The following is a 113,550-nucleotide window of genomic DNA, read 5'->3' as shown; positions in this document are numbered from 1 at the left end:
GGCCGCCGACAATCGGCAGCACTGTGGAGATCGGCAACGGATGCATTTCAATGCAGTCGACCGGGCAGGGCGCCACGCAGAGGTCGCAACCGGTGCACTCGTCGATGATGACCGTGTGCATCAGTTTGGCCGCGCCGACGATGGCGTCTACCGGGCAGGCCTGGATGCATTTGGTGCAGCCAATGCATTCGGCCTCGCGGATATAGGCGATCTGCGCCGGAGCCGCCCCCCGGCTGATGTCCAGTTCCAGCACCGGTACGTGCAGCAGTTCGGCCAGGGCGTTGATGGTTTCGCTGCCGCCCGGCGGGCACTTGTTGATGGGCTCGCCGCTGGCGATACCTTCGGCGTAGGGCTTGCATCCGGGATGGCCGCACTTGCCGCATTGAGTCTGTGGCAAGAGGGCGTCGATGCGTTGAATCAGACTCATGTTTTGATCAGTCCGCTGAATCCGAGAAAAGCCACTGCGATCAGGCCGGCGCTGATCAGGTCGATCGGCAGGCCGCGAAAGGGCAGGGGAATATCGTTATCGAGTGTGCGTTGGCGCAGGTCTTGAAACAGGCTCAGCACCAGCCAGAAACCCAGCCCGGCACCCAGGCTCAGGGCGGTGGCGTGAAAGAACCCTTGGTCATCCTCGGCGTTGAGCAGCGCTACGCCAAGCACGCCCGCATTGCCCAGCAGCAACAACCAGAGCCCCTCGAAGGAGAGTGTCGGGAATATCCGCCCCAGCAACGTCAGCAACGGAGCAATCAACAACACGCTCAAGGGCAGAAACACAAACAGCCGCAGCGAAGCCATGTCCAATGGCACCAGCAACCCGTGGTAAAGCGCATGGCCAAGGGTGCCGACAATCAACATCAGGCACGTGGTCGCGAGGCCCAGTGCATGGACCTGCTGGCGCTTGCTGCCCAGCAGCGGATCGACACCCAGCGGCCAGTGCAACACGAGGTTGTTGATCAAGGCTGCACTGATAAGCGTAAGAAGCGTTTCGGTCATGATCGTGCCGGCAAGAACGGGGCTTTTTAACGGGAGCGGTCTAAAAAGCTTAGGCATTATCCGGCAAGGGCGGAGGGTGGGCCAGACATGAAAATCCCACAGTCGCGCCAGGCACGACTGTGGGATCGGTTTGCCGCAGTAACCTTACTTGATCCGCTGACCAGGCTTGGCGCCGCTGTCAGGGCTGAGCAGGTAGATCTCTTCACCACCAGGGCCGGCCGCCATCACCATGCCTTCGGAGATGCCGAACTTCATTTTGCGGGGCTTGAGGTTGGCGATCATCATGGTCAGCCGACCATCGAGCTTGGACGGATCCGGGTAAGCGCTCTTGATGCCGGAGAACACGTTGCGTTGCTCGTCACCGATGTCGAGGGTCAGGCGCAACAGCTTGTCGGCCCCTTCCACGTGTTCGGCCTTGACGATCAGGGCGACGCGCAGGTCGACCGCCGCAAAGGTGTCGAACTCGATTTCCGGTGACAGCGGATCCTTGGCCAGCTCGCCGTTGCCGGTCGTTGCGGCGGCGCCGGTGTCGGTCTGGCTGACCGTCAGGTCTTCTTTCGATGCATCGGTCATGGCTTGCACTTTGACCGGGTCGATCCGGGTCATCAGCGGCTTGAACTCGTTCAGCTGATGGTTGGCGAGCCAGGTCGCATGGTCGTTCCAGGTCAACGGGGCCACGTTGAGGAACGCCTCGGCATCGGCGGCCAGCAGTGGCAGCACCGGTTTGAGGAAGATCACCAGTTGGCGGAACAGGTTGACGCCGGTGGCGCAGATAGCCTGCACCTCGTCCTGCTTGCCTTCCTGCTTGTTCAGCGACCACGGTGCCTTGTCGGCGATCCAGGCGTTGGCGCGGTCGGCCAGGCCCATGATTTCGCGCATGGCGCGGGCGAAGTCGCGGGCTTCATAGGCGTCGGCGATGCCTGGCGCGGCGGCCAGGAACGCTTCGGTCAGTTCCGGCGCGGCGTTGGTGTCGACCATCACGCCGGCGTTGCCTTTGTGGATGAAACCGGCGCAACGGCTGGCGATGTTGACGACTTTGCCCACCAGGTCGGAGTTGACCTTCTGCACGAAGTCTTCGAGGTTCAGGTCCAGGTCATCGACGCCACGGCTCAGTTTGGCCGCGTAGTAGTAACGCAGGTATTCCGGCGACAGGTGATCCAGGTAGGTCCGGGCCTTGATGAAGGTGCCGCGGGACTTGGACATTTTCTGGCCGTTGACGGTCAGGTAGCCGTGCACGTTGATGCCGGTCGGCTTGCGGTAGCCCGCACCTTCAAGCATCGCGGGCCAGAACAGGGCGTGGAAGTTGACGATGTCCTTGCCGATGAAGTGATACAGCTCGGCGGTGGAGTCTTTGCCCCAGAACGCGTCGAAGTCCAGCTCCGGCGTACGGCTGCACAGGTTCTTGAAACTCGCCATGTAGCCGATCGGCGCGTCCAGCCAGACGTAGAAGTATTTGCCCGGCTCGTCGGGGATCTCAAAACCGAAGTACGGCGCATCGCGGGAGATGTCCCACTGTTGCAGGCCCGCGTCCAGCCATTCGGCGATCTTGTTGGCGACGGCGTCTTGAAGGGTCCCGCTGCGGGTCCAGGTTTGCAGCATTTCCTGGAAGTCCGGCAGCTTGAAGAAGAAGTGCTGGGAATCCTTGAGCACCGGAGTGGCGCCGGAAATTGCCGACTTCGGATCTTTCAGGTCGGTCGGTGCGTAGGTCGCGCCGCATTTTTCGCAGTTATCGCCGTACTGGTCTTCGGTGCCGCATTTCGGGCAGGTGCCCTTGATGAAGCGGTCGGCCAGGAACATTTTCTTTTCCGGGTCGAAATACTGGGTGATCGAGCGCGTGGCGATGTGCCCGGCGTCACGCAGCTTCAGATAGATCTGGCTCGACAGCTCACGGTTTTCTTCGGCGTGAGTGGAGTGGAAATTATCGAAGTTGACCAGGAAGTCGGCAAAGTCGGCGCTGTGTTCAGCCTGGACGTTGGCGATCAGTTGTTCCGGGGTGATGCCTTCCTTTTCCGCGCGCAGCATGATCGCCGAACCGTGGGCGTCGTCGGCGCAGACATAAATGCATTGGTTGCCGCGGTGCTTCTGGAAGCGCACCCACATATCGGTCTGGATGTACTCCAGCATATGGCCAAGGTGAATCGAACCATTGGCATAGGGCAGGGCGCTGGTGACGAGAATCTTGCGTGGCTCGGACATGGGGCTCGGCTACTTGATGAAACGGAGGTCGGCCACTATAAAGCGCCGGCGCATATTTTTCACCCCGTGGCTCAGGGGAGTTGTGTTGCAAATGCGCTTATATGTGGCGAGGAGGCTTGCCCCCGTCGGCTGCGAGAAGGCGAATGCGTCAAGTCTGGAACACTGCGTGGGTTTTATTGGGGGCCGCTCGCGCCCCAACGGGGGCAAGCCTCCTCGCCACAGGCAACTTTCCAGCCTCGCCACAAATCCGTGTCCGGCGTAGGATACCCGCCTGATTTTCCAGTCTCGTTATCGGAGTTGCCCATGAGCGCCGTCAATCGCGCAGCGGTGGAAGCCGTCCTTCGCCAGTACACCGACCCTTATCTGAACCAGGACCCGGTCAGCGCCGGATGCGTGCGCAGCGTCGATATTGCGGGCGATCGCGTCAACGTCCAGCTTGAGCTGGGCTACGCCGCCGGTCTGTTCAAGAGTGGCTGGGCGCAACTGTTGCAGATGGCTATCGAAGGCCTGGACGGCGTGACGACGGCGCGTGTCGAGATCACCAGCGTCATTGCCGCGCACAAGGCTCAGGCTCAGATTCCGGGCCTGGCCAACGTCAAGAACGTGGTGGCCGTGGCCTCCGGCAAGGGCGGCGTGGGCAAATCCACCACCGCCGCCAACCTGGCATTGGCCCTGGCTCGCGAAGGGGCCAAGGTGGGCATTCTGGATGCGGACATTTACGGCCCGAGCCAGGGCATCATGTTCGGCATCGCTGAGGGCACCCGGCCGCAGATCAAGGATCAGAAGTGGTTCGTGCCGATCCAGTCCCATGGCGTCGAAGTGATGTCCATGGCGTTCCTGACCGATGACAACACGCCGATGGTCTGGCGCGGGCCGATGGTCTCCGGTGCCTTGTTGCAACTGGTGACACAGACCGCGTGGGGCGACCTGGATTACCTGGTCATCGACATGCCGCCAGGCACCGGTGACATCCAGCTGACCCTGGCGCAGAAAGTCCCTGTGGCCGGTGCGGTGATCGTCACCACGCCACAAGACCTGGCCTTGCTCGACGCGCGCAAGGGCGTGGAAATGTTCCGCAAAGTGAACATTCCGGTGCTCGGCGTGGTGGAAAACATGGCTGTGCACATCTGCTCCAACTGCGGACATGCCGAGCATCTGTTCGGTGAGGGCGGTGGTGTGAAGCTGGCCAACCAGTACGGGGTGGAGCTGCTGGCCTCGCTGCCGCTGGCAATGGCCATCCGCGAACAGGCTGATGGTGGAAAGCCAACGGTGATCGCCGAGCCGGACAGCCCGATCGCGCTGGTCTATCAGGAGCTCGCCCGTCATGTCGGCGCGAGGATCGTGTTGCAGGAAGCCGCGACCCCGGCGATGCCGAACATCAGCATCAGCGACGATTGATGCTCTGAAACGCTATCCCCTGTAGGCGCGAGCCTGCTCGCGATGGACCTAAACGATGACGCGTATTTTCTGGAAAAACGCGTTGCCATCAAGTTCATCGCGAGCAGGCTCGCTCCTACCGTTGTTTTGCGGTGGCGTTAAATGCGCAAGCCGCCATCCATTTCCAGGATCCGGCCGGTGTAATAGTCATTTTCGAAGATGTACGCCGCCGAATGGGCGATCTCTTCCGGTTTGCCCATGCGCTTGAGCGGAATCCCGGAGGTCATTTTCTCCAGTGCTTCAGGTTTCATGCCCAGGGTCATTTCGGTTTCGATGAAACCCGGTGCAATGCCGGCCACACGAATGCCGTAGCGCGCCAGTTCCTTGGCCCAGGTCACGGTCGCAGCCGCAACGCCGGCCTTGGCGGCGGAGTAGTTGGTCTGACCGACGTTGCCGGCGCGGGAAATCGACGAGATATTGATGATCGCGCCGCCGTTCTTCAGCTCGACCATTTTCGCCGCGACTTCACGGGTGCACAGGAACACGCCGGTCAGGTTGACGTCGATGACCGACTGCCATTGGGCCAGGCTCATCTTGGTCATTTCACCGTCCTTGACCTTGAGCAGCAGGCCGTCACGCAGGATCCCGGCGTTGTTGATCAGGCCATGGATCGCGCCGAAGTCTTCGGCGACCTGGGCGACCATGTGGGTCACTTGCTCTTCGTTGGCGACGTTGCACAGGTAGGAACGGGCTTCGACACCCTTGGCCTTGCAGGCCGCTACGGCGTCGTCGAGCTTGTCCTGGTTCAGGTCCACCAGTGCCAGTTTTGCGCCCTTGTCGGCGAAATACTCGGCCATGGAGCGGCCTAAACCCTGGCAACCGCCAGTGATAATGATTACTTTGTCAGTGAGTTGCATTCGCATGCCCCGGTAGCAGGTCTAGAGTGGTTTCGTTGGCGAGAGCCTCTCGATCGGCGCCTGGCGTGGCCCGGCTGCACATGAGAACTGCCCTGTTGGCGATCTGGTACTTTCGCCAGGCGCCCGTCCGTTTTTATGACGGATTCTATATAAGGAGTCATAAATTGAGCGTTGAAGCTGCCAAGCATGCCCGAGAATTGCTGCTCAAGGAATACCGCGGGGTACTCTCCACGCATTCCAAAGCGATGCCCGGTTTTCCGTTCGGCTCCGTGGTTCCGTACTGCCTGGATGCCCAGGGCTGGCCGCTGATCCTGATCAGCCGTATCGCCCAACACACCCATAATCTGCAAAAAGATCCGAAATGTTCGCTCTTTGTCGGAGAACGCGGGGCCGAAGACGTGCAAGCAGTGGGGCGCCTGACTTACCTGGCCGAGGCGCATCAGCTCGAGGACGAGGCAGATATCGAAGCAGCCGCCGAGCGTTACTATCGCTATTTCCCGGAATCGCAGAACTATCACCAGGCCCATGATTTCGATTTCTGGGTGCTCAAGCCTGTGCGCCATCGTTACATCGGCGGTTTTGGCGCCATTCACTGGGTCAACGAACTGACCCTGGCCAATCCTTTTGCCGGCAGGGCCGAAGTGAGCATGGTCGAACACATGAATGCCGATCACGCCAAGGCCATCGCCCATTACGTCGATCTGGCGGGATTACCGAAAACCTCACCGGCGCAGATGGTCGGTATCGATAGCGAGGGCATGCACCTGCGCATTGGCCAGGGACTTCACTGGTTGCCGTTCCAAGCGCCATGTAATACTCCGACACAAGTTCGCGAAGCCTTGGTTTTCCTGGCTCATGCAGAACAATGGCCGAAAAATGAAGTGGCTGACGCTTGAATTCACGAAACGGCGACGTCATCTAGGGATTACTGGCAAGGCATTCTTGCGTTGAGGAACCATTTGATGCGCCCTTTTTTGTTGCTCTTTGTACTGCTCCCGGTGTTGGAGTTGTTCGTATTCGTCAAGGTGGCCGGGGCGATCGGTTTTTTCCCGGCCCTGCTACTGATCATTCTCGGCTCGATGCTCGGCGTGTTCGTGCTGCGGATCGCCGGTCTGGCAACCGCATTGCGTGCCCGTGAAAGCCTGAATCGTGGGGAACTGCCCGCCCAGACCATGCTCGAAGGCCTGATGTTGGCCCTGGCGGGCGGCCTGTTGATCCTGCCGGGCTTCGTCACCGACGTACTGGGCCTGATCATGCTGCTGCCGGTCTCCCGTCGTCTGCTCGCCAATCAAATGCGCCAGCGCGCCGAGGAGCAAGCGATCCGCCAACGTGCGTTCGCCGATGACCTACAGTCCCGCGGCGGTCCTGCACCTCGCGAACCGCTGGGCCGGGAGCCCAATGTGATCGAGGGCGAGTTCGAACACCGCGATACCAAGTAACGCCCCCTATCGACACGGCACCTTCGGGTGCCGTGTTCGTTTGCGGCGCATCGAGATGATTTTTTTTTCGATCCCCGCTCTTGTAATAAGCTTATGCGCCCTTATGTAACGGTCACCGCAAGGTTTCTGGCGAACATGCCAGACAGACTTCCGCGGTTCGCTCGACGAACCGCACCCGGCACCGCCGGACTTTGTTAAACCCGCCGGGACTACACCGGCCGATGAAAACCACAATTAGGAGAGATCGACAATGAAGCTTCGTCCTCTGCATGACCGCGTCGTCATCCGTCGCAGCGAAGAAGAAAAGAAAACCGCTGGCGGTATCGTCCTGCCAGGTTCGGCTGCTGAAAAAGCCAACAGCGGCGAAATCCTCGCTGTAGGCACCGGCCGCGTACTGGAAAACGGTGAAGTGCGTGCACTGTCCGTGAAAGTGGGCGACAAGGTTGTGTTCGGTCCTTACTCCGGCAGCAACACTGTGAAAGTCGACGGCGAAGACCTGCTGGTAATGAGCGAGAACGAGATCCTCGCTGTTATCGAAGGCTGATTCCCCGCTCATTTTCCCGCTACTACAAAGTATTTAAGGAATATCGATCATGGCTGCTAAAGAAGTTAAATTCGGCGATTCCGCCCGCAAAAAAATGCTGACCGGTGTCAACGTCCTGGCTGACGCGGTAAAAGCGACCCTGGGCCCGAAAGGCCGTAACGTGATCATCGAGAAGAGCTTCGGCGCTCCGACCATCACCAAGGATGGCGTTTCCGTAGCCAAAGAAATCGAACTGAAAGACCGTTTCGAAAACATGGGCGCGCAGCTGGTCAAAGACGTTGCCTCCCGTGCCAACGATGACGCGGGCGACGGCACCACCACCGCTACCGTTCTGGCTCAATCGATCGTCAACGAAGGCCTGAAAGCCGTCGCTGCCGGCATGAACCCGATGGACCTGAAACGCGGTATCGACAAAGCGACCATCGCGATCGTCAAAGAGCTGAAAGGCCTGTCCAAGCCATGCGCTGACACCAAGGCAATCGCTCAGGTCGGCACCATCTCCGCCAACTCCGACAGCTCCATCGGCGACATCATTGCCGAAGCCATGGAAAAAGTCGGTAAAGAAGGCGTGATCACCGTTGAAGAAGGCTCGGGCCTGGAAAACGAACTGTCGGTTGTAGAAGGCATGCAGTTCGACCGTGGCTACCTGTCCCCGTACTTCGTCAACAAGCCGGAAACCATGACTGCCGAACTCGACGGTCCGCTGATCCTGCTGGTCGACAAGAAGATCTCGAACATCCGCGAAATGCTGCCAGTGCTGGAAGCCGTTGCCAAAGCCGGCCGCCCACTGCTGATCGTGGCCGAAGACGTTGAAGGCGAAGCCCTGGCGACTCTGGTTGTGAACAACATGCGTGGCATCGTTAAAGTCGCAGCCGTCAAGGCTCCAGGCTTCGGCGACCGTCGCAAGGCCATGCTGCAGGACATCGCTGTTCTGACCGGCGGTACCGTGATCTCCGAAGAGATCGGTCTGAGCCTGGAAAGCACCACCCTGGAGCACCTGGGCAACGCCAAGCGCGTCACCCTGTCCAAGGAAAACACCATCATCGTTGACGGTGCTGGCGTACAAGGCGACATCGAAGCACGCATCACCCAGATCCGTGCCCAGGTTGCTGAAACTTCCTCGGACTACGACCGTGAAAAACTGCAAGAGCGTCTGGCCAAGCTGTCCGGCGGCGTAGCAGTGATCAAGGTTGGCGCTGGCTCCGAAGTCGAAATGAAAGAGAAGAAAGCCCGCGTTGAAGACGCCCTGCACGCTACCCGTGCAGCCGTTGAAGAAGGCGTGGTACCTGGCGGCGGCGTGGCACTGGTTCGTGCCCTGCAAGCTATCAGCGAGCTGAAAGGCGACAACGATGATCAGAACGTTGGCATCCAGTTGCTGCGTCGCGCTGTAGAAGCGCCGCTGCGTCAGATCGTTGCCAACTCCGGTGACGAGCCAAGCGTTGTGGTCGACAAGGTCAAGCAAGGCGCAGGTAACTTCGGTTACAACGCTGCGACCGGCGAATACGGCGACATGATCGAAATGGGCATCCTGGACCCGGCCAAAGTGACCCGTTCGGCTCTGCAAGCGGCTTCGTCGATTGCCAGCCTGATGATCACTACCGAAGCCATGATCGCCGAGATCAAGGAAGACGCACCAGCTGGCGGCGGCATGCCAGACATGGGCGGCATGGGTGGCATGGGCGGCATGATGTAAGCCAGCCTTACCCCGTACGAAAAAACCCCGCCTGCGAAAGCAGTCGGGGTTTTTTATTGGCTTCACGTTGGCGACTTGGTAGACCGCATCGCTACCACTGCGGGCTGGCCGCGCTTGCACAAGTACAGAGCAATCCAGTGTGGGCGCGCGGCGTGCCTGCGCTGGCGTCGTTTCAGGCGCCGACAGCTTCTGCGTTTGCCTCGCGTTGCGCCTTCATCGCCGGCCGATAAAGAATGCAGTAATACGACCCCAAACAGATCAGCCAGCAGAAAATCGCTGTCCAGACGTTGTGCGAGAAAAAGTGCGCACCCTGCATCATCCGGCCAAGGGAAAACACCGTGCCCAGGGTGAAGGCGAAGACAAACGCGGCGCGCGCCATGCGTGGCCGACGGTCGCGCAGTACGAAGAACAGGGCGAACAGTGTGAACCCGGTCGCGGCATGTCCGCCTGGCCAGCATCGCCCCGGTTTATTGGTGGGCGGGCGAGGGCTCAACAATTCGCTGTAGGTTTCGTGGCCGCCGAACTGCTCAAGACTCCACGGGCATTGCACCGCCGTCACCGCTTTCATCGGGGTAACAAACGAAGTCGCCAAACCAAGGGACAGCACCAGGCAACCCAGCTCCCGTTTGAACGGCTTGAGTTTGTCCATGAAGAACGAGCCAATGAAACCGAGGATGGCGAACACCGAAAACGCGATGACCACTTGCTTGGCGCGGTCGTGCAGGATGTCTTCCAGGAAGTAGCTGTGCCTGCCGATGAATTCACCGGCTACCGGGTCGTAGAACAGCCTGGCGAGATCCATGTCCAGGGACGTCAGTTCGAGCAACACAAGAGTGATCGCCGCGATGGCGGGAACGCCCAGGCACACCCAGAAATTAAGCGGGCGAGAGGCAGGGCGGACAACGGTTGATGACATGATGGATCCTGAGCAATTGAAAAAGCCCCGGGGCATCAGCCCGGGGCTTTTCGGTTAACGTTCGCCGACTTGATCGGTGCCCTCCATGGGCGCTTTCCAGTCAAGCAGCTGTTGCTTGTAGCCATAACTGGCGGTTTGGTAATAGGTGATTGCCCGGGTGATCAGCGGGTCGGTGGCAGTGGCCCTGGACTCGCGACTCTCGGTCAATGCTTCATCGTGACGCCGCAGGCCCTGACGGGGACTCAGGATGGCCAGATCCTTGCCGTCGAACAGGCCCAAATGCTGATAATTGCCGACCACCACGCGCGGCGGCAGAGGATTGTCCTGCAGCAGGTTGCGACCAAAGAACGTCGACACATAATCCAGATTCAGCAGCCCCATCAGCGTGGGGGCCAGGTCGATCTGGCTGGCCAGCTGTGCTGTCTCACGGGCTTCAATCAGCTTGGGCGCATAGATGAACAACGGAATCTGGTAGTTGCTGATCGGCAAGTCCTCCTTGCCTGCGCTGCCGGCGGTATGGTCGGCGACGAAGATAAAGATTGTATTGTCGAACCAGGGCTTTTTGCGAGCCTGATCGAGGAACTCGCCAATGGCGTAGTCGGTGTATTTAACCGCGCCATCGCGCCCGTTACCGGATTTGATGTCGATTCGATCGTCTGGATAGGTATAAGGGCGATGGTTGGACGTCGTCATCAATTGCAGCAGGAACGGCTGTTGCTTTGCATGATCCGCGTCCGCCAGCTTGAGCGTTTGTCTGTAGAGATCTTCGTCGGCCATGCCCCAGGCGTTCTTGAAGTGGATCTCCGACTCATCGACGCTGCTCTGGTCCACGATCCGGTAGCCATTGCCGCCGAAAAAGGCGTTCATGTTGTCGAAGTAACCGCGTCCGCCGTAGACAAATACGCTGTCATAGCCCACGGCTTTGAGTTGCTGACCGAGGCTGGCAAAGCCGCTTTCGCGACCCACACGCTTGACGATCGAACGACCCGGCGTTGGCGGGATCGCCAGGGTGATGGCCTCCAGGCCGCGATCGGTGCGGGTGCCGGTGGCGTAGAAATTGTTGAAGTACAGGCTCTGTTTACGCAGGGCGTCGAGGTTCGGGGTCAGATTTCGCTCGTCGCCGTTGCTGCCCATGTACTTGGCACTGAAGCTTTCGATGGTGACCAATATGATGTTGGGCTTGCGCGGCGTGCCAGGATTGTCGATGAGCCGACGAATGTCTTGTGGATCCTCGCCGATGAAGCGGGCGCCGGGTTCGCTCAACTCGGCGCGAATCTGTTGCGCGACAACGGCAGGGGGGCGGGTGTTGTAGAACTGCTGGTAATCCAGTTCATTATTGCGAAAGGCTGCGAAGAACTGATAAGGGCCATTGCTCGCCAGTTCGTTTTGATAGGCGTTGCCACCCTGGGCACGCGGGGCATCCTGGTTAAGCAGTTGTGCGCTCAGACCGGCGGCGATCAACAGGCCCAGCGCATTGGCCAGGCGGGTGCGCAGCGGCGGCAACGGTGCGTTCATCGCAGCATTGAAGGGCTTGCGCAGTGCGAAGCTCAAGGCAATGGCCAGGACGGTGAGGATGCTCAGCAATGTGCCAATCGGATAGGACTCGAGCAGGTTGTTAAGCACCTCGTCGGAGTACACCAGGTAGTCGACGGCAATGAAGTTGAAGCGCACGCCGAACTCATCCCAGAACAGCCATTCGGCCACCGAGGTAAACAACATTGCAAACAGACTGACGGTCAACAGTCCCTGAAGAAACCAGCGATGGCCACGGCGGCGCCACAATGCTGGCGGGCAGAGCAGCAAATACAACCCCATCGGCAGCACGGCATAGGCAATGAAACCGAGGTCGTAAAGCAGTCCGACACCGAAAACCGAAAGGAAACCGCTACCGGCCTCATCCAGGTGAGTCAGCAGCAAAACCATTCGGGTCAGGAAAAAAATGGCCAGCCAAGTGCCGGCAATCAGCTGTAGAAAACGCATGGGCGCCGTCTTTAAAACATCCACTGGCATCATTCCTTATAAACAATCAGAACCACCCTACTTCAAGAGCGGTCGCTGGCTTGTGAACAGGGGGTGAAAAACTCGTTAATTGGCTGCTTTGGTCGCCTAAGTCGACTCTGCACCCTGCGGCCCTAGCCGTGAGCAGCTCTTGGCCTTAAGCTGCGCGGGCCAAGACGGCCGTTACTGTATACGGAGGAGATGCCGATGCGAATTTTATTGGTTGAAGACAACCGCGATATCCTCGCCAATCTGGCTGATTACCTGGGACTCAAGGGTTACACCGTGGATTGTGCGCAGGACGGTTTGTCGGGCCTGCACCTGGCGGCCACCGAACATTACGACTTGATCGTCCTCGACATCATGCTGCCCGGTATTGACGGCTATACCTTGTGCAAACGCCTTCGCGAAGACGCCCGACGCGATACGCCGGTGATCATGCTCACCGCCCGCGATCAACTGGATGACCGGCTGCAAGGCTTCAAGTCCGGCGCCGATGATTACCTGATCAAGCCCTTTGCCCTGTCAGAACTGGCTGCGCGCATTGAGGCGGTCATGCGCCGTACCCAGGGTGGCGGTCGTCGCACCTTGCAGGTCGGCGATTTGAGCTACGACCTCGATACGCTGGAAGTTACCCGCGCAGGTCGCCTGCTCAAACTCAATCCGGTGGGCCTGAAGCTGCTGGCCGTGCTGATGCAGAAAAGCCCTCACGTGCTGCGTCGGGAAATTCTCGAAGAAGCGCTGTGGGGCGATGACTGCCCAGACAGTGACAGCCTGCGCAGCCACGTTCATCAATTACGTCAAGTGATCGACAAGCCATTCGCCAAACCGTTGCTGCAGACTGTGCACGGCGTGGGTTACCGCTTGGCCGAGGGCCGTGATGGAGTTTAAGCAGAGCCTTTCCCAGCGCATCATCATTGCCTTCGCGTTGATGAGCGCATTGGTGGCGGGCGCCTTTGCCATGGGCATTATCGCCACCGTGCACCTGGTGGAAGAAAAGCTTATTTCGGCAGGTCTGGGTGGCGACCTGCAACGCCTGTTACTGATGGACAACGTCGAGGAGTGGAGCCATCGCCCTGAACCGGACCAGTTGTTCTATTTCAGTGGTGGGCATGGAGACTTCGAGATGCCCAAGGATTTGCGGCACCTGGACGCGGGATTTCATGAAGTGTTCCGCGAGAATCTGTCATACCACGCGATGGTCGAAATAGTCGACGGACGGCACTATGTGCTGTTGCAGGACCAGAGCGACTTCGAAGAGCGCGAGCGGGTCCTGTTTGCCGTGGTGCTGGTGGGCTTCGTGCTCAGCCTGGCGCTGGCGGTTTTTCTCGGCTGGGTGCTGGCGCGCAAGGTGATGGCCCCGGTGGTTCGGTTGGCCCGCCAGGTGCGTCATCGTGACCAGTTGCTAGGGCTGGCGCCACCTCTGGCGCCGGATTATGCCGCCGATGAAGTGGGCGAGCTGGCCGTGGCTTTCGACGCCACCCTCGGACGCTTGCGTCAGGCATTGTCCCGGGAGCGACTGTTTACCAGTGACGTCAGCCACGAACTGCGCACGCCTTTGATGGTGCTGGCCAGTTCCTGCGAATTGCTGTTGGAAAACCCGGGGATCGATCAGCGCGGCCGCGCTCAGGTCGAGCGAATCGCTCGTGCCTGTGAGGAGATGCGCGAGTTGGTTCAGACCTTCTTGATGCTGGCCCGCGCTCAACGCGAAGACGCCAGTATGGCGCCGCAGCAATCCGTTCGTCAGGTGGCCGATGGGCTACTGAATCTTTGGCGAGAGCCGATCGAGGCGAAAGGACTGAGGTTGATCTTCGAACCCGGTAGTCCGCAATCCACCTCTTATAACGCGACCCTGCTGCACGCGGTGATGGGCAACCTGCTGCGTAACGCGCTTCATTACACTGAGCATGGATTCATCCGCTTGACCCTCACGAGCAATGGGTTCCTGGTCGAAGACAGTGGAGTGGGCATCCCCGAAGAAAAGCGCGAAGCGATGTTCGCACCTTTCGTCCGTGGTACCGAAAAACGCGGTGAGGGGTTGGGCCTTGGGCTGTCGCTGGTACAACGAATTTGTGAAAACCAGGGCTGGAGCGTCAGTCTGACAACCATGGAACCCAACGGTTGTCGTTTTGAGGTGCAGCTGTATCCATCCAATGTGAACTGATTAGCCTGAAGTCGGCCAACTCTTGCCCCTGTCGCAGCCTTGTAAAATCTTGAAAAAGTTCTGGCTTTTACATAACTTTTTTTTCACAAAGGCGTAACCTGACACTGACTATTCGCTACCTAAGGTGGTTGGTATCAGAAGCTCAGGAGACTTTGATAATGGCAGATGGCCCGGTCAAACTGGATTTTTCCGAAAAGTACGACGACCAACACGCCCAACGGTACCTGCGCAAGCACAAGGAAGGACTTGGCCGCCGGCTGTCTCACTGGCGGGATGAACAATTGGCGCGAAAAGCACTGACGCTGGTTGGTGAGCCGGGGCTGGTCCTTGATTTACCCTGCGGCGCGGGGCGTTTCTGGCCGTTGCTGGCAGAAAAGCCCAATCGCGTGATCATCGGCGCCGATAACTCCGAGTCCATGTTGAAGGTTGCGACGCAGGCGCAACCGGCCGATGTGGTGAAGCGGGTGCAAACCTTGCAAACATCCGCATTCGATATCGCTTTGCCTGATAACGCCGTCGACAGCATTTTCTGCATGCGGTTGCTCCATCACATCGGTGAAGCCGAGCATCGACTGACCATCTTGCGTGAATTCGAACGCGTCACCCGTGACAGTGTGATTCTTTCATTGTGGGTGGACGGCAATTTCAAAGCCTGGAAGCGCAAGCGCGCGGAGAAAAACCGCAGGCAGGAAGGCTACCAAAACCGATTTGTATTACCGGCAGCAACGGTAGAAAAAGAATTTGAACAGGCGGGTTTCCGCATTCAGGAACAACTGGACTTTTTACCGCTCTATGCGATGTGGCGGGTTTACGTATTACGCAAGAGGTAATTGAATGGCAGTGCAATGTGCAGCAGAAACGGAAGTCGCTCCCCAGGACCGCTTCGACTATTTCTGGAACCAGCGTGGTGAATGGGTAGAAGAACCCAACGTCCGTCGCGGTGGTGAAAGCGGTGTGCAACGGGTCGTGGGCAGCGATGGTCAGTTGCTGTACGTCAAACGGCAGACCGGGCATATCTATCGCACTTGGTTGCACCCGTTCGGTCGGCCGACGGTGTTGCGCGAACGTGATGCACTCATCGGTGTTCGTGAGCTCGGCGTTCGTGTTCCGGACATCATTTTCTGCGGCGCTCAGCGCGATCCCGTGCACAAATGGCGCGCGTTGCTGGTGACCAAATCACTGGACGGTTTTGAAGAAATCGAACAATGGTACGCAGGCGGCGGCCGTGAGCGTTACGGCGAGGCGGTGCATGATCGCGTACTCAAGGATCTGGCCGAGAACCTGGCCCGTATGCACAAAGGCCGCTGGCAGCACAGCTGTATCTATATCAAGCACGTGTTCGTACGCGTGACGGGCGAGGGGGATGCAGCCAAGGTCGAGGTCGCCCTCATTGACCTGGAAAAATGCCGCCAACGCCTCAGCGCCCGGCGCGCGGCGATCCATGACATGAAGCAGTTGCGCCGCCATTCGTCGTTCAACACGACGGACTGGAACAAACTCGTCTACTTTTACAACACGGCGTTTGGCAGCGCTATCAAAGGTTTATAGCAATGAAACTCGAAGTCGCGCGAGGTTTGTTTCTGGCAGGAGCCTTGGCGGTTGCTTCACTGGCGGTGGCTGCTTGGGAGGAGCCCCGCACGCAAGTTCTCAGTTCAGCGCACGGTGGCGCGCATTGCCCATTGCCGCGGGTAGCCAAGGCGTCCGCAGCAACCCAGCCCGATCATGATTTGTTGTTGTTTATGTTCGGGCTCACTCAAGGATTGAGACCGCAAAGTTGAACAGCATGAAGCCCAAATAAAAGGCCTCGCTAATGCGAGGCCTTTTTTGTGCCTGATTGCTCAACGCTCGCTGACGCTGAGCGATCGGTATTATTCAAGGTTTGTCGGGTTTAGCCAGCAGTGTGTATACGCAGGGCAATACAAACAATGTGAACAGCGTCCCGATCGACATCCCCGTCGCGATGACGGTACCGATATCAAAGCGGCTGACGGCACCCGCCCCCGTGGCGATGATCAATGGCACCATGCCGAAGACCATGGCAGCGGTCGTCATCAACACCGGGCGCAGACGAATGGCTGCGGCTTCCTCTACGGCCTCGCGTGGCGTCAGGCCTTTTTCCTTGCGCAACTGGTTGGCGAACTCGACGATCAGGATCCCGTGCTTGCTGATCAGACCGATCAATGTCACCAGGCCGACCTGGGTGTAGATGTTCATGCTCGACCAGCCAAGGAACAGCGGAAGCAACGCGCCACAGATCGACAGCGGCACGGTGACCAGAATCACCAGCGGGTCGCGGAAGCTTTCGAACTGGGCGGCCAGCACCAGGAAAATGATGGCCAGAGCCAGGGCAAAGGTGACCCACAGCGCACTCCCTTCCTGCACGTATTGCCGCGATGCGCCGGCATAGTCGACGGCAAATCCCGCCGGGGCTTCTTCCCGTGCGATCTGGCGCACGGCATCGATGGCCTCACCCATGCTGACCAGCGGCACCCCGGAAAGAATGGCCGAATTGAGTTGCTGGAACTGGTTCAATTGCCGAGGCCGCGCCCGGTCAGACACAGAGATCAGGGTCGACAGGGCCAGCAGCTCGCCCTTACTGTTCTTGACGTAGTAATGGTTCAGCCAGTCAGGGTTATCACGGAAGGGGCGTTCGACCTGGGCAATGACTTTGTAACTGCGACCCTCGATGGTGAACCGGTTGATTTCCGCCTCACCCAGCAAGGTGGCCAGTGTGCCGCCGAGGTCCTGCATCGATACGCCCATCTGGGCCGCCTTGGCGCGATCGATATCCACGACGACCTCCGGCTTGTCGAAGGCCAAGTCGACATCGACGAAAGCGAACTTGCCGGACTCCATCGCGCGTTTTTTCACCCGGTCCATCACTTGCAGCAGCAACTCGTAATCGCTGGCGGTGTTGATGACGAACTGGAAGGGCAAGCCCTCGCCTGTGCCTGGGAGGGACGGCAGGTTGAAACCGAAAACCTGCAGTCCGGCAACGCCTGCCAGTTTCGCCTGAACCTCGGGCAAAATTTGCATCTGGGTGCGGCTACGCTCGTTCCAGGGCTTGAGCAGGAAGCCGCCGACCCCCGATTGCACCCCGTTGAAACCGTTGATCTGGAACGAAGAGTAGTACTCGGGAAACGCCTTGAAGATCGTGATGAACTCGTCGGTGTAGGCGCTCAGGTAATCAAGGTTGGTCGGTTGCGGGGCGTTGGCCAGCATGAAAATGATGCCCTGGTCTTCATCCGGAGCCAGTTCCGACTTGGTGAACTTGAGCAGCACCGGAATCAGGCACAGCACGATCACGGCGAACACCAGCACGACGGGGCGGGTGTTGAGCGTGCCATGCAGCATTTTCTGATAGCGGCGCTTCAGCCTTTCGAAAATCAGATCCAGACGATGGGCCAGGCCGCTGGGGTTTTCGTCGTGGCGCAGCAGGAGGGCGCACATCATCGGTGACAGCGTCAGGGCGACGATGCCGGAAATGACCACTGCGCCGGCCAGGGTCAGGGCGAATTCCTTGAACAATGCTCCGGTGAGACCGGTCAGGAAGCCGATCGGCGCATACACCGCCGCCAGGGTAATGGTCATCGAGACCACCGGCATGGCGATCTCCCGGGCGCCCTCGATGGCCGCGTCGAGCGGCGTCTTGCCTTCCTCGATATGACGGTGAATGTTTTCCACCACAACGATGGCGTCGTCCACCACCAGGCCGATGGCCAATACCATGGCCAGCAAGGTCAGCAGGTTGATCGAGTACCCCATCATCTGCATGAAGAACATGACGCCGATCATCGACAGCGGGATGGTGACGACCGGGATCACCACGGTGCGCAGCGCGCCGAGGAACAGGAACACGACCACGATCACGATGAGCACGGCTTCGAACAGGGTTTTGATCACCTCATTGATTGAGGCCTGAATGAACAGTGTGGCGTCGTAGGCAATTTCACCCTTGAGGTTGGGGGGGAGCTGGGCTTCCAGGTCCGGCATGATCTTGCGCACTTCCTTGATCACGTCGAGCGGGTTGGCGCCGGGTGTCGCCTTGATGCCGATGTACACCGAGGGCGTGCCACCGAAAGAGCTGATGCTGTCGTAGTTTTCCGCGCCCATCTCGACCCGCGCCACATCCCGCAGCAGCACACGGCTGTCGCCTTCGACCTTGAGCGGGATCGCGGCGAATGCCTCGGCGGATTTGAGTTCGGTGTTGGCGTTGATGCTGGTGACCACGTACTCGCCTTTCACTTCACCGGCGGCGGAGAGAAAGTTGTACTTGCGCACGGCATCGGTCACGTCGCTGGCGCTCAGACCGTAACCGGCGAGCTTCACCGGGTCCAGCCACAGGCGCATGGCGAATACCTGGTTGCCGAGTATCTCCGCCTCGGCCATGCCCGGCAGGGTCGCCAGTTTCGGCTGGATGACCCGCGACAGATAGTCGGTAATCTGCGGGTTGCTCAGCTCCTTGCTGTAGAAACTGATGTACATCAAGGCCGAGGCGTCAGCCGCCTCCTTGCTCAGGACCGGGTCTTCGGCATCCTGGGGCAAGCGGTTCTTGACCTCATTGGCCTTGGCCAGCAGTTCGGTGAACAGGCGATCGCTGTTTGAACCGACGCGTGCGTAAATCGAGACCACCGAGAAGTTCTGGCGACTGACCGACGTCATGTAGTCGATGCCCTCGGCGCTGGCCAGGCTCTGTTGCATCGGTTGGGTGATGTAGCCCTGGATGGTCTCGGCGTTAGCCCCTGGATAGGCCGTGGTGACGGTAATCAGGGCATTTTCCATTTGCGGGTACTGGCGCAGCGGCAGCTTGCTCCAGGCCTGAAAGCCCAGCAGTACGATCAACAGGCTGACCACGGTGGCGAGCACCGGGCGGCGGATGAACGGGTCGGTAAAAGCCATGGGGGTTCCTTGATCAGTCAGCGCGCGGCTGACTGTTCTTCTCGGCTAGGGTCTTGTCGTCGCTGATAGCGATGTGCGCACCGTTGTCCAGTTTGATCTGGCCGGCCGTTACCACTTTTTCGCCGTTCTGCACGCCTTTGGTAATCATCACCAGCCCGTCACGGCGCTCTCCGGTTTCGATGAAACGCCGTTCGGCGATCAGGATCGGCTGGCCCTTGTCGTCTTTTTCCAGGCTGCCGTCTTCGGCTTTTTTCTCTGCCACGACATAAAGCGAATTGCCATAGAGCGTGTAGGTAATCGCACTTTCCGGTACGACGATGCGCGACTGCGGGTCAGGCAGCATCACCTGCAGACTGGCGAACATCCCGGGCAGCAACTTGCCGTCCGGGTTGGCCAGGGTCGCGCGGACCTGCATGTTGCGCGTGCTGTTCTCCAGTTTCGGGTTGATCGCACTGATCGTGCCGGGGAAGGTCTGGGCCGGGTAGGCCGCGACAATGACTTCAACCGGCTGGCCGATGGCGATTTTCGGCACGGACTGCTCGGGCACGAAAAAGTCGACATACAGGCTGCTGAGGTCCTGCAGGGTGGCGATCATGGTGCCGCTGGCGACGTAGTCGCCGACGTCGACCTGACGAATGCCGATGGTTCCGCTGAACGGTGCAACGATGCTTTTCTTGCCGAGCGCAGCCTTGAGCTGATTGACCGACGCCTTGCTCTTTTTCAGGACTGCCGAGAGTCGATCGAACTCGCCTTTGGAAATGGCCTGGCTGCCCACCAGCTGGCTGCCGCGACCATAATCGAGTTGGGCCAGCCCGAGGTCGGCCTGGGCGGTTTCGAGCAGGGCGCTTTCCACCGCGCTGTCGAGTCGCAACAGGGGTTGGCCGGCCTTGACCTTCTGCCCTGACTCGAACTGCAGATCGACGACGGTGCCGTCGGTCTCCAGGCTCAGGTCCACGCCCTGTAATGCCTTGAGTGTACCGACGGTCGGCAGCCGGGCCTGCCATGGCTGTTCGGTAGCGGTGGCCACGGCGACACTGATCGGCGGTTTTGGCGCAGCAAAGCCCTGGATCATCGTGTAGATGGAGAAGGCTTTGTAACCGGCCAGGACCAGCACGACCAACAGAACAACACCCAACATGATCAGCATGCGGCGACGCAGCATATTTCCAGTTCCTTGGAGAAAATCAGGTGAGACAGTGGGGCACATTACCGCGAGTGGGAGCGTGAATCCAACTGCCACTTTTTCCTGGCGGGCGCAAAACCTGAGGGAGTCGAGCTTGCTCGCGATAGTGGTGTATCAGTCACTGCCATAGGGAATGCGCAGCCGCCATCGCGAGCACGCTCGGCTCCTGCAAAGGCAAAGGCGTGTTCAAATCAGATGCAGATGGTTGTCCCAGAGCCCGGCAGGCAGATCCAGCGGTTTTGCAATCAGATCTGTCTGGCGGCAATCGTAGTACCGGCATCGACCCTGGCCCGAGGTCACGACAAAACCATCGGCCACCGCACCGACCCCTGCGCAATCGGGCAGAGGTGCGTCCAGGCGCACTTCGCCGCTGTCCAGGTCCCAGATGAAGAAGCGGTTGCCCCTTGGCGCGGTCAAGGCGACGAGTCGCAAATCACTGTGCACCGCGACGCTGGCGGTGTAATGCCCCATGGCCTGCAGTTGATGCTCGGGCACCGGGAACGCCACGAACGGCTGGCCGGGACGCTTGATCGCCAGCAGCTCCGAGGACTCGTGGGCAGGCCCCATGAATTGCTGGCCGGCAACGATGGTGCCATCGCTGGCAATCCCCAGGTGACGCACACTGTTCATTGGCTGGGCCAGGGTTTCCTTGCTCAGCAGGGTGCCGTCGCGTTGCATCAGGACCAGGCTGGGTTCCATGGCGTCGAGGTTCATGTCGACGCGGCTTTCGGCCTCGGTACGAATCCCGCCGTTGGCCACCACTAGGGTTTCACCGTCGGGCATCCACGACACCTGATGCGGGCCCAGGCCATGGGTGGATATCTCGCCGGTATGCACCAGCTGCTCGCCTTCGAACTGATACACACCGAGCAAGCCGCGACCAGGATCGGTCGTGTCGTTTTCGGTGGCGTAGAGCCAGTCGCCACTCTTGTGAATCACGGCGTGACCGTAGAAGTGCCGGTTCGGTTGCGATGCCACCGTTTGCAGCAGCGTGCCATCACGCAAGTCGATCAGGTAGCTCTCGGTGCCCGGACGCCGGGCGACGAACAGCGCCATCGGCCGCGTCGGGTGATTGATGATGTCGTGGCAGCGCTGGCCAACCTGGGTGGCAAACACCCGGGTGCCATCGAGCCGATAACCGACGGCGTAGTGCTTGCCATCGGTATCGTCCCGTGCCGAAAGCAGCAACGGGCTTTTGTCCTTTTGCCTGAACAGCGTCCAGCCGCCCAGTGTCACTGCTCCCAGCAGCAAACTACCCAAAGTCAGAGCCTGACGTCGCAGCATGGCACTCGCCCTCATCAGTCACCGTCGTTGGCGTTGAAGCCCAGTTGGATGCCCAGCGCCTTGGCCAGCTCGCCTTCGTGCAGACGGTGGACGGTGTTGAGGCTGTCGTAGAGATCGTTGAGTTGCTGGCGGCCGGCATCGTCAGCGAGCATTTCGGTCAGCGAACGCTGGGTGCTGGCGAACAGTTTCAGCGACGCGGCGTAGGCAGCGTCGATCTTGTCGGCCAACGGCTTTTGCTCGCTCGGCAGCAGGCTGCGCAGACCTTTGTTATCGACACCTTCCCAAACGGTTTTGGCGGCGGCAAGGCTGGCTTCAATGCCGGTCAGGGAAGACTGGCTACGCCATGCATCCGCCTGGAAGGGTTGCGGAACCCCTTTGCTCTGGCGGCCCATCGGCGTGCCGAGCTTTTTCTTCAAGGTGTCGATGGCGGTGACTTGCACACGCAGCAGATCGGCGATGGCTTCGTGGGCGTCGGCATAGCGCTGGTTCGGGAATTTGCTCATCTGCGCGAGCATGCCGTCGGTGTTGTTCCAGCTCTTGAGAATTTCTTCGGCCAGTTGTTTCTGACGCTCGCCAATCGCGATCAGCAGCGGGCAGTACTTGGCTTTCTGTGCCGGGTCGGCCACGTCCGGTTTGCTGTCGAACAGAATGTATTCGTAGGCCGACAAACCTTGCACCACGACGCTGGACTTGGCCAGGTCGGCGGCGTTGATCTGTGGCTGTGCAGTGACCAGTTGCTCGACCTGACGGCCGACCAGGTTTTTCTTGTCCGGCCAGAATTGCACTTGCCACGAACGGTTGCCCTCGGCCAAAGGGCCGATCAACAGCGGTTGCAGTTCGGCCCAGGCTTTTTGTGCGTGCAGGAAGTCGGCGCGGGCAGTGTCCAGGGACTCCTTGCCTTCGCAGTAGGCGAGGGCGCTGACGGCCAGTTGGCGGTCCGCTTCGACCCAGCGGGTATAGGTCGGCAGGATCACCGATTTGGCGATGGCCGCCGAGGTGACGGCTTGCGGGTCTTGTGGCGAACAAGCGCCGAGGGCTAGCGCGGCAAGGCTGGTGAACAACAATTTGGGACGGAACATGTCGGGCTCCCGCTGGAAGAATGCGTATTAAAGAGAATTCAGAAACGCCAGCAACGCAGCGCGCTGCTCGGCATTGAAAGTCAAAACCTGTTGCTGCGCCGCCTTGGCTTCGCCGCCATGCCAGAGCACGGCTTCAAGCAGATTGCGGGCACGGCCGTCGTGCAGGAACTGGGTGTGGCCACTGACCGCTTGCGTCAGGCCGATGCCCCATAACGGCGGCGTGCGCCAGTCGCGGCCACCGGCCTGGAATTCACTGCGGTTGTCGGCCAGACCCTCGCCCATGTCATGCAGCAGCAGGTCGCTGTAAGGGCGAATCACTTGGTTAGCCAACTCAGGTTCTGCGGCATTGGCGGCGGTGGTGTATTTCGGTGTGTGGCACGACTGGCAGCCGGCCTGGAAAAACAGGTTCTTGCCCGCCAGCACTTCTGGCGCGCTGACATCGCGGCGGGCCGGTACGGCAAGGTTGCGGGTGTAGAACAGCACCAGGCGCAGGATGTTGTCGCTGACTTCCGGCTCGCCATCGGGGCCGTTGCCGCTGGGCGCCTGTTTGCAGGCCGTTTGCGTGTCGGTGCAGTCATCAAAGGGACGCAGGCTGGTCGTGAGACCCATGTCCCCCGAAAACGCGTGAACGTTCTGCTGATTGAGATTCGGTTGCCCGGCCTTCCAGCCGAACCGCCCGAGCACGGTTTTCTGTTGCGCGTCATCCCATACCCGGTTCGGGCGTCCGGCGATGCCGTTGTTGTCCCTGGCCTGAGCGGCGGCGTTGGCCAGGATGGCGTCTTCGGGAATCGCCTCCAGCAAGCCCAGGCCAATCATCGGCGGCGCGACCCGGGCCGAGAATCGGGTGTCAGGGTGCATCGGGCCGTAACCCAGTTGAGTGATGCTCAGGCTCGGTTTGCGCAACTCGATTTCGGTACCGTCCTTGAAGCGAACCGGCACTGGCGTGTAATCGACACGCACCTTGCCTTCCGGGGTAACGCCAGGTACGGCCATGTCCTGAAACTGCCCGCCATAGACCGGTTCCGGCACGACACCCTGTTGTTCGATGATTTTGGCGTAGGCCGGGGCATCGGGGATCGACAGGCGTACCAGCATCGACACGGCATTCGGCGCATCGGGCCCCGGCGGGTGGCCGCGGCCATCCTTGATATGGCAGCCCTGGCAGGCATTGGTGTTGAACAGCGGGCCGAGGCCGTCGCGGGCGGTGGTGGTGGACGGGGCGATTACCCAGGGGCTGCGGAAGAAACTGTTGCCGACACTGAAGTCCACGCGCCGCGAGGGTGGCAGGTTGGCGGAGGGCAGGGAGAAGGCGTTCTGATCGGTCTTGCGTACGGTAGCGCTGCCCCCCGAGCGGGCTTCACCGGGTTCGGCCTTGGTAAAACGCGGGGCGTCATCGCAGGCACTCAGACCCAGGGCCAGAAACAGTGCGAACAAGCGAAGAGGCAGCGGGGGCATCAGACATCCTGCAAGACGAGCAAAACAAGGGCGCAAAGTCTAACAGGGGATGGGAATTTGAATAAGAGGAATTATCGTTTACTTGATGTGGGGCAGGATTCGAGTTGAGACCGCGTCACGGCCATCGCGGGCAAGCCATCAGCATCACTGAAAAATCAGGCAAAAAAAAGGCGACCCGAAGGTCGCCTTCTTATCAGCCAGCGTTGATCAGAACTCGTGATCAGCGTTGTCCGGGTTCAGATCGTTGATACCCAGTTTGCCGGCGGCGGTCTCGATCGAACCGGTCTGTTTGACCAGGGATGCAATGGCGTCACGGACGATCTGGTTGCCGGCGGTGTTGCCGGCAGCGATCAACTGGTCGTAGTGCTCGCCCTTGTTGGCGTGATCAACCATGATCTGGATCTTGGCTTCGGTCGCGGCCAGGTCGGCTTTCAGCGCGGCGTCGGCGGCCGGGTCGGCCTTGGCCACCAGGGACGACAGGCTGGCACCGGTCATTTTGCTGCCGTCGGTGCGGGTGTATTCGCCCAGGTACACGTTACGAATGCCTTTGGCATCGTAGAAATGCGAGTTGTGGGTGTTGTCGCTGAAGCAGTCCTGCTCGTCTTCAGGGGAGTTGGCTTCCAGGGAAACCTTCATGCGCTCGCCCGCCAGTTCGCCCAGGGACAGGCTGCCCATGCCGAACAGCATTTTGCGCAGGCCGGTTTCAGCCGGTTCCGCTTCCAGGGTGGCGCGGTAGTTGTCGGCCACGTTCGGCTTCCAGTTACCGACCATTTCTTCCAGGTCGCTGACCAGCAGTTGGGTCACGGCTTTCAGGTAAGCGCGACGACGATCGTTGTGGCCGCCGGTGGCGCCGGCACCTTCCAGGTAGTCCGAGGCAGGACGGTTGCCGGCGCCAGGGCCGGTGCCGTTCAGATCCTGGCCCCAGAGCAGGAATTCGATCGCGTGGTAGCCAGTGGCGACGTTCGCCTCGGAACCGCCCAGCTCGTTCAGGCTGGCGAGTTTTTCCGGGGTGATGTCTTTCACGTCGACCTTGTCTTCACCGATCTGAACTTCAGCGTTGGCGATGATATTGGCGGTGGCGCCCGGGTTACCCAGTGCGTGCTCGTAGGATTTATCGACGTAGTCGATCAGGCCTTCGTCCAGTGGCCAGGCGTTCACCTGACCTTCCCAGTCGTCGATGATGGTATTGCCGAAGCGGAACACTTCGCTTTGCAGGTAAGGAACGCGGGCGGCGACCCAGGCGGCCTTGGCTGCTTTCAGGGTGTCGGCGTTCGGCTTGGCGAGGAAGGCGTCGATGGCGGTTTGCAGGGTTTTCGCGGTGGATTCGGCATCGCTGTAAACAGCGAAAACCATGTCGGCGTAGTGCGCGACAACGGCTTTGGCGGCGGCTTCATCGACTTTGCCGGCAGCGGCTGGAGCAGTCGGGGCAGCGGCAGTGCTGGCGACCGGCGCAGGGGCGGCTGTCTTTTCCTTGTCTTTGCCCTCACCGCAACCGGCGAGGGAAATTGCGATGGCCAACAGACTGGCGGTAGCCAGAGGCATACGAATCATGGCGAACATCCTGCTTCGAAAGGGGGGTGGTATGGCGCGCCCGGCGCGCAAAACTGCGACATAATGCAAATCTTTCGCATTATGTGTAAAGACTGTTCTTGAAAATATTTCTTATTCGCACAAGGGCGCAATCCACCCTGCACGAGCGAGGCGCGACGGATACCCGATCACAAAATAGCGGCGTTGCTGCGCTGGGCTTGCTTCAAGTAAGCGCCCAACTCCCGCGCCGGCAGTGGCTTGCTGTAGAAGTAGCCCTGACCTTCGTGGCAGCCTTCGGAGATGATGTACGTTTCCTGTTCGGCAGTTTCCACACCTTCGGCGATCACCTGCATGCCCAGGCTCTTGCCCAATTGGATGATGGCGCGAACGATGGTTGCATCGTCGTCGTCATCGAGCAGGTCCTGAACGAAGCTCTTGTCGATCTTGATCTTGTCCAGAGGCAGGCTTTTCAGGTAGCTCAGCGATGAATAGCCGGTTCCGAAGTCATCGATGGCAATCAGCGCGCCGGAACGACGCAGGCTGAGCAGGTGCTGGGCGGCGGTGCTGATGTCTTCCATCAGGCCGGTTTCGGTGACTTCCAGTTCCAGGCTGCGCGGTGGCAGGCGGTACATCTGCAGCAGGTTGTTGACCACCCGCGGCAGCTCGGCGTGGTGCAATTGCACCGTGGACAGGTTCACCGCCATGCGCAAGTCGCTGAAGCCCTGGTCATGCCAGTCGCGCAGTTGCTTGCAGGCCTGATCCAGCACCCACTCCCCGATGGCGATGATGGTACCGTTCTGCTCGGCCAGTGGAATGAACAAGTCTGGCGGTACCAGTCCGTGCTCCGGATGTTGCCAGCGGATCAACGCCTCGACGCCCACCACGCGATGATCGCGGTAGCTGATTTGCGGTTGATAGACGAGGTAGAACTGGTCGCGGACCAAGGCGTCGCGCAAGTCTTTCTCCAGTTCGCGACGGCGACGCATTTCAGTGTCGACGCTGGCGATATAGAACTGATAGCGGTTACGCGATCGAGTCTTGGCCAGGGTCATGGTCTGCTCGGCTTTTTGCAGCAGCTTCTCGGTACTGTCTCCGTCCTCCGGGAACAGGGTGATGCCGATAGTGGCCCGCAGGCGAATTTCCTGATGATCGAGGGCAAACGTCGCTTCCAGGTCATCGAGGATGCTTTGCGCCAGTTCAGCGGCTTCGTAGGGTTGTTCGATATCGGCCTGAACCAGGGCGAACTGGTCACCACCCAGACGGGCCAGGGCGCCGAGGCGACCGCTGTGCCCGCGCAGTCGATCGGCCAGGGCCAGCAGCAACTGGTCGCCGGTCTGGTAGCTGAACTGTTCGTTGATACCCTTGAAGTCATCGAGACCGACGCAAAGCACGGCGACCCGGCGCTGCAATTTGCCGGCGTCGACGAGGATCTTGTCCAGCTGCGTTTGCAATTGCTGGCGATTCGGCAGGCCAGTGAGGAAATCATATTGAGCCATGCGCAGCAGGCTGTTTTCCGCTTCGTGGCGCAGATGGGTGTTGCGCTCGATGGACTCCAGCAACTGGTTGGCGGTATTGATCCAGATGCCCAGCTCGTTTTTCTCGTGGCCTTTGAGTTGCGGAATCTTGTGTTCGCTGGGACGGTCGGGATTGATTTCGGTCAGGTGCTCGATAATCCGCGACAGGGGTTTGGTCAGCAGCCAGTGATAAACCAGATACAGCACCAATCCCATCGCCAGGGCCCGCAACACACCCGAAATGAAAATGATCACCGAACTGACGATAAAGCCTTGCCCGTAGGTGGCGGTGTCGAGGGTGATGCTCAGGTCGCCGTAGTACTCGCTGTAAGGGCCGCGACCCACCAGTTGGGTGGTGAAGGTGCGCTCCTTGCCCAGGATCAGATCAGTCAGCCAACGACTTTTGGAATGCTGCAACTCACGGGATTTTTGCGCGAGCATGGCTTCATTGGGATGACCAATGGAGGCTTGGCGCACAGCGTCGTCCTGAAACAGGCCTTCGATGACCTGCATGCCCATTTCCCGGTCCAGGCTGTAGACGGCCTGGGTCGAAGGGTCACGGAACATATCGAGGATGCGTTCGGCATCATTGGCGACGGCCTGGCGTGTTTTATAGGCATCGAAAACGATCTGTGCGCAGCTCAAGACTACGCCGACGACCAATGCCGACAGGAGCACGACCCGGAGCAACTTCACCGACAAGCTGTTCTTGAGTTCCAGCTTCAAAGGGCTATTCCTTGTTCCGTGCGGGTAGCATCAAGTTGCCATGAGTATTGGCAATCCCGTGATCGCAGTCAAAGGGACAATCATCTGTACGGGCTTTTTCCTGCAGTTTGGCCAATAGGTTATTGACTGGATTAATTGTCCGATTAGTACTGTGTCGGTTGTCGAGTCCTTCAACTTGAGGGGATGTGGAGATATTTTCCTACTGGTTGATGTTAGACGGCTGTAGCGTGGGGGCAAGGGGTCGAAGGATGGTTTCGTCGTGGGAACAGGGGCTGGTTCTTTTTGGATTGCGCGATTCGTCTGCAGGCGTCAGGTTTGCCCGCGAAAGCGGCCTGCCAGCTGACGATTACTGACCGACTCAACCACTCACGCAAAAAAAACCCGGCTGGAAAGCCGGGTCTTTTTGACGGGTATCGAGCTTACGCGGTGAAGGTTTTGCCTTCGAACTGCTCGGCTACGAACTTCCAGTTGACCAGGTTCCAGAACGCCTCGACGTACTTCGGACGCAGGTTACGGTAGTCGATGTAGTAAGCGTGCTCCCAGACGTCGCAGGTCAGCAGCGGGGTGTCGCCGTTGGTCAGCGGGTTGCCGGCGCCGATGGTGCTGGCCAGGGCCAGGGAACCGTCAGCCTTTTTCACCAGCCAGCCCCAACCGGAACCGAAGGTGCCGATGGACGTCTTGCTGAATTCTTCCTTGAACTTGTCGAACGAACCGAAAGCAGCGTTGATGGCTTCAGCCAGCGCGCCGGTAGGTTGACCGCCAGCGTTTGGCGCCAGGCAGTTCCAGTAGAAAGTGTGGTTCCAGACCTGAGCGGCGTTGTTGAAGATACCGCCCGAGGAAGACTTGACGATTTCTTCCAGGGTTTTGCCTTCGAACTCGGTGCCTGGCACCAGGTTGTTCAGGTTCACGACGTAGGTGTTGTGGTGCTTGTCGTGGTGATATTCCAGCGTTTCCTTGGAAATGTGCGGCTGCAGTGCATCGTGTGCGTAAGGCAGTGGCGGCAATTCGAAAGCCATGGTGGATCTCCTAATCAGGTCAGTTGCGGTGAGCGCAAGGCCGATCACGGGCGGCCAGACTAGCGCCGGGGGAGTTTGTACTCTTTGCGGCGCAGGCGTCGGATCATAGCACCGGGGGGACGGCATAACCACGCAACAACTGTGTGGAATAGAGGTTCCAGAGCCTTTTGGAATAAATCAGCCGGCGGTGATCAATTGCAACGCTACCGCAAACATCATGACGGCCACCAACAGGTCGAGGATGCGCCAGGTACTTGGACGAGCCAGCCAGGGCGCCAACCATGCCGCGCCGAGCGCCAGGGTGAAAAACCACAGCAACGAAGCACTCGCCGCCCCCACCACATAGGCACCGGGCTCTGTCTGCTGGGCGCCGAGGGAGCCAATCAGCAACACGGTATCCAGGTAGACGTGCGGGTTGAGCAGGGTCACGGCCAGCGCGCTGAGCATCACCGCTCGCAATGAGCGCACGGTCTGGTTTTCGCCCTGTTGCAGGCTTTGTTTGGCGCAGGCCCGGCGCAACGCCTGGGTGCCGTACCACAACAGAAACGCGGCACCACCCCAACGGGCGATGGCCAGCAAGGTCGGGTTTTGCGCCAGTATCGTCGCCAGGCCGAAAACCCCGGCGGCCACCAATAATGCATCGCAGGCCACGCAGAACGCCGCCACCGGGAGGTGGTGTTCACGACGCAGGCTCTGGGCCAGCACAAACGCATTCTGGGTACCGATCGCCATGATCAGACCGAAGGCCACCAGCAGGCCGTTCACATAGCTTTGCCACATAATGATTACTCCGCGTTGGCTGCCAGATCGCGCAGCACTTGCATGGCGCGTTCGGCATCGGCCTGGCCGACAAACAAATGGTCGTGGTAATAGCCGGCGATCACGTTGCAACTGATGCCGGCCTGGCCCAGTGCCGTGGCGAACGCGGCGGTCAGACCGACAGCTTCGAGGGCCGAGTGCACGTTCAAGGTGATCCAGGCCGCGACGTAGTCGAAACTGAAGCCCGCCTGTTCGGCGTGGCGGCGTTCGAGAATCACGGTCAGGCCTTCCTGCTCGCGGAAGCTGCCGATGATGTCCAGGCCCGCCGGCCATTGGCCGTCATGCAAGGTGCAGAACACGTACTCGCCGGCATTGAGTTGCGGGCTCATGCTGCGCAGCAGTGTTGCCAATGAAGTTTCGCCAGCCATGTGGGTGTTCCTTGTTCAAGCGTTCTTGCTGGCCATTCTCCCGTGCCAGGTTGTATAAGAAAAACCAATCTTGCTGATCGCCCATTAGGAAAACTGATGTTCGACTATAAATTGCTTTCTGCCCTCGCCGCTGTGGTCGAGCAAGCCGGGTTCGAGCGTGCCGCCCAGGTCTTGGGTTTGTCGCAGTCGGCGATCTCCCAACGCATCAAATTGCTCGAGGCGCGGGTCGGCCAACCGGTGTTGGTCCGGGGCACACCGCCCACTCCCACGGAAATTGGCCGGCGTTTGCTCAACCATGTGCAGCAGGTGCGTTTGCTTGAGCGTGATTTGCAGACGCTGGTGCCGGCGCTGGACGAAGAAGGCCTGCCGGAGCGCCTGCGTATCGCCTTGAATGCCGACAGCCTGGCCACTTGGTGGGCGCAAGCCGTCGGGGATTTTTGTGCGGAACAACATCTATTGATGGATCTGGTGGTTGAAGACCAGACCGTAGGTCTAAAGCGCATGCGCGCAGGCGAAGTGGCCGCATGCCTCTGTGCCAGCGAGCGGCCGGTGGCGGGCGCCCGCAGCGTGTTGCTGGGGGCGATGCGCTACCGCGCGCTGGCCAGTCCGGCCTTCATTGCCCGGCATTTTCCCCAGGGTGTGCGCGCCGATCAGTTGGCCCGGACGCCGGCGCTGGTGTTTGGCCCGGATGATTTCCTGCAGCATCGATACCTGGCGTCTCTCGGCGTCGATGGTGGATTCGAACACCATTTATGCCCGTCCTCTGAAGGGTTTATCCGCCTCACCGAAGCGGGCCTCGGCTGGGGACTGGTGCCCGAATTGCAGGTTCGCGAACAGCTGGAGCGCGGTGCGTTGCTGGAGCTTTTGCCAGATAAACCGATCGACGTGCCGCTGTACTGGCATCATTGGCGCAATGGCGGTCAATTGCTGGGGCTTCTTACCGATCAATTGGTGCGCGCGTCGAAACAATGGCTGGTGCCGTTGGACTGACGGGCAGCGTCAAGACCTCTCGCAATACGCAAAACGAAATATTCGGAGCAATACATGAAGATTCTGGTCACCGGCGCAAGCGGTTTCATCGGCGGACGCTTTGCGCGTTTTGCCCTGGAGCAGGGCCTGGATGTGCGGGTCAACGGTCGCCGGGCCGAAGGTGTGGAGCATCTGGTGCGGCGCGGCGCCGAGTTCATCCAGGGCGATTTGAGTGATCCTGAACTGACGCGCGACCTGTGTTCCGACGTCGAGGCCGTGGTGCATTGCGCCGGCTCCGTCGGTTTGTGGGGACGTTATCAGGACTTTCACCAAGGTAACGTCCAGGTCACCGAAAACGTCGTCGAAGCCTGCCTGAAGCAGCGGGTCCGGCGGCTGGTGCATTTGTCGTCGCCGTCGATTTACTTCGATGGCCGCGATCACCTGGGGTTGACCGAAGAACAGGTGCCCAAACGCTTCAAGCATCCTTACGCCGCGACCAAATACCTGGCCGAGCAAAAGGTCTTCGGTGCCCAGGAATTCGGCCTCGAGACCCTGGCCCTGCGTCCGCGTTTCGTCACCGGTGCCGGTGACATGAGCATTTTCCCGCGCTTGCTGAACATGCAGCGCAAGGGGCGCCTGGCAATTATCGGCAACGGCCTGAACAAGGTCGATTTCACCAGCATGCAGAACCTCAACGAAGCGTTGCTCAGCAGTTTGCTGGCCAGCGGGTCCGCCCTGGGCAAGGCCTACAACATCAGCAACGGGACGCCGATTCCATTGTGGGACGTGGTTAATTACGTCATGCGTAAAATGGAAGTCCCACAAGTAACGCGCTACCGTTCCTACGGCCTGGCCTACACCGTCGCCGCGCTCAATGAGGCTGTGTGCAAGTTGTGGCCGGGGCGTCCCGAACCGACCCTGTCGCGGTTGGGCATGCAGGTCATGAACAAAAATTTCACCCTGGACATCAGCCGCGCCCGGCATTATCTGGATTACGACCCCAAGGTCAGTCTGTGGGCCGCGCTGGATGAGTTCTGCGGCTGGTGGAAGGCCCAGGATATTCGCTGAGCAGCGCGGCACTGAACCGAGCCGGGGGGTGAAGGTCAATCGGTGCGGCAGTGAAGGTTATACTCGCCGCATCCAGCTATCACCGCGTTTCACAAAGGTTGACTCAATGTCCATGCGTAACGATGCCAACGATGACTTCGACGATGTACCGAGCCTGCGCGCCGACAGCCTCGACGACGATGATTTTCCGGTCACCACGCGTACTTCCGTGCACTCACGGCCCGTGCCGGTAGTGCAGGCCAAAGGCCCGAGCACCGGGCCGTTGTGGGCATTGGTCGGGGCTTTGTTCTTTGCGTTCGCGGGCTTGGCCTGGTGGAGCTTTCAGCAGATTTCGCTGATGGAGCAGCAATTGGTGGCCACCCAGGAAAGCTTCGCCCGCATCAGTGAGGAAGCGGCGGGGCGCCTGCAGGATATTTCCGGCAAGGTGGTGGCCAGTCAGACCAACGTCACCAGCGACAGCGAAGCCCTGAAGCTGCAAATCAAACAGCTGGAAAGCAAGCTGCAGGATCAGAGTCAGCAACAACAAGGCGTCGCGGGCCAGACCTCGGATCTGGACAAGCGCCTGGCGCAGATGACGGCACAAACCACCGATCTGGATAAGCGCCTGGCGCAAATCAGCGCGCAGAGCACTGAGCACCAAACCGCCAATACGCAATTGCAGGCTCAGGTCAAAGTCTTGATCAGCGACGTGGCCGCGTTGAAGAGTGCTCCGGCAGACACGGAAAAATTCGATGCACAGCTGAAAAGCCTCGGCGCCGACATCACCGCACTGAAGAAACAAGGCAATCCGAGCGCCGCCATCGATCGATTGGAGCAGGAGATCGTGGTGCTCAAAAGCGAACAGGACAATCGCCCGACGCCTGTCCAAGGCTCGACCAACACTGCCGAATTCGATGCTTTCCGCAGCCAGGTCACTCGCAATATCAATACCCTTCAGGCGCAGATCCAGAACCTGCAGCAGCAACTGCGCGCCCGCCAGTAATAGACCTGCACATGAACACTTGTGGCGAGGGAGCTTGCTCCCGCCCCAATCCGTTCACTGCGCATCCTGAATATTCGTGCATGGCCCCAACCCGTCTACGCTCTTGAAACACGATCAAGAACGAGGGATGCGCAATGGGGTTTCTGCACAAATTGGCCTTGCTGGGCAGCATGCTTTTGCTGTGCCTGGGCCAGGTTCAAGCCGCCAACACCGAAAAATCTGACAGTCAGGCCGCCATCGCCTTACTGGAAAAAGCCCTGGCCTATTACCACGAGAATGGCGACAAGGCCTTCGCGGCGTTCAGCCGTCAGGGCGAGTTTGTCGATAAGGACCGATATGTCTTTGTACTGGATACCAAGGGCGTGATGCTCGCCAGCGGCGGGCCATCTTCGGCGCTGATCGGCCGGGACGTATCGGAAACCCTCGGACCGGATTTGCAGAAAACCTTCAAGGACGCGCTGAAAGTGCCTGAAGGCAATGGCATCCAGCAGGCGGAATACCGCTGGCAGAACTGGGCCGATGGCAAGATCGAGCGCAAGCACGTCTACTACCAGCGTGTCGGCCAGCGGATTCTGGCGGTCGGGTATTACCTGCCACGGGCGTCAGCGGAACAGGCCATGGCACTGCTGAACAAAGCCGCGGCCGATCTGGCCAAGGACGAGAAGGGCACCCTGAGCGCCATCAACTCCCTCAAGGGCGGTTATTTGCAGGATGACCTGTATGTGTTTGTCGTCGACCTGAATACCCGGCGTTACATCGCCCACGGCACCAACCTGCGCTTGATCAACACCGATTTCAGCAAGATCAGCGACCCTGAAGGCAAGCCGGTGGGCGAGCCAATGCTGGCGCTCATGGCCGGGCAGGATTACGGCGAATACGACTATCGTTGGAAAAACCCGGTCACCGGCAAGGTCGAGGACAAGCATGCCTACCTGAAGAAGGTCGGGCATTTTCTGGTGGCTGTGGGGTATTACAGCCCTTGAAGATGTTGTGTCTGTCATGACGCCATCGTCGGAACGCCGCCCGGAGCAAGCTCGCTCCCACACTGAATCCCGGTGAACACACATTTGTGTACACCAGAAAGCATTGTGGGAGCGAGCTTGCTCGCGATAACAGGCGACTCGGTCCATCTACCGAACCTTGTCTTCCCGCCCGCGCAACAACATGTTCGGCATGACAATCGCCGCCGCCAGCCCCAGCAACGACACTGCAGCGCTGACCATCAATAAATGCCGAAACGTCAGCAGCAGTTCGGCACGCAGAGCGTTTTGTGTATCCCCCGCTGCAGCGTTCAAACCGTCCAGCAGTACATTCCCCGAATGACCTTCGGCGATCAGCGACGAGCCGGCCAGGTGCGCGAAACTCGAATCCTGCAGCAACGCCAGCAGCAGCGCCGACATCACAGAAACGCCCACCGCGCCGCCCAGCGACCGGAACAGGTTGGTGGTGCTGGTGGCGACGCCTATGTCGCGTTGTTCCACTGAGTTCTGTGTGCCCACCAGTGACGTCGGGAACTGCATCCCCCCGGCGATGCCACTGAGTAACATGAACAGGCTGCTGAGCAAAAACGCCTGGGGCGGGCTGAATGCCATGCCGAGAATCGAGATCGGCATCAGCACGGCGCCGGTCAGGATCATCGGTTTGTAGCGTCCGGTCACAGACGTACGGCGGCCGGCGAAATAGGCACCGATCGGCATACCCATGGCCAGCGGCAGCAGGTGCAGGGCCGCGCTGTCGGCCCCGGCCCCGGTCACGCTCTGAAAGCGCAGGGGCATCAGCACGATCAACGAGATCGCCTGGAAACTGGTGAAGAAAATCGTGCACCAGCACAGGACCGCATTGCGATTGGCGAACAGATGCATGGGCAGCAACGGTTCCTGTGCCCGTCGTTCACAGGCCACGAACAAGCCCAGCACGAACACCGCGCAACCGAGCAGGGCCAGCACTTCGACGCTGCGCCATGAATGACCCTGGCCAACCAGGGTAATGCCCAGCAGCAACGCCGTCAGCCCGATGATCATCAGCAGGGTGCCGAGGTAATCGATGACCGGTTTGCGTTGCGGTATCGGCAAGCCCACCAGGGTGCGATTGGCCACCAGCCAGGCACCCAGGCCCAGCGGCAAGTTGATCAGGAACACCCAGCGCCAGGACAGGTATTCAGTCATGTAGCCGCCCAGCACCGGACCGGCCACGCTGGCCACGGCGTACATGCTGCTGAAATAACCCTGATAGCGACCGCGTTCCCGTGGCGGCACGATGTCGCCGATGATCGCCTGGCTGACCGAGATCATGCCGCCGGCGCCGACGCCTTGAAAAATCCGCGCCAGCACCAGTTGTTCCATGCTCTGGGCCATGCCGCAGAACAACGACGCCAGGGTGAACAGGCCCATGCCGAAGAGCATCAACTTGCGACGCCCGTACAAGTCGCCGAGTTTGCCGTAGATCGGCACCGCAACCGTCATCGCCACCATGTACCCGGAAATCACCCAGGCCAGCAGACTGACGTCCTTGAATTGCGCGGAAATGGCCGGCATCGACACGGCGACGATGGTTTGGTCCAGGGCGCCGAGGAAAATCGCCAGCATCAGGGCGATCAATACGCTGCGGATAGCCGGCTTGGGCGTTTCAGGCTGTTTGAGATTGGTCACGAAGAAAACCTGCGGGCAGTGATAACCCGCCAGTGGCAAGGCGAGCGGGGGTGCTCGCCAGTTTAAATCGATAGCAGGCTATTCGATAGCCCTCGACTGCCGCGCCACGTCACGGAAGCCATCGCACCCGGCGACCTGACGAGCGGCCATCAGGTCGCGGATGACCTCGGTCTGGCCTTGGATCATCAGTTTTTCCGCCAGTCAGGGCGTGCAGATCGATATGCACCTGGCGTCCGTAGAGGGCCTGTTCGAAGCCACCGTGGATCAATTCCTCAGTGCCCATGCGCGGACTCCGCCGTCCTGGCGCAACAGCTCTAAGCTGCCTTGTTCAAGGACCCGGCGCGGATTCGCCCGAGCATATAGTCCGGGCTCTGACGTTCGAGAACGAGGGTGTCGATGCCGGCGTTGTGCAGCCATTGACCGAGCAGCAGACCGGAAGGACCGGCGCCAATGATGGCAACTTGGGTTTCAGGGTTTTCATTGTTTTTATGACTCCCAAGCAGCACACGGCCAGGGTCGCTGAGCGAGTTTTATGGATCGAGTGCTTGCATTTTTCACTTGCGGGTCTGTCAATTGAGGGTGAAAACTGAGCCGATACCTGTGCATTCTGCCAATCGGTGCGATTATCGTCCGTCATCTATTTCGAGGCCTGGATTGAAGTGATGAACAAGCCTGACCTGCCTTCGATTCCGGTGTTCAAGCTCTACGGTGAAAGCCTGAATTGGCCGACCCCGGACTTGCTGCACTGTGAAACCATTTCCAAACGCAGTCGCGAACATCAATGGGAAATCAAACCCCATCGCCACCCGGATCTATGCCAGTTGCTCTTCGTGTTCAAAGGTCAGGCAGAGCTTGAAATCGAAGGCAAACGTACGCAACTGAGCGAGCCGGCGATCCTGGTCCTGCCGCCGTTATCCGTGCATGGCTATCGTTTCTCCGAAGATATCGAAGGGTTCGTCGTGACCCTGGCCGCGCCGTTGATCGCCCACCTGCAGGCGCAACTGGGGCATTCGGGGAATGCGCTGGCCCAGGCCGAGAGCTACCCGGCGGGTGAAAACAGCGAGTACCTCAACAGCTTGTTTTCGGCCTTGCAAGCCGAATACACAGGGCACCAACCGGCGCGGGAAATGCTGATGCATTCGCTGGTCAGCGTGATCATGGTATGGGTCAGCCGTCAGGTGATTCAGCGTCGTTCAGCCTCGCAGCGGCCGCAACGTGCGCGGGAGTACCTCAACGGGTTCATCCAACTGGTGGAAGAGACTTATCGCCAGCATGTCAAAGTCGAGGATCTGGCCCATCGGCTGGGGATTTCCGTGTCCCACCTCAACGGCACCTGTCGGGAGCTGGCCGGCCAGCCGGCGTTGCAAATCATGCACGAACGCCAATTGCTGGAGGCCAAGCGCTTGCTGACCTATACCAGCATGACCATTTACGAAATGTCCGACGTGTTGGGGTTCTCGGATCCGACCAACTTCACACGCCTGTTCCGACGCCGGGTGGGGATCTCGCCCAAGGCCTTCCGCGACCGCTTGAAGGCCGATCAGGGCAACGAGGCCTGATCCCCTTTGTCAGCGGAGGGCATTGAGGGTCGCGTTGTGTGGAATGCACCGCTCGAAGTTGCAACTGGCGTATTCACGGGGCAGGTTGCGTAACTGCTCGACCCGCCAGGCCGCAGCGCCATAGAGCCCGAGCGTGACCGCGCAGGTGATGAAAATGGCGAGGTATCTTCTTGTTTTGATGTTCATGGCGTTGACCTCTGAACGAATACCTTCCGGTATTACTTTGAGCATAGGTCAGTGCCACTGAGTTGCCAGTGATGCCATGTTCGCTTGTAACCCGATATTCAGAGCGCTGATTTGCCCTGGTGGGAGCGAGCTTGCTCGCGATGGCGGCTGAACGTTCAACGATGATGTCGATTGATCCACCGCTATCGCAAGCAAGCTCGCTCCCACAGGGTTGCAGTTACAGGCCGATATCCCACACCGGTTCTTCAGGGAACCTCACCACCAGAAAATCCAGCAGGCTGCGCAATGCCGCCGGCATGTGCTTGCGCGAGGCGTACACCGCGTACACGTTCATCTGTCGCGGTTCGGCCCTTGGCAACAGGCGGACCAGCTCGCCGCTGTGAATGTGCACGCCAGCCTGATAAGTCGGCAGCATCGCCACTCCGGCACCGGCCATCGCCGCGCGCATGAGTGTGCTGGCTTCGTTGGCGCTGATGTTGCCCTGCACGGGTACCGAGACCTCTTCGCCGTCCTGCTCGAAATGCCACAGGCTTTTGCCGAAGTAGGAATGGGTCAGGCAATTGTGCTGGCTCAAGTCCTCGACCCATTGCGGCGCCGGGTGCTCGCGCAGGTAAGCAGGAGAGGCGCAGATCACCGAGCGGCAGACGGTCAGTCGGCGGGCGATCAAATTGGGGTCCAGATCATTGCTGGTGCGAATCGCCAGATCGATGCGCTCATCGACCAGGTTCACGGTGCGATCAAGCATCTGCATGTCGATGCTCACGCCGGGGTAGCGCTTGACGTACGCCGCCATGGCATCGGCCAGTTGCGCCTGACCGAATGAAGTACTGACGCTGACCCGCAGCAGGCCGCGCGGTGCTTCGTCCGGTTCGCTGACGGCGGCCTGCATGTCGCTGGACAAGTCGAGCATTTGCCGGCAGCGGGGCAGGATTTCGCTACCGGCCGCCGTCAGGCTCAACTTGCGTGTGGTGCGGTGCATCAAGCGCGCGCCGACCCAGTCTTCCAGCTCGGCCAGATACCGGGACACCACCGGCCGGGATAGCTCCAGGTGATCGGCGGCGGCCGACTGGCTACCGAGGTCGACCACCGTAACGAACACCCGCATTGCTTGTAGACGATCCATGATTTGCCCGATTTCAGAAATAAACTATGTTCCAGCATCGCATTTTTTGTACTGAACCAGGCAACTAAGCTCTGTTCCCTGCAGGAGCGAGCTTGCTCGCTCCTGCAGGGGACCACTACAGCCATTGGATACGGAGCAACAGATGATCGGTTTCACCACGCTCAAACGCGTTTTGCTGGCGACCACCGCTCTCGGTTTCGCCGCTCACGCCGCTGCGTCGACATTGACCCTGGATGTCTACAACCCCGGCGAAAAGGCCATTTTTCCGGTGACATCGGTACTGGTCAGCGGTGAGAAAGAGGCCATTCTGGTGGACGCCCAATTCGGCAAGTCCCAGGCCGAACAGGTGGTGGAAAAAATCCGCGCCAGCGGCAAGCAACTGACCACCATCTACATCAGTCACGGCGACCCGGACTATTACTTCGGCCTCGACACCCTGACCGCTGCATTCCCCAAAGCCAAGGTGCTCGCTTCCCGGCCGACCGTTGATCACATCAAGCACACCGTCGACGGCAAGCTGGCCTTCTGGGGCCCGAAAATGGGTGCCGACGTACCGGCTAAAACCATCGTGCCGGATGTGCTGAAGGGCGACAGCCTGATGCTCGAAGGGCAGAAACTGCAGGTGGTCGGTCTTGAGGGCAAGCAACCGGATCGCAGCTTTGTGTGGATTCCATCGATCAAGGCCGTGGTCGGTGGCGTGGTCGTGGCAGAAAACATTCACCTGTGGATGGCTGACACCCAAACCCCGCAGTCCCATGCCGATTGGTTGACTACGCTGCACTCGATCGAAACCCTGAAACCGAAAACCGTCATCCCGGGTCATTACCTCGGTGACAGCGCCCGCTCCCTGGCGGCGGTGCAATTCACTGCCGATTACATCAAGGCCTTCGACGAAGAAACCGCCAGGGCCAAGGATGCGGCCGCACTGATTGCCGCGATGAAAAAACGCTTCCCGAGACTGGGTGACGAAAGCTCCCTGGCGTTGAGCGCCAAGGTCGCCAAGGGCGAGATGAAGTGGGGTGAATGAGATTTTGTGATGACCGCCACATAAACATTTTTGTCGCTACAGATACACCTCAAGCCAACTGGAGAACGTCATGAGCAAAATCGCAATCATCGGGGCCACCGGTCGTGCCGGTAGCCAGCTATTGGAAGAAGCCCTGCGCCGTGGTCACAGTGTCACCGCCATCGCCCGCGATACCTCGAAGATCGGCCAGCGTGCCGGCGTGGTCAGCCAGAATGTCGATGCCCTCGACAGTGCTGCGTTGCAAGCCGCAGTGGCGGGTCATGACCTGGTGATCAGCGCCGCGCATTTCGCCACGCTGCCTGCCAGTGCCGTCATCGGGCCGGTGAAAAAGGCCGGGGTCAATCGCCTGTTGGTGGTGGGCGGTGCCGGGTCTTTGTTGTTGCCGGATGGCACCCGGGTGATCGATAGCCAGGGCTTCCCGGCCGAGTACAAGGCAGAAGCCGGGGCGGGTGCCGAGTTTCTGGAGAGCCTGCGTCAGGAACAGGATCTGGACTGGACCTTTTTGTCGCCGTCGGCAGAGTTTGTCGAAGGTCAGCGCACGGGAAAATTCCGGATCGGCAAGGATGATTTGCTGGTGAGCAGCGAAGGGCGCAGCTGGATCACATTCGCTGACTTTGCCATCGCAATGCTGGATGAAGTGGAAGCGCCGAAACACATTCGCCAGCGGTTTACCGTCGGGTATTGAACTGACTGTCTCTGTGGGAGCGAGCTTGCTCGCTCCCACAGAGGTATCACGCTACGACTCCTGGCTTTCAGCGACTCTGCGCCTGCTCCACCAACCACCCCGTCAGCTCGCGTAATTTCGCCGAAGGTCCGGGTTTTTCGGGGGAGACCAGGTAATACGCCAAGCCTGTCTTTACGATCAGATCGAAAGGCATGACCAGCCGCCCGGCGCTCAGGTCATCGCCAATCAGCGACCAGTCGCCGATCGCCACACCGGTTCCCTGTGACGCCATCGACATCGCCAGGTCCAGCGTTTCGAAATGCTGGCCCTTGCTCACATTGCTCAAGCGAACATCCGCCGAGGCCAGCCAGGCCTTCCAGTCCCGTTCATCCCGGGTCGGGTGCAGCAGCATGTGCTGTTCCAGATCCTTCGGCGTGTGCAACGGCACCGGGCCTTCGAGCAATGGCTTGGAGCACACCGGTGTCAGTCGTTCTTCGAACAGGCGTTGCGACACCAGCGAAACCTCCGGCGGCGCGCCATACATCACGGCCGCGTCGAATTGCTCGCGATGAAAATCCACGCCGTGCTTGACCGTGGTAGTCAGTTCGACCGGCACGTCCGGGCGTTCTTTCTGCCACTGCAACAGCCGTGGCAACAGCCAGCGCATGACGCACGTCGGGGCCTTGAGTCGCAGGGTTTCGCGCTTCTCGCCGATCTGCTCCACCGCTTCGTCGATCAGGCCGAAAATCTGCCGGACACGTGGCAGCCATTCCCGTCCTTCGGCGGTGAGGTCGAGGCCGCGGGCCTGGCGGATGAACAGTTCATAACCCAGGTGATCCTCCAGCCCGGCAATCTGCCGGCTCACTGCGCCCTGAGTGATGTGCAGTTGCTCGGCGGCCCGGGTGAAGTTGCAGCACTGCGCGGTAATCAAAAATGTGTACAGCGCCGGCAGGGGAGGCAGTCGTTTCATTCGGATCCAAGGTATGACGTGAGGACATGGCTAGTATGATTTTTTATCCATTGTTGCGGCTATGTGTCGCCCGTTCCAATGAGGCCATCCCTGGACCTGCGAATCCATCATAAACACTGCGCAGGCCCGGCGTCTCAAACGAATAAAAAGGGCAATGACATGGCGACGTGTGGCGAAGTACTGGTCAAGTTACTCGAAGGTTACGGGGTGGAGCAGGTGTTCGGCATCCCCGGGGTTCATACCGTGGAGCTGTATCGCGGGCTGGCCCGTTCGAGCATCAACCACGTCACGCCGCGTCACGAACAGGGCGCCGGTTTCATGGCCGACGGCTATGCCCGCACCCGCGGCAAACCGGGCGTGTGCTTCATCATCACCGGCCCTGGCATGACCAACATCACCACGGCGATGGGCCAGGCCTATGCCGACTCGATCCCGATGCTGGTGATCTCCAGCGTGCAATCGCGCAACCAGTTGGGCGGCGGTCGCGGCAAGCTGCATGAGCTGCCGAACCAGAGCGCCTTGTGCGCCGGTGTCGCGGCGTTCTCCCACACCCTGATGTCGGCCTCGGAATTGCCAGGTGTTCTGGCCCGGGCGTTTGCGCTGTTCCAGGCCGGTCGTCCGCGCCCGGTGCACATTGAAATTCCGCTGGATGTTCTGGTGGAAGAAGCCGACGACCTACTGGCCAGCGTCCCGGTGAACATCGACCGCGCCGGGGCCTCGCCGACTGCGGTGTCGCGCATGACCGACCTGCTGGCGGGCGCCAAGCGTCCGCTGATTCTCGCCGGTGGCGGCGCCATCGACGCCGCCGCCGAGCTGACTGAACTGGCTGAGCTGCTGGACGCGCCCGTCGCCCTGACCATTAATGCCAAGGGCATGCTGGAATCCGGTCACCCGCTGCTGATCGGTTCGACCCAAAGCCTGGTCGCCACTCGCGCGCTGGTCGCCGAGGCCGACGTGGTGCTGGCCATCGGAACTGAACTGGCCGAGACCGACTACGACGTTACCTTCGCCGGTGGCTTCGAAATTCCCGGCAAGCTGCTGCGTGTCGACATCGACCCGGACCAGACCGTGCGCAACTACCCGCCGCACATGGCCCTTGTGTCCGACTCGCGCAACGCCGCGCAAGCCCTGTTGAGCGCGCTGTCGCACAAGTCCCTGGCCGAGCGCCGCAACGATTGGGGCCAGGTGCGTGCCGCCCGCCTGCGCGAAGAACTGGCGGCCTCCTGGGATGCGCCGACCCTGGTCCAGACCCGTTTCCTCGAAACCGTTTTGCACGAATTGCCGAATGCGGTGTTCGTTGGCGATTCGACCCAACCGGTGTACACCGGCAACCTGACGTTCAACCCGCAGCGCCCGCGTCGCTGGTTCAACTCGTCCACCGGCTACGGCACCCTCGGTTACGCCTTGCCGGCGGCGATTGGCGCCTGGTTGGGCGGCAGTATTGAAGGTGGCGCACGTCCGCCGGTGGTGTGCCTGATCGGCGACGGTGGCCTGCAATTCACCCTGCCGGAACTGGCCAGCGCCGTTGAAGCGCGCACCCCGGTGATCGTGCTGCTGTGGAACAACCAGGGCTACGAAGAGATCAAGAAATACATGGTCAACCGCGCCATCGAGCCGGTCGGCGTGGACATCTACACCCCGGACTTCATCGCTGTGGCCAAGGCCCTGGGCTGTGCCGCCGAAGCAGTCAGCGGCGTCGAGCAACTGCGTGGCGCCTTGCGCGCAGCCTCGGACCGTCAAGGCCCGACCCTGATCGAAATCGATCAGGCTGCCTGGACCAAGGCGGTGTCGAAATGAGCGTTGCCTTGACCTTACCCACCACGTTGGATGGCCTGTTCATCGACGGCCAATGGTCCGCCAGCAGCGAACACCTGCGGGTGATCAACCCGGCAACCGAAGCCCTGTTGACCACGGTGAAGGGCGGTGACGAGCGCGCTGTCGAGCAAGCCGTCAGCGCCGCGACCAGGGCTTTCGCCGATTGGTCGAAAACCACCGGTGCCGAGCGCGGCGCGATCCTGCGCAAAATCGCCGCCGGCGTGCAGGCCGGTCGTGAGCACTTGATGCGTTTGCAATCCCTCAACAACGGCAAGCCACAGTTCGAAGCGGCCATCGACGTCGATGACGTGATCGCCACGTTCGAGTATTACGCCGATCTGGCCGAAGGCCTCGACGCAAAACAGGACAGCGCCGTTGAACTGCCGAGCGAAGATTTCCGCGCTCGTCTGCGCCGCGAACCTTGCGGCGTGGTCGGCCTGATCGTGCCGTGGAATTTCCCGATGGTCACCACGGCCTGGAAACTGGCGCCGGCCCTGGCTGCCGGTTGCTGCGTGGTGCTCAAGCCTTCGGAAGTGACGCCGCTGCCGGAGCTGGAACTGGCGGCAATCATTGCCGAAGCTGGCTTGCCCGCCGGTGTGTTCAACCTGGTGTGCGGCACGGGGCTGGCGGTTGGCGCGCCGCTGTCGGCGGACCCGCGCATCGCCAAGGTGTCGTTCACCGGCAGTAACGCGGTAGGCGTACAGGTCATGCAGCGCGCGGCAGAAACCGTCAAAGGCGTGAGCCTGGAACTGGGCGGCAAATCCTCGTTGCTGGTGCTGGCCGATGCCGATATCGACCTGGCCGTGGAAGTCGCCTGTGGCGGCGGTTTCTTCAACGCCGGGCAAATGTGTTCGGCCACCAGCCGCGTGCTGGTCGCCGACGAACTGGCCGATGAATTCCTGACTCGATTGAAAGCCCGTGCCGAAGCGATTCGCGTGGCAGACCCGTTCGACCCGAACGTGGAAATGGGCGCGCTGGTCAATCAAGCGCAATACCAGCGCGTGCTAAGCCACATCGACCGCGGTTTGAGTACCGGTGCCAAGCTGATTTGCGGCGGCAATCGCCCGGCGGATCTGCCGCGCGGATATTTTTTGCAGCCGACAATTTTCACCGAAGTGCCCCTCGACAGTGCGCTGTGGTGTGAAGAGATATTCGGCCCGGTGATTGGCGTGCGCAGCTTTGCCAGCGAAGCCGAAGCGATTGCCCTGGCCAATGACAGTCAGTTCGGTCTGGTCGCCAGCGTGGTGACGCGCAATGCCGAGACGGCGGATCGCGTCGCCAACGCTTTGCAAGCGGGGCTTGTGTGGATCAACGCACCCCAGGTGATCTTCCCGCAGACCGCCTGGGGTGGCTACAAACAGAGCAGCATCGGTCGCGAATTGGGCCCGTGGGGCTTGCAGGCTTTCCAGGAAATCAAGCACGTGATTCGAGCCGTCTGACGACGATTATTGTGGGAGCGAGCCTGCTCGCGATGGACGTCAAGGATGACGCGGAGCGCCTGAGTTTACGCGCCGCCCGTGCACCTATCGCGAGCAAGCTCGCTCCTACTTGAGGCATGTGCTGGCGTCATGGCTTCAATGAGTTTTTATCGATAGTCAGCGGTTTTACACAACCTCAGGATGAACTCACTGGTTCAACCAACCCCCCCGAAAATAGAGGGGAAAACGCTGATCCAGTCGCGCGGATGCAATAGCTTCGACCTGCCTTATACCTAAAAAAACAAAGGGAGTCCGTAATGGGCGAGCATGATCTGAACAGACGTCAATTCATCAAGACCGTGGGCGTAGCCTCGGTTGCTGCGGCGGCCATGAGCCTGCCGTTCGTCAAGGCCAATGCCAGTGATACCCGTTTTCAGGGCAAGACCCTGCGTCTGTTGACCTGGTCCGACGACACAGGCCTGGCCGCACTGCGCAACATCGCCGCGACGTTCGAGGACAAATACGGCGTCAAGGTCATCGCTGACCGCACCGGCAGTACCTCGGAAATGGTCGCCAAACTCAAGGCCGGCGGTGATCGTCCGCAATACGACATCATCACCCTGGCAGGCGTCGGCGCCGAAGGTCTGGCCGCCGCCAACCTGCTGGAAAAACCCGACCTCAACCGCATTCCCAACATTGTTGATGTACCGGAAAAGTATCGCACCGGCGCCAATGGCCACGGTATCGGTTACCTGCTCTGGTGCAATAGCCTGGTCTACAGCACTCGCACGCAGAAGGAAGCTCCGGACAGCTACGCCGCCCTGTGGGATGCCGAGCTGGCACCGAACATCTTCCTGCCGCCGCCGAACTGGACCGAGGCCATGGACCTGATCATCATCGCCGCCAAACTGGCCGGTGGTGACGAACACAACATCGAGCCGGGCTTCAAGAAACTCGCCGAGCTCAAGGACCGTGTGGTGACCCTGGGTGAAAACCCGAACCAGATCGCCGAACTGTTCCGCACCGGTTCGCTGGACATGGGGGGGCTGTACGCGCCTGCGTTTTTCCCGAAACAGATCCGCGACAGCAACTACGGCCTGGGCGCCACCTTCGGCATGAAGGAAGGTTTCTACACCGACCTGATGCTCTCGGTGATGCCAAAGAATCGCCCCGGCGACACCGACCTGGCCTACGCCTTCATCAACCATTCTCTGGACCCGCTGGTACAGGGCAAGATGGCCGAAGACATCTACAACGGCCCGGTCAACGCCAAGGCGATCATCTCCGCCGAAGCGCGCAAGAGCCCGTACATCCTTACGCCGGAGCAGATTGCCGAGAAGGCGATCATGCACGACAACGCCTTCCTGGCCACCGTGCATGACCAATGGATTCGTCGTTACACGGAAATCTTTTCTTCCTGATCTGTAGGAGCGAGCTTGCTCCGGGCGGCGTTCCGACGATGGGCGCATGGACGACACGGGCTGTCTGATGCCCCGCGTTATCGTTAACGTCCATCGCGAGCAGGCTCGCTCCTACAAGGGATCGGGTTGATGCCCCATGTCCGTGTGCCATTTGATCCTCCATTGACGAGACCTTTGCTATGGAACACCAACCTCTGACCCATCCGGTGAGTGCTGCTCCCGCGCGCACTGATCGGGGTGTTTCGCCGACGACGCGCGCCTGGCTGTTTCTATCGCCGTCGATGCTGTTTCTGGGCGTGCTGATTGCCGCCAGCCTGTTGGTCCTGCGCATGAGCGTGGGCACCAAGGGCGCGGAATGGAGCGGGTTCAGCCTGGCCAGCTACGCGCAATTGCTGGAACCCTACTACCTCAAATCCCTGCTGCTGACCCTGCGCCTGGCGCTGATCAGCGCGGTGATCGCGGTCGTGCTGGCGATCCCGGTGGCTTACACCATGTCGCGCCTGAGCTCGCCGTTCGTGCGCCGGATTTTCCTCGCGGCGGTGCTGCTGCCCTTGCTGGTCAACCTGCTGCTGCAAAGCTACGGCTGGCTGGTGATTCTCGGCCCGGGCGGGATGCTCAACCAGACGTTGATGGGCCTGGGCCTGATCAAGCGTCCGATCATGCTGCTCTACAACCAGAACGGCGTGTTGATGGGCCTGGTGCAAACTGCCTTCCCGCTGGCCGTGTTGCCGATCGCCAGCGCCATGCGCGGCGTTGCCCGCAGTTACGAAGAGGCCGCCGCCACCCTTGGCGCCAGTCGTTTCCAGGTGTTCCGCCAGGTGGTGTTGCCGATGAGCCTGCCGGGGATCATCACCGGTGCGACCCTGGTGTTCGCCTATAACGCCAGCAGCTTCGTGGTGCCGCTGCTGCTCGGTGGCCGTCGCGTGCCGATGCTGGCGGTGATGGTGCATGACCAGATCGCGCCGCTGATGAACTGGCCCGCCGCGTCCGCTGCCGGTGTGGTGCTGATCGTCACCACGCTCGCCATCATGACGTTGTCCGAATACATCACTGGCCGTCGTCGGCGCAGACTGGAGGCTTCGCAATGAGTACCCTGATCAAAAAGCGCCAGTCGCTGTTGCCGGGAGAGACCGGCAAGTTCGCAGGCATACTGTCCGGCTTCATTCTGTTGCTGGCGGTGTTACCGATCCTGACCATGATCGTCATGTCCTTCAGTGGCGCGTCGAACCTCGACTTCCCGCCGAGCAGCTACAGCCTGCAATGGTACAAGGCCGCCTGGCACACCTTCGTTTCGCCGGACGCCAGCGACGTGCTGAGCCTGGGCAAAGCCATGACCACCAGCCTGATGGTGTCGTGTCTGACCATGGTCTTCGCGACGCTGATCGCGGTGCCGGCGGCGTACGCACTGACCCGTTGCGAATTCCGCGGCAAAGCCGTGGCGCTGCAACTGATGTCGCTGCCGCTGGTGTTCCCGATGGTGGTGTTGGGCCTGGCGTTGCTGCTGGTGTTCGACAGCCTGCCGTTCCAGATGACCACCTCGCGCCTGGTGATTGCCCACGTGATCCTGGCGTTGCCGTTCGTAGTGAAGAACTGCACCGCCGCCATGCTCTCCATCGGCAGCGAAGTCGAAGAGGCTGCGCAAATGCTTGGCGCTTCACCGCTGCGGGCGATCGTCGATGTGGTGGTGCCGTTGATGAAGTCGGGGATTCTGGCGGGCATGCTGCTGGCGTTCATCGTCTCGTTCAACGAATTCACCGTGACCTATTTCCTCTACACCATCGACGTCATGACCGTGCCGATCTGGATGTACAGCCGCACCGTGTCTTCGCTCGACCCAACCGTATTTTCGTTTGCCGTGCTGATCGTGCTGATCGACTTCGTCCTTATCTGGGCGCTGGAGAAGCTGGTGGGCGAGGGCGGCGTTTCCTTTTGATTTGAGGTGCAACATGACTGGTCTGATTCTGGAAAACGTCGAGAAATTCTATGGCTCGGCTTGCGCGGTACAGGACGTCAATCTGCATTTGCCCGAGGGCAAGCTGGTGTGTTTCCTCGGCCCGTCGGGTTGCGGCAAAACCACGTTGCTGCGGATGATTGCCGGTCTTGAAACCCTGACTGGCGGTGAGATTCGCCTGGACGGCGAAGACATCGGCCAAACCCCGGCGCACTTGCGCAATTTCGGCATGGTGTTCCAGTCCCTGGCCCTGTTCCCGCACATGACGGTGGGGGAGAACATTGCTTACCCGCTGAAACTGCGCGGGGTCAGCAAGGCTGACCAGCAGGCGCGAGTGGTGGAGTTGCTGGAGTTGATCCAGCTGCAACAGATGATTGATCGCCCGGTGGCCAAACTCTCCGGCGGGCAGCGGCAGCGCGTGGCGATTGCCCGGGCGATTGCCAGTCACCCGAAAATCCTTTTGCTCGACGAACCGCTGTCGGCACTCGATGCCAAGCTGCGCGAGTCGATGCAGGTGGAAATCCGTCAACTGCAACAACGGCTGAACATCACCACCATCATGGTGACTCACGACCAGCGTGAGGCCATGACCATGGCTGATATTGTCGTCGTGCTGGGTGAGCATCGGGTGCAGCAGGTCGGTACGCCGATCGAAATCTACCGGCACCCGGCCAACGAATTCGTCGCCGACTTTATCGGTTCGGGCAACATCTTCCCGGCCACGGCGCTGGGCAATGGCAAGATCAGCCTGCCGGGCGGCGATGCGCTGCAAGTGCCGATCTGCAGCAGCATTGTGGTCGGTGAGAAAGTGAAGATGCTGATTCGCCCGGAAGACCTGCAACTGTCGGCGCCGCAGGCGACGGCGGGCAATCGGTTGTTGGGCAAGGTGACGTTCGTGCGGGATATCGGCGCGACCATCGAAACCACGGTCGAGTGTTCCGGGGTGACGTTCACGGCGCTGAGCACGCCGTGCCAGGGCTTTGGCTTGAGCGTTGGGCATCCGGTGTCGGTGACCTTGCCGGCGGAGGCGTGCAGGGTGCTGGGAGCCTGATCCGGATTGGATGTTGGCCTCTCTGGCCCTATCGCGAGCAAGCTCGCTCCCACAGGGTTATTGGGCGATCACAAAACCCGTGGGAGCGAGCCTGCTCGCGATGGGGCCGGTACTGACTGCACAAATCCCGGCTAAACGCTCAACCGCAACCGCGCCAGATCCCGCAACGGCGGCGCGCCGAACAAACGGCTGTACTCGCGGCTGAACTGCGAAGGGCTTTCATACCCGACCCGATATCCCGCCGCTGAAGCTTCCAGTCCTTCGGCCAGCATCAAGCGTCGCGCTTCCTGCAATCGCAGTTGTTTCTGGTACTGCAACGGGCTCATCGCCGTCATCGCCTTGAAACGATGATGCAGCGTCGACACGCTCAGGTTCACTTCCTTCGCCAGATCATCGATGCGCAGCGGCTGTTCATAGTTGCTGTTGAGCCATTTGATCGCCTGGCTGATGCGATGGCTCTGGCTGTTGGTGATGGCGATTTCGTACAACCGGTGGCCCTGTTTGCTGCGCAGCAGTCGATAGAGAATTTCCCGTCGAATCAGTGGCGCGAGCATGGCGATGTCTTTCGGCGTGTCGAGCAACCGTGCCAGTCGCAGCACTGCATCGAGCATCGCGCTGTCGAGCCGCTCGACATAGAGCCCGCGCCCGGTCGGCCGGGTGGGCACGCCAAGCGGACCCGCGTCGGCGATCAAGGCAGTGATTTCTGCGGGGTCGATGTCCAGCCGCACGGCCAGGATCGGTTCTTCGGCCGAGACGTTCACCACCCGGCCGCTAAGTGGCATCGAGACGGAGACCACCAGGTAATTGAGCGGGTCGTAATTGAAGAATTCATCGGCGAGCCGAACTTCCTTGCGCCCCTGGGCCATGATGCACAGCGCCGGTTGCGCCAGTACCGGGGCGAAGTCGTGGTTTTGGCTGTGGCGCGACATGAACAGCGAATCGACAGCGGTGGCATAACTGCCATCTTCGGCGGTGTTGCGACGAATGATCGCCGCCAGTTCCGCGCGCTGTTTCTCCCTGTCGGCGTTCAGCGGGGCTTGAAAGTGATCGAGTGACGACATGGGAGGCATCCTCGGCAAGGTTGGGTTGACGGGCAGAGCATAAGTTTGTGCAAGTCACGGCGGTAGACACATCCTGCCGGATGCTTGCCTGATTCTGCATGGGCGTTGCCTTTTACCCCGACAAGACCGGTCAGAGGCGGCAAAACTTGCTTGAAACTCGCAGGGCAGAAGCGTGACAGTGTTTTGCGCATTGTTACAATCAGTCCACACACTCTCGCAGGATTGTGCAACGTCCCGGCAGAAATCGACTAACGAGCCACGCACGCCAACCCTTAACCTTTGATCCTGTCGCAGCCCGTCCCCCGGCTGCCACACGACTCCCTGGGAGGGTTGAACATGTCTAAGCAGATCCCCGTCAGTCATATGGCCTTTGTTCGAGCGCGCGCCGGACGTTCGCAGGAGCTGGGTGTGCGCTTGAGCGCATTGATCGAGCCGTCTCGCGCCGCGCCAGGCTGCCTGAGCTTTGCCTTGCAGCATTCGCAATGCGACCCCGAGTTGTGGCTGGTCTGCGGTTTCTGGACTAACCAGCAGGCCATGAGCGCGTACTTCAGCACCCCGGCCATGGAGATCTTCGCCGAGCTGGTGCAGGAACTGGTGGTCAATAGCCTGGATTTTCACACCTTCAGGGATGTGTCGGCGGCGCAGGCCCTCCGCCAGTCCGGGGCTGCGGTACACAAACTGGCTGGTTGAGGGTTTAATGGCAGCATTCTCAACCAGTCAGGATGCGCGACATGGCACGCAAAGCCTTTGAAACCTTCGAAGCCGTATCGGCGGTCGTTCCCCGTGAAGGCGGGTATTACGCCGCAATCGCCACCAAAGCCATCGGTGGCTCGGGGGCGCCTCGCTTCAATAAACTGCTGGAAGAGCAGACGTTCAAGACCGCCAAAGAAGCGGACGAAGCGGCCGCTCTGCAGTTGACCCACCTCAAGGGTGTCAGCGAAGACGGCGCCCTGATCTGGTAACTACCTGACCGCCCCGGGGCGATACATCTTGAACAACGCCTCAGGCCCCAACTGGAAGTAGTCCGCCGGTCCGCCGCCGCGCAGAATCGGCTCTGCTGCGGCGGTGTCGTATACACCGTCCTTCAACAGTTTCCTGGCGATATGCACGGCGACCACTTCGCCCAGAATCAGCCAGCTCGGCACCACATTCCCGTCCGCCCGCTGCAACTGAATGATCTGCGTGACCTTGCACTCGAAGGACACCGGGCTTTCGGCCACCCGTGGCACTGAAATGACTTTCGAGGCAACGGTGGTCAGCCCGGACAGCTCGAATTCGTTCACCTCTGGGCCAACCATGGCGCAGCTCTGGTTCATCTGTTCGGCCAATGGCCGGGTCGCCAGGTTCCAGGCGAATTCGCCGGTCTGTTCGATGTTGTTCAGGCTGTCTTTACGTCCGATGCTGGAAAAACCAATGATCGGCGGAACGTAGTTGAACGCGGTGAAGAAGCTGTAAGGCGCCAGATTCAAGTGGCCATTGGCATCCTGGGAAGAAATCCAGCCAATAGGGCGCGGCCCGACGATTGCGTTGAACGGATCATGGGGCAGGCGGTGGCCCTTGGCGGGTTCGTAATAGTGGATATCGTCGGGCATGGGGCAGACCTGGGCTTTTCGAGAGAGGGTCATATTGCTGGCGACGATGACTAATTTCCAGTCAATCGCAAGAGTTGGGGTCTTCTATGGGGACCCTGTGGGAGCGAGCTTGCTCGCTCCCACAGGTTTTTTGCGGTTGTCGTTTTTAGTGTTCTCCATAAAGGACTAAGCCCGGCCGAAGCCGGGCTGTGGTGCCGCGATTGCGGATCAGCTGATGGAAGCGCCGCCAGTGCGGTCGTAGCCATCTTCGGCGACGGTGGCGCCGCCAGTGCGGTCGTAGCCATCTTCGGCGACGGTGGCAGAACCGGTGCGGTCGTAGCCATCAGCGGCGACCGTGGCCGAGCCAGTGCGGTCATAGCCGTCTGCTGCAACGGCGGAGCCGGTACGGTCAAAGCCGTCGGCGGCGAAGGTGTTGGCGGTCAGTACGGTGAGGGCCAGGGCGAGGAACAGTTTGGTTTTCATCTTCATTTCTCCAGATTCGTTGGCGGTTGTGTCTTGGGCATGGGTCTCATGCTACGCCAATTAAACTGATTAAAAAGCGCAAATAAATGCTAAAAACAATCGATTAAATAGATGTTAAGGCCCGCAGATGTTTTCGCTTTCAAGGTTTGAGTGAGCGCATCGCAGTTAATCGATCAGGCAGGTTCAGGGTGGTGGTTGAGCATTAACTCGTGATTAATCCGGCTCTCGCGGCCGTGAAGGTTTTTTCATGCCATGCCAAACAAAAAAAGGGGCAGACCCATGACGGTCTGCCCCTTTTGATCGTGACGCGGCTGGACTTAGTCCGTGACGATCCGCGAATGTTTGCGGGTGTCTTTCATGGTGATGTACACCAGCAGCGATACGGCAATACAGGCAGTGACGTACCAGTAGTAACCGGTTTCCATGCCGATGCTCTTGAACCACAACGCGATGTATTCGGCGGTGCCACCGAAGATCGACACGGTCAGCGCGTAGGGCAGGCCAACACCCAGGGCGCGGATTTCGGTCGGGAACAGTTCGGCTTTGACTACCGCGTTGATCGAGGTGTAGCCGCTGACAATGATCAGTGCCGCCATGATCAGGAAGAACGCGCCCCACCAGGTCTGAATGGTGTGCAGGGTGGTGAGGATCGGCACGGTGAACAGGGTGCCCAGGATGCCGAAGGCGATCAGGATCGGCCGACGACCGATTTTATCCGACAGGCCGCCGATGATCGGTTGCAGGCACATGAACAGGAACAGCGTCGCAGCGGAAATGGTGGTGGAGTCGGAAATGCTCATGCCGACGGTGTTCACCAGGTATTTCTGCATGTACGTGGTGTAGGTGTAGAACGCCAGGGTGCCACCCATGGTCAGGCCGACCACTGTCATCAGTTCCTTTGGATGACGCAGCAAGGTGCGCATCGCGCTTTCCTTGGCCTTTTCCTTCTTGGTGAACGATTCGGTTTCTTCCATGCCGCGACGCAGGTACAGCGCGACAATGGCGCAGAGTGCGCCGATGGCGAACGGAATGCGCCAGCCCCAGGCGTACAGCTCCTCGGTGGTCAGCAATTGTTGCAATACGATCAACACGGCCAACGCGATGAGCTGGCCGGAGATCAGGGTTACGTACTGGAAGCTGGAGTAGAAACCGCGGCGTTCCTTGGTCGCCATCTCACTCAGGTAAGTGGCCGAGGTGCCGTACTCGCCACCGACCGACAGGCCCTGTAGCAAGCGGGCGAACACCAGCAGGATCGGCGCGCCGATGCCAATGATTTCATAGCCCGGGCTCAGGGCGATCAGCAGCGAGCCGAAGCACATCAGGTACACCGAGGCCATCAGGGCCTTTTTGCGCCCGACCTTGTCGGCATACAGGCCCATCAGCCAGCCACCGATCGGACGCATCAGGAAGCCCACGGCGAAGATTGCGGCGGTGTTCAGCAGTTGTGCAGTGGTGTCGCCTTTCGGGAAAAAGGTCTTGGCAAAGTACAGGGAGAAAGCGGCGTAGACGTACCAGTCATACCACTCGACCATGTTGCCGACCGAGCCGCTGAAGATCGACTTGATACGGCTGGAGGTGGTGCGTTCTCTTGTCGGCACGGCAGCCGACCCACGGGGCAGGGTATTGGAGTTATCCATTGAAGGATCCTTCGTCTAATTATTGTTTGTGGAGCGCGCGTTAACGCAGCCTGCGGGGGCTATAGCAGGAGGTGTGCCAAGGTGGAGAGGGCCGATTTAGAGGGGTTGGAGCGATCTTGTGAGCGGAAATCCGCTCATTAAAAGTTGGGTGTGAGCGAAAAGTTGCTCATGGGGGGATGTTGCCTGGACCAGCCCCTTCGCGGGCAAGCCCGCTCCCACAATGACCGAGCTGATCGCGAGTTTTGCCTACCGTATCGGCCTCCTGTGGGGAGCGGGCTTGCCCGCGAAGAGGCCATTAAAGGCGCTGGAGAATCAGTTTTCTTGCAGGAACATCTCTCGACTCAAGCCATGGCGCTGCATCTTTTCGTTGAACGTACGGCGTGGCAGTTGCAGTTCTTCAAGCACGGCCTTGACGTCACCCTTGTGCCGGGTCAGCGCCGCGCGCAAGCACTGCGCCTCAAAGGCTTCCTGCTGGGCCGCCAGCGACTGCCCAGGGTCGATGCCAGCAGGAACAGGTTCGCCAAGCCCCAGCACCTGACGTTCGGCGACATTCGCCAGTTCACGCACATTGCCTGGCCAGTCGTGGCTCAGCAGGTGGCTCAACTGCGGGCCGCTCAGCGGCGCGAAGGTGCGCCCGAGGCGTTCGGCGGCATGGCGGGCGAACGATTCGTACAACAACGGAATGTCTTCGCGGCGATCGCGCAACGGCGGCAGACGCAGCTCGGCGACGTTCAAACGATAAGCCAGGTCCTCGCGAAAACGCCCGGCCCGTGCTTCGTCGAGCAGGTCCGGCTTGGTCGCGGCAATGATCCGCAGATCCACGCGGATACTCTGGTTCGAACCCAGGCGTTCCAGTTTCTGTTCCTGCAACACGCGCAGCAGCTTCACCTGCTGTGCCAGGGGCATGCTTTCGATCTCGTCGAGAAACAGCGTGCCGCCGTCGGCGTATTCGAGCTTGCCGATGCGTTTGCCCTGGGCGCCGGTAAACGCACCGCTCTCATGACCGAACAGCTCGGCTTCAAACAGTTGCTCGGGGATGGCTGCGCAGTTCAACGCCACAAAAGGTTTGTCCGCCCGCGGGCCGAAGTCGTGCAGGCAGCGGGCAACCAGTTCCTTGCCGCTGCCGGTTTCACCACGGATCAGCACATTGACCGGCAATGCAGCCAGCTCCAGCACCTGACGGCGCAAGGTCTGCAAGCCACGGGACACGCCCAGCAGCGTGGCATCGAGTTTGGCGCGGTTGTCCGCCTGTTCATGCAGGGCACGGTTCTCCAGTACCAGCCGGCGCTTGTCCAGCGCGCGGCGCAGGCTGCCGAGCAGGGCTTCGGGGCTGAAGGGTTTTTCCAGAAAGTCGTAGGCGCCGTCACGCATCGCATCCACTGCCATCGGCACGTCGCCGTGACCGGTCAGCAGGATCACCGGCAGCTCGGCATCACGCTGCTGCACTTCGGCCAGCAGTTCCAGGCCGCTCATGCCGGGCATGCGCACATCGCTGAGAATCACCCCGGCAAAATGTTTCGGCAACTGCGCCAGGCACTCGTCCGCTCGGCTGAACAACTGCACATCGAAACCCGACAGGCTCAGCCATTGTTCGACGGCGCTGCGGATGCTGCTTTCGTCGTCGACCACCATCACGGAATTCAGCATGAGCCATGGGCCTCCAGGTCGATGGGCAGGGTAAGGGAGAACACTGCGCCGTTGTCGCGATTGCCGGCCGTCAGGCGTCCGCCCGATTCGTGAGCGATTGCAAAGGAAACCGCCAATCCGATGCCCAGTCCATCGCCGACCGGTTTGGTGGTGAAGAACGGGTCGAACACTTTGGCCAGGTTCTCTTCGGCAATGCCGCCACCGTTATCAATGACGCTCAGGCGCCACAATTGCTCATCGGCTTCGAGACGGATTTCCAGGCGCTTGCAGGGTTTATCCTGCATCGCGTCCAGTGCGTTGCGCAGCAGGTTGATCAGCACCTGTTCCAGGCGAATCGCATCGCCGCGCACCCAGGCCGGGCGGGTCAGGTGCAGCACGGTGCTGACCTGTTCATCACGCAATCGGGTGTCGAGCAGCTCCAGGGACTGATCCACCACTGCGGCCAGATCCAGGCGTTCGCGCAAGCCGCTAGGGCTTTTGCGGGCGAAGGTTTTCAGGTGGCCGGTGAGGGCGGCCATGCGCGTCAGCATTTCATCCACGGGTTTGAGCGCCTTGTAGGCGTCGTCGACGCGGCCGTGGTCGAGCAGCAACCTCAGCGTGGCAAGTTGCATGCGCTGGGCAGTCAAAGGCTGATTGATCTCGTGGGCGAGGGCGGCGGACATCTGCCCGAGGGCGGCGAGTTTGGCCGATTGCACCAGGCCTTCCTGGGCGGTGCGCAGATCGCGGGTACGCTCTTCCACCAGTTGCTCAAGCTCTTCGCGGCTGCGCTGGCGCATTTTTGCCAGACGCCAGCGCTGGTTGAGGAACAGCAGCAGAAACACCAGGGTCAGCCACAGGCCGGCAGCGGCGAGGGCGGCGTTGCGACTGTCTTCGAACGCCACTTGTGGGCGACGCAGCAGATGCAGGGTCCAGCCCTCGGCGGTCAGCGGCAGGGACTCCCAAAGGTAATCTGCGTTGCCGTCCGGACCATCGACCCGTGCCAGCTCGCTGTTTTCGTCGAAGCGGCGCAGCGATTGATAATCAAGCGGTGTCAGGGGCTGCTTGTCGTACTGGCGTGTGGCCTTGAGTTCGGCGTGATCGCTGTCGTTCAACGGCTTCAATTGGCGATAACGCCAGCCCGGCTGGTTGGCGATAAAAATGATCCCGCGCGCATCGCTGACCAATAGCGTGTCGCTGCCCTGACGCCACTCGCGTTCCAGCTCGGGAAACTCCAGTTTGACCACCATGGCCCCGAGAAACTGCCCGTCGTCATCGGTGACGGCGCTGGACAGGAAGTAACCCGGTATCCCACTGGTCACGCCCACGGCGTAAAAACGCCCGGTGCCCTGGGTGCGCGTCTGACTGAAGTAAGGACGGAAGCCGTAGTTGTGACCGACGTAGCTGCTGGGCAGGCGCCAGTTACTCGCCGCCACGGCCAGGCCGTTGCGATCAAGCAATTCCAGGGTCGAGGACTCGGCGGCGCCGTTGATTTTTTCCAGCTTGCGGTTCAGCACGTCCTGTTGCTCGGGGCTTACCGGGCCATTGAGTGCTTCGCGTAACTGCGGGTCCAGCGCCAGCACGGAGGGCAGGGCACGGTAACGTTCGATCAGGGTATGCAGTGACGTGGCGTACAGCGCCAACTGCTGATTGGCCCGGGCGGCGTCTTCGACCATGGACTGGCGCATGGTGTGACGCATCGCCAGGGTGGCGGCGATGGCGGCACCGGCGATGATCAATACGATATAGAGCGCCAGGCGCAGGGATCGGGAAGTAGGCAGCATCAAACGGAGATCGGACCAATGACAGGGGTCGCAAGATAGCATGCGGACCCTCTTGCGCCGTACTCATCTCATACGTTCAAGTCAATACGCCGGGCTTTCCCGCTCTGCGCAGAAATTTGCTCGACTGCATACAGGTATCCATTCGTCGGAACTGTCAGTTTTTACAGGTTGTTTCATCGTCGCGAACCAAGATAAAAACAGCGTTACAAGTGTTGGCGAACGTGCCGGGCACAGGAGAGGTGAGATCATGACAAGCAATAATGAACTCCGGATGGCGGGAGAAAATGAACCAGACTGGGAAGTACTGCCATCTCCCATAATCACGGCGCCCGTCGCGACAATCGTTAGTCGTCGATTTAACGTTGATGCAGTCGTACCGGCACCCACTTACTCCAAATGGAATCTTGATTTCTTCAGAGCCAGCAATAATGAAAAAATCAAAAGATATAGCGGTGACGGAGGGGTCATTTTTATAAGATTTCAGGTGCCCGATGAGCTACCTATAGGTGAACAGATTTACTTTAGGATCCAATATAAAAACTTACTATATAGCCATTGGGCAAGGAGTCATAACTTTAAAATTGGTCAGGTTCACCCATCTACGCCAGTAATTACCCAACCCGGAACCGTGCGGGTACCAAAACCGGAAATACAAGGAACGGGCGGTATGGCGGGTGCTACGATCGAACTTTATGAAGCCGGTGTCGGTACCGTTCTATTCGGAACAGCGACAGTACAATCAGATGGCTGGAAGACCGTGCTTACGCAGCCGTTGTGGATGGGTGATCCATTCAGACTGACCGCTATTCAGAAGTTGAATGGTGTGGTGTCCGAATGGGCGAGCCCGGTCCTTTTTGCTGTGCTGTTCAGGCCAGTGATCACTGATGTAACCATATCTGCTGACGGAAAACCTACTATCAGTGGAACGGGGGGGCTCAAAGGCGCCACGCTTGAGATCTGGAATTCGGGCGGGGGCGGGGGCGTTTTATTATCCACGACGGTTGAGTCCGACGGAAGTTGGCGGGTGTCTGCCCCGACAGCATGGGGATCAGGAAATTACATAATTACTGCCAGGCAGATCGGCAAGGTCACAGGGGGGGACTCCGATTGGGCAGTTGATAAGCCGTTCACGATTTGACCGCCCGATCCTGCGATCTCCGGTCACCGTGGTTGGGTAGCCAGGTGCTTGAATGGTTTAAAACTTTGTCGTTGAAAATTGGGTATTAATGGATAAAAAAGCCGCGCTGTCGTAAATACAGCGCGGCTCTTTTTGGCTTACGGTTTAATACTTACTGCACTTCCACCGCCAGGCTGTCACTGATCTTTTTCTGCCAGATGGCAGGACCGGTGATGTGTACCGACTCGCCGTTGCTGTCGACTGCAACAGTGACCGGCATGTCTTTCACGTCGAACTCGTAGATCGCTTCCATGCCCAGTTCGGCGAAAGCCACCACGCGGGATTTCTTGATGGCTTGCGCCACCAGGTAAGCCGCGCCGCCGACAGCCATCAGGTAGACGGCCTTGTAGTCCTTGATCGCCTCGATGGCGGTCGGGCCGCGTTCGGATTTGCCGATCATGCCCAGCAGGCCGGTTTGCTCGAGGATCTGACGGGTGAACTTGTCCATCCGCGTCGCGGTGGTCGGGCCAGCCGGGCCAACCACTTCTTCACGGACCGGATCGACCGGGCCGACGTAATAGATGAAGCGGCCCTTGAGGTCGACCGGCAGGGTTTCACCCTTGTTCAGCATCTCGACCATGCGCTTGTGCGCGGCGTCGCGACCGGTGAGCATCTTGCCGTTGAGCAGGATGGTTTCGCCCGGCTTCCAGCTCTGCACTTCTTCCGGGGTCAGGGTGTCGAGGTTCACGCGACGGGCCGACGGACCCGCTTCCCAGACGATTTCCGGGTAGGCGTCCAGCGGTGGCGCTTCCAGGGACGCCGGGCCGGAGCCGTCGAGCACGAAGTGTGCGTGGCGGGTGGCGGCGCAGTTCGGGATCATGCACACCGGCAACGACGCGGCGTGGGTCGGGTAATCCATGATCTTCACGTCGAGCACGGTGGTCAGGCCGCCCAGGCCTTGGGCGCCGATACCCAACTGGTTGACCTTCTCGAACAGCTCCAGACGCATTTCTTCGATGCGGTTCTGTGGGCCGCGGGCCTTCAGTTCGTGGATGTCGATGGATTCCATCAACACTTCCTTGGCCATCACCGCGGCTTTCTCGGCGGTGCCGCCGATGCCGATGCCGAGCATGCCCGGTGGGCACCAGCCGGCGCCCATGGTCGGAACGGTCTTCAGCACCCAGTCGACGATCGAGTCGGACGGGTTGAGCATGGCCATTTTCGATTTGTTCTCGGAACCGCCGCCCTTGGCCGCCACGTCCACTTCCACGGTGTTACCCGGAACGATGGAGTAGTGGATAACGGCCGGGGTGTTGTCCTTGGTGTTCTTGCGAGCGCCTGCCGGGTCGGCAAGGATCGATGCACGCAGGACGTTTTCCGGCAGGTTGTAGGCGCGACGCACGCCTTCGTTGATCATGTCGTCCAGGCTCATGGTGGCGCCATCCCAACGCACGTCCATGCCCACGCGGACAAACACGGTCACGATGCCGGTGTCCTGGCAGATCGGACGGTGGCCGGTGGCGCACATGCGCGAGTTGATCAGGATTTGAGCGATGGAGTCACGGGCAGCCGGCGATTCTTCACGCAGGTAGGCCTCGTGCATCGCCTGGATGAAATCCACGGGGTGGTAGTAGGAAATGAATTGCAGGGCGTCGGCAACGCTCTGAATCAGGTCGTCTTGCTTGATCACGGTCATGAGTCGCGCTCCTCTAAAAGACGGGAACATTCAATAAGGTGCTTGCAGCTTGGGTGCATCGGTCGGTTGCAAGCACCTTTCAAGGCACGCCGGGCATGCTGGCGCGACGCTAAAAAGGCGCGGCAGTATAACGCGCCTCGGTTCCGTAAACACCCGCCGGCAATCAATCGTTGGTCGCATACAGGCAGCAGCAGGTTTGAAACGGGCAGATAAAGGCATATTGCTTTTGTGGCGAGGTGGCTTGCTCCCGTTGAGCCGCGTGTATTCCTGTTATCCACCCTCGAAAATAGGATGGTCATTTATCGGCCACGCCACTAAAGTGACATACGGTCTGTAGAGTAGGACGCTCTGTCAGTCTCCTTTCATTCGGTGAGTCAACGATTGACCCATAACGCCATCCAGCGACTGTTGCTCAAGCGTTTCGCCCTTGCGGCCGGCACCTATGCCCTGGCATTGGTATTGCTGTGGCTGGCGTTTTTTACCGGGCACTATGAAGAGTCGCTCTCCGGCGTTGCCATTGGCAGCGCACTGGTGGTCATCAGTCAGGCGACGCTGTTTGCACTGTTCTATTCGGGCCTCAACCTGCGCTTTGCCGACCCCAGCCTGACCGAAGCCCAAGTGTTGCTGGGGCTGGGGTGGCAGACCTGGCTGATCGCACACCTGGGGGATGCCCGTGGGGCGTTTCTGGTTTTTTACGTACTGATTCTGCTGTTCGGGCTGTTCCATCTGTCCCGTCGCTCATTTGTGCGTTGTGCCTCGCTGGTGTTTTTCAGTTTCAGCGCGATCACGCTGTGGGAGGGCTACCACTTCCAGTTGCCTGACCCGGCATTGGCGGCGTTGCAGGTGTGCGTGCTGTTGATCGTGCTGGTGTGGCTGGTGCTCTATGCCGGTTACGTACAGGCTTCGCGACACCGCATGCGTCAGCGGCGATTTGCCTTGCAGGCGCACCAGGACACGCTGCGCGGGATGATGCGTCAGCTCGAGGACCTGGTGGCCACCGATGAGTTGACCGGGTTGTTCAATCGCCGGCATTTCCTGCGCCTGGCGTCCCGCGAGTTGAACGCCATGGAGGTGGGTGTCGTGCATGGCCTGGCGCTGATCGATCTCGACCATTTCAAGCGTATCAACGATCTGCACGGCCACGCCGCAGGCGACCAGGTGTTGCAAGCCTTTGCCGGCGTGGCCTCGGCCTGTCTGCGCGACGGTGACGTGCTGGCCCGTTATGGCGGCGAGGAGTTCGTGGTGCTGCTGCCCGATTGCGATCCCGAAAGCTTGACCTCCTGTTGCGAGCGGCTACGCATCGCCTTCACCGATGTCGAATTGATTGGCCTGAATGTGCGCAGCCTCAGCCTGTCCGCCGGCATGACCCTGCTGGAACTCGGGGATGATCTTGACGATGCCTTGCAGCGCGCCGACCAGGCGCTTTATCGCGCCAAACGCGATGGCCGCAACCGTTGCGCGGCGGCCTGGGAAAACGTCGATGCCTGAGTTGCGTGTTGGCGACCGTCAATGGTCGGTGGCGGCGGGCAGTAATCTGCTGGATGCCCTGAATCAGAACGGCGTGTCGGTGCCCTACAGCTGTCGTGCCGGCAGTTGCCATGCGTGCCTGGTGCAATGTGTGCAAGGGCTGCCGAGCGACAGCCGTCCCGATGCCTTGAACACGGAACAGCGTCGGCAAGGCTGGCGCCTGGCCTGTCAGTGCCAGGTGGTCGAGGACCTGCAGGTGCACACCTTCGACCCGCAGCAGGATGGCCAGCCGGCCGAGGTCGCCGCCGTCGATTGGCTGAGCGCCAGCGTGTTGCGTTTGCGCCTGACCCCGCAGCGGCCATTGCGCTACAGCGCCGGCCAGCATCTGGTGTTGTGGGCGGGCAATGTGGCGCGGCCTTACTCCCTCGCCAGCCTGCCGCAAGATGACCGTTTTCTGGAGTTTCACCTCGATTGTCGACAGCCCGGGCAATTCAGCGATGCGGCGCGTCAACTGAAGATCGGCGATGGGATCCGTCTCGGCGAGTTGCGGGGCGGGGCCTTGCATTACGACCCGGACTGGCACGAGCGTCCGCTGTGGCTGATGGCTGCGGGCACCGGACTGGGGCCGCTGTTCGGGGTGTTGCGCGAAGCGTTGCGCCAGGATCACCAGGGTGCGATTCGTGTCATTCACCTGGCCCATGATGCCAATGAGCATTATCTGGCCAAACCCCTGCAAGCCCTGGCGGCGAGCCGGGCGAACCTGAGTATCGAGCTGTGGACCGCGGCCGAGCTGCCGGCGGCTTTGGCGCAACTGCGGCTTGTTTCCCGGCAAACCCAGGCCTTACTCTGCGGAGCCCCCGACAGCATCGACGCCTTTGCCCGACGCCTGTACCTGGCGGGATTGCCGCGCAATCAACTGCTGGCCGATGTGTTCCTGCCCCGTGGTTGAGCGCTGATCTTTCAGACGCGAGACCTGTCATGACCGATGCCATCCAAGTTGAACGCGAACGGGGCCTGCTGACCCTGCGGCTGAATCGCCCCGACAAGAAAAACGCCCTGACCCGCGCCATGTACAGCCACTTGGCCGAAGCGCTGAAACTGGCCGACCACGACCCTGAAATCCATGCCGTACTGATCACGGGTTCCAGTGAGTGCTTCACCGCCGGCAACGACATCGCCGATTTCATCCAGCAACCGCCGAGCGGCCTCGACAGCCCGGTGTTCCAGTTCATGCTCAACCTGCTTGAATGCCGCAAACCGGTGATCGCGGCGGTGGCGGGTGCGGCGGTGGGCATTGGTACGACCCTGTTGCTGCATTGTGATCTGGTGTACGTCAGCCGCGATGCGCGTCTGCGCATGCCATTCGTCAACCTCGGTTTGTGCCCGGAATTCGGTTCCAGCCTGATCCTGCCTCGCTTGCTCGGGCAGGCCAGGGCGGCGGAGTTGCTGTTGCTCGGTGAGGGGTTCAGCGGTGAGCAGGCCGCCGCATGGGGCATTGCCTGCGAAGCCTTGGGCAGTGGCGAAGAGACGTTGGCCAAGGCACGGGAAATGGCGCTGCGCTTCGAGTCGCTGCCGCCGGAAGCGGTGCGCATCAGCAAGCAATTGATGAGAGCGCCGGATCGGGAGATGTTGCGCAAGGTCATAGAAGAAGAGGGTGCGTTGTTTACACAACGGCTGCGTTCGCCGGAGGCATTGGCGGCGTTGACCGGGTTTATTAAACGGCATTGAATCTTCGCAGACTGGGCTGGCCTCATCGCGGGCAAGCCCGCTCCCACAGGATTTTGTGTTCGGCACAGGTTATGTCAACGACACCGGCTGCTGTGGGAGCGGCTTGCCCGCGAAGAGGCCGGATCAGACAACACACCTGTCGAATCAGAAAACAAAAAAGCCCCGCCATTCACACGGCGGGGCTTTCGTTTTTCAACGGTTAGTCACTCAGACCATCGGGTCGCCAACGTGCAGGATTTTCATGCCGTTGGTGCCACCGGTGGTGTGGTAGCTGTCGCCCTTGGTCAGGATGACCCAGTCGCCTTTCACCACGATGCCGCGCTTGACCAGCTCGTCGATCGCCTTCTGGCTGACTTCGTTCGGCGCCAGCGAAGCCGGATCGAACGGAATGGTGTACACGCCACGGAACAGCGCCGCGCGAGCCTGGGCTTCACGGTGCGGGGTGAACGCGTAGATCGGCACCGAGGAACGGATGCGCGACATGATCAGCGGGGTGTAGCCGCTTTCGGTCAACGCGATGATCGCTTTCACGCCCGGGAAGTGGTTGGCGGTGTACATGGTCGCCAGGGCAATGCTCTCGTCGCAACGAGTGAATTCCTTGCCGATGCGGTGGCTGGACGTCTTGCTGGTCGGGTGCTTTTCAGCGCCGACACAGATGCGGGCCATGGCCTGCACGGCCTCCAGCGGATACAGACCGGCGGCACTTTCCGCAGAAAGCATCACGGCGTCGGTGTAGTCGAGCACGGCGTTGGCCACGTCGGACACTTCAGCACGGGTCGGCATCGGGTTCTGGATCATCGACTCCATCATCTGGGTCGCCACGATCACGGCCTTGTTGTGGCGGCGTGCATGCAGAATGATTTTCTTCTGGATGCCCACCAGCTCGGCGTCGCCGATTTCCACGCCCAGGTCACCACGGGCCACCATCACCGCGTCGGATGCCTGGATCAGGCCGTCGAGGGTTTCGTCATCGGCCACGGCTTCGGCGCGTTCGATCTTCGCCACCAGCCAGGCGGTGCCGCCAGCTTCGTCGCGCAGTTGACGGGCGTATTCCATGTCGGCGGCGTCACGCGGGAACGACACGGCGAGGTAGTCGACCTGCATTTCGGCGGCGAGCTTGATGTCAGCCTTGTCTTTTTCGGTCAGGGCCGGTGCGGTCAGGCCACCACCGCGACGGTTGATGCCTTTGTGGTCCGACAGCGGACCGCCGATGGTCACGGTGCAGTGCAGTTCGGTGGCGGTGGCGGTATCGACACGCATCACGACGCGACCGTCGTCGAGCAGCAGCTCGTCGCCCACGCCGCAGTCCTTGACCAGGTCCGGGTAATCGATGCCGACCACTTGCTGGTTGCCTTCGGTCAGCGGATGGCTGGTGGAGAAGGTGAATTGATCACCGATCTTCAGCTCGATGCGCTTGTTGGCGAATTTTGCGATACGGATTTTCGGGCCTTGCAGGTCACCCAGCAGGGCCACGAAGCGGCCATGCTTGGCAGCGAGATCACGCACCAGCTTGGCGCGAGCCTTATGCTCGTCGGGGGTGCCGTGGGAGAAGTTCAGACGGGCGACGTCCAGGCCAGCCAGAATCAGCTGTTCGAGAACTTCCGGCGAGTTACTGGCCGGGCCAAGGGTGGCAACGATTTTGGTACGACGGACGGACATGCAAAGACTCCTGAGTTCAAGCGCTGAGTGAGGCTACTATGGTCCGAAGTTGTAGTCATTGTTCGTAAGCACTACTTATTGCTTTCTTTATTGAACCTGGCAACTTTGCGCCCGGCGGCCTGAAGATTTCCGCTCGCGGGTCGATACAGCGTTCAAGACAGGAGATCCCCCATGCGATTCATGCTCATTGCCGCCCTTGCCCTCAGCGCCACGGGTTGCGTTCGTTTTGCGATGAACCATCATTTGAACAATGCCTATAGCGCCTATGACCGGGGTAATTGCGAGCAGGTGATGCTTGAGTTGTCCAAGGTCGAGCGTGATAGTCGGGCGCGACCTTACGTGTGGCCGGAAGTCTCGATGATGCGCGGTCAGTGCCTGGAACGGCAGAAGATGTTTATCGATGCGGCTCAGACTTACCAATTCATTATCGCGACCTATCCGCAGAGCGAGTACGCCTACCGCGCCCGCGCCCGCCTGGAAACCCTGCAGAGCCTGGGCCACTACCCGACTCGCAGTGCGGCAGTGGTGCGTCCGACCCGGTTCTGATGTCAGTGGTCATCTGATGTCTGGCCTACCGGCAGTGGTGAGCTATAGTCGAATAGACCGGTTTTAGAGCCTTGTCTCTAAACCGAGGTAACACCTGTGATCGGCAGATGTAAGCGGCAGCGGTTTTCGGCGACTGTCGCACCGGGATCGGGGAGAGCGGGCCGCCCGTGGCTGTCAAACCACACCAGGCAGGTCTGTTCCGAAGCATTGGTGCGGCCCTGCTTAGGGGCCTTGCATAGCGAATTCAGCATGTTCACTGACCGCCGGATCGAGCGGCATCAACTGCCGTATTTTCTGAAAGTGTTCAACAGCATCACCGACAAACCCATCGGCTTTCTGGGCAACGTGTCCGAGGACGGGCTGATGCTGATCAGTCAGTTGCCCCTGATGATCGGCGCGGACTTCGATTTGCGCCTTAAGATCCCCGCCAGCGATGGTTGCCAACAGGTCATCGACCTGCAGGCGTGTTGCCTGTGGTGCCACGAAGACGCAACCCCTCAGCACTATGACGCCGGGTTCAGCTTGCAACGCCCACCGCCGGAGTATGGGCAACTGGTAGAGGCGTTGAAGCAGTACTTCAGTTTTCAGACGTTGCCGGCTTCGGCGTGACAGGCAAAGGTTGCAGCCAGCAACTGGCTGCGACTTTTTTGATATCGGGGGCCTCAGTCTGGCTTGCGATCAAGACCCTATACCTCTAGCAACCATAGCCTCTTGAAGGCATTTCCTGTCGCAGATGGGTAGTGGCGAATGACCGCAGGTGACCTGTGAAAAATAAGGTTGGCTGGATAAATAGAACGGTTTTTTCTGAATGTTTGGAAATTAAATTGTTCCTGGTTATGCCTTTTTTATCTTGAGAACTGTCAGATCTGACAGTGGTTGGTTCTCCTGCTTATGGGGTAATTTTTGAATGCGTTCTTAAATTTCCTGAGGAGTTACTGAAATGAGTGTCGAAAATACAAAAGAGTCACGCGTGACGCAGTTCGTAATTGCGGAAGATTTTGCAGACGGTGACTTTCGAGAGGTGGGTGAAGGCGAGCCGTTTACCGATGAATTTTGGAAAGATGTTCCGGTTGATGTTTTTCATCACCAGCATAAGCGTGTTGCAGAATTGAAGGGCCAATTGCAATACCAATATAGATTTGACGGTTCGACGGTGTATGTCAGAACTTTGGCCTATTATCTGACTAGTCGGCCGGCTAACAGTCATTGGAGTAGGGCAAATTTGGATATTCAACTTGAAGGTCTTATTACACATCGGGTTAACTCGCCTGATGCAATGAGCCAAAATTTTCAGTGGCATTCCTATATTGCATATGCGAATGTTTCTTTTCAAGAGGGGAGTGGTCCGTTTTTTAATGTTCGAATTGAATATGATGGAAAAAATAATGGCGTTGGTGAGACTGAAAGTTGGGGGAATAAAGTTCAGCTCGTGCGTCGCCCATAATTAGCTGTCGGTTGTGTTTTAAAAGTATTGATGGCTGTCGCTTCTGGCAAGCGGATTTCTCGCTTTTTGGTCAATGAAATAAGGTTTTTCGGTTTTTGGCGACGGCATAGCCATGATTTATTTTAGTTTGGTTTTTTGCCGTATATTCGTCATGAATATGTTGTCGTCGGTTTTTTTTTTTTTTTTTTGATCTGCTTTCTGTAGAGGTTGTCGATTGTATGGCTGCTGCGGGGTTATGAGTGTTTAGCTCTAAGATATAGGCGGCGTGGTTTGACTTTATTGGTTTTTTTTGGGGGGTGTAGGGTTTTTGATCGGGTTTTTACTTGTTGTAGGAAAGGGGGGTGGGTTTTGCCAGGTTTGGGGGCGCATAGCGCTTGAAGTTGATGTGTTGTGCAGTTATTAGTTTGTTGTGTGAGGTAATTAGCGTTGTTGGGGCGTTGTCGGGCGGGGTGGTGCGGTTACGTCAAAAAAATGCGCAAATATTCACGGCGTCTGGGTTAATAATTATTTTGTTGTGGGTTTGAGTGTGTTAATGGTTTTGTTGTTTTGATTTTTTTTAGTTTGAGTATCTCGTTGATAATACTAAGCCGAGCTCTCAACGCGTAACATTCAGAACCGATACGCCATTTGTACTGAACTCGTTATGGAGTTCGTTCCGTTTATTCAAGAAATCTACCGTACCGCAGTATGCCATTGCCTTGGACTCGCGTGGCCTACCAGTCAATTGCCGGAGGCTGTCATTTTCGCGAAATTTGCGTAATTAATGAAATTTCAGCCCTGGCCACGTCGCTAATGTTGGCGTACGCCGAGCTGGCTGAACAAGTTGCCCACAGCCAGTAACTGGCCACTGTAGCGGCAGGCGAAATTCGGACAGACGCGAATATGAAAGCAGAGAGAGGATGGCGCGTGTTGTAGACAACTGATCGTGCCGAGGAGTAGCCGAACGGCAACAGGTAGACAAATCGTAACAGGTTACGCAGTAGCGACGCGGACGAGTCAATGGGTGTGCCGTCATCCGGCACCACGCGCCGGCCCATCCACTGTTCGCCCAGCGAGCATCCCTGATTGGAGACTTCGAAAGGCACCATGTACCACTGGCTCACGGCGAAAATCTGTAGCGAGCCCAGCCCTGCGCCGAGTTTTCCACGCATCGCCAGAACAATGAACTGCAAGCCGAGGATCAAACCACGCAGCATCAGGCCGAAGGAGAGCGCCGGTATACCAACCATCAACCCGGCTGGGCGCGGTGTGAGATCGATGCCCTCGGGCATTTCGACTTGATGCCGCGTATCCAGGAGGAACAGCATCGTCTTCCTTAGCTGCGCTGTAGTCTCTCGCATAAGCAACTTGATGATGTGGCCTGAGCAGGATGGACTCTCGAAAGGATGCAGGCAGTTTCTCCGGGGCATACGACATACCTTGTAACGCACGCCAAGCAAGCAACGGTGCGTGAACGACAAGATTGCTGGCCGGGGCGGGATGTGAACGCCTAGACTTTGCCGATCTTCAGTTCAGGAATAGCCCGTGACCTCCATCTTCTGGTACGACTATGAAACGACGGGCATCAACCCCCGTTGCGATCGCCCACTGCAAATGGCGGGACTGCGTACCGACTTCGATCTCAATGAAATAGACGAGCCGGTCAATCTCTATTGTCAGCCCAGTGATGACATCCTGCCGCATCCGGCGGCCTGCGCGATCACCGGCATAACCCCGGGCCAATTGGCCGAGCACGGCCTGAGTGAAGCTGACTTCATGACCCGGGTGCATGCCCAACTGGCGGCGCCCGGTACTTGCGGTGCGGGTTACAACACCTTGCGTTTCGACGACGAAATGACCCGATACAGCCTCTATCGCAACTTCTTCGACCCGTACGCGAGGGAGTGGCAGGGTGGTAACAGTCGCTGGGACCTGATCGATGTGGTGCGCGCGGCCTATGCCTTGCGCCCCGATGGCATCGTCTGGCCGATGGATGAAGAAGGCCGGGTGACCCTCAAGCTCGAGCGCCTGACCGCCGCCAACGGCATCGACCATGGCAACGCCCACGAAGCGCTATCGGATGTACGGGCCACTATCGCGCTGGCGCGGCTGATCCGGGAAAAGCAACCGAAGCTGTATGACTGGCTGTTCAATCTGCGCAGCAAGCAGAAGGTGTTGGATCAGATTCGACTGCTGCAGCCGATGGTGCATGTCTCCGGGCGCTTTTCCGCGGCGCGCAATTACGTCGGTGTGGTGTTGCCCCTGGCCTGGCACCCGCGTAACAAGAACGCCTTGATCGTCTGTGATCTGCAGCTGGATCCTCAGGGTTTGCTCGACCTGGACGCCGAGACATTGCGACAGCGGTTGTATACCCGTCGCGAAGAACTGGCCGAAGGTGAGTTGCCGGTCCCACTCAAGCTCATTCACATCAATAAATGCCCGGTGGTGGCGCCGATGTCGGTACTTCGCCCGGAAGATCAGCAGCGGCTGGGGCTGGATATGGCGCTTTATCAGCAGCGTGCGCTGCGGCTAAACGATGCGCAAAAAGTTTGGCAGGATAAAGTTTCGGCGATATACGCCCGGGAGGATTTCTCCGCGAATCAGGACCCGGAACAACAGCTATACGACGGTTTTATCGGTGATCGCGATCGACGCCTGTGCGAACAAGTGCGAATGGCCGATCCGACACAATTAGCGCAAGCGCAATGGCCGTTCGATGATGAGCGTTTGCCGGAATTATTGTTTCGATATCGCGCACGTAACTTTCCCGATACGTTGAATTTCGACGAGCAAGAACGCTGGCGATTATTCTGTCAGAAACGTTTGTCAGTGCCTGAGTGGGGAGCGCCCAATACCCTGGAAAGTTTCGTACAGACCGCAGCCCAACTGAATGTTACTGCGACACCGTTTCAAAAATCGGTGCTGAATGAATGGCAGGAATATGTCCAGGTGTTGCGTAAACGTTTGAGTCTTTGAAAACGAAAATCCCCGAAGCCTGAACTCCGGGCATAAAAAAACGCCAGCGCATGCTGGCGTTCTTTTGGGTCGCAGATCAGTCTGCGACAAGCGCTGCGGCTTAGCCCAGCAGGGTAGCCCAGCCTTCAACCACGTCGCCGCCCCACTTGGCTTTCCACTCTTTCAGAGTCTTGTGGTTGCCACCTTTGGTTTCGATGACTTCGCCGTTGTGCGGGTTTTTGTATTGTTTAACTTTGCGAGCACGCTTGGTGCCGGTAGTTTTTACTGCGCCGCCGCGTGGAGCTTTGGTTTTGGATTCTGGATCCAGCAACGCGATGATGTCGCGCAGGGACTTGGAGTATTCGCCCATCAGGGTGCGCAGTTTGCCTTCGAATTCCAGCTCGGTTTGCAGTTTGTCGTCTTGGGACAGGTTCTTCAAACGGGCTTGCAGCTCTTTGATAGCTTCTTCGGTGGCGCGATATTCGTTGATCAGGGACATGATGACTACCTTATGCAGGTCATAGGATGGCAGGGAACAGTGTCGCAATAATAGTCAGGGTGTTTCATCAAGTAAACATTAAAGGGAGGTTTATTTAATTTAGTCGCGATGAAAATCGCCGCACAATGGATGTGCGGTTAAATAGTGCGATACACCGGCGCGGATATTCACAATTGTATGCTTGTAGATGTTTAACAACGCTGCTGTTACCGCCGGTTGCCGACGGCGGCAAAGGTCCTGTCGCTGGCGTTCGGGCAAGGTGCTACGTCATCAATACTGCAGTTTTGCTGCGCAATCGTTAGAATGCCCGCCTTTGCGAAGTTCTGGAGTTTCCCCTCATGCGCACTTTTCGGCTGGTGATTTCTTGCCCGGACCGCGTCGGCATCGTTGCCAAAGTCAGTAATTTTCTGGCGTCCCATAATGGCTGGATCACTGAAGCGAGTCATCACTCGGACAATCTCAGTGGCTGGTTCTTCATGCGTCACGAAATTCGTGCCGACTCGCTGCCTTTCGGTATCGAAGCCTTGCGCGAAGCCTTTGCGCCGATTGCCGAAGAATTCTCGATGGACTGGCGCATCACCGATACCGAGCAGAAGAAGCGCGTGGTCCTGATGGCCAGCCGCGAGTCCCATTGCCTGGCCGATTTGCTGCATCGCTGGCACAGCGACGAACTGGACTGTGAAATCGCCTGCGTGATTTCCAACCACGACGACCTGCGCAGCATGGTCGAATGGCACGGCATTCCTTACTACCACGTGCCGGTCAATTCACAGGACAAGGAGCCGGCGTTCGCCGAGGTCTCGCGCCTGGTCAAACAGCACGATGCCGAAGTGGTCGTACTGGCCCGCTACATGCAAATCCTGCCGCCGGAACTGTGCCGCGAATATGCGCACAAGGTCATCAACATTCACCACAGCTTCCTGCCATCGTTCGTCGGTGCCAAGCCGTACCACCAGGCTTCCCTGCGTGGTGTGAAACTGATCGGTGCGACCTGCCACTATGTGACCGAAGAGCTGGACGCCGGTCCGATCATCGAGCAGGACGTGGTGCGCGTCAGTCACAGCGACAGCATCGAAGACATGGTGCGTTTCGGTCGTGACGTCGAGAAAATGGTGCTGGCCCGCGGTCTGCGTTATCACCTGGAAGACCGGGTGCTGGTGCACGGGAACAAAACCGTGGTGTTCTGACCGTCGCCACACGACACGGTTGAAATTCGGAGGGCCTGGGCGTTCAATCGCTTCAGGCCCTTCGCCGTTTCTACACTGAGGATATGTCTATGGCCGATCCACTGGATAAAGCCACTTCCAGGGCACCTGCCACGCTGGGGGAGGGCTGTTTGAGTCGTTATGACCCGGATGACATGAGCCCGGAGGACGGCACGGAGTTTCCCGGCGCGGCTCAATTGTGGGAGCAATTGCAGGACCAACCGGAAAAACCGCCTAAGCCTGCTTGAGATTCATCAGCTTCTTGAGCAGTGGCCGGCCAAGCATCAATAGAAACACGGGCCCGCCAACCAGTAGATAGAAGTAGTAAGTCACCGCCCGCCAGATCAGGATCGCCGCAGCTGCCGTGGATTTCCCCACCATGGGCGCCAACAGCGCCGCCGACGTCAATTCCGCCGCCCCCGCGCCACCCGGCAACAGACTGAATTGCCCTGCACTCAATGACAGCATCTGGATCAGAAAACTCCAGGCCCACTGCAAGTCCGCGCCGAGCCCGCGCAACGCCAGGTACAACACGCTGTAACGCAAGGCCCAATGCAGGCAGGTCAGGGCAAACACCGTGATCAATGTCAGAAAGGGCAGCTTCAGGGTGTCGGTAAAGGCTGCCAGGAAATGCAGGAGCTTACGGGCCCAGCGAACCCGGGTGCTGGCTTTGACATTGAGACGCGCCAGCAATTGGCCAGTCAGACGGATCAGTCCGCGATGATAGCGAGCCACGACAATGCAGCTGATCAATCCGCCGAACATCGAGACGGCGCTGACGGTCAGCAACCACTCCATGCGTTGGCTGAGGTGCTGGAACAGGGCATAAATCAGAATCCCGCTCAGCGCGCAGAGAAAGAACAGCAAGTCACTGAGCTGGTCCATGGCGAACACCGCGCTGCCCCTCGCCGGACGCACGCCGTTGCGTGCCAGCAGGGCCATGATCGTCAGCGGTCCGCCGCTGCCGCCCGGCGTGGCGCAGTAGGCAAATTCGGCGGCCATCACGACGCCGAGGCTTTTGACCGGGCTGACCTTGCCGCGTTGATCTCCCAGCAGCAAGCGCAAACGCAGCGTATTGATCAACCAGCACAACAGGATCATGCCGAACATGATCAACAATTCGCTCAAGGGAAAACTCTGCAATCGCGACCAGGTCTCGCTTCCTCCCAATAGCCAGGGGATCAGCACCGCGGCAAGCAGGCCGACGAACAGCAGAAAGCCGCGACTCATGCGGCACGACCCATGCGATCGTCGTGCCGTGCCAGCCAGCTCGCCTTGGTCATCGGCTTTCGCCCCTCGGCGATCAGGCGCTTGAGGGTTTGCAGCCAGTAGCTACGCGAGAACTCATGGCGCATGTCCACCGGGTGCAGGCCGAGTCGAATCACCGGTGCTTGTCGCCAGCGTTGTTCGCGTTGATCACTGACCAGCTTCGATATTCCCCGGCGCCAGGCACTGCGCGCACTCCAGACCAGACCCGGGGCATCGACGACGGCGAAATCCGGCAGTCGATAGAGGTGTTGCGGGTCGCTGGTGTAACTCAGCGGCAATTGGCGCAGGGCTTGGCGTGTGCCTTCGCTCATCAGCCACGCGGGAGCGACGAAGCCATGCAGCGGCCAACGGTAACGCTGAAACATTTCGATGCCGGCGTGCAGGCGGGTGAGGGCCGCTTCCCGGGTCAGGCTGTAGAACTCGCCTTCGTGGGTGTAGAGCCGGCGCATGAACCAGTCTCGGGGATTGCTCGCCATTGGTCCGTCGTCGCAATGGAAATAACCGTGCAACGCCAGTTCATCACCGCGAGCCAGGCGTCCGCTGAGCAGGCGACGGAATCCCGGATGCGCCTCCAGGTCATCGTGTTTGTGGAAGTTCGGCACCACCAGCCAGGTCATCGGCACGTTGCCCAAAGCATCGACGGCTTCGACAAAGGGCTGATAATCGGCCCAGGTGTGTGGTGCGACGTCGTGCAGCACCAGCAACAGGCTGGGCGGGGCCATGGGCTCAGCCATTGGCCACCTGCGGCCATTGGCTGCCGAGTACGGCGTGATAGTGACCGAGCAGGCTGTTGACCACGGTGTCCCAAGAGTAATGTCGTTCGACATGGCGCCGCGCTTGTTGGCCGAGGGCGGCGCAGCCCTGATTGAACAGTTCGTGCACCGCATTGGCCATCGCCTGCGGATCGTTGGGCGTACAGAGCAAGCCGCATTGACGGGTGACAATTTCCTCAAAGGCCCCGGCCGCGGCGGCCACCACCGGAATTCCGCTGGCCATGGCTTCGAGGATCACCAGGCCAAAGGTCTCCTGGTCACCGGCATGCAGCAACGCATCGGCACTGGCCATCAGGCGGGCGACTTGCGCGGCGGGGCAGAATTCGTCGACGACAGTGACATTATCCGGCACCGCAGCCGGCATCGAAGAGCCCACCAGCAGCAAGTGAAAGCGCCGGCCCAGGCGCTTCATGCACTCAAGCAGCACAGGCAGGTTTTTTTCCTTGGAACCGCGCCCGGCAAAGATCAGCAAATGGGTGTTTTCATCGATGCCCAGTTCGGCTCGCAGCCCCGGATCACGGGCGTCGGGGTGAAAGGTCTGCAAGTCGACGCCCAAAGGCTGCACGAAAACGTTCTTCACCCCCAGGCCTGTCAGTTTTTCAGCCATGACCCGACTGGGTGCCAGCACGCGGTCGAAATTGCCGTAGAGCTTCCTGACATAAGCCTCGATGTTGGGGGTGACCCAATTTCCCATCCGGTTGCTGATCAGCAGCGGCAGGTCCGAGTGGTAAAAACCAATGACCGGCACGTCCAGTTGCCGTCGGGCATCCAGGGCGGCCCAGGCGGTGAGGTAAGGGTCGCCAACCTCGATCAGGTCCGGTTGCAAATCATGGAGGACATTGCGCCAGGGCGCGAGGCGGAGAGGGAAACGATAACCCTTGCCGAAGGGCAGGGCGGGCGCTGGAACGGTGTAAATGCCATCACGTTCGCTAAAAGAGGCCCCAGGGATCAACAAACTGTGGCGGATACCCGGCCGGTTGCACAGGCGACGGTGTTTGGCATCCAGATAAGTGCGCACGCCACCGCTGGCGGGGGCGTAGAACATGGTTATGTCGGCTATGTGCACGATCAACATCCCTCCGGTCCGTTGCTCTCCCTTGGTTGACCTTAATGAAGAATAGTTGTTCGGTTGCGGATTTGTGGGCGAGGACGGAGGTAACGGCGATGTTGTGGCGAGGGAACTTGCTCCCTCGCCATAAGGGGGGATCAGACGCTAGATTCGGAAACTGCCCACCAGGTGCTGCAGTCGCGCCGCCTGCTGTTCCAGATCGGCACAGGCGCGCAAGGTCGCTTGCAGGTTTTCCACACCTTCTTGATTGAGGGTGTTGATTTCGGTGATGTCCACGTTGATCGACTCGACCACGGCCGTCTGCTCTTCGGTCGCCGTGGCCACCGACTGGTTCATGCCGTCGATTTCGCCGATGCGTTGGGTCACGCTGCTCAGGCGTTCGCCCGCCAGGTTGGCGATGTCCACGCTGTCCTGACTGTGGCGCTGGCTGTCGCTCATGGTACTGACGGATTCGCGCGCGCCGACTTGCAGCTCCTCGATCATGGTCTGTACCTGTTGCGCAGACTCCTGGGTACGGTGCGCCAGGTTGCGAACTTCGTCGGCGACCACGGCAAACCCGCGTCCGGCTTCACCCGCTCGTGCGGCTTCGATGGCGGCGTTGAGGGCCAGCAGGTTGGTTTGCTGGGAAATGCTGGTGATCACTTCGAGAATCTGCCCGATGTTCACGGTTTTGCTGTTGAGCGACTCGATGTTGCTGCTGGAGGCGCTGAGCATGCTCGATAGCTGATTCATCGCGGCAATGCTGCGATCGACCACGTGCTGGCCGTCTTCTGCCAGGCTGCGGGCATCGCTGGCCTGGGTCGAGGCTTGCGCGGCGTTGCGGGCGATCTCCTGGGCGGCGGCGCCGAGCTGATTGATGGCTGCCGCCACACTGTTGGTGCGCGAAGCCTGCTGGTCGGAGTTGTACATCGAGGAGTTTGAGGCCGCGACGACCCGCAACGCGACTTCGTTGACCTGCCCGCTGGCCGAACACACTTCGCGGATCGAACCGTGAATGCGCTCCACAAAACGGTTGAAAGCGGTGCCAAGGATGCCGAACTCATCGTGGTTCACAATGGTCAGGCGTTTGGTCAGGTCACCTTCGCCGTCGGCAATATCGGCCATGGCGCGAGTCATGACGTGCAACGGCTGGATCAGGATGCGGATCAGCATGCCCAGCAGGGCGATGATGATCGCCACGGCAATGACGGTGGCAACGACTGCCGAGGCGCGGAACTCGCTGAGCGTGGAAAAGGCTTTGTCCTTGTCCACGGATAAACCGATGTACCAGTTCACCGACGATAATCCTTTGATCGGGGTGAAGGTCATGATGCGGGTTTTGCCATCGACCTGGATTTCGCTCAGGTCGCTGCTGATGGCAGGCGTGTCCTGCGGGTAAACATCCTTGAGCGATTTCATCACCATCGATTTGTCGGGGTGGACCAGGATCTTGCCGTCCGAGCTGACCAGAAAGGCGTAGCCCATGCCGCCGAAGTCCAGCGCATTGAGGGTGTCGGCGATCACTTGCAAACTCAAGTCGCCGCCGACGACACCGATGTTTTGTCCGTCCTTGATCACACTGTCGACGATGGAAATCACCAGTTGGCCAGAGGCCAGATCAATATACGGTTCAGTCAATGCAGGGCCGTTCGCGCTTTGCGCACTCTTGTACCAGGGGCGAGCGCGCGGGTCATAGCCATCGGGCATCTTGCTGTCCGGACGGATCATGAAAGAACCATCCTTGTTGCCCAGATAGGCGCCCATGAACGTCGACGTCACGGCCTTCTGCACAAGCAGATTGGAAACGTTGTCGGTATCAGGGTTCAGTGCGGTGGTTTGCGACAGGTTTTCGATCAACAAGCTGCGACCGGCCAGCCAGGTCTGGATGTTGTTGGCAGTGACTCTGCCCATCTCCTGTAGATTATTGCCCAGGTCCCTTCGAATGGCGTTGCGCTGTAAGTAGTCGTTGTACAGCGTGAATGAGGCGAAGGCAGTAATGACGACGAGCGCGGCGGCAAGCAGGATTTTATGGCTGAAACGCAGATTTTTGTTCATGACTTAGGGGTCCGCTAAGGTCTTAATGTACAACGCGTGCTTTTATAAAGAGACGCAAAATGTGCAAGGTTCAAAGCAAGTGATATTTCCGCCGCTCCTTAGAGAAATCTCTTACAGATTGTGTCTGTCTGCTTTGTCGTTATGTCTATCGGCCGTGTAGGACCAAAGATTAACCATGGGGGACCAAATGTCTGAGTCATTGCAAATCGTTATCGGCGCCGATCCCGCGGGGCAGCCGATCACCCAGGCCATGCGCCTGGCCAATCGCCACGGTTTGATCGCGGGCGCCACCGGGACAGGCAAGACCGTTACCTTGCAACGCATGGCCGAAGCCTTCAGTGACGCCGGTGTAGCGGTATTCGCCGCCGATATCAAAGGCGACCTGTGCGGCCTGGGCGCCGCCGGCAATCCCCAGGGCAAAATCGCCGAGCGGATCGCCGGCATGCCCTGGCTGAACCACAAGCCTCAGGCTTATCCGGTAACGCTGTGGGACGTGCACGGTCAGTCCGGTCATCCATTGCGCACGACCTTGAGCGAAATGGGGCCGCTGCTGTTGGGAAGTTTGCTCGAATTGACGGACAGCCAGCAGTCGGCGCTGTACGCCGCCTTCAAGGTCGCGGACCGCGAAGGCCTGTTGCTGCTGGACCTGAAAGATTTGAAGGCGCTGCTCAATCACCTCAAGGACAATCCGGCGTTGCTCGGCGACGACGCGGCGTTGATGACCACCGGGTCCAGTCAGGCGCTGTTGCGGCGCCTGGCGATCCTTGAACAGCAGGGCGCCGAAGCGCTGTTCGGCGAACCGGCGCTGCAACTCGAAGATATTCTGCAACCGGGCGCCGATGGGCGCGGACGTATTCATTTGCTCGATGCCAGTCGTCTGGTTCATGAAGCGCCTAAGGTCTACGCAACATTCCTGCTCTGGCTGCTGGCTGAATTGTTCGAGCAATTGCCGGAGCGCGGCGATGCGGATAAGCCGCTGCTGGCGCTGTTCTTCGACGAGGCACACTTGTTGTTCGCCGGTACGCCCAAGGCATTGCAGGATCGTCTGGAACAAGTGGTGCGGCTGATTCGCTCGAAAGGTGTCGGCGTGTATTTCGTCACCCAATCGCCGGGTGACCTGCCGGATGACGTACTGGCGCAGTTGGGTTTGCGCATCCAGCACGGCTTGCGCGCATTCACCGCCAAGGAGCAGAAATCCTTGCGGGCGGTGGCCGAGGGTTTCCGGCCGAACCCGGCGTTCGATGCCCTGTCGGTGCTGACCGAACTCGGGATCGGCGAGGCGCTGGTCGGCACCTTGCAGGACAAGGGCACGCCGGAGATGGTCCAGCGGGTGCTGGTGGCACCACCGCAATCGCGGATCGGGCCGCTGAGTGAGGCCGAGCGCGCGGCATTGATTGCCAGCTCGCCATTGCAGGGGCGATATGACAAGCCGATCGATCGCGAATCCGCCTACGAAGTGCTGATGGGGCGCAAAGGCCTGGCGCCTGAAGCTGAACCCGGCAAGCCGGCTCCGCAGGAGCCAAGCTTCACCGAACAGGCCGGCGAATTCCTCGGCACCGCGGCAGGGCAAGCGCTGAAGTCGGCGATGCGACAGGCGGCGAATCAGTTGGGGCGACAGCTGGTGCGCGGGTTGATGGGATCATTATTAGGCGGCAGCAAACGCCGTTGATTTGAGTCGGCGCGTAAAAACGGTGGGAGCGGGCTCGCTCCCACATTGGTTTTTTATCAACCCTTGGGTCTGGCGTGCGCCGCCAATCGTTCCAGCGCGGCCCGCAGGTTCGGGTCGCTGATGCCATCGGCCGTCGCCTGAATGGTGGCGGCGGCATCGTTGGACAAATCCATGGTATGCCCGGCGGCACCTTGCTGAACGGTGGGCGGCTGTACCTTGAACAGGATTCGCGTGAGGCTGGTGAACTCGTCGAACATCTGCAATTGCCGCTGCAGGCGCTTTTGTTGATAACGCAGGCGAGTGGCCCAATGACCGTCGGTGACAATCAGCAACAAACTGCCTTCGCGCCACGACGCTACATGACAATGCTCGCGGGCGGCCGGCTGCAGTTGGCTTTCCAGTAGCCGCTGCAGATGTCCAAGGCGTTGAGCGTGGCCGAGAATAGCCTTGAGCGGCTTGGCTTCGCGAAGCAGAACGGCGGGTGCTCTGGCCGTAAGAGGGCGAAATGCCATGATCAGACACCTTAAGTAACAGAGCCGCCATGGTAGCAGAAAGCGCCGGATGCACCTGCCCCATTGCTTTTATGCGGGGTTTGCCCATTAAATCAACAAGTAACTTCTGTCGCCTATGGCTTGAAGTTCAGCCATTTGCCCCTATTTTAAGTGAGCCCCGTCACAGCGCTGTGCCAGCATCGTGGAATAACGCCACTTTCCTCACCATCGTTTCCGGGTAGAATGCTCGTTCGCATGCGGCCATGAGGGCTGCACGGGCGACTCACGGGGCCGCCCTCCATCCCTTTAGTGTGGAAGATCCTGCCGATATGTTTGCGCCTTTGTTAAAGAAACTTTTTGGAAGCAAGAACGAGCGTGAAGTCAAACGCATGCTCAAGACGGTGCAACTCGTCAATGCCTTCGAAGAGCAAATGGTGGCCCTTTCGGACGATCAATTGCGTGCCAAGACAGATGAGTTCAAGGCCCGCATCGCCAAAGGGGAAACCCTCGACAAGCTGCTGCCAGAAGCCTTTGCGGTCGCCCGCGAAGCCGGTAAGCGCGTCATGGGTATGCGCCACTTCGATGTCCAGCTGATCGGCGGCATGACCTTGCATGAAGGCAAGATCGCCGAGATGCGTACCGGTGAAGGCAAGACCCTGGTGGCGACACTGGGCGTTTACCTCAACGCATTGTCCGGCAAGGGCGTGCACGTTGTGACGGTGAACGACTACCTGGCTCGCCGCGACGCCAACTGGATGCGCCCGCTTTATGAATTCCTCGGCCTGTCGGTCGGCGTGGTCACGCCGTTCCAGCCGCCGGAAGAGAAGCGCGCCGCCTACGCCGCCGACATTACCTACGGCACCAACAACGAATTCGGTTTCGATTACCTGCGCGATAACATGGCGTTCAGCATGGAAGAAAAATTCCAGCGCGAACTCAATTTTGCCGTGATCGACGAAGTCGACTCCATCCTCATCGACGAAGCCCGTACGCCGCTGATCATTTCCGGTCAGGCCGAGGACAGCTCCAGGCTGTACATCGAGATCAACAAGCTGATCCCGCAGCTGGAGTTGCATGTCGAGGAAGTCGAAGGCGAAGTCACCAAGGCCGGTCACTACACCGTTGACGAGAAGACCCGCCAGGTAGAGCTCAACGAAGCCGGTCACCAGTACGTCGAAGAAACCCTCACCCGCATCGGCCTTCTGGCTGAAGGCGAGAGCCTGTACTCGGCGCACAACCTGAGCCTGTTGACTCACGTGTATGCCGGTCTGCGTGCGCACAAACTGTTCCATCGCAACATCGAATACATCGTGCAGGATGGTCAGGTTGTCCTGGTCGACGAACACACCGGTCGTACCATGCCGGGCCGTCGTTTGTCCGAGGGCCTGCACCAGGCCATCGAAGCCAAGGAAAACCTCAACATTCAGGCCGAAAGCCAGACCCTGGCGTCGACCACGTTCCAGAACTACTTCCGTCTGTACAGCAAACTGTCCGGCATGACCGGTACGGCGGACACCGAAGCGTTCGAATTCCACCAGATCTATGGCCTCCAGGTCATGGTCATTCCACCGAACAAGCCGTTGGCCCGTAAGGATTACAACGACCTGGTGTTCCTGACCGCCGACGAGAAATACGCGGCAATCGTCGCCGACATCAAGGAAAGCATGGCTGCCGGTCGTCCGGTGCTGGTGGGTACTGCGACCATCGAAACGTCCGAGCACATGTCCAGCCTGCTCGTGAAGGAAGGCATCGAACACAAGGTCCTGAACGCCAAGTTCCACGAAAAAGAAGCCGAGATCATCGCCCAGGCCGGTCGCCCAGGTGCACTCACCATCGCCACCAACATGGCCGGTCGTGGTACCGATATCCTGTTGGGCGGCAACTGGGAAGTGGAAGTCGCTTCGCTGGAAGACCCGACCCCTGAGCAGATTGCCCAGATCAAGGCCGACTGGCAGAAGCGTCACCAGCAAGTGCTCGAGTCGGGCGGTTTGCAGGTGATCGCGTCCGAGCGTCACGAATCGCGCCGTATCGACAACCAGTTGCGTGGTCGTGCCGGTCGTCAGGGTGATGCCGGTTCCAGCCGTTTCTACCTGTCTCTGGAAGACAGCCTGATGCGCATCTTCGCCTCTGACCGGGTGAAGAACTTCATGAAAGCCCTGGGCATGCAGCCTGGCGAAGCGATCGAGCACCGCATGGTGACCAACGCCATCGAAAAGGCGCAGCGCAAGGTTGAAGGTCGCAACTTCGATATTCGCAAGCAACTGCTCGAGTTTGACGACGTCAACAACGAACAGCGTAAAGTGATCTATCACATGCGTAACACGTTGCTGGCCGCGGACAACATCGGTGAAACCATCGCCGACTTCCGCCAGGACGTGCTCAACGCCACCGTCAGCGCGCACATTCCACCGCAATCGCTGCCGGAGCAGTGGGACGTGGCCGGTCTGGAAGCCGCCTTGCAGAGCGACTTCGGCGTGGCGCTGCCGATCCAGCAATGGCTCGACGAAGACGATCACCTTTACGAAGAAACCCTGCGCGAGAAGCTGATGCAGGAACTCGTGGCGGCGTACAACGAGAAAGAAGACCAGGCGGGCGCCGAGGCGCTGCGTACTTTCGAGAAGCAAATCGTTCTGCGCGTGCTGGACGACCTGTGGAAAGACCACCTGTCGACCATGGATCACCTGCGTCACGGCATTCACCTGCGTGGCTATGCCCAGAAGAACCCGAAACAGGAGTACAAGCGCGAGTCGTTCACGCTGTTCTCCGAACTGCTCGATTCGATCAAGCGCGATTCGATCCGTGTGCTGTCCCACGTTCAGGTTCGTCGCGAAGATCCGGCCGAAGAAGAAGCCCGTTTGCGTCAGGAGGCCGAAGCACTGGCGGCGCGCATGCAGTTCCTGCATGAAGAAGCCCCGGGTCTGGAGCAGCCGGAAGCGTTGGGTGAAGAGGTCGATGTGGCCCTGGCCACCGCACCGGTACGCAGTGAGCAGAAGCTGGGCCGTAACGAGCTGTGCTACTGCGGTTCGGGCAAGAAATTCAAGCATTGCCACGGGCAGATTCAGTAACCCCGTTTCAAACGCTGAAATACCCGCGCCGCGACCGGCTCCTGCCGTCGCGGCGTTTTGCCATTTAAACCACCGCTCTTCCTGAAGCGGTGCACACATCATCTATAAGGAGCGCATTCATGGCTGTTGGTCTTGGTCCTTTGCCAACGTTGCACCCGGTTGCCGGTTTTGAACTCGGTATCGCCTCGGCCGGTATCAAGCGCCCGGGGCGCAAGGATGTTGTGGTCATGCGTTGTGCCGAAGGTTCGACCGTCGCCGGCGTGTTCACCCTCAACGCCTTTTGTGCGGCACCGGTGATCCTGGCCAAGCAGCGCGTGCAAGGCCCGGTACGCTACCTGTTGACCAACACCGGCAATGCCAACGCCGGTACCGGCGAACCCGGCCTTGCCGCCGCCGAGCGCACGTGCGCCAAGCTGGCCGAGCTGGCGGGTGTGGATGCCAGCCTGGTGCTGCCGTACTCCACCGGTGTGATCGGCGAGCCACTGCCGGTCGAGAAAATCGAAGGCGCGCTGCAAGCCGCCCTCGACGACCTGTCGGTCAATAACTGGGAAGCCGCTGCCACCGGCATCATGACCACCGATACCCTGCCCAAGGGTGCCAGCCGTCAGTTCCAGCATGATGGCGTGACCATCACCGTCACCGGCATCAGCAAAGGCGCGGGCATGATCCGCCCGAACATGGCGACCATGCTGGGCTACATCGCCACCGACGCCAAAGTTTCCCGCGATGTGTTGCAAAACCTGTTGCTGGACGGCGCCAACAAGTCGTTCAACCGTATCACCATCGATGGCGACACTTCGACCAACGACTGCTGCATGCTGATCGCCACTGGTCAGGCTGCGCTGCCGGAAATCACCCGCGCTGAAGGCGAGTTGTTCGCCAAGTTGAAACAGGCCGTGTTCGAAGTGTGCATGGAAGTGGCCCAGGCGATCGTGCGCGACGGTGAAGGCGCGACCAAGTTCGTCACCGTTGAAGTCAACGGCGGCGGTAATCACCAGGAGTGCCTGGACGTTGGTTATACCGTGGCCCACTCGCCGCTGATCAAGACTGCATTGTTTGCTTCCGATCCGAACTGGGGTCGTATCCTCGCTGCCGTCGGCCGCGCGGGCGTACCCAATCTGGACGTGAGCAAGATCGACGTGTTCCTCGGCGACGTGTGCATCGCCAGCCGTGGCGCGCGCGCCGCGACTTACACCGAAGCCCAGGGCGCGGCGGTGATGCAGAAGGAAGAAATCACCATCCGTATCGAGCTGGGACGCGGCGATTGCAGCGAAACCATCTGGACCACCGACCTGTCGCATGAGTACGTGAAGATCAACGCGGAATACCGTACTTAAGATCGCGTCGACCCCATCGCGAGCAGGCTCGCTCCCACATTGGGTTTGTGTACACCCGAATAACTGTGGGAGCTAGCCTGCTAGCGATGGCGGTCTGCCAGTCACTCGCTAGACTGGTCTGTCCCCTTCATCAAAAGGTCCCGAACATGAGCCTGCACCTGATCATCGGCGACAAACTGTTTTCCTCCTGGTCCCTGCGCGGCGCTCTGGCCCTGGACTTGGCCGGTGCCTCCTACACCGAAGAATTGATCAAGCTCAACCAGCCGGACACCCGTGAACGTCTGCTCAAGCATTCGCCGACCGGCAAAGTACCACTGCTGAAAACCGGACACGGGACCGTCGCCGATTCCCTGGCGATTGCCGAGTACCTGGCGGAGCAATTCCCCGATGCTGGCCTCTGGCCCAAAGACACCGCGGCCCGTGCCCAGGCGCGTTCAGCGTGCGCACAGATGCATGCCGGGTTCTTCGCCATGCGCGGCAACATGCCATTCGACCTGAGCCATGATGCACCTCTGTCGCCGGTTCCGGCCGACGTGCAGGCGGACATTGAACGCATGTCCGCGTTGTGGGCAGAGTGCCGTGCCGTCGCGACGGAAAGCGGGCCGTATCTGTTTGGTCGGGCCACCCTGGCCGACGCGTTTTTTGCGCCCATCGCCGTGCGCCTGCGCACCTATCAGGTGAAGCTGTCCGCAGCTGACGAAGCCTATGTTCAAACCATCTACCAATGGCCAGCCTTCAAGGCCTGGCAGAAGGCCGGACTGGAGGAAATCAAGCGGTGAAACGAGTACACGTAGCCGCCGCCGTTATCCGTGATAGCAGCGGCAAGATCCTCATCGCTCGCCGTGCCGACACCCAGCATCAGGGTGGGCTGTGGGAATTCCCTGGTGGCAAGGTCGAAGCTGACGAGTCCGTTGAAACGGCTCTTGGTCGCGAGCTTCACGAAGAACTGGGCATTGTCGTCGACGTCGCGCGACCACTGATCAAGGTTCAACACGACTACCCGGACAAGCAAGTTTTGCTGGATGTTTGGGAAGTCTCGGCGTTCACCGGCGAACCTCATGGTGCCGAAGGTCAGCCTTTGGCCTGGGTGACCGCCCGTGAGCTCTCGAATTACGAGTTTCCGGAGGCCAATCGGCCTATCGTCGCTGCTGCCCGTTTGCCCGAGCAATACCTGATCACCCCGGAGGATCTGGAAACCCCGGCCTTGTTGAGGGGGATCCAGAAAGCCATCGCGGGTGGCATCAAGCTGATCCAGTTGCGCGCACCGAACGGTTACGACCCCAAGTATCGTGATCTGGCTGTGGACGCGGTGGGACTGTGCGCCGGCAAGGCGCAGTTGATGATCAAGGGCCCGTTCGAATGGCTGGGGGATTTCCCTTCCGCCGGTTGGCACATTACCTCGGCACAACTGCGCAAATACGCGGCGGCCGGTCGTCCGTTGCCTGCGTCGCGCTGGTTGGCGGCGTCCTGTCATAACGCCGAAGAACTGGCGCTGGCCGAAGAGATGGGCGTGGACTTCGTGACCCTGTCACCGGTGCAGCCGACCCTCACTCATCCGGGCGCTCAACCGCTGGGTTGGGAACAGGCCTCGACCTTGATCGACGGTTTCAGAAAACCGGTGTTCCTGCTCGGTGGCGTGGGGCCTGCGGAAGTCCGGAAGGCCTGGGCGGCGGGTGCGCAAGGTGTGGCCGGGATTCGGGCGTTTTGGCCTGAGGCTTGATTATGCAGTGATGCTGTCGGCCTCTTCGCGGGCAAGCCCGCGAAGAGGGCCTAATAGGCGACGACTAAACTTCAGGTTTCGCCGCGGGCTGCCAAAGAATCTCCGCAACCCCCTGACGCCGGGCAATCACCCGTGCTATCACAAACAGCAAATCCGACAGTCGATTGATGTATGCCAGGCCCACTCCGGCCAACGGTTCAATCGCGTTCAAATGCTGGCAGCGACGCTCGGCACTGCGAGCCAGACTGCGGCAGACGTGAGCCTGGGCAATCAGCATCGAACCGCCCGGCAGAATGAAGTTCTCCAGCGGCCCCAGCTCCTCGTTCCACACATCGATCGCCGCTTCCAGGCGTTCGATTTCTGCGGCGTTCAACGCTTGATACTCCGGCATTGCCAGTTCGCCGCCAAGGTCAAACAGTCGGTGCTGGCAGGGGGCCAATACCTCGATCACTTCCTCCAGCCCCGGATGCTTGACGCACTGCGCGGCCAGCCCGGCCAGTAACACGCCCACCTGACTGTTGAGCGTATCGACCTCGCCTATGGCCTCGATCCGTGGATGGTCCTTGGGCACGCGGCGGCCGTCGCCCAGACCGGTTTCGCCTTTGTCGCCGGTGCGGGTGTAAATCTTCGACAAGCGAAAGCCCATGGTTACCTCGATAGCTGATTGAGTTCTTGAGAGACGAGCGGGGTGCCCGCCAATGGCAGGCGCAGGGTGAAGCAGGTGCCTTGGCCCAGGGTCGATTGCACTTCCATCTGACCCTTATGGTTGTTGGTGATGATGAAGTACGAGACGGACAAGCCGAGACCGGTGCCCTGGCCAATTTCCTTGGTGGTGAAGAAAGGTTCGAACGTGCGTTTGCGTACGCTTTCGCTCATGCCGACGCCGTTGTCTTCGACCTGGATTTCGGCCCATGGCGGATTCAGCTTGGTACGCAGGATGATCCGTCCCGGTTCGCTGTCGTCTTCGCGCTGGTGAATGGCTTGGGCGGCGTTTTTCAGCAGGTTGAGCAGCACCTGCTCCAGTTCGTTGGCCGTGCCGGGCACCGGGCCCAGCGCCGGGTCGAACTGGCGAATGATTGCCTGACCCTTGAAATCGAAACCGATGGCCAGGTCGAAGTCGTTACCGGCGATTTCCACGGCTTGATCAATCAGCGCCGGTAGATCGCAAGGGGCCATTTGGCGAGTGCTTCGACGACTGAAACTGAGCATGTGGGTCACGATTTTGGCCGCCCGGGCGCCGGCCTGCTGGATGCCGTCGAGCAGCTGTGGCACTTCACGGGCTTTCAGGTAGTCATTGACCGTCGACAGTTCGACACCCACCTGTTCGGCCTGCTCAAGGTTCTTCGGCAAGTCGGGGGACAGGCGTCGACGAATGTTCTGCACGTTATGCAGAATCGCGCCCAGCGGGTTGTTGATCTCGTGGGCCATACCGGCGGCAAGGCCGCCGACGGAAAGCATTTTCTCCGACTGCACCATCATTTCTTCCAGGGACAGGCGCTGGGTGATGTCGTCGATCCGGATCACCACGCCGCGCCCGGCGCCGCCCATCAGCGGGTAGAAGGTCAGGGCGTAGTGCTTGGGTTCATCGTCCTTGACCCAGGTCACGCGCTCGATCTTCGCCACGGTGTGTTGTTCTACGGTCTGCTTGAGTTGTGGCAGAAACGGCTTGAGCGGTTCGAAAGCGAGAAAAATTGGCTGGTTCAAGGCTTCATCGAGGCGTGTGCCGGAGAGGGCGCTGGCTTCCTGGTTCCACTGCGTGACGTAGAGCTGCTCGTCGAGGGCGATCAGGGCCGACGGCATGGAGTCGATGATGCTGTTGAGATAATTCTGAAAACCGGTGAGTTTCTTCTCGATCTTGCTGCGCACCTGGACTTCGAGCTCCAGTTTGCGGTTGGTATGCCGGGTTTCTTCGGCCAGCCCCTGAGCCTGGTCATAAGCCGCCTGAGAATCATCCCGCGCCCGCTTGAGTTGCTGCTCCCGGGCCTCGATGCGCGAAAGCATGGTGTTGAACGCTTCAGCGAGACTGCCGATTTCATCGTGATTGCCGCGCGAGGCGCGCAGTGCGTAATTCTCTTCCCGCGTCACTTGTCGGGAGAGTTCTTCGAGTTCGTGGATCGGTCGGGTAATCAGGCGTTTGATTTGCCGGGCGATCACCATCCACAGCAGCACGCTGAAGATCAGAATCCCGAGACTGGCGGTCAGGGTGCCGGTATAGAACGCCATCGGCAGTTCGCTGCTGGCCACCAGCAGCAAGTGGCCGGGGTCAGTCCCGGGGCGGGGCAGGGTGATCACTTGATTGCTGCGAAACTCGGTGGCTTGCCAGGCTTCGATGTGCCGGTAACGCTCGGGCAGGCTCAGGTGGTCGCCATGTTGCAGCTGTGCCAGACGTACACCTTTGCCGTCATAGAGCGCGGCTGCCCGCAGCGGGGAGTAGCTGTTGAGTTCATTGAGCAGGCGCTCGGCGTTTTGTGGCGATTGCAAGGCATCGGCCACCAGGCTCGGGTTGGACACCAGTCGACCAATGGTCTGCAGGGCCTGCGGGGCCATGCTTTCCTGGGAGATGTAATACGCGGCGCTGATAAAGGTCAGGTTGGCGACCAGCAGGACGGTGGTCAACAGCACCAACAGGGCGGCCAACAGTTTCTGGCCGACGGGCAGGTTTTCAAGGCGCTGGCGCAATGGCATCGGGTTTATCGCTGCAGAGGAACAAGTGGCCAGCGTAGCCGCTGCTCAGTCGCTGGGCAATCCAAGGCTTTTCAGATGGGTGATCAGGCGCTGTTGCAGTTGGTTGAGGTGCGGCAGGTTGAGCTTGTGCCTGTCCGATGCCTTGCAGGCGTAACCCAGCAAGTAACTGATTTCGGTTCGACGTCGGTTGCTCACGTCCTGATACATCGAGGAATAGTTGGCAGCGGTGGCGTGGATCACCCGTTCCACTTCCTGCTGCAGGTTCTCGGCCGCCGCCGGCTGGCCACAGCGCTCAAGCAATTCGGTCAGTTCACCGCAAAGGGTGGCGACTTCACAGTGATGCTCCTGCAGACCGCCATTTCGGCAATCGTGCAGCACCGTCAGCGGATTGATCGCACAGTTGAGCGCCAGTTTGCGCCACAGTCTGGTCAGAATCTCGGTGCTCCACTCATGGGGAATGCCGGCGGCGCTCAGGTCATCGAGCCAGATCGGCGCGACTGGATGGCCAGCATCGCCGAGCCAGGTAAAGCCGTGTCCCGCGAACACCACACGCCAGTCGCCGTCACGGAAGGCGCCTTCGGTGCTTGATGCATAAATGCAGCGTGCCTGCGGTACTTGCGCTGCGACGGCGTCCTGACTGCCCAGGCCGTTCTGCAGGAGAATCAGCTCTGCACCGGGGGCCAGGCGCGGCGCCAGTTGTTCCACGGCTTTTTCAGCGTCGTAGGCTTTGCAGGCGACCAACAGGCGATTGATCGGCTCGATACTGTCGGGTGTTTCAGCCGGTACGGGATAGTGCTGTGCCTCGCCATGTTCGACCAGTGTCAGCCCGCCTGCCGTTTCGTAAGCCTGCAAGCGCGCGCTATCCCGCAGAATCAGTCGCACCGGCACTCCGGCCCGTGTCAGGCGCGTCGCCCACAACGTGCCAAGGCTTCCGGCCCCCAGGACATGCCAGGTGGTGGACATCAGCTTTTTGCTCTGTTTAAGGCGCGCATGGAAGGCTCACAGTGAATGATGGAAAAGACCCGTTATAATCAGCGCGGATTTTTACCGCAAGCCAGGTGTGCTTCATCGGCGCGCCCATTTATTGGAGAAACTACATGCCGTCGTTCGACGTGGTATCCGAACTGGACAAACACGAAGTCACCAACGCGGTCGAAAACGCCGTCAAGGAACTCGATCGTCGTTATGACCTGAAAGGCAAAGGCAGCTTCGAGTTCAAGGAAAAGGACCTGACCGTCAACCTGACCGCCGAAGCGGATTTCCAGCTGGAGGCGATGATTGAGATCCTCAAGCTGTCGCTGGTCAAGCGCAAGATCGACGTGCAGTGCCTTGAAGTCAAGGATGCCTTTGCATCGGGCAAGTTGATGAAGCAGGAAGCCGTTCTCAAGGAAGGTATCGACAAAGAGCTGGCGAAGAAAATCGTCGCTCACGTCAAAGACGCAAAACTCAAGGTCCAGGCCGCCATTCAGGGCGAGCAAGTGCGCATCACCGGCAAGAAGCGCGATGACCTGCAGGAGGCCATTGCGGTGCTGCGGGCCAAGGAATTCGGCATGCCGCTGCAGTTCAACAACTTCCGCGACTGACGTAGCAAGCGGGAACCTCTCGGCGTTTTCGGCGTCCGAGGCCCAAGCAACGGTAGAAACGATTGCCCCTGAGGGTGCGGTCATTTCTACCGTTTATTTTTCGTGTGCCGGATGGCCGGAAATCAGGAGAAAATAGATGGATTTGAATGCTGAAGTAGACAACCTGGTCAAGGTATCCCAGGCCTGGATCCCGATGATCATGGAATACGGCAGTCGTGTGCTGCTGGCAGTGATCACTCTGGCCATTGGCTGGTGGCTGATCAACAAGGTCACGCAAAAGCTCGGCGGTCTTTTGGCCCTGCGCAATGCGGATCTGGCCCTGCAAGGGTTCATCAGTAGCCTGGCGAATATCATTCTCAAGATACTGCTGATCGTCAGTGTGGCGTCGATGATCGGTGTGGAAACCACTTCGTTCGTGGCGGCGATCGGTGCGGCGGGCCTGGCGATTGGTCTGGCATTGCAGGGCAGCCTGGCGAACTTCGCGGGTGGCGTGCTGATTTTGTTGTTCCGACCGTTCCGAATTGGCGACTGGATTGAGGCTCAAGGTGTTGCCGGTACTGTCGACAGCATCCAGATCTTCCACACCGTGTTACGAACGGGTGACAACAAGACGATTATCGTGCCAAACGGCAATCTGTCGAACGGTATCATTACCAACACCAATCGCCAACCGACCCGCAAAGTGGTGTTCGACGTTGGCGTGGATTACGAAGCGGACTTGCAAAAGGCCCGTCAGGTCTTGCTGGACCTGGCCAAGGATCCGCGTGTTTTGACGGACCCGGAGCCTCAGGCAGTCATTTCGACCTTGGGTGACAGTTCGATCACTGTTTCCCTGCGAGTGTGGGTCAAAACGGCAGATTATTGGGACGTAATGTTCATGTTTAATGAACAGTCCCGTGATCGATTGAAACAGGCTGGCATCGATATTCCATTTCCACAACGGGTTGTTCGTGTGGTTCAGGAAGCGGCAGTGCAGTAACCCATACCAACTTAGTTGGTTATTTGCTCCGTTAGTGGCACAGGGCCCAAGAGGATAATTGCCTCTTGGGCTTTTTTGTGATTTTTGATCAGTTCATTGAAAAAAAGACTGATGTTATGAAATGAAGTTGTTTGCTGGCTTTTTACGAATATGGCAGGCATAAAAAAACCGCCCACCTGAAGAGGTGGGCGGTTTTTTACAGTACTTGCTGTGTTACACCCGGATTAGAGGATGTTCAGCGGGTACTCAACAATCAGACGTACGTCGTTGTTGTCAGCAGTGTAGTCAGCGTTGTAGGCACCGTTTGCACGGTAAATCGCGCTACGCAGACGGAACGACAGGTCCTTGGCTGGACCTTCTTGCAGGACGTACTTGGTTTCGAAGTTGAACTCGTGTTCCTTACCTTCGGTGCCTGCAGTCGTTTCGATGTTGTCGCCGTATACGTAGCGAGTCATGAAGCTCAGACCAGGTACGCCATAGGTGGCCATGTTCAGGTCGTAACGAGCCTGCCAGGATTTTTCTTCGACACCGATGAAGTCGGAGATCTGGATGGAGTTCGATACGAAAATTGTGCTGTTACCGTCAACGCCATACAGGTAGTTGGTGTCACCGGACGATTGCTGGTAAGCGAGGGTGAATTTATGTGCACCCAGGCTGTAGGCAGCTGCAAGGCTCCACAGTTTGTTGTCGAGCTTGCCATACAGCGCCTGGCCCTGATCCTTGGTGCGATAGGCGTTGAGGTCGAAGTTCAGCGACTGAGAGTCATTGATCGGAAGGGTGTAGTTGGCGTTGAGGTATTGTTTCTTGAAGTAGTCATCAACGTCGGACGCAGCGAGCCCGGCTACGAAGTTATCGGTGAACTGGTAGGTTGCGCCAGCGATGTTGGCACTGGTCAGACCCGCGGTGTGCTTCCCGTTGATGCTGTCCTTGCCCATGCCAGTTTGCGAGCTCAGAGCAGTGAAACGACCGGCGCTGAGTTCAAGGCCTTTGATTTCCTTGCTGGTAATCAGAGTGCCTTCAGCGACTTCTGGCAGCAGACGGCTGTCATCGGTAGCAAATACAGGGCTGGCAACGAATTGACGACCGTATTTGAGGGTGGTGTCGGAGAGGCGGAACTTAACGGCTGCGCCGCTTTTGCCCTGGCTCTTTTCCGGGTTACCGTCGCTGTCAGTGGCGAACAGGCCGTTACCGGCACGACCCGACCCGCCGTCGAGTTTGGCGGTACCCATTACCATGGCATCGAGGCCGACGCCGATAACGCCTTGGGTGAAGCCCGATTCGTAGTTCAGCAGTTGGCTGATACCGGTGTCTTGGCGGTAGCCCGAAGCACCGCCAGAAGTGCTGTTGCTCGCGCCATTTCTGAAATCGCGGTTCATGTATTCAAGACGGGTTTTCAGTTTCAGGCTCGAATCTTCGACAAAACCCTTGGCGTCGTCCTGGGAGGACGCTACTGCGAACTGCGAGGTACCAGCTGCAACAGCCAGTGCGATCATGCTCCACTTCATCACGCGCATCGTGATTTGCTCCTTTGGTTTTTAGAAGAGTACTGCCGTCCCACCTGTTTTATTATCTGGGCGGCTCTTTCTTTTTGTGTCGGCGCAAACTTATATCACGCCGACAATGTTGGCGATACTTGCGCATCTAACCTTTCAGCTTCTTTACGACCCTGTCGCAAACGGCTTGCTAGATGTCGCAAATTTACAGCCCCGATGCAACAGGACGGACAACTTTAATGCTGTTTCTGGGCTTGAGCATCGGTAAAAAGAGTCCTTGGTGAAACGTTTGAATCTCCATCGGGCTACCTGCCACTATTTTTTTGGGTCTCAAGGTTCCCGCTTCCAGCGGTGTCCTCATAGACGATGTGGGTGCTAATGCAACAAGTGTGCACAAACCAGCTTTTTGCTGATCTTTTTTTCTGAATGCCTGCCTGGTGCGCTAAAAACCTCATAAAACCGGGGGGGCATGCTTCTGTTAGTCGAGCTTGACGCCATGGTTTGCATCGTGTTTATCGCCATGTACGGCGGCGTGACAACCAAAAACGTTACCTGTTCACCCCACCAGTGAGTAGATGGCGGATGTCGAAGCATTCAGCGTAGACGCACTGTGCGGTTTTGGTGCAAATAATTTAACGCGCTGTACTGAATTCGTACAGTTACGCGTTTGCCACGCCTTGAACGGATAGGTAGTTGCTGGTCATTTCGCTATTCGTTTCACTGGCAATGGGTCTGTAATGGTGCGTTTCGCCATGAAATGTCTCATCTCGGGGCGCGCGTCGGCCCTTTGCAAGCTCTCGGGCGGGCTTCGGCAATGGTTGCTCGTGAAGCCGGCGACATTCGCAGGTATGCTGCCGACCAGTCGCTTGGTGCGCGATCTTTCGGGATGGGCGCTAAGCTGAAAATTGATGACCAGGCGGGAGTGCACTCAGTGTTCGCTTTAGATCCACGACTTCAACAAGACACGTTGCCGATTGGCGATTTCCCGCTTTGTCGGTTGCTGTTGTCCAATGATTCGAATTATCCCTGGTTCATCCTGGTGCCTCGCCGCGACGATATCAGTGAGATATTTCAGTTGGATGTCGCCGATCAGTTGCGGCTCTGGCAGGAAACCACCGCGCTGGCCGAGATGCTCAAGGACTCATTCGGCGCGGACAAGTTGAATGTCGCGGCCTTGGGCAACGTTGTCAGCCAGTTACACATGCATGTGATCGTGCGCAAGCGTGAGGACATCGCCTGGCCGGCTCCGGTCTGGGGCAAGCACCCGGCCAAACCCTACAGTGCCGAGCAGGTCGAGGCGATTCGCGAGCGGCTGCGCCTGGTGCTGACCAGTGATTTTTCGTTCGTGGAGGGCTGAATCATGAGTCTGGAAGATCGCATTACCGATCTGGAGAGCCAGTTGGCGTTTCAGGATGACACCATTCAGGCATTGAATGATGTAGTGGCGGCACAGCAGCGTGCGGTTGAGCGCCTGCAACTGCAAATCGCCGCATTGCTCAAGCGCCAGGAAGAAATGGCCGGCCAGTTCGAGTCGTTCGAGGAAGAGGCGCCGCCGCCACATTACTAAGGCCCAGGCGCCGGCAATAAAAAACCGCGAACAGCCTGGCTGTTCGCGGTTTTTTTATGCCTTGAATCAGCGTCGCGGCAGAGCGGCGATCACATCTTCGGCTTGCAGGCCCTTGTCACGGTTCATGACGGAGAACTCCACGCGCTGGCCTTCGACCAGGACGCGGTGGCCTTCGCCGCGAATGGCCCGGAAGTGCACGAAAATATCGTCGCCGGAGTCGCGGGAAATAAAGCCGAAGCCTTTCGACGTGTTGAACCACTTGACGGTGCCGGTATCGCGGTTGCTCATGTCATAGCCAGGCGAAGTGGTGGCCGGTGACGATTTGTAAAAACTGACCGCCAGGTGCAAAACAACGGCAATCAGGGCAGCGACCAGGCTGAACAGAACGGCAGGTTGACCGGCGATCACCGGCATCGGTGCGATCAGCGTCAGTGTTTGCAGGACAACAGCCAGCACCAGCAGGGCGCTGACCAGGTTCTGCAATTGATGGCGAGGGCCTTTGTTCCAGTATGGGATAACAGGAGCGAGGGTAAGGTTTAGCAGGCCGAAAAAGGCCAGGTACAGTGCGTCGGGTTGTTGCAGGTAAGGTACGGCTTCGGATCGCAGGCTAGGGATGAAGGACAGCAGCAGAGCCGCTGCGCCCATTAGCAGGTGGACGATTTTCAACATTTTGATTAACTCACGTTAAGACGGATCACAAGGAAGAGCTGATCGAGCACGGTTCGCTTCAGAACAATAAGAGGCGTTGGGTACGTACCCGGTGTCAGCCTATGCGCGGCGCCCGGAAAATATAGGCGTCAGCGACACACCGCCTATTTAACAGCAAAGCCAGTAGCTACTCAAATCAGGGAGTCCAGCGGTGCATGGGGGCGATTTTTCGTGGGCTGAAAAGGGGAGGCAGGGCTGCAGCGGGGGGAGGGGCTTGCTAGAGTGATCCTGCACCTGTCGGATGAATTTCGTCACCTTTAGGGGAAAAACATGGCAATCGATATCGGAATCAGTGAAGAGGACCGCAAGTCCATCGTCGACGGATTGTCGAGGCTGCTGTCGGACACTTACGTACTTTACTTGAAAACCCATAACTTCCATTGGAACGTCACCGGTCCCATGTTTCGGACCCTGCATTTGATGTTCGAGGAGCAATACAACGAGTTGGCACTGGCGGTCGACTTGATTGCCGAGCGAATTCGCGCACTCGGATTTCCGGCGCCTGGCGCCTATTCAGTCTATGCGCGCCTGTCTTCCATTAAGGAAGAAGAAGGTGTTCCGGCCGCCGAGGACATGATCAGGCAATTGGTCGAAGGCCAGGAGGCAGTGACACGTACGGCACGAGGCATCTTTCCACTGCTGGAGAAAGTCAGTGACGAGCCAACGGCCGACCTGCTGACCCAGCGTATGCAGGTTCATGAGAAGACCGCGTGGATGCTGCGCTCACTGCTGGCTGAGTAACTCATTCTGTGCGCGGACGACACCCGGCGTGTGTCGTCCGAGCGCTGTCTTGTCTTTTTTCGGTAATACGCCCTGCTGCCGGAATGACCCTTTACTGGGGGGCGTAGGAAAAAGCCCGGAGTAGGACGCTCTCCATGATCTGCCTTCAGTTGTTGGCTTATCCTACGTGGATGGTCATAAAGTCATCTGGATATAACTTTGTCCTCGCGGTTTTATAAGCACACAAATTGCGCTTATGAAAACCCGGAATGGCAAAGGAGTGTCAACGGTATGGATTATGAGGACAGGCGAAACGAGCAGAGGATCGGTCCGCTCGCAGACATAAGGATTGATCCGTTTGTCAGCGAATTCGATATGGGGCTGGCCCGGCCCTTGTCCCGGTCGGTGCGCCTCAATGGCTTTGCCACCTGTTTGCGGCTTGAGCAGGTTTACTGGGATATCCTGGGCGATATGGCCAGGATCAACTGTTGTTCGGTCAGTGCATTGTTGTCCCACGTGGATCGCGAAGTGCATTTGCGTCATGGAGGGGTGAAGAATTTCAGCGGCCTGGTGCGTGTTGTCTGTGTCGTGCACAGTCGCAAGGAAGGGCGTTGCATGGTGATGGCCTGACTGTCGCAGTGGAGCAGCGGTGTGTCGATCTGTGCAGTCTTACGGCTGCACTGGCTGCATTTAATGGATATAATCCCGCGCTTTGCCGTAAAACCGAGTGTAGACGGTAGCAATCTGATCACCGAGACAACCCTCATGCCGATGTACGATTATCAATGTGCTTCCTGTGGTCATCAGTTGGAAGCCATTCAAAAGATCAGCGACGCACCGCTGGTCGACTGCCCTGCATGCCAGGCGCCAGAGCTTAAGAAGATGCTGTCCATGCCGGGTTTCCGCCTGAGCGGTACCGGCTGGTACGAAACCGATTTCAAGACCGGTTCCAAGAAGAACCTGGCCGGCGGCGACAAAGCTGACTAGGGTCTGGACCTGAGTTGAACGACACGTGCGAGCCCTTGCATCATCTGCCGACTGGTATATACGCAGGGCCTCCAACCGAATTTCGAATTACGAGAAGTGAAACCACGACCATGATGCGCAGCCATTATTGCGGCCAACTGAACGAAAGCCTGGACGGCCAGGAAATTACCCTTTGCGGATGGGTCCACCGTCGCCGTGACCACGGTGGGGTGATTTTCCTCGATATCCGTGATCGTGATGGTCTGGCCCAGGTCGTATTCGATCCGGACCGCGCTGAAACCTTCGCCGCCGCCGACCGCGTGCGCAGCGAGTATGTCGTGAAGATCACCGGTAAGGTTCGCCTGCGTCCGGCCGGTGCTACCAACGCCAACATGGCGTCGGGCATGATCGAAGTCCTCGGCTACGAGCTGGAAGTGCTGAACGAGTCGGAAACCCCGCCGTTCCCGCTGAACGAGTTCTCCGATGTCGGCGAGGAAACCCGCCTTCGCTATCGCTTCCTTGACCTGCGTCGCCCGGAAATGGCCGAGAAGCTGCGTCTGCGTTCGCGCATGACCACCAGCATTCGTCGCTACCTGGATGAAAACGGCTTCCTCGACGTCGAGACGCCGATCCTGACTCGCGCCACCCCTGAAGGCGCGCGCGACTACCTGGTGCCGAGCCGTACCCACGCCGGTTCGTTCTTCGCCCTGCCTCAATCGCCGCAGCTGTTCAAGCAACTGCTGATGGTCGCCGGCTTCGATCGTTACTACCAGATCGCCAAGTGCTTCCGCGACGAAGACCTGCGTGCCGACCGTCAGCCGGAATTCACCCAGATCGACATCGAGACCAGTTTCCTCGATGAAAAAGACATCATGGGCCTGACCGAAGGCATGATCCGCAACCTGTTCAAGGAAGTGCTGGATCTGGAATTCGGTGAGTTCCCGCACATGACCTTCGAAGAGGCCATGCGTCGTTACGGTTCCGACAAGCCGGACCTGCGTAACCCGCTGGAACTGGTTGACGTTGCCGATCAGCTCAAGGAAGTCGATTTCAAGGTGTTCAGCGGCCCGGCCAACGACCCGAAATGCCGCATCGCCGCCTTGCGCGTTCCTGGCGGCGCCAGCATGCCGCGCAAGCAGATCGACGATTACACCAAGTTTGTCGGCATCTACGGTGCCAAGGGCCTGGCGTACATCAAGGTCAATGAGCGCGCCAAAGGCGTCGAAGGCCTGCAATCGCCAATCGTGAAGAACATCCCTGAAGCCAACCTCAACGTGATCCTTGATCGCGTCGGTGCGGTTGACGGCGACATCGTGTTCTTCGGCGCCGACAAGTCGAAGATCGTCAGCGAAGCCCTGGGTGCTCTGCGGATCAAGCTGGGCCACGACCTGGACCTGCTGACTTGCAAGTGGGCGCCAATGTGGGTCGTCGACTTCCCGATGTTCGAAGAAAACGAAGACGGCAGCTTCAGTGCCTTGCACCACCCGTTCACCGCACCGAAGTGCACCCCGCAAGAGCTGGAAGCCAATCCGGGAGCCGCTCTGTCCCGCGCCTACGACATGGTTCTGAACGGCACGGAGCTGGGTGGTGGTTCGATCCGTATCCACCGCAAAGAGATGCAACAGTCGGTATTCCGCCTGTTGGGCATCAACGAGGCTGAACAGGAAGAGAAGTTTGGCTTCCTGCTTGACGCCCTGAAGTACGGTGCGCCGCCGCACGGTGGCCTGGCTTTCGGTCTGGACCGTCTGGTGATGCTGATGACCGGTGCCCAATCGATCCGCGAAGTGATCGCTTTCCCGAAAACCCAGAGCGCGGCGGATGTCATGACTCAGGCGCCGGGGCAGGTGGATGCCAAGGCATTGCGCGAACTGCATATTCGTCTGCGCGAAACGCCTAAGGCTGAGTAAGACTGGCCTGAAGGGCGCATCTTCGGATGCGCCTTTTCTTTATAAGGGTCGAAATTTTTTGTTTGCCGGCCGACGCGACGCCGCGTGGCGGGTAATGTGTCAAAGAGAATTCGGAGCGAGTTATGGCAGGTCATTCCAAGTGGGCGAACATCAAGCACCGCAAAGAACGTCAGGATGCCAAGAGAGGCAAGATTTTCACCAAGTGGATTCGTGAGCTGACCGTCGCGGCCCGTCAGGGTGGCGGTGATCCGGGCTCCAATCCGCGTTTGCGCCTGGCCCTGGACAAGGCCCTGGGTGCGAACATGAGTCGCGACATCATTGATCGGGCCATTGCCCGTGGCACCGGTGCGGCAGACACTGACGATGTGGTCGAGTTGACCTATGAAGGTTACGGCCCGGGTGGTGTAGCGGTGATGGTCGAGTGCATGACCGACAACCGCAACCGCACGGCGGCAGCGGTACGCCATGCGTTCAGCAAGTGCGGCGGCAACCTGGGTACCGACGGTTCGGTCGCCTACCTGTTCGAGCGCAAGGGTCAGATCTCCTTTGTGCCTGGCGTTGATGAAGACGCACTGATCGAAGCGGCCATGGAGGCTGATGCCGATGACGTGGTGACCAACGAAGATGGTTCCATCGACGTGTTCACCTCGTTTGCCGGTTTCTATTCCGTGCGTAACGCGCTGGAAGCGGCCGGGTTCAAGGGTGATGACGCGGAAATCGTCATGCTGCCGACCACCAGCGCCGAGCTGGATCTGGAAGGCGCCGAGAAAGTCCTCAAAATGATCGACATGCTCGAAGACCTGGACGACGTACAGAGCGTTTACTCCAACGCGGATATTCCAGAGTCGGTGGCCGCACAGCTCGGTTGATTTTGCCTTTGTAGGAGCGAGCCTGCTCGCGATGAGCCCGAGAGTGGCGTGCTAATTCAGTTGGCTCGCAGCATCGTTGGCGCCCAACGCGAGCTCGCTCCTACAGGTTCGACACTTGGTTTTTTCCAATAGCCCGCAGGCGTTATGACTTTAATTCTAGGTATCGACCCCGGTTCGCGTATCACCGGTTATGGCGTGGTGCGCGATACCGGCCGAGGCTGCGTTTACGTGGCGTCGGGCTGCATTCGCACGGGGTCGGGCGAGTTGCATGAGCGCCTGCAAATCGTTTATCGCGGCGTTCGCGAGGTCATCCAGACCTACGGCCCGGTGACCATGGGCATCGAGAAGGTGTTCATGGCACGTAACGCCGACTCGGCGTTGAAACTCGGACAGGCTCGCGGTGCGGCCATTGTCGCTGGTGCCGAAGAAAACCTGGAAATTGCCGAATACACCGCAACCCAGGTCAAGCAAGCGGTGACCGGGACGGGCGGGGCGAATAAAGAGCAGGTACAAATGATGGTCATGCATATGCTGAAGCTGACCAGCAAGCCGCAAATCGATGCCTCGGATGCCCTGGCCATTGCCATTTGCCATGCTCACACCCGTTCCAGCCTGTTGCCCCATGGTCTGGGCACGGCACGCAGTCGTGGCGGGCGGTTGCGTCTCTGATAGCATCAACAGTCAATTTTATGGAATGAAGGTTTTTCGCCTGTGTCGTCGGCGCAAAATCCTTGTTCTGTCAGTCGCTGGCCTCGCGCTGGCCAACGCTCAAGGATCTGTAACGTGATTGGACGCTTGCGCGGCACACTGGCTGAAAAACAGCCGCCGCATCTGATTCTCGATGTAAACGGTCTGGGGTATGAGCTGGAAGTGCCCATGACTACGCTGTATCGGCTGCCGTCGGTCGGTGAACCGCTGACGCTGCATACCCATTTGGTCGTACGCGAAGACGCGCAGTTACTCTATGGCTTCGTCGGCAAGCGCGAGCGAGACTTTTTTCGCGAGTTGATCCGTCTCAATGGGGTCGGACCGAAATTGGCTCTGGCCTTGATGTCGAGTCTGGAAGTCGACGAGTTGGTCCGTTGCGTGCAATCCCAGGATACTTCGGCGTTGACCAAGGTGCCGGGCGTGGGCAAGAAAACCGCGGAGCGCCTGCTGGTCGAACTCAAGGATCGCTTCAAGGCCTGGGAAACGGTGCCGGCGATGTTTGCCCTGGTGCCGAACCAGCCAGATGGCCCGGCTCCGGTGAACACCGCTGAAAGCGATGCAGTCAGTGCGCTGATTTCCCTGGGTTACAAGCCTCAGGAAGCCAGCAAGGCGATTTCCGCGATCAAGGAGAAAGGCTTGAGCAGTGAAGACCTGATTCGTCGTGCCCTGAAGGGAATGATCTAAGTGATTGAAGCTGATCGTCTGATCGCCGCAACGGGTGGTCCCCGTGATCGCGAGGAAGTCCAGGACCGTGCGATACGTCCTGTCAGCCTGGCCGAATACATTGGTCAGCCGACCGTTCGCGAGCAAATGGAGTTGTTCATCCAGGCGGCCCGCGGGCGCAGTGAGTCCCTGGACCACACGCTGATTTTTGGTCCGCCGGGCCTGGGTAAAACCACCCTGGCCAATATCATCGCCCAGGAAATGGGGGTTTCGATCAAGAGCACTTCGGGGCCTGTGCTGGAGCGACCGGGTGATCTCGCCGCGCTGCTGACCAATCTTGAACCCCATGACGTGCTGTTCATCGACGAAATCCATCGACTGTCGCCGATTGTCGAAGAAGTGCTATACCCGGCCATGGAAGATTTCCAACTCGACATCATGATCGGTGAAGGACCGGCCGCGCGCTCGATCAAGCTGGATCTGCCGCCCTTCACCCTGGTCGGTGCGACCACGCGGGCGGGAATGCTGACCAACCCGTTGCGTGACCGTTTCGGGATCGTGCAGCGCCTGGAGTTCTACAGCACGGCCGACCTGGCCACGATTGTCAGTCGTTCGGCCAGCATCCTCGGTTTGCCGCTGGATCCGGAAGGCGCCTTTGAAATCGCCCGCCGTGCCCGGGGTACCCCGCGAATTGCCAATCGCTTGCTGCGTCGTGTGCGGGATTTCGCCGAAGTTCGTGCCAAGGGGCACATCACCAAGCCGATTGCCGACCTGGCATTGAACCTGCTGGATGTCGATGAGCGTGGCTTCGATCACCAGGACCGACGTCTGTTGCTGACCATGATCGAGAAGTTCGACGGCGGGCCGGTCGGGGTGGACAGTCTCGCCGCAGCCATCAGCGAGGAGCGTCACACCATTGAAGACGTACTTGAACCCTATCTGATTCAGCAGGGCTACATCATGCGCACGCCGCGGGGAAGGGTGGTGACGCGGCATGCATATCTGCATTTCGGCTTGAACATTCCGTCACGATTGGGCGAGATGCCCGTGATAGACGAGTTCCTTGATGCCGTGGACGATTAATAACCTTTGCGCGCTGATTTATTCGGGCATTGTGCTGTCCTAGGACCGTACTTTTGCAAGAAAGCCGCAGAACAATGAAAAACAGTTGTCTCGCCGGATTGGCAACCTGAGGAGTAAGCACTAGAGTATGCGCGCGCAAAACGGGCTTGAGCCTTTCGCACATCGTTGTCGCGTTTATTACGAGGACACCGATGCGGGCGGCATCGTGTATTACGTTAATTACCTCAAGTTTATGGAACGGGCTCGAACCGAGCGGCTACGAGATCTGGGCTTTGCCCAATCGCAGCTGGCAGGGGAGGACCTGTTGTTCGTCGTGCATTCCAGCGAAGCGCGTTACCACGCGCCGGCGCGACTGGACGACGAACTGTTGGTAAGCGCTGAAGTAATCGAATTGAACCGTGCCAGCCTGCGCTTTAAACAGCAGGTCAGGCGGGCTACGGATAATGTGCTGCTCTGCGAGGGGCAGTTTTTGGTGGCCTGTGTGCGCACTAACAGTTTGAAACCCCGGGCCATTCCCGAAGCTCTACGAGCGGCCTTTGCCGACGTGAGCGGCGCGGGTACACACTCAAAGCAGGAGATAAAGCGTGGAAGCTAACGTCGTCGACCATTCCTCCATGTGGAGCCTGGTCAGCAATGCCAGTGTCGTGGTGCAACTGGTAATGCTGATCCTGGTAGCCGCATCGGTGACCTCGTGGATCATGATCTTTCAGCGCAGCAATCTGATACGCGCTGGCCGACGTGCCCTGGAGAGCTTTGAAGAGCGCTTCTGGTCGGGTATCGACCTGTCCAAGCTCTACCGTCAGGCCGGCAGCAACCCGGACCCGGATTCGGGTGTCGAGCAGATCTTCCGCGCCGGTTTCAAAGAGTTCTCCCGTCTACGTCAGCAACCTGGCGTCGATCCTGAAGCCGTCATGGAAGGCGTGGCTCGTGCCATGCGTGTAGCCATTTCCCGCGAAGAAGAAAAGCTCGAGCAGAGTCTGCCATTCCTGGCCACCGTCGGTTCCGTCAGCCCGTACATCGGCCTGTTCGGTACCGTGTGGGGCATCATGAACTCCTTCCGTGGTCTGGCGACTGCCCAGCAAGCAACGCTGGCGACTGTGGCGCCCGGTATCGCCGAAGCCCTGGTCGCCACCGCGATCGGTCTGTTCGCCGCCATCCCGGCCGTTATCGCTTACAACCGCTTCTCTGCTCGCAGCGAAACACTGCTGAGCCGTTACTACACCTTCGCCGACGAATTCCAGGCGATCCTGCACCGCAAAGTGCACACCAGCGAAGAATAAGCAGGTAATTTCCAATGGCTTTAATCGCTCGAGCTCGACACAAGCGCAAGCCGGTCGCCGAGATGAACGTGGTGCCCTACATCGACGTGATGTTGGTACTGCTGGTCATCTTCATGGTGACCGCGCCGATGCTCAATCAGGGCGTGAAAGTTGATCTGCCCAAGGTTTCCAGTGAGGCCTTGCCGCAGGACAACAACACCCAGGTCCTGACCATTTCGATCAAGGCTGACAAGACCTATTACTGGAATCTTGGCAGCGAAGTCGATACAGAGAAGCAGCAGGACAGGGCCATGACCTTGCCTCAAATGACCGATGCGGTGACCAAGATCATTCGCGCCGGTAACGAGGGCGGCAAGCACACCCAGGTCTTCATTCGCGGCGATAAGTCCGTCGATTACGGCTCTGTCATGGGCGCCATGGGCGGATTGCAGAAAGCCGGGGTCGGTAATGTTGGCTTGATTACCGAGGCGCCCTGATGCAACAACAGCGAGAGCCGTCCGCCTCGGAAAGCTACTTCTGGCCTAGTGTCTGGGCGATTGGCTTGCACGTGCTGGTGTTCGGCATGCTGTTTGTCAGTTTCGCCATGACACCGGAACTGCCGCCGGCCAAGCCGATTGTCCAGGCGACCTTGTACCAGCTGAAATCGAAAAGTCGGGCGACCACCCAGACCAATCAGAAGATTGCCGGTGAAGCGCAGAAATCTGCGGCGCGTCAGACCGAAGTCGAACAGATGGAACAGAAGAAGGTCGAGCAGGAAGCGGTGAAGGCTGCGGAACAAAAGAAAGAAGAAGCAGCTCAAAAGGCCGAGGAAGCCAAGAAGGCCGCCGAGTCCAAGAAAGCGGAAGAGGCGAAAAAGGCTGATGAAGCCAAGAAAGCCGACGAAGCGAAGAAGACCGCCGAAGCCAAGAAGGCAGAAGAGAAACAATTGGCTGATATAGCCAAGAAGAAAGCGGAAGAAGAAGCCAAGAAGGCTGCTGAAGAAGAGGCCAAGAAAGCGGCCGCTGAGGAAGCGAAGAAGAAGATCGTCGAAGACGCGAAGAAGAAAGCCGCGGAAGACGCCAAGAAGAAAGCTGAAGCTGAAGAGGCGAAGAAGAAAGTCGCCGAAGAAGCGAAGAAGAAAGCTGCTGCCGATGCTGCGAAGAAGAAAGCGCAGGACGCGGCACGTAAATCCGCCGAGGATAAAAAGGCTCAGGCCCTGGCAGATTTGCTTTCCGACACGCCGCAGCGTCAGCAGGCCTTGGCCGATGAGCAGGGCGACGAAGTCGCCGGCAGTTTCGATGACCTGATTCGGGCTCGTGCAGCGGAAGGCTGGGCTCGTCCACCTTCGGCCCGCAAAGGCATGACGGTCGTGTTGCAAATCGGCATGTTGCCGGACGGTACGGTGACTTCGGTCAGCGTGGCCAAGTCCAGCGGTGACGGTCCATTTGACGCATCGGCTGTAGCGGCGGTGAAGAATATTGGACGTTTGACAGAAATGCAGGGAATGAAGCCGAGCGATTTCGCTCCGTATCGTTCATTCAAGATGACATTCACACCTGAGGATCTAGCCTTGTGAGAAACCTTCTTCGAGGAATGCTGGTCGTTATCTGCTGCATGGCAGGGATGGCGATGGCAGATGAGAAAAACATTCTGGTCACCAGCGGCAGCGATCGGGCTACTCCGATCGCCGTTGTACCGTTCGGCAACCAGGGCGGCAGCGTGCTGCCGGACGACATGGCCGAAATCATCGGTAACGACCTGCGTAACTCGGGTTACTACTCGCCGATTCCCAAGCAGAACATGATCAGCCAGCCAAGCCAGGCCAGCGAAATCATCTACCGTGACTTCAAGGCGCTGGGCGCCCAGTACGTCATGGTCGGTAGCATCGTTCCTGCCGGCGGTCGCCTGCAGGTTCAATACGCACTGTTCAACGTCGCCACCGAGCAGCAAGTGCTGACCGGTAGCGTGTCGGGTGGTGTCGATCAACTGCGCGACATGGCGCACTACATCTCCGACCAGTCGTTCGAAAAACTCACCGGTATCAAAGGTGCGTTCTCGACTCGTCTGCTGTACGTGACCGCCGAGCGTTTCTCCGAGAAGAACACTCGCTACACGCTGCAGCGTTCGGACTACGACGGTGCTCGCGCCGTGACGCTGCTGCAATCGCGTGAACCGATCCTGTCGCCGCGTTTCGCACCGGATGGCAAGCGCATCGCCTACGTATCGTTCGAGCAGAAGCGCCCACGCATCTTCATGCAGAACATCGACACCGGCCGTCGTGAGCAGATCACCAACTTCGAAGGCCTGAACGGTGCGCCAGCCTGGTCGCCAGATGGCAATCGCCTGGCATTCGTATTGTCGAAGGACGGTAACCCTGACATCTACGTGATGAACCTGGGGTCGCGTCAGATCAGCCGTGTCACCAATGGTCCCGGCATCAACACCGAACCGTTCTGGGGTAAGGATGGTTCGACCCTTTACTTCACTTCCGACCGTGGCGGCAAGCCGCAGATCTACAAAACCAGCGTGGGCGGTGGTGGTGCCGAGCGTGTGACCTTCATCGGTAACTACAACGCCAATCCTAAATTGTCGGCTGACGAAAAGACCCTGGTGATGATTCACCGCCAGGACGGTTTCACCAATTTCAAAGTGGCGGCCCAGGATTTGCAGCGAGGCAGTGTAAAAATCCTCACTGATAGCACTCTGGACGAGTCGCCCACTGTCGCGCCCAACGGCACCATGGTAATCTACGCCACCCGCCAGCAGGGCCGGGGAGTCTTGATGCTCGTGTCCATCAATGGACGCGTAAGGCTCCCGCTTCCTACCGCTCAAGGCGAAGTCAGAGAACCTTCCTGGTCCCCTTACCTGAACTGACGCGGCGCTATACGTTTTACTTAACACACTGGGGTTCATTAGGAGTTTCACGATGGAAATGCTGAAGTTTGGTAAATTTGCTGCGCTGGCTCTGGCCATGGCTGTAGCTGTAGGTTGCTCGTCCAAAGGCGGCGACAACGCCGGTGAAGGCGCTGTTGATCCAAACGCTGGTTATGGCGCCAACACTGGTGCTGTTGACGGTTCCCTGAGCGAAGAAGCTGCTCTGCGCGCAATCACCACCTTCTACTTCGAATACGACAGCTCGGACCTGAAGCCAGAAGCCATGCGCGCTCTGGACGTTCACGCCAAAGACCTGAAAGCAAACGGCGCTCGCGTTGTTCTGGAAGGCAACACCGACGAACGTGGTACTCGTGAGTACAACATGGCACTGGGCGAGCGTCGTGCGAAAGCCGTTCAGCGTTACCTGGTACTGCAAGGTGTTTCCCCAGCTCAGCTGGAACTGGTTTCCTACGGCGAAGAGCGTCCAGTTGCTACCGGCAACGACGAGCAGTCCTGGGCTCAAAACCGTCGCGTCGAACTGCGTAAGTAATTCGTCATGCGAACGTGCCGTCGTGCTGTAACTGTCCTGGCTCTCAGTCTCGCACCGCTTTCGGTGTGGGCTGCGGTTCCTGTGGTCGATAACAACTCCGGTTATAACAATAGCGGGAGCAGTTATCCGCCTGCAGGTTACGGTACGAACGGCGCCTATGCCGGGGGAGGGGTTTCGGCCCCTGTCTCGGCACAGGGCGAGCTGTTCAACCAACTGCAATCGATGCAGCAACAAATCGAGCGTCAGCAAGGCGCGATCGAGGTTCTGCAGAATGATGTAGCGCGCATGAAGCAGGAAAACCTGGAGCGATACCAGGACCTGGATCGGCGCATAGGAACCGGCGCTGCACCGGCCGCGACTCCTGAGAATTCTTCTACCGGTGGCAATTTGAATGCCCCCGTTGCAGCCGCTGGCGGAGCTGCGGGAGCGGCTGCCGCTCAAGCACCCGCCGCGGGTAGCGAACCGGCGGACCCGGCGAAGGAAAAGCTCTATTACGACGCAGCCTTCGACCTGATCAAGGCCAAGGATTTCGACAAGGCCAGTCAGGCTTTTGCCGCGTTCCTGCGTAAATACCCGAACAGCCAATACGCGGGTAATGCCCAGTACTGGTTGGGCGAAGTCAACCTGGCCAAAGGCGACCTGCAAGGCGCAGGTCAGGCATTTGCCAAGGTTTCGCAGCTGTACCCGAAGCACGCCAAGGTGCCTGATTCGCTGTACAAGCTCGCTGACGTAGAGCGCCGACTTGGTCACACCGACCGCGTCAAAGGCATTCTGCAGCAGGTGGTTTCCCAGTATCCGGGCACTTCCGCCGCTCAGCTGGCTCAACGCGATCTGCAGCGCATGTAAGCCTGCTTGACCCGTTTCGAAGAAACCCGCGCTTGTCGCGGGTTTTTTCGTTAGAATTCACCCCCTTTTTCTGAAACACGCTTTTTGGGATCTGCGCATTGCCGGGGTTCCTTGAAGTGCCTGACGGAGGCGGACAGCCTGTTTAGCTGTTACGCCCGTGGCGACTATGCAAGACACATTGAGAATTACCGAAGTTTTCTACTCGTTGCAGGGTGAAACTCGGACCGCCGGCCTGCCCACTGTTTTTGTGCGTCTGACCGGTTGCCCGTTGCGTTGCCAATACTGTGACAGTGCCTACGCCTTCACCGGCGGAACCATCCGCACGCTCGACGATATTCTTGAGCAAGTGGCTGGTTTCCGTCCGCGTTATGTCTGTGTCACCGGCGGCGAGCCTCTGGCACAACCCAATGCCATTCCATTGCTCAAGCGGTTGTGCGATGCCGGTTACGAAGTGTCACTGGAAACCAGTGGTTCTCTCGATATATCGGCGGTAGATTCCCGCGTCAGTCGCGTCGTCGACCTGAAAACGCCAGGTTCGAACGAGGCGCATCGCAACCGTTACGAGAACATTGAGCTGCTCACGCCCAACGATCAGGTGAAGTTCGTCATCTGCTCGCGGGAAGACTATGACTGGTCCGTGTCCAAATTGATCCAGTACGGTCTTGATCGGCGCGCTGGCGAAGTCCTGTTCTCGCCTAGTCACCATGACCTTAATGCTCGGGACCTGGCTGACTGGGTGGTGGCGGACAACCTGCCAGTGCGTCTGCAATTGCAGCTGCATAAATATCTTTGGAACGACGAGCCGGGGCGCTGATATGACAGAACAACTGAACACTGCTGAAAAACGTGCGGTCATCCTGCTTTCCGGAGGTTTGGACTCGGCGACTGTCGTGGCCATGGCCCGCGCCGATGGCTACAGCTGCTACACCATGAGCTTCGACTATGGTCAGCGGCACCGTGCCGAATTGCACGCTGCCGAACGTGTTGCTCGTGATCTGGGTGTGGTCGAGCACAAGGTGATCGGACTGAACCTGAATGGCATTGGCGGGTCAGCATTGACCGACAGCAGCATCGACGTGCCGGAAGCGCCGAGCGAAGGCATTCCGGTGACTTATGTCCCGGCACGCAACACGGTGTTTCTCTCGCTGGCGCTGGGTTGGGCGGAAGTGCTGGGCGCGCGTGACATCTTTATCGGCGTGAACGCAGTCGACTACTCTGGTTACCCGGATTGCCGTCCCGAGTTCGTTGAAGCGTTCGAGCGCATGGCCAATCTGGCTACCAAAGCCGGCGTAGAAGGGCAGGGGTTCCGCATCCAGGCGCCACTGCAAAACCTGAGCAAGGCGCAGATCGTCCAGGCTGGCGTGAAGCTCGGTGTGGACTACAGCCTGACCGTTTCCTGCTATCAGGCTGACGATAATGGCCGTGCCTGCGGCAAGTGCGACAGCTGCCGACTGCGTGCGGAAGGCTTTGCGGCGGCCGGAATCAGCGACCCGACACCTTATTTTTGAATTATTTTAAAAAAGGTGTTGAATAGTCCTTAAAAATCAGTATTATACGCGCCACCACACAGCGGGTCGTTAGCTCAGTTGGTAGAGCAGTTGGCTTTTAACCAATTGGTCGTAGGTTCGAATCCCACACGACCCACCATTTTCAAGCTGTTTTAAAAGTCTGGAAGGCCCACGAAAGTGAGGATTTCCGGATTTTTTTTTGCCCGCGATTTAGGTCCGTCCCGTTCTTGGGCTGCACTGCATGACGCAGGTCAGAATCATCTTTTGCATCCCCGGGATATTCTGTAGCCTTGCCCAGCTTCAACACTGTCCGTGCCTGATGAATACCCACTTTCCCGGCGGTACCCCCTGAAGGGTCCGGAGCCGGGTGTATACTCGACTTTCGCGCGAATGCGCCTGCAGGTCTTGCGAACATGACGCAGATTTCCGAACGCCTTCTGGTTCAAGCCCACCTCGACGCCAAGCAGCCCAGGCCGCTGACCGCCGATGAGGAAGCCTATTACCGTGCCGCCATCGCTGCCGAGCTCAAGGCTCAGGACGCAGTGCTGGTGGCTCACTTCTATTGTGATCCGATCATTCAGGCCCTGGCTGAAGAAACCGGGGGCTGTGTCTCCGACTCGCTGGAGATGGCCCGGTTCGGCAATGCCCATCCGGCCAAGACCGTCGTGGTCGCCGGTGTGAAGTTCATGGGCGAAACCGCCAAGATCCTCAACCCGGAAAAGCGCATCCTGATGCCGACCCTGGAAGCGACTTGTTCGCTGGACCTGGGTTGCCCCGTCGACGAGTTTTCCGCGTTCTGCGATCAGCACCCCGAGCGTACGGTGGTGGTTTATGCCAACACGTCGGCAGCGGTCAAAGCCCGGGCGGATTGGGTGGTGACGTCCAGCTGCGCGCTGGAGATCGTCGAGAGCCTCATGGATAACGGCGAAACGATCATCTGGGGCCCGGACAAGCACCTTGGCACCTACATTCAGCGCCAGACCGGCGCCGACATGCTGCTTTGGGATGGTGCCTGCATCGTTCACGAGGAATTCAAATCCAAGCAGCTCGAAGACATGAAGGCGCTGTATCCCGAGGCGGCGATTCTGGTGCACCCGGAATCGCCGACGTCGGTGATCGAACTGGCGGATGCCGTTGGCTCCACCAGTCAGCTGATCGCGGCGGCGCAGAGCCTGCCGAACAAGACTCTGATTGTCGCCACTGACCGTGGCATCTTCTACAAGATGCAGCAGCTGTGTCCGGACAAGGTCTTTATCGAGGCGCCAACGGCCGGTAACGGCGCGGCATGCCGCAGTTGCGCACATTGCCCATGGATGGCGATGAATACCCTTGAGCGCACGCTGAAGAGCTTGAAGGAGGGGGCGAATGAGATCTTTGTTGATCCTGCGCTGATACCACAGGCGATTCGACCGCTGAAGCGCATGCTCGATTTCACCCAGGCGGCGCGGATGAAACTGGCGGGCAACGCCTGAGATCAATCAGCGAGTAGAAAAAACGGTGGGAGCGAGCCTGCTCGCGATAGCGGACTGTCAGTCACATGCATGTTGACTGATACGCCGCCATCGCGAGCAGGCTCGCTCCCACAATGATTTGTGCGGTGCGAATTTATTTGGATTTCTTTGGAATCCGCACCAGTTGAGTATTGGAATACATGTCATGCCAACTGCGTTTCTGCTTGTCGAACAGCGACCAGAAAAAACCCAGGCCGACACATAGCAGCGATGCGATGGCCACCACGAAGCGCAACAAAGCTTGCCACAGGCTGATGGATGAGCCGTCGGCATTCTGCACGCGGATGCACCAGACCTGCATCCCCAGCGTCTGCCCAGACCAGGTCCAGAACTTGGCGAAAAAGCCGAACAGTACGAACAGGAGCACTGTCGACAGCAGTGGATCGCCATCCAGTGCGCCGGATTCGGTGAGGGCGCGCATTTTGTCTTCGCCGATGATCGCCATTTGAATCATCTTGTAGATGCCGCTGGTGACTATCAGCAGCGCGGTACACAGCAGGAAGTCGTAGAACATCGCGGCCAGGCGACGACCCAGGCCAGCGACAGGGAAATCGCCCTGAGGAGTAAGCAGGTGTTTCGACATGGCAGGCTCTCGGCGAAAAAAGAAGCCATTTTACGGATTTGCGCGCACAAAAAAGCCCCTGATGTCAGCATCAGGGGCTTTTTCGTTACAGAAAATTAGACTTCTGCGATGACTTCGTCAGCCTGCATGCCTTTCTGGCCTTGCACAGCGATGAAAGTCACTTTTTGGCCTTCTTTCAGGCTCTTGAAGCCGTTGCCCTGAATAGCGCGGAAATGCACGAACAGATCCGGACCGCTCTCTGGAGTGATAAAACCAAAACCTTTCTCGTCGTTAAACCACTTGACGGTACCGCTCTGACGTTGGGACATTTCTTATTTCCTTTGACGCTAAAATTGATGACAGCCTCCTTCTCATGAAAGAGTACTGGGGCTGGTTGCAGGAGAGTAAGAAGACGTCGAACGGGATGTAGCTAACTTGTAGGCTACTGCCCAGGTCACGATTCCAAGCGACCCATGCAAACACAGTGAACAAACTCTACGCCAACTACGGGAGAAAAAACAAGCCCCCGCAAAGCCCCCGGTTTTCCTCAGTTTGAGCAATTTTCCGGTCGGTTAGTGGGTGCGTTATTCGTTATGCTTGTTCAATTGTTTTCGATCGTTATAAGCAAAGTTCATAATCGAAGCTTAGATTCAAACAGTGCACTATTTTATGGCGGTTGCGTTACACATTAGTGCACTGTTAACGCAACCGCGTTACTTATAGGAACAGTCAATCAGCCGCGATAGTAGCGTTGTGGAACAAATGGCATTTTGCTTACAAGCAAAGGAACCTTTTTCCCACGAACAATCGCCCAAACCGGCGTATCGAGCGCGATATAAGCGCTGTCGAGGTAACCCATCGCCAAAGGACCGCCAAGGGTCGGCCCGAAACCGCCGCTGCAGACGCTGCCGATGATCTCGCCGGCTTCGTTGACGATCTCTGCGCCTTCGCGCACCGGGGTGCGTTCCTGTGGCAGCAGGCCGACACGTTTGCGGCCGACGCCGGTCTGTTGTTGAGCGAATACCGTCTCAGCCCCAGGGAAGCCACCGGCTCGCGCGCCATCGGTACGGCGTGGCTTGGAGATGGCCCACAACAGGCTAGCTTCGATCGGAGTGGTGTCGGTGTTCATGTCGTGGCCGTACAGGCACAGGCCGGCTTCCAGGCGCAGCGAGTCGCGCGCGCCAAGGCCGATGGCTTCGACTTCAGGTTCGGCCAGCAGGGCGCGGGCCAGGGCTTCGGCGTTTTGTGCCGGTACGGAGATTTCGAAGCCGTCTTCACCGGTGTAGCCCGAGCGGCTGACAAAACACTCCACGCCCAAAAGTTTCACTCGAGTGAACTGCATGAATGTCATCTTTGCCACTTCCGGCGCCAGGCGTGCCAGGACAGTGACGGCCGCCGGGCCTTGCAGAGCGAGCAGCGCGCGTTCTTCGAACAGTGGCTCGATGGTGCATTGATTGCCGATGTGCTTGCGCAGGTGCGCCAGGTCCTGATCTTTACAGGCGGCGTTGACCACCAGGAACAACTCGTCGTTACCCAGGTTGGCGACCATCAGGTCGTCGAGGATGCCACCGCTCTCATTGGTGAACATCGCGTAGCGCTGCATGCCCACCGGCAGGTCGATGATGTCCACTGGCACGAGGGTTTCCAGGGCCTTGGCGGCGTTGGCGCCGGTCAGGCGGATCTGGCCCATGTGCGACACATCAAACAGGCCGGCCTGGTCGCGGGTGTGTTGGTGTTCTTTCATCACGCCCAGCGGGTATTGCACAGGCATGTCATAGCCCGCGAACGGAACCATGCGTGCGCCGAGCTCGATGTGCAGGGCGTGCAACGGGGTTTTCAACAGTTGTTCGGTGGACATATTCAGCTCCTGAAGAAGTGTGCAGGTGAGCGCACATCAGCACTCGATAATGTTGACCGCGAGACCGCCACGGGCGGTCTCCTTGTATTTGCTTTTCATGTCGGCGCCGGTCTGGCGCATGGTGCGAATGACCTTGTCGAGGGAGACGAAATGTTGGCCGTCACCACGCATGGCCATGCGCACGGCATTGATGGCCTTGACCGATCCCATGGCATTGCGCTCGATGCAAGGCACCTGCACCAGTCCGCCAATCGGGTCGCAAGTCAGGCCGAGGTTGTGTTCCATGCCGATTTCAGCGGCGTTCTCCACTTGCTGAACGCTGCCGCCGAGGACTTCGCAAAGCGCGCCGGCCGCCATGGAGCACGCCACGCCCACCTCACCCTGGCAACCGACTTCGGCGCCCGAGATCGAGGCGTTTTCCTTGTACAGGATGCCGATGGCCGCAGCGGTCAGCAGGAAACGCACGACCCCGTCATTGTTCGCGCCGGGAATAAAGCGCATGTAGTAATGCAGCACGGCCGGAATGATCCCGGCCGCACCGTTGGTGGGGGCCGTGACCACGCGTCCGCCGTTGGCGTTTTCTTCGTTCACGGCCAGGGCGTAGAGGTTGACCCAGTCCAGCACGGAGAGTGGATCGCGCAAGGCGGACTCGGGGTTGCTGCACAATTGCCGATGCAGCGCTGCCGCACGACGCTTGACCTTCAAACCGCCAGGCAGGATGCCTTCGTTGCGGCAACCGGCGGCGACACAGTCCTGCATCACTTGCCAGATTTTCAGCAGACCGGCGCGGGTTTCCGCTTCCGGACGCCAGGCGCTTTCGTTGGTCAGCATCACCTCGCTGATCGACAAGCCATAGGTGGTGCAGTGACCGAGCAGGTCCTTGGCACTTTTGAAGGGAAAGGTCAGGGGCGTGGCATCTTCAACGATGCGGTCGGCGCCTGCAGCGTCTTCATCGACGACAAACCCGCCGCCGACCGAGTAGTACTCGCGGCTGCGAATTTGCAGGCCTGCCGCATCGAACGCGCGGAAGATCATGCCGTTAGGGTGATAGGCCAACGGCTTGCGAATCATGGCCAGGTGTTCTTTCTCGTTGAACGCAATGCTGTGTTCGCCGAGCAGGTTCAAGCGTCCGTTGCCGCGAATCTCATGCAGGCGGGCGGTGACGGTTTCGGTGTTTACGGTGTCCGGGTGTTCGCCCTCCAGGCCGAGCAACACAGCCTTGTCGCTGCCGTGGCCCTTGCCGGTGGCACCCAGCGAACCGTAGAGCTCGACCTTGACGCAGGTCGTCGTTGTCAGCAGTCCGTCACGGCGTAAGCCTTCGGCGAAACGCGCGGCGGCACGCATCGGGCCGACGGTATGGGAGCTGGAAGGGCCGATGCCAATCTTGAACAGGTCGAACACGCTTAACGACATGGTTGTTCTCCGGTTTCTTGTTATAGGAATGGACGGAAATTCTGGCTTGATGCATTCCCTGCGGGAGCAGGCTTGCCAGCGATGGCGGTGGGTCAGGCAACAGATACGTAGACTGATCCACCCTCATCGCTGGCAAGCCAGCTCCTACAGGGTTTTGTGGTGTTCTTGAAAGTGGGGGCGGGCAAACCCGCCCCCTCATTCGTTTAAGCGTAGCTTTCGATCGACGGGCAGGCGCAAACCAGGTTGCGGTCGCCGAAGACGTTGTCGACACGACCGACCGGTGGCCAGTACTTGCCTTCGATCAGCGACGCTACCGGATAAACCGCCTGCTCCCGGCTATACGGATGCGACCACTCACCGACCAGCTCCGCCGCGGTGTGCGGGGCGTTTTTCAG

At 59.2% G+C, this 113,550-nt stretch carries 106 protein-coding genes, 1 tRNA gene and 2 pseudogenes (1 of these 109 only partly in view); 63 read left to right on the top strand and 46 right to left on the bottom strand.

Annotation, left to right across the window (positions count from 1 at the left end):
* From rsxB to metG, 3 genes are all read right to left on the bottom strand, one after another.
* Positions 1-427 carry the 5' end (the start) of an electron transport complex subunit RsxB gene (gene rsxB / locus JQF37_RS08880; RefSeq protein WP_130204476.1) on the bottom strand. 782 nt of this gene lie to the left of the window's left edge, so the window shows 427 of its 1,209 coding nt (coding positions 1-427); its start codon is at positions 425-427; its stop codon lies off the left edge, out of view.
* The gene (locus tag JQF37_RS08875) at positions 424-993 is read right to left on the bottom strand and encodes an Rnf-Nqr domain containing protein (RefSeq protein ID WP_130204477.1); all 570 of its coding nucleotides are present in this window, start codon (positions 991-993) and stop codon (positions 424-426) included. Before JQF37_RS08875 ends, rsxB begins: the two co-directional genes overlap by 4 nt.
* 144 nt (positions 994-1,137) lie before the next feature.
* Positions 1,138-3,189 carry a methionine--tRNA ligase gene (gene metG, locus JQF37_RS08870; RefSeq protein ID WP_130204478.1) on the bottom strand — a complete coding sequence of 684 codons (2,052 nt, stop codon included), beginning with the start codon at positions 3,187-3,189 and terminating at the stop codon, positions 1,138-1,140.
* A 303-nt stretch (positions 3,190-3,492) separates the two neighbouring features.
* Here metG and apbC point away from each other — a divergent pair, with 303 nt between their 5' ends.
* On the top strand, positions 3,493-4,587 hold the full coding sequence (gene apbC / locus JQF37_RS08865; RefSeq protein WP_130204480.1) for an iron-sulfur cluster carrier protein ApbC: 1,095 nt from the start codon (positions 3,493-3,495) through the stop codon (positions 4,585-4,587).
* 137 nt (positions 4,588-4,724) lie between these two features.
* Here apbC and JQF37_RS08860 read toward each other — a convergent pair whose 3' ends face one another.
* Complete coding sequence (locus JQF37_RS08860) at positions 4,725-5,483, bottom strand: SDR family oxidoreductase (protein WP_130204481.1); 759 nt, start codon at positions 5,481-5,483, stop codon at positions 4,725-4,727.
* Between the two features lie 164 nt (positions 5,484-5,647).
* Here JQF37_RS08860 and JQF37_RS08855 point away from each other — a divergent pair, with 164 nt between their 5' ends.
* The 4 genes from JQF37_RS08855 to groL all read left to right on the top strand — a co-directional run bounded on the left by JQF37_RS08855 (position 5,648) and on the right by groL (position 9,159).
* Positions 5,648-6,379, top strand: coding sequence for a HugZ family protein (locus JQF37_RS08855; protein ID WP_130204482.1), 732 nt, complete (start codon positions 5,648-5,650; stop codon positions 6,377-6,379).
* Between the two features lie 66 nt (positions 6,380-6,445).
* Positions 6,446-6,922, top strand: a complete 477-nt coding sequence (locus JQF37_RS08850) for an FxsA family protein (protein WP_047532659.1) — start codon at positions 6,446-6,448, stop codon at positions 6,920-6,922.
* A gap of 250 nt (positions 6,923-7,172) precedes the next feature.
* A complete protein-coding gene (locus JQF37_RS08845) occupies positions 7,173-7,466 on the top strand; it encodes a co-chaperone GroES (RefSeq protein WP_007985847.1) in 294 nt (97 codons plus the stop codon).
* A gap of 49 nt (positions 7,467-7,515) precedes the next feature.
* Positions 7,516-9,159 (top strand): chaperonin GroEL, encoded by a 1,644-nt coding sequence (gene groL / locus JQF37_RS08840; protein ID WP_090324874.1) that lies wholly within the window; start codon positions 7,516-7,518, stop codon positions 9,157-9,159.
* A gap of 172 nt (positions 9,160-9,331) precedes the next feature.
* Here groL and JQF37_RS08835 read toward each other — a convergent pair whose 3' ends face one another.
* A complete protein-coding gene (locus JQF37_RS08835; RefSeq protein WP_130204483.1) occupies positions 9,332-10,075 on the bottom strand; it encodes a phosphatase PAP2 family protein in 744 nt (247 codons plus the stop codon).
* 54 nt (positions 10,076-10,129) lie between these two features.
* Positions 10,130-12,079, bottom strand: a complete 1,950-nt coding sequence (locus JQF37_RS08830) for an LTA synthase family protein (protein WP_130204484.1) — start codon at positions 12,077-12,079, stop codon at positions 10,130-10,132.
* Positions 12,080-12,280: 201 nt separating this feature from the next.
* On the opposite strand from JQF37_RS08830, the gene colR reads away from it, so the two are divergent.
* The 5 genes from colR (at position 12,281) to JQF37_RS08805 (ending at position 16,015) form a co-directional block, all read left to right on the top strand.
* On the top strand, positions 12,281-12,964 hold the full coding sequence (colR, locus tag JQF37_RS08825; protein WP_047532651.1) for a two-component system response regulator ColR: 684 nt from the start codon (positions 12,281-12,283) through the stop codon (positions 12,962-12,964).
* The gene (locus JQF37_RS08820; RefSeq protein ID WP_130204485.1) at positions 12,954-14,237 is read left to right on the top strand and encodes a HAMP domain-containing sensor histidine kinase; all 1,284 of its coding nucleotides are present in this window, start codon (positions 12,954-12,956) and stop codon (positions 14,235-14,237) included. The genes colR and JQF37_RS08820 overlap by 11 nt, the downstream gene beginning before the upstream one ends.
* Before the next feature lie 158 nt (positions 14,238-14,395).
* Positions 14,396-15,067, top strand: coding sequence for a class I SAM-dependent methyltransferase (locus tag JQF37_RS08815; RefSeq protein ID WP_130204486.1), 672 nt, complete (start codon positions 14,396-14,398; stop codon positions 15,065-15,067).
* A gap of 4 nt (positions 15,068-15,071) precedes the next feature.
* Positions 15,072-15,785 carry a lipopolysaccharide kinase InaA family protein gene (locus tag JQF37_RS08810; RefSeq protein ID WP_130204487.1) on the top strand — a complete coding sequence of 238 codons (714 nt, stop codon included), beginning with the start codon at positions 15,072-15,074 and terminating at the stop codon, positions 15,783-15,785.
* A gap of 2 nt (positions 15,786-15,787) precedes the next feature.
* Positions 15,788-16,015 carry a hypothetical protein gene (locus JQF37_RS08805; RefSeq protein WP_130204488.1) on the top strand — a complete coding sequence of 76 codons (228 nt, stop codon included), beginning with the start codon at positions 15,788-15,790 and terminating at the stop codon, positions 16,013-16,015.
* A 94-nt stretch (positions 16,016-16,109) separates the two neighbouring features.
* Here JQF37_RS08805 and JQF37_RS08800 read toward each other — a convergent pair whose 3' ends face one another.
* From JQF37_RS08800 to JQF37_RS08755, 10 genes are all read right to left on the bottom strand, one after another.
* Positions 16,110-19,136: a multidrug efflux RND transporter permease subunit gene (locus JQF37_RS08800; protein WP_130204489.1), complete on the bottom strand. Its 3,027-nt coding sequence runs from the start codon at positions 19,134-19,136 to the stop codon at positions 16,110-16,112.
* Positions 19,137-19,149: 13 nt separating this feature from the next.
* Positions 19,150-20,298 (bottom strand): efflux RND transporter periplasmic adaptor subunit, encoded by a 1,149-nt coding sequence (locus tag JQF37_RS08795; RefSeq protein WP_130204490.1) that lies wholly within the window; start codon positions 20,296-20,298, stop codon positions 19,150-19,152.
* A gap of 207 nt (positions 20,299-20,505) precedes the next feature.
* Complete coding sequence (locus JQF37_RS08790) at positions 20,506-21,603, bottom strand: DUF1513 domain-containing protein (protein WP_130204491.1); 1,098 nt, start codon at positions 21,601-21,603, stop codon at positions 20,506-20,508.
* Positions 21,604-21,617: 14 nt separating this feature from the next.
* Positions 21,618-22,682: an imelysin family protein gene (locus JQF37_RS08785; protein WP_130204493.1), complete on the bottom strand. Its 1,065-nt coding sequence runs from the start codon at positions 22,680-22,682 to the stop codon at positions 21,618-21,620.
* Positions 22,683-22,709: 27 nt separating this feature from the next.
* Positions 22,710-24,137, bottom strand: a complete 1,428-nt coding sequence (locus tag JQF37_RS08780) for a di-heme oxidoredictase family protein (protein ID WP_130204495.1) — start codon at positions 24,135-24,137, stop codon at positions 22,710-22,712.
* Between the two features lie 207 nt (positions 24,138-24,344).
* Positions 24,345-25,688 (bottom strand): imelysin family protein, encoded by a 1,344-nt coding sequence (locus tag JQF37_RS08775; RefSeq protein ID WP_130204497.1) that lies wholly within the window; start codon positions 25,686-25,688, stop codon positions 24,345-24,347.
* Between the two features lie 167 nt (positions 25,689-25,855).
* On the bottom strand, positions 25,856-27,907 hold the full coding sequence (locus JQF37_RS08770) for a bifunctional diguanylate cyclase/phosphodiesterase (RefSeq protein WP_130204499.1): 2,052 nt from the start codon (positions 27,905-27,907) through the stop codon (positions 25,856-25,858).
* Positions 27,908-28,326: 419 nt separating this feature from the next.
* Complete coding sequence (locus tag JQF37_RS08765; protein ID WP_008156084.1) at positions 28,327-28,923, bottom strand: Fe-Mn family superoxide dismutase; 597 nt, start codon at positions 28,921-28,923, stop codon at positions 28,327-28,329.
* 177 nt (positions 28,924-29,100) lie between these two features.
* Complete coding sequence (locus JQF37_RS08760; RefSeq protein ID WP_130204501.1) at positions 29,101-29,703, bottom strand: LysE/ArgO family amino acid transporter; 603 nt, start codon at positions 29,701-29,703, stop codon at positions 29,101-29,103.
* 5 nt (positions 29,704-29,708) lie between these two features.
* Positions 29,709-30,110: an ACT domain-containing protein gene (locus JQF37_RS08755; RefSeq protein WP_198132540.1), complete on the bottom strand. Its 402-nt coding sequence runs from the start codon at positions 30,108-30,110 to the stop codon at positions 29,709-29,711.
* 96 nt (positions 30,111-30,206) lie between these two features.
* On the opposite strand from JQF37_RS08755, the gene JQF37_RS08750 reads away from it, so the two are divergent.
* From JQF37_RS08750 to JQF37_RS08735, 4 genes are all read left to right on the top strand, one after another.
* Complete coding sequence (locus JQF37_RS08750; protein ID WP_130204505.1) at positions 30,207-31,100, top strand: LysR family transcriptional regulator ArgP; 894 nt, start codon at positions 30,207-30,209, stop codon at positions 31,098-31,100.
* Positions 31,101-31,154: 54 nt separating this feature from the next.
* Positions 31,155-32,147 carry an NAD(P)-dependent oxidoreductase gene (locus tag JQF37_RS08745; protein ID WP_130204507.1) on the top strand — a complete coding sequence of 331 codons (993 nt, stop codon included), beginning with the start codon at positions 31,155-31,157 and terminating at the stop codon, positions 32,145-32,147.
* A gap of 106 nt (positions 32,148-32,253) precedes the next feature.
* Positions 32,254-33,129 (top strand): ATPase, encoded by an 876-nt coding sequence (locus JQF37_RS08740; RefSeq protein WP_130204509.1) that lies wholly within the window; start codon positions 32,254-32,256, stop codon positions 33,127-33,129.
* Between the two features lie 134 nt (positions 33,130-33,263).
* Positions 33,264-34,112 carry a cache domain-containing protein gene (locus tag JQF37_RS08735; RefSeq protein WP_130204511.1) on the top strand — a complete coding sequence of 283 codons (849 nt, stop codon included), beginning with the start codon at positions 33,264-33,266 and terminating at the stop codon, positions 34,110-34,112.
* A gap of 147 nt (positions 34,113-34,259) precedes the next feature.
* Here JQF37_RS08735 and JQF37_RS08730 read toward each other — a convergent pair whose 3' ends face one another.
* Together JQF37_RS08730 and JQF37_RS08725 are read right to left on the bottom strand one after the other, a co-directional pair.
* On the bottom strand, positions 34,260-35,777 hold the full coding sequence (locus JQF37_RS08730) for an MDR family MFS transporter (protein WP_130204513.1): 1,518 nt from the start codon (positions 35,775-35,777) through the stop codon (positions 34,260-34,262).
* A 93-nt stretch (positions 35,778-35,870) separates the two neighbouring features.
* Positions 35,871-36,280: pseudogene (locus JQF37_RS08725) on the bottom strand (FAD-dependent monooxygenase); the annotation flags it as partial.
* A 159-nt stretch (positions 36,281-36,439) separates the two neighbouring features.
* Here JQF37_RS08725 and JQF37_RS08720 point away from each other — a divergent pair.
* The gene (locus JQF37_RS08720; RefSeq protein ID WP_130204515.1) at positions 36,440-37,336 is read left to right on the top strand and encodes a helix-turn-helix domain-containing protein; all 897 of its coding nucleotides are present in this window, start codon (positions 36,440-36,442) and stop codon (positions 37,334-37,336) included.
* Between the two features lie 9 nt (positions 37,337-37,345).
* On the opposite strand, the gene JQF37_RS08715 is transcribed toward JQF37_RS08720, so the two are convergent.
* Both JQF37_RS08715 and JQF37_RS08710 read right to left on the bottom strand, forming a co-directional pair.
* Positions 37,346-37,567, bottom strand: coding sequence for a hypothetical protein (locus tag JQF37_RS08715; protein ID WP_204149620.1), 222 nt, complete (start codon positions 37,565-37,567; stop codon positions 37,346-37,348).
* Between the two features lie 172 nt (positions 37,568-37,739).
* On the bottom strand, positions 37,740-38,645 hold the full coding sequence (locus JQF37_RS08710) for a LysR family transcriptional regulator (protein WP_204149617.1): 906 nt from the start codon (positions 38,643-38,645) through the stop codon (positions 37,740-37,742).
* A gap of 142 nt (positions 38,646-38,787) precedes the next feature.
* Between JQF37_RS08710 and JQF37_RS08705 the strand changes: the two genes are divergently transcribed.
* Entirely contained in the window at positions 38,788-39,672 is an 885-nt protein-coding gene (locus JQF37_RS08705) for an MBL fold metallo-hydrolase (protein ID WP_130204517.1), read from the top strand.
* Between the two features lie 70 nt (positions 39,673-39,742).
* Positions 39,743-40,357: an NAD(P)-dependent oxidoreductase gene (locus JQF37_RS08700; protein ID WP_130204519.1), complete on the top strand. Its 615-nt coding sequence runs from the start codon at positions 39,743-39,745 to the stop codon at positions 40,355-40,357.
* Between the two features lie 67 nt (positions 40,358-40,424).
* Here the strand turns inward: JQF37_RS08700 and JQF37_RS08695 are convergent, their stop codons facing one another.
* Positions 40,425-41,306, bottom strand: coding sequence for a LysR substrate-binding domain-containing protein (locus JQF37_RS08695; protein WP_130204521.1), 882 nt, complete (start codon positions 41,304-41,306; stop codon positions 40,425-40,427).
* Between the two features lie 159 nt (positions 41,307-41,465).
* Between JQF37_RS08695 and JQF37_RS08690 the strand changes: the two genes are divergently transcribed.
* The 6 genes from JQF37_RS08690 to JQF37_RS08665 all read left to right on the top strand — a co-directional run bounded on the left by JQF37_RS08690 (position 41,466) and on the right by JQF37_RS08665 (position 48,962).
* Positions 41,466-43,103, top strand: a complete 1,638-nt coding sequence (locus JQF37_RS08690) for a 5-guanidino-2-oxopentanoate decarboxylase (protein WP_130204523.1) — start codon at positions 41,466-41,468, stop codon at positions 43,101-43,103.
* 8 nt (positions 43,104-43,111) lie between these two features.
* Positions 43,112-44,560 (top strand): aldehyde dehydrogenase family protein, encoded by a 1,449-nt coding sequence (locus JQF37_RS08685; RefSeq protein WP_130204631.1) that lies wholly within the window; start codon positions 43,112-43,114, stop codon positions 44,558-44,560.
* Positions 44,561-44,856: 296 nt separating this feature from the next.
* Complete coding sequence (locus JQF37_RS08680) at positions 44,857-45,960, top strand: ABC transporter substrate-binding protein (RefSeq protein ID WP_130204525.1); 1,104 nt, start codon at positions 44,857-44,859, stop codon at positions 45,958-45,960.
* Between the two features lie 179 nt (positions 45,961-46,139).
* Positions 46,140-47,048, top strand: coding sequence for an ABC transporter permease (locus JQF37_RS08675; RefSeq protein ID WP_130204529.1), 909 nt, complete (start codon positions 46,140-46,142; stop codon positions 47,046-47,048).
* The gene (locus tag JQF37_RS08670) at positions 47,045-47,893 is read left to right on the top strand and encodes an ABC transporter permease (protein WP_103403934.1); all 849 of its coding nucleotides are present in this window, start codon (positions 47,045-47,047) and stop codon (positions 47,891-47,893) included. Before JQF37_RS08675 ends, JQF37_RS08670 begins: the two co-directional genes overlap by 4 nt.
* Before the next feature lie 13 nt (positions 47,894-47,906).
* A complete protein-coding gene (locus JQF37_RS08665; RefSeq protein WP_130204531.1) occupies positions 47,907-48,962 on the top strand; it encodes an ABC transporter ATP-binding protein in 1,056 nt (351 codons plus the stop codon).
* 131 nt (positions 48,963-49,093) lie between these two features.
* Here the strand turns inward: JQF37_RS08665 and JQF37_RS08660 are convergent, their stop codons facing one another.
* Positions 49,094-50,023 (bottom strand): AraC family transcriptional regulator, encoded by a 930-nt coding sequence (locus JQF37_RS08660; protein ID WP_130204533.1) that lies wholly within the window; start codon positions 50,021-50,023, stop codon positions 49,094-49,096.
* 336 nt (positions 50,024-50,359) lie between these two features.
* Between JQF37_RS08660 and JQF37_RS08655 the strand changes: the two genes are divergently transcribed.
* The gene (locus tag JQF37_RS08655) at positions 50,360-50,713 is read left to right on the top strand and encodes an antibiotic biosynthesis monooxygenase family protein (RefSeq protein WP_130204535.1); all 354 of its coding nucleotides are present in this window, start codon (positions 50,360-50,362) and stop codon (positions 50,711-50,713) included.
* A gap of 41 nt (positions 50,714-50,754) precedes the next feature.
* Positions 50,755-50,985 carry a hypothetical protein gene (locus tag JQF37_RS08650; protein ID WP_103403936.1) on the top strand — a complete coding sequence of 77 codons (231 nt, stop codon included), beginning with the start codon at positions 50,755-50,757 and terminating at the stop codon, positions 50,983-50,985.
* Here the strand turns inward: JQF37_RS08650 and JQF37_RS08645 are convergent, their stop codons facing one another.
* The 5 genes from JQF37_RS08645 to JQF37_RS08625 all read right to left on the bottom strand — a co-directional run bounded on the left by JQF37_RS08645 (position 50,986) and on the right by JQF37_RS08625 (position 57,121).
* Entirely contained in the window at positions 50,986-51,615 is a 630-nt protein-coding gene (locus JQF37_RS08645; protein ID WP_130204537.1) for a flavin reductase family protein, read from the bottom strand.
* 207 nt (positions 51,616-51,822) lie between these two features.
* Complete coding sequence (locus JQF37_RS08640; protein WP_130204539.1) at positions 51,823-52,077, bottom strand: hypothetical protein; 255 nt, start codon at positions 52,075-52,077, stop codon at positions 51,823-51,825.
* Positions 52,078-52,394: 317 nt separating this feature from the next.
* Positions 52,395-53,714 (bottom strand): MFS transporter, encoded by a 1,320-nt coding sequence (locus JQF37_RS08635; protein ID WP_047532584.1) that lies wholly within the window; start codon positions 53,712-53,714, stop codon positions 52,395-52,397.
* Between the two features lie 312 nt (positions 53,715-54,026).
* Positions 54,027-55,361 (bottom strand): sigma-54 dependent transcriptional regulator, encoded by a 1,335-nt coding sequence (locus tag JQF37_RS08630; protein ID WP_103403940.1) that lies wholly within the window; start codon positions 55,359-55,361, stop codon positions 54,027-54,029.
* On the bottom strand, positions 55,355-57,121 hold the full coding sequence (locus tag JQF37_RS08625) for an ATP-binding protein (RefSeq protein ID WP_130204541.1): 1,767 nt from the start codon (positions 57,119-57,121) through the stop codon (positions 55,355-55,357). The genes JQF37_RS08630 and JQF37_RS08625 overlap by 7 nt, the downstream gene beginning before the upstream one ends.
* Positions 57,122-57,368: 247 nt before the next feature.
* Here JQF37_RS08625 and JQF37_RS08620 point away from each other — a divergent pair, with 247 nt between their 5' ends.
* Positions 57,369-58,259: a hypothetical protein gene (locus JQF37_RS08620; RefSeq protein ID WP_204149616.1), complete on the top strand. Its 891-nt coding sequence runs from the start codon at positions 57,369-57,371 to the stop codon at positions 58,257-58,259.
* A gap of 151 nt (positions 58,260-58,410) precedes the next feature.
* Here the strand turns inward: JQF37_RS08620 and JQF37_RS08615 are convergent, their stop codons facing one another.
* The gene (locus tag JQF37_RS08615; RefSeq protein WP_130204545.1) at positions 58,411-59,934 is read right to left on the bottom strand and encodes a fumarate hydratase; all 1,524 of its coding nucleotides are present in this window, start codon (positions 59,932-59,934) and stop codon (positions 58,411-58,413) included.
* A 381-nt stretch (positions 59,935-60,315) separates the two neighbouring features.
* On the opposite strand from JQF37_RS08615, the gene JQF37_RS08610 reads away from it, so the two are divergent.
* Genes JQF37_RS08610 through JQF37_RS08600 form a run of 3 tightly spaced genes read left to right on the top strand, consistent with a single transcriptional unit; the run spans position 60,316 to position 63,129 of the window.
* Positions 60,316-61,422 carry a GGDEF domain-containing protein gene (locus tag JQF37_RS08610; protein WP_130204547.1) on the top strand — a complete coding sequence of 369 codons (1,107 nt, stop codon included), beginning with the start codon at positions 60,316-60,318 and terminating at the stop codon, positions 61,420-61,422.
* Positions 61,415-62,350, top strand: coding sequence for an iron-sulfur-binding ferredoxin reductase (locus JQF37_RS08605; RefSeq protein ID WP_130204549.1), 936 nt, complete (start codon positions 61,415-61,417; stop codon positions 62,348-62,350). The genes JQF37_RS08610 and JQF37_RS08605 overlap by 8 nt, the downstream gene beginning before the upstream one ends.
* A 29-nt stretch (positions 62,351-62,379) precedes the next feature.
* On the top strand, positions 62,380-63,129 hold the full coding sequence (locus JQF37_RS08600) for an enoyl-CoA hydratase-related protein (protein ID WP_130204551.1): 750 nt from the start codon (positions 62,380-62,382) through the stop codon (positions 63,127-63,129).
* A 207-nt stretch (positions 63,130-63,336) separates the two neighbouring features.
* On the opposite strand, the gene pyk is transcribed toward JQF37_RS08600, so the two are convergent.
* On the bottom strand, positions 63,337-64,788 hold the full coding sequence (gene pyk, locus JQF37_RS08595; protein ID WP_090464694.1) for a pyruvate kinase: 1,452 nt from the start codon (positions 64,786-64,788) through the stop codon (positions 63,337-63,339).
* A 171-nt stretch (positions 64,789-64,959) separates the two neighbouring features.
* Between pyk and JQF37_RS08590 the strand changes: the two genes are divergently transcribed.
* From JQF37_RS08590 to JQF37_RS08580, 3 genes are all read left to right on the top strand, one after another.
* Positions 64,960-65,334, top strand: coding sequence for a hypothetical protein (locus JQF37_RS08590; RefSeq protein WP_047532566.1), 375 nt, complete (start codon positions 64,960-64,962; stop codon positions 65,332-65,334).
* Between the two features lie 249 nt (positions 65,335-65,583).
* Positions 65,584-65,943 (top strand): PilZ domain-containing protein, encoded by a 360-nt coding sequence (locus JQF37_RS08585; protein WP_130204553.1) that lies wholly within the window; start codon positions 65,584-65,586, stop codon positions 65,941-65,943.
* A gap of 331 nt (positions 65,944-66,274) precedes the next feature.
* Complete coding sequence (locus JQF37_RS08580; protein WP_130204555.1) at positions 66,275-66,778, top strand: hypothetical protein; 504 nt, start codon at positions 66,275-66,277, stop codon at positions 66,776-66,778.
* Positions 66,779-67,684: 906 nt separating this feature from the next.
* On the opposite strand, the pseudogene JQF37_RS08575 reads toward JQF37_RS08580, so the two are convergent.
* A pseudogene (locus JQF37_RS08575) lies at positions 67,685-68,118 on the bottom strand (RDD family protein); the annotation flags it as partial.
* 184 nt (positions 68,119-68,302) lie between these two features.
* Between JQF37_RS08575 and sbcB the strand changes: the two are divergent.
* Complete coding sequence (gene sbcB, locus JQF37_RS08570; protein ID WP_204149615.1) at positions 68,303-69,733, top strand: exodeoxyribonuclease I; 1,431 nt, start codon at positions 68,303-68,305, stop codon at positions 69,731-69,733.
* Between the two features lie 100 nt (positions 69,734-69,833).
* On the opposite strand, the gene mvaT is transcribed toward sbcB, so the two are convergent.
* Positions 69,834-70,211: a histone-like nucleoid-structuring protein MvaT gene (mvaT, locus tag JQF37_RS08565; RefSeq protein ID WP_007933316.1), complete on the bottom strand. Its 378-nt coding sequence runs from the start codon at positions 70,209-70,211 to the stop codon at positions 69,834-69,836.
* Between the two features lie 338 nt (positions 70,212-70,549).
* Here mvaT and purU point away from each other — a divergent pair, with 338 nt between their 5' ends.
* Entirely contained in the window at positions 70,550-71,398 is an 849-nt protein-coding gene (gene purU, locus JQF37_RS08560) for a formyltetrahydrofolate deformylase (RefSeq protein WP_130204561.1), read from the top strand.
* A gap of 89 nt (positions 71,399-71,487) precedes the next feature.
* Positions 71,488-71,664, top strand: a complete 177-nt coding sequence (locus JQF37_RS08555; RefSeq protein WP_189340258.1) for a hypothetical protein — start codon at positions 71,488-71,490, stop codon at positions 71,662-71,664.
* Here JQF37_RS08555 and JQF37_RS08550 read toward each other — a convergent pair.
* The 4 genes from JQF37_RS08550 to JQF37_RS08535 all read right to left on the bottom strand — a co-directional run bounded on the left by JQF37_RS08550 (position 71,651) and on the right by JQF37_RS08535 (position 76,561).
* Positions 71,651-72,646 carry a lysylphosphatidylglycerol synthase transmembrane domain-containing protein gene (locus JQF37_RS08550; protein ID WP_130204563.1) on the bottom strand — a complete coding sequence of 332 codons (996 nt, stop codon included), beginning with the start codon at positions 72,644-72,646 and terminating at the stop codon, positions 71,651-71,653. The two genes, JQF37_RS08555 and JQF37_RS08550, sit on opposite strands and share 14 nt — an antisense overlap.
* Positions 72,643-73,419 (bottom strand): polysaccharide deacetylase family protein, encoded by a 777-nt coding sequence (locus tag JQF37_RS08545; RefSeq protein ID WP_130204565.1) that lies wholly within the window; start codon positions 73,417-73,419, stop codon positions 72,643-72,645. The genes JQF37_RS08550 and JQF37_RS08545 overlap by 4 nt, the downstream gene beginning before the upstream one ends.
* Entirely contained in the window at positions 73,412-74,533 is a 1,122-nt protein-coding gene (locus JQF37_RS08540) for a glycosyltransferase family 1 protein (protein WP_130204567.1), read from the bottom strand. Before JQF37_RS08540 ends, JQF37_RS08545 begins: the two co-directional genes overlap by 8 nt.
* Before the next feature lie 138 nt (positions 74,534-74,671).
* A complete protein-coding gene (locus tag JQF37_RS08535; RefSeq protein WP_130204569.1) occupies positions 74,672-76,561 on the bottom strand; it encodes a methyl-accepting chemotaxis protein in 1,890 nt (629 codons plus the stop codon).
* Positions 76,562-76,748: 187 nt separating this feature from the next.
* On the opposite strand from JQF37_RS08535, the gene JQF37_RS08530 reads away from it, so the two are divergent.
* Positions 76,749-78,230 (top strand): helicase HerA-like domain-containing protein, encoded by a 1,482-nt coding sequence (locus tag JQF37_RS08530; RefSeq protein ID WP_130204571.1) that lies wholly within the window; start codon positions 76,749-76,751, stop codon positions 78,228-78,230.
* 56 nt (positions 78,231-78,286) lie between these two features.
* Here the strand turns inward: JQF37_RS08530 and JQF37_RS08525 are convergent, their stop codons facing one another.
* Positions 78,287-78,742 (bottom strand): DciA family protein, encoded by a 456-nt coding sequence (locus JQF37_RS08525; protein ID WP_130204573.1) that lies wholly within the window; start codon positions 78,740-78,742, stop codon positions 78,287-78,289.
* 308 nt (positions 78,743-79,050) lie between these two features.
* Here JQF37_RS08525 and secA point away from each other — a divergent pair, with 308 nt between their 5' ends.
* The 4 genes from secA (at position 79,051) to JQF37_RS08505 (ending at position 84,843) form a co-directional block, all read left to right on the top strand.
* The gene (gene secA, locus JQF37_RS08520; RefSeq protein WP_130204575.1) at positions 79,051-81,786 is read left to right on the top strand and encodes a preprotein translocase subunit SecA; all 2,736 of its coding nucleotides are present in this window, start codon (positions 79,051-79,053) and stop codon (positions 81,784-81,786) included.
* Positions 81,787-81,905: 119 nt separating this feature from the next.
* The gene (gene argJ / locus JQF37_RS08515) at positions 81,906-83,123 is read left to right on the top strand and encodes a bifunctional glutamate N-acetyltransferase/amino-acid acetyltransferase ArgJ (protein ID WP_130204577.1); all 1,218 of its coding nucleotides are present in this window, start codon (positions 81,906-81,908) and stop codon (positions 83,121-83,123) included.
* Positions 83,124-83,269: 146 nt separating this feature from the next.
* Entirely contained in the window at positions 83,270-83,902 is a 633-nt protein-coding gene (locus JQF37_RS08510) for a glutathione S-transferase family protein (RefSeq protein WP_130204579.1), read from the top strand.
* Positions 83,899-84,843 (top strand): Nudix family hydrolase, encoded by a 945-nt coding sequence (locus JQF37_RS08505; protein WP_130204581.1) that lies wholly within the window; start codon positions 83,899-83,901, stop codon positions 84,841-84,843. Before JQF37_RS08510 ends, JQF37_RS08505 begins: the two co-directional genes overlap by 4 nt.
* A gap of 64 nt (positions 84,844-84,907) precedes the next feature.
* Here JQF37_RS08505 and JQF37_RS08500 read toward each other — a convergent pair whose 3' ends face one another.
* Genes JQF37_RS08500 through JQF37_RS08490 form a run of 3 tightly spaced genes read right to left on the bottom strand, consistent with a single transcriptional unit; the run spans position 84,908 to position 88,491 of the window.
* Positions 84,908-85,489, bottom strand: a complete 582-nt coding sequence (locus JQF37_RS08500; RefSeq protein WP_130204583.1) for a cob(I)yrinic acid a,c-diamide adenosyltransferase — start codon at positions 85,487-85,489, stop codon at positions 84,908-84,910.
* Between the two features lie 2 nt (positions 85,490-85,491).
* Positions 85,492-87,528 carry a HAMP domain-containing sensor histidine kinase gene (locus tag JQF37_RS08495; RefSeq protein WP_130204585.1) on the bottom strand — a complete coding sequence of 679 codons (2,037 nt, stop codon included), beginning with the start codon at positions 87,526-87,528 and terminating at the stop codon, positions 85,492-85,494.
* Between the two features lie 45 nt (positions 87,529-87,573).
* On the bottom strand, positions 87,574-88,491 hold the full coding sequence (locus tag JQF37_RS08490; RefSeq protein WP_130204587.1) for a putative 2-dehydropantoate 2-reductase: 918 nt from the start codon (positions 88,489-88,491) through the stop codon (positions 87,574-87,576).
* A gap of 134 nt (positions 88,492-88,625) precedes the next feature.
* Here JQF37_RS08490 and JQF37_RS08485 point away from each other — a divergent pair, with 134 nt between their 5' ends.
* Positions 88,626-89,111, top strand: coding sequence for a YajQ family cyclic di-GMP-binding protein (locus JQF37_RS08485; RefSeq protein WP_047532521.1), 486 nt, complete (start codon positions 88,626-88,628; stop codon positions 89,109-89,111).
* Between the two features lie 136 nt (positions 89,112-89,247).
* On the top strand, positions 89,248-90,090 hold the full coding sequence (locus JQF37_RS08480; protein WP_130204589.1) for a mechanosensitive ion channel domain-containing protein: 843 nt from the start codon (positions 89,248-89,250) through the stop codon (positions 90,088-90,090).
* A gap of 224 nt (positions 90,091-90,314) precedes the next feature.
* Here JQF37_RS08480 and JQF37_RS08475 read toward each other — a convergent pair whose 3' ends face one another.
* Complete coding sequence (locus tag JQF37_RS08475; protein ID WP_130204591.1) at positions 90,315-91,604, bottom strand: OprD family porin; 1,290 nt, start codon at positions 91,602-91,604, stop codon at positions 90,315-90,317.
* Between the two features lie 910 nt (positions 91,605-92,514).
* Here JQF37_RS08475 and JQF37_RS08470 point away from each other — a divergent pair.
* On the top strand, positions 92,515-92,940 hold the full coding sequence (locus tag JQF37_RS08470; RefSeq protein WP_130204593.1) for an HIT domain-containing protein: 426 nt from the start codon (positions 92,515-92,517) through the stop codon (positions 92,938-92,940).
* A gap of 3 nt (positions 92,941-92,943) precedes the next feature.
* A complete protein-coding gene (locus JQF37_RS08465) occupies positions 92,944-93,150 on the top strand; it encodes a SlyX family protein (protein WP_130204595.1) in 207 nt (68 codons plus the stop codon).
* A gap of 66 nt (positions 93,151-93,216) precedes the next feature.
* Here JQF37_RS08465 and JQF37_RS31695 read toward each other — a convergent pair whose 3' ends face one another.
* Entirely contained in the window at positions 93,217-93,819 is a 603-nt protein-coding gene (locus tag JQF37_RS31695) for a cold-shock protein (RefSeq protein WP_047532515.1), read from the bottom strand.
* A 309-nt stretch (positions 93,820-94,128) separates the two neighbouring features.
* On the opposite strand from JQF37_RS31695, the gene JQF37_RS08455 reads away from it, so the two are divergent.
* The 19 genes from JQF37_RS08455 (at position 94,129) to nadA (ending at position 109,283) form a co-directional block, all read left to right on the top strand.
* A complete protein-coding gene (locus tag JQF37_RS08455) occupies positions 94,129-94,599 on the top strand; it encodes a Dps family protein (RefSeq protein WP_047532514.1) in 471 nt (156 codons plus the stop codon).
* 270 nt (positions 94,600-94,869) lie between these two features.
* Entirely contained in the window at positions 94,870-95,208 is a 339-nt protein-coding gene (locus JQF37_RS08450) for a ribbon-helix-helix domain-containing protein (protein ID WP_130204597.1), read from the top strand.
* 135 nt (positions 95,209-95,343) lie between these two features.
* A complete protein-coding gene (locus JQF37_RS08445; RefSeq protein ID WP_007977333.1) occupies positions 95,344-95,565 on the top strand; it encodes a zinc ribbon domain-containing protein in 222 nt (73 codons plus the stop codon).
* Positions 95,566-95,675: 110 nt separating this feature from the next.
* On the top strand, positions 95,676-97,451 hold the full coding sequence (aspS, locus tag JQF37_RS08440) for an aspartate--tRNA ligase (RefSeq protein ID WP_130204599.1): 1,776 nt from the start codon (positions 95,676-95,678) through the stop codon (positions 97,449-97,451).
* A gap of 122 nt (positions 97,452-97,573) precedes the next feature.
* Entirely contained in the window at positions 97,574-98,320 is a 747-nt protein-coding gene (locus JQF37_RS08435; RefSeq protein WP_130204601.1) for a YebC/PmpR family DNA-binding transcriptional regulator, read from the top strand.
* Between the two features lie 144 nt (positions 98,321-98,464).
* Entirely contained in the window at positions 98,465-98,989 is a 525-nt protein-coding gene (ruvC, locus tag JQF37_RS08430; RefSeq protein WP_034149140.1) for a crossover junction endodeoxyribonuclease RuvC, read from the top strand.
* A 114-nt stretch (positions 98,990-99,103) separates the two neighbouring features.
* Complete coding sequence (ruvA, locus tag JQF37_RS08425) at positions 99,104-99,712, top strand: Holliday junction branch migration protein RuvA (RefSeq protein ID WP_047532510.1); 609 nt, start codon at positions 99,104-99,106, stop codon at positions 99,710-99,712.
* A complete protein-coding gene (gene ruvB / locus JQF37_RS08420) occupies positions 99,713-100,774 on the top strand; it encodes a Holliday junction branch migration DNA helicase RuvB (RefSeq protein ID WP_090464626.1) in 1,062 nt (353 codons plus the stop codon).
* Between the two features lie 127 nt (positions 100,775-100,901).
* A complete protein-coding gene (ybgC, locus tag JQF37_RS08415; protein ID WP_130204603.1) occupies positions 100,902-101,369 on the top strand; it encodes a tol-pal system-associated acyl-CoA thioesterase in 468 nt (155 codons plus the stop codon).
* Entirely contained in the window at positions 101,359-102,054 is a 696-nt protein-coding gene (gene tolQ, locus JQF37_RS08410) for a protein TolQ (protein WP_047532507.1), read from the top strand. The genes ybgC and tolQ overlap by 11 nt, the downstream gene beginning before the upstream one ends.
* A gap of 23 nt (positions 102,055-102,077) precedes the next feature.
* Positions 102,078-102,530, top strand: coding sequence for a protein TolR (gene tolR / locus JQF37_RS08405; protein WP_161793955.1), 453 nt, complete (start codon positions 102,078-102,080; stop codon positions 102,528-102,530).
* The gene (tolA, locus tag JQF37_RS08400; RefSeq protein WP_047532505.1) at positions 102,530-103,609 is read left to right on the top strand and encodes a cell envelope integrity protein TolA; all 1,080 of its coding nucleotides are present in this window, start codon (positions 102,530-102,532) and stop codon (positions 103,607-103,609) included. Before tolR ends, tolA begins: the two co-directional genes overlap by 1 nt.
* A gap of 17 nt (positions 103,610-103,626) precedes the next feature.
* Complete coding sequence (gene tolB / locus JQF37_RS08395; protein WP_189340262.1) at positions 103,627-104,907, top strand: Tol-Pal system beta propeller repeat protein TolB; 1,281 nt, start codon at positions 103,627-103,629, stop codon at positions 104,905-104,907.
* Positions 104,908-104,959: 52 nt separating this feature from the next.
* The gene (gene pal, locus JQF37_RS08390; protein ID WP_003178634.1) at positions 104,960-105,457 is read left to right on the top strand and encodes a peptidoglycan-associated lipoprotein Pal; all 498 of its coding nucleotides are present in this window, start codon (positions 104,960-104,962) and stop codon (positions 105,455-105,457) included.
* Between the two features lie 6 nt (positions 105,458-105,463).
* Positions 105,464-106,303: a tol-pal system protein YbgF gene (ybgF, locus tag JQF37_RS08385; protein WP_130204607.1), complete on the top strand. Its 840-nt coding sequence runs from the start codon at positions 105,464-105,466 to the stop codon at positions 106,301-106,303.
* Between the two features lie 166 nt (positions 106,304-106,469).
* Positions 106,470-107,117, top strand: coding sequence for a 7-carboxy-7-deazaguanine synthase QueE (queE, locus tag JQF37_RS08380; RefSeq protein WP_047532495.1), 648 nt, complete (start codon positions 106,470-106,472; stop codon positions 107,115-107,117).
* Position 107,118: 1 nt separating this feature from the next.
* Positions 107,119-107,811, top strand: a complete 693-nt coding sequence (gene queC / locus JQF37_RS08375; protein WP_103406786.1) for a 7-cyano-7-deazaguanine synthase QueC — start codon at positions 107,119-107,121, stop codon at positions 107,809-107,811.
* 63 nt (positions 107,812-107,874) lie between these two features.
* Positions 107,875-107,950 (top strand) — tRNA-Lys (locus tag JQF37_RS08370).
* A gap of 274 nt (positions 107,951-108,224) precedes the next feature.
* Complete coding sequence (gene nadA, locus JQF37_RS08365) at positions 108,225-109,283, top strand: quinolinate synthase NadA (RefSeq protein ID WP_130204609.1); 1,059 nt, start codon at positions 108,225-108,227, stop codon at positions 109,281-109,283.
* Positions 109,284-109,416: 133 nt separating this feature from the next.
* Here the strand turns inward: nadA and JQF37_RS08360 are convergent, their stop codons facing one another.
* The 5 genes from JQF37_RS08360 to JQF37_RS08340 all read right to left on the bottom strand — a co-directional run.
* Complete coding sequence (locus JQF37_RS08360; protein ID WP_130204611.1) at positions 109,417-109,905, bottom strand: RDD family protein; 489 nt, start codon at positions 109,903-109,905, stop codon at positions 109,417-109,419.
* A 95-nt stretch (positions 109,906-110,000) separates the two neighbouring features.
* Entirely contained in the window at positions 110,001-110,213 is a 213-nt protein-coding gene (locus JQF37_RS08355; protein ID WP_130204613.1) for a cold-shock protein, read from the bottom strand.
* Between the two features lie 404 nt (positions 110,214-110,617).
* The gene (gene gcvT, locus JQF37_RS08350) at positions 110,618-111,742 is read right to left on the bottom strand and encodes a glycine cleavage system aminomethyltransferase GcvT (protein ID WP_130204615.1); all 1,125 of its coding nucleotides are present in this window, start codon (positions 111,740-111,742) and stop codon (positions 110,618-110,620) included.
* 36 nt (positions 111,743-111,778) lie between these two features.
* Complete coding sequence (locus JQF37_RS08345; RefSeq protein WP_130204617.1) at positions 111,779-113,155, bottom strand: L-serine ammonia-lyase; 1,377 nt, start codon at positions 113,153-113,155, stop codon at positions 111,779-111,781.
* A 203-nt stretch (positions 113,156-113,358) separates the two neighbouring features.
* The coding region (locus tag JQF37_RS08340; RefSeq protein ID WP_204149614.1) for a hypothetical protein at positions 113,359-113,550 on the bottom strand (192 nt) is incomplete at its 5' end.

The sequence above is a fragment of the Pseudomonas sp. MIL9 genome (assembly GCF_016887925.1).
In the GTDB taxonomy this organism is placed as follows: domain Bacteria; phylum Pseudomonadota; class Gammaproteobacteria; order Pseudomonadales; family Pseudomonadaceae; genus Aquipseudomonas; species Aquipseudomonas mohnii.
This window is presented reverse-complemented; position numbering and strand designations above follow the sequence as displayed.

Bases quoted from the DNA above. Each gene is read 5' to 3' on its own strand.
- JQF37_RS08875 (WP_130204477.1), bottom strand. From the start codon at position 993: ATGACCGAAACGCTTCTTACGCTTATCAGTGCAGCCTTGATCAACAAC.
- metG (WP_130204478.1), bottom strand. From the start codon at position 3,189: ATGTCCGAGCCACGCAAGATTCTCGTCACCAGCGCCCTGCCCTATGCC.
- apbC (WP_130204480.1), top strand. From the start codon at position 3,493: ATGAGCGCCGTCAATCGCGCAGCGGTGGAAGCCGTCCTTCGCCAGTAC.
- JQF37_RS08860 (WP_130204481.1), bottom strand. From the start codon at position 5,483: ATGCAACTCACTGACAAAGTAATCATTATCACTGGCGGTTGCCAGGGT.
- JQF37_RS08850 (WP_047532659.1), top strand. From the start codon at position 6,446: ATGCGCCCTTTTTTGTTGCTCTTTGTACTGCTCCCGGTGTTGGAGTTG.
- JQF37_RS08845 (WP_007985847.1), top strand. From the start codon at position 7,173: ATGAAGCTTCGTCCTCTGCATGACCGCGTCGTCATCCGTCGCAGCGAA.
- groL (WP_090324874.1), top strand. From the start codon at position 7,516: ATGGCTGCTAAAGAAGTTAAATTCGGCGATTCCGCCCGCAAAAAAATG.
- JQF37_RS08835 (WP_130204483.1), bottom strand. From the start codon at position 10,075: ATGTCATCAACCGTTGTCCGCCCTGCCTCTCGCCCGCTTAATTTCTGG.
- colR (WP_047532651.1), top strand. From the start codon at position 12,281: ATGCGAATTTTATTGGTTGAAGACAACCGCGATATCCTCGCCAATCTG.
- JQF37_RS08820 (WP_130204485.1), top strand. From the start codon at position 12,954: ATGGAGTTTAAGCAGAGCCTTTCCCAGCGCATCATCATTGCCTTCGCG.
- JQF37_RS08815 (WP_130204486.1), top strand. From the start codon at position 14,396: ATGGCAGATGGCCCGGTCAAACTGGATTTTTCCGAAAAGTACGACGAC.
- JQF37_RS08810 (WP_130204487.1), top strand. From the start codon at position 15,072: ATGGCAGTGCAATGTGCAGCAGAAACGGAAGTCGCTCCCCAGGACCGC.
- JQF37_RS08805 (WP_130204488.1), top strand. From the start codon at position 15,788: ATGAAACTCGAAGTCGCGCGAGGTTTGTTTCTGGCAGGAGCCTTGGCG.
- JQF37_RS08800 (WP_130204489.1), bottom strand. From the start codon at position 19,136: ATGGCTTTTACCGACCCGTTCATCCGCCGCCCGGTGCTCGCCACCGTG.
- JQF37_RS08795 (WP_130204490.1), bottom strand. From the start codon at position 20,298: ATGCTGCGTCGCCGCATGCTGATCATGTTGGGTGTTGTTCTGTTGGTC.
- JQF37_RS08790 (WP_130204491.1), bottom strand. From the start codon at position 21,603: ATGCTGCGACGTCAGGCTCTGACTTTGGGTAGTTTGCTGCTGGGAGCA.
- JQF37_RS08785 (WP_130204493.1), bottom strand. From the start codon at position 22,682: ATGTTCCGTCCCAAATTGTTGTTCACCAGCCTTGCCGCGCTAGCCCTC.
- JQF37_RS08780 (WP_130204495.1), bottom strand. From the start codon at position 24,137: ATGCCCCCGCTGCCTCTTCGCTTGTTCGCACTGTTTCTGGCCCTGGGT.
- JQF37_RS08775 (WP_130204497.1), bottom strand. From the start codon at position 25,688: ATGATTCGTATGCCTCTGGCTACCGCCAGTCTGTTGGCCATCGCAATT.
- JQF37_RS08765 (WP_008156084.1), bottom strand. From the start codon at position 28,923: ATGGCTTTCGAATTGCCGCCACTGCCTTACGCACACGATGCACTGCAG.
- JQF37_RS08760 (WP_130204501.1), bottom strand. From the start codon at position 29,703: ATGTGGCAAAGCTATGTGAACGGCCTGCTGGTGGCCTTCGGTCTGATC.
- JQF37_RS08755 (WP_198132540.1), bottom strand. From the start codon at position 30,110: ATGGCTGGCGAAACTTCATTGGCAACACTGCTGCGCAGCATGAGCCCG.
- JQF37_RS08750 (WP_130204505.1), top strand. From the start codon at position 30,207: ATGTTCGACTATAAATTGCTTTCTGCCCTCGCCGCTGTGGTCGAGCAA.
- JQF37_RS08745 (WP_130204507.1), top strand. From the start codon at position 31,155: ATGAAGATTCTGGTCACCGGCGCAAGCGGTTTCATCGGCGGACGCTTT.
- JQF37_RS08740 (WP_130204509.1), top strand. From the start codon at position 32,254: ATGTCCATGCGTAACGATGCCAACGATGACTTCGACGATGTACCGAGC.
- JQF37_RS08735 (WP_130204511.1), top strand. From the start codon at position 33,264: ATGGGGTTTCTGCACAAATTGGCCTTGCTGGGCAGCATGCTTTTGCTG.
- JQF37_RS08720 (WP_130204515.1), top strand. From the start codon at position 36,440: ATGAACAAGCCTGACCTGCCTTCGATTCCGGTGTTCAAGCTCTACGGT.
- JQF37_RS08715 (WP_204149620.1), bottom strand. From the start codon at position 37,567: ATGCTCAAAGTAATACCGGAAGGTATTCGTTCAGAGGTCAACGCCATG.
- JQF37_RS08710 (WP_204149617.1), bottom strand. From the start codon at position 38,645: ATGGATCGTCTACAAGCAATGCGGGTGTTCGTTACGGTGGTCGACCTC.
- JQF37_RS08705 (WP_130204517.1), top strand. From the start codon at position 38,788: ATGATCGGTTTCACCACGCTCAAACGCGTTTTGCTGGCGACCACCGCT.
- JQF37_RS08700 (WP_130204519.1), top strand. From the start codon at position 39,743: ATGAGCAAAATCGCAATCATCGGGGCCACCGGTCGTGCCGGTAGCCAG.
- JQF37_RS08695 (WP_130204521.1), bottom strand. From the start codon at position 41,306: ATGAAACGACTGCCTCCCCTGCCGGCGCTGTACACATTTTTGATTACC.
- JQF37_RS08690 (WP_130204523.1), top strand. From the start codon at position 41,466: ATGGCGACGTGTGGCGAAGTACTGGTCAAGTTACTCGAAGGTTACGGG.
- JQF37_RS08680 (WP_130204525.1), top strand. From the start codon at position 44,857: ATGGGCGAGCATGATCTGAACAGACGTCAATTCATCAAGACCGTGGGC.
- JQF37_RS08675 (WP_130204529.1), top strand. From the start codon at position 46,140: ATGGAACACCAACCTCTGACCCATCCGGTGAGTGCTGCTCCCGCGCGC.
- JQF37_RS08670 (WP_103403934.1), top strand. From the start codon at position 47,045: ATGAGTACCCTGATCAAAAAGCGCCAGTCGCTGTTGCCGGGAGAGACC.
- JQF37_RS08665 (WP_130204531.1), top strand. From the start codon at position 47,907: ATGACTGGTCTGATTCTGGAAAACGTCGAGAAATTCTATGGCTCGGCT.
- JQF37_RS08660 (WP_130204533.1), bottom strand. From the start codon at position 50,023: ATGTCGTCACTCGATCACTTTCAAGCCCCGCTGAACGCCGACAGGGAG.
- JQF37_RS08655 (WP_130204535.1), top strand. From the start codon at position 50,360: ATGTCTAAGCAGATCCCCGTCAGTCATATGGCCTTTGTTCGAGCGCGC.
- JQF37_RS08650 (WP_103403936.1), top strand. From the start codon at position 50,755: ATGGCACGCAAAGCCTTTGAAACCTTCGAAGCCGTATCGGCGGTCGTT.
- JQF37_RS08645 (WP_130204537.1), bottom strand. From the start codon at position 51,615: ATGCCCGACGATATCCACTATTACGAACCCGCCAAGGGCCACCGCCTG.
- JQF37_RS08640 (WP_130204539.1), bottom strand. From the start codon at position 52,077: ATGAAAACCAAACTGTTCCTCGCCCTGGCCCTCACCGTACTGACCGCC.
- JQF37_RS08635 (WP_047532584.1), bottom strand. From the start codon at position 53,714: ATGGATAACTCCAATACCCTGCCCCGTGGGTCGGCTGCCGTGCCGACA.
- JQF37_RS08630 (WP_103403940.1), bottom strand. From the start codon at position 55,361: ATGCTGAATTCCGTGATGGTGGTCGACGACGAAAGCAGCATCCGCAGC.
- JQF37_RS08625 (WP_130204541.1), bottom strand. From the start codon at position 57,121: ATGCTGCCTACTTCCCGATCCCTGCGCCTGGCGCTCTATATCGTATTG.
- JQF37_RS08620 (WP_204149616.1), top strand. From the start codon at position 57,369: ATGACAAGCAATAATGAACTCCGGATGGCGGGAGAAAATGAACCAGAC.
- JQF37_RS08615 (WP_130204545.1), bottom strand. From the start codon at position 59,934: ATGACCGTGATCAAGCAAGACGACCTGATTCAGAGCGTTGCCGACGCC.
- JQF37_RS08605 (WP_130204549.1), top strand. From the start codon at position 61,415: ATGCCTGAGTTGCGTGTTGGCGACCGTCAATGGTCGGTGGCGGCGGGC.
- JQF37_RS08600 (WP_130204551.1), top strand. From the start codon at position 62,380: ATGACCGATGCCATCCAAGTTGAACGCGAACGGGGCCTGCTGACCCTG.
- pyk (WP_090464694.1), bottom strand. From the start codon at position 64,788: ATGTCCGTCCGTCGTACCAAAATCGTTGCCACCCTTGGCCCGGCCAGT.
- JQF37_RS08590 (WP_047532566.1), top strand. From the start codon at position 64,960: ATGCGATTCATGCTCATTGCCGCCCTTGCCCTCAGCGCCACGGGTTGC.
- JQF37_RS08585 (WP_130204553.1), top strand. From the start codon at position 65,584: ATGTTCACTGACCGCCGGATCGAGCGGCATCAACTGCCGTATTTTCTG.
- JQF37_RS08580 (WP_130204555.1), top strand. From the start codon at position 66,275: ATGAGTGTCGAAAATACAAAAGAGTCACGCGTGACGCAGTTCGTAATT.
- mvaT (WP_007933316.1), bottom strand. From the start codon at position 70,211: ATGTCCCTGATCAACGAATATCGCGCCACCGAAGAAGCTATCAAAGAG.
- purU (WP_130204561.1), top strand. From the start codon at position 70,550: ATGCGCACTTTTCGGCTGGTGATTTCTTGCCCGGACCGCGTCGGCATC.
- JQF37_RS08555 (WP_189340258.1), top strand. From the start codon at position 71,488: ATGGCCGATCCACTGGATAAAGCCACTTCCAGGGCACCTGCCACGCTG.
- JQF37_RS08550 (WP_130204563.1), bottom strand. From the start codon at position 72,646: ATGAGTCGCGGCTTTCTGCTGTTCGTCGGCCTGCTTGCCGCGGTGCTG.
- JQF37_RS08545 (WP_130204565.1), bottom strand. From the start codon at position 73,419: ATGGCTGAGCCCATGGCCCCGCCCAGCCTGTTGCTGGTGCTGCACGAC.
- JQF37_RS08540 (WP_130204567.1), bottom strand. From the start codon at position 74,533: ATGTTGATCGTGCACATAGCCGACATAACCATGTTCTACGCCCCCGCC.
- JQF37_RS08535 (WP_130204569.1), bottom strand. From the start codon at position 76,561: ATGAACAAAAATCTGCGTTTCAGCCATAAAATCCTGCTTGCCGCCGCG.
- JQF37_RS08530 (WP_130204571.1), top strand. From the start codon at position 76,749: ATGTCTGAGTCATTGCAAATCGTTATCGGCGCCGATCCCGCGGGGCAG.
- JQF37_RS08525 (WP_130204573.1), bottom strand. From the start codon at position 78,742: ATGGCATTTCGCCCTCTTACGGCCAGAGCACCCGCCGTTCTGCTTCGC.
- secA (WP_130204575.1), top strand. From the start codon at position 79,051: ATGTTTGCGCCTTTGTTAAAGAAACTTTTTGGAAGCAAGAACGAGCGT.
- argJ (WP_130204577.1), top strand. From the start codon at position 81,906: ATGGCTGTTGGTCTTGGTCCTTTGCCAACGTTGCACCCGGTTGCCGGT.
- JQF37_RS08510 (WP_130204579.1), top strand. From the start codon at position 83,270: ATGAGCCTGCACCTGATCATCGGCGACAAACTGTTTTCCTCCTGGTCC.
- JQF37_RS08500 (WP_130204583.1), bottom strand. From the start codon at position 85,489: ATGGGCTTTCGCTTGTCGAAGATTTACACCCGCACCGGCGACAAAGGC.
- JQF37_RS08495 (WP_130204585.1), bottom strand. From the start codon at position 87,528: ATGCCATTGCGCCAGCGCCTTGAAAACCTGCCCGTCGGCCAGAAACTG.
- JQF37_RS08490 (WP_130204587.1), bottom strand. From the start codon at position 88,491: ATGTCCACCACCTGGCATGTCCTGGGGGCCGGAAGCCTTGGCACGTTG.
- JQF37_RS08485 (WP_047532521.1), top strand. From the start codon at position 88,626: ATGCCGTCGTTCGACGTGGTATCCGAACTGGACAAACACGAAGTCACC.
- JQF37_RS08480 (WP_130204589.1), top strand. From the start codon at position 89,248: ATGGATTTGAATGCTGAAGTAGACAACCTGGTCAAGGTATCCCAGGCC.
- JQF37_RS08475 (WP_130204591.1), bottom strand. From the start codon at position 91,604: ATGCGCGTGATGAAGTGGAGCATGATCGCACTGGCTGTTGCAGCTGGT.
- JQF37_RS08465 (WP_130204595.1), top strand. From the start codon at position 92,944: ATGAGTCTGGAAGATCGCATTACCGATCTGGAGAGCCAGTTGGCGTTT.
- JQF37_RS31695 (WP_047532515.1), bottom strand. From the start codon at position 93,819: ATGTTGAAAATCGTCCACCTGCTAATGGGCGCAGCGGCTCTGCTGCTG.
- JQF37_RS08455 (WP_047532514.1), top strand. From the start codon at position 94,129: ATGGCAATCGATATCGGAATCAGTGAAGAGGACCGCAAGTCCATCGTC.
- JQF37_RS08450 (WP_130204597.1), top strand. From the start codon at position 94,870: ATGGATTATGAGGACAGGCGAAACGAGCAGAGGATCGGTCCGCTCGCA.
- JQF37_RS08445 (WP_007977333.1), top strand. From the start codon at position 95,344: ATGCCGATGTACGATTATCAATGTGCTTCCTGTGGTCATCAGTTGGAA.
- aspS (WP_130204599.1), top strand. From the start codon at position 95,676: ATGATGCGCAGCCATTATTGCGGCCAACTGAACGAAAGCCTGGACGGC.
- JQF37_RS08435 (WP_130204601.1), top strand. From the start codon at position 97,574: ATGGCAGGTCATTCCAAGTGGGCGAACATCAAGCACCGCAAAGAACGT.
- ruvC (WP_034149140.1), top strand. From the start codon at position 98,465: ATGACTTTAATTCTAGGTATCGACCCCGGTTCGCGTATCACCGGTTAT.
- ybgC (WP_130204603.1), top strand. From the start codon at position 100,902: ATGCGCGCGCAAAACGGGCTTGAGCCTTTCGCACATCGTTGTCGCGTT.
- tolA (WP_047532505.1), top strand. From the start codon at position 102,530: ATGCAACAACAGCGAGAGCCGTCCGCCTCGGAAAGCTACTTCTGGCCT.
- tolB (WP_189340262.1), top strand. From the start codon at position 103,627: ATGCTGGTCGTTATCTGCTGCATGGCAGGGATGGCGATGGCAGATGAG.
- pal (WP_003178634.1), top strand. From the start codon at position 104,960: ATGGAAATGCTGAAGTTTGGTAAATTTGCTGCGCTGGCTCTGGCCATG.
- ybgF (WP_130204607.1), top strand. From the start codon at position 105,464: ATGCGAACGTGCCGTCGTGCTGTAACTGTCCTGGCTCTCAGTCTCGCA.
- queE (WP_047532495.1), top strand. From the start codon at position 106,470: ATGCAAGACACATTGAGAATTACCGAAGTTTTCTACTCGTTGCAGGGT.
- queC (WP_103406786.1), top strand. From the start codon at position 107,119: ATGACAGAACAACTGAACACTGCTGAAAAACGTGCGGTCATCCTGCTT.
- nadA (WP_130204609.1), top strand. From the start codon at position 108,225: ATGACGCAGATTTCCGAACGCCTTCTGGTTCAAGCCCACCTCGACGCC.
- JQF37_RS08360 (WP_130204611.1), bottom strand. From the start codon at position 109,905: ATGTCGAAACACCTGCTTACTCCTCAGGGCGATTTCCCTGTCGCTGGC.
- JQF37_RS08355 (WP_130204613.1), bottom strand. From the start codon at position 110,213: ATGTCCCAACGTCAGAGCGGTACCGTCAAGTGGTTTAACGACGAGAAA.
- gcvT (WP_130204615.1), bottom strand. From the start codon at position 111,742: ATGTCCACCGAACAACTGTTGAAAACCCCGTTGCACGCCCTGCACATC.
- JQF37_RS08345 (WP_130204617.1), bottom strand. From the start codon at position 113,155: ATGTCGTTAAGCGTGTTCGACCTGTTCAAGATTGGCATCGGCCCTTCC.